The 114,318-nt window shown below is 63.8% G+C and carries 105 protein-coding genes and 2 pseudogenes (2 of these 107 cut by a window edge); 42 read left to right on the top strand and 65 right to left on the bottom strand.

The annotated features are described in order from the left end of the window. Together J3485_RS09725 and J3485_RS09720 are read right to left on the bottom strand one after the other, a co-directional pair. A protein-coding gene (locus J3485_RS09725; RefSeq protein WP_206952269.1) for a glutathione S-transferase crosses the window boundary here: on the bottom strand, window positions 1-365 show its beginning. 376 nt of this gene lie to the left of the window's left edge; 365 of the gene's 741 nt are visible here — the first part of the coding sequence; its start codon is at window positions 363-365; its stop codon lies beyond the left edge, outside the window. A 107-nt stretch (window positions 366-472) separates the two neighbouring features. Next, complete coding sequence (locus tag J3485_RS09720) at window positions 473-1,570, bottom strand: YeiH family protein (protein ID WP_206952268.1); 1,098 nt, start codon at window positions 1,568-1,570, stop codon at window positions 473-475. Window positions 1,571-1,684: 114 nt separating this feature from the next. Here J3485_RS09720 and J3485_RS09715 point away from each other — a divergent pair, with 114 nt between their 5' ends. The 7 genes from J3485_RS09715 (at window position 1,685) to J3485_RS09685 (ending at window position 8,746) form a co-directional block, all read left to right on the top strand. After that, window positions 1,685-2,599 (top strand): LysR family transcriptional regulator, encoded by a 915-nt coding sequence (locus J3485_RS09715; protein WP_206952267.1) that lies wholly within the window; start codon window positions 1,685-1,687, stop codon window positions 2,597-2,599. Window positions 2,600-2,788: 189 nt separating this feature from the next. Continuing rightward, on the top strand, window positions 2,789-3,580 hold the full coding sequence (locus J3485_RS09710; RefSeq protein WP_206952266.1) for a sugar phosphate isomerase/epimerase family protein: 792 nt from the start codon (window positions 2,789-2,791) through the stop codon (window positions 3,578-3,580). Between the two features lie 70 nt (window positions 3,581-3,650). Then, window positions 3,651-4,610 (top strand): sugar kinase, encoded by a 960-nt coding sequence (locus J3485_RS09705; protein ID WP_206952265.1) that lies wholly within the window; start codon window positions 3,651-3,653, stop codon window positions 4,608-4,610. A 104-nt stretch (window positions 4,611-4,714) separates the two neighbouring features. Beyond that, window positions 4,715-6,007 carry an MFS transporter gene (locus J3485_RS09700; protein ID WP_206952264.1) on the top strand — a complete coding sequence of 431 codons (1,293 nt, stop codon included), beginning with the start codon at window positions 4,715-4,717 and terminating at the stop codon, window positions 6,005-6,007. Between the two features lie 5 nt (window positions 6,008-6,012). Beyond that, window positions 6,013-6,996, top strand: coding sequence for a 2-hydroxyacid dehydrogenase (locus J3485_RS09695; protein ID WP_206952263.1), 984 nt, complete (start codon window positions 6,013-6,015; stop codon window positions 6,994-6,996). 244 nt (window positions 6,997-7,240) lie between these two features. Continuing rightward, complete coding sequence (locus J3485_RS09690; RefSeq protein ID WP_242538534.1) at window positions 7,241-8,308, top strand: LacI family DNA-binding transcriptional regulator; 1,068 nt, start codon at window positions 7,241-7,243, stop codon at window positions 8,306-8,308. A 72-nt stretch (window positions 8,309-8,380) separates the two neighbouring features. Further along, the gene (locus J3485_RS09685; protein WP_206952261.1) at window positions 8,381-8,746 is read left to right on the top strand and encodes a DUF3022 domain-containing protein; all 366 of its coding nucleotides are present in this window, start codon (window positions 8,381-8,383) and stop codon (window positions 8,744-8,746) included. A gap of 45 nt (window positions 8,747-8,791) precedes the next feature. On the opposite strand, the gene J3485_RS09680 is transcribed toward J3485_RS09685, so the two are convergent. Both J3485_RS09680 and J3485_RS09675 read right to left on the bottom strand, forming a co-directional pair. Beyond that, the gene (locus tag J3485_RS09680; RefSeq protein ID WP_206952260.1) at window positions 8,792-9,232 is read right to left on the bottom strand and encodes a PGDYG domain-containing protein; all 441 of its coding nucleotides are present in this window, start codon (window positions 9,230-9,232) and stop codon (window positions 8,792-8,794) included. 110 nt (window positions 9,233-9,342) lie between these two features. After that, window positions 9,343-9,837: a Spy/CpxP family protein refolding chaperone gene (locus J3485_RS09675; protein ID WP_206952259.1), complete on the bottom strand. Its 495-nt coding sequence runs from the start codon at window positions 9,835-9,837 to the stop codon at window positions 9,343-9,345. Window positions 9,838-10,182: 345 nt separating this feature from the next. Here J3485_RS09675 and panE point away from each other — a divergent pair, with 345 nt between their 5' ends. From panE to J3485_RS09660, 3 genes are all read left to right on the top strand, one after another. Then, the gene (gene panE / locus J3485_RS09670; protein WP_206952258.1) at window positions 10,183-11,124 is read left to right on the top strand and encodes a 2-dehydropantoate 2-reductase; all 942 of its coding nucleotides are present in this window, start codon (window positions 10,183-10,185) and stop codon (window positions 11,122-11,124) included. A 36-nt stretch (window positions 11,125-11,160) separates the two neighbouring features. Next, window positions 11,161-11,625: an Lrp/AsnC family transcriptional regulator gene (locus J3485_RS09665; RefSeq protein WP_206952257.1), complete on the top strand. Its 465-nt coding sequence runs from the start codon at window positions 11,161-11,163 to the stop codon at window positions 11,623-11,625. 247 nt (window positions 11,626-11,872) lie between these two features. Continuing rightward, window positions 11,873-12,970: a saccharopine dehydrogenase family protein gene (locus tag J3485_RS09660; protein ID WP_206952256.1), complete on the top strand. Its 1,098-nt coding sequence runs from the start codon at window positions 11,873-11,875 to the stop codon at window positions 12,968-12,970. A 149-nt stretch (window positions 12,971-13,119) separates the two neighbouring features. Here J3485_RS09660 and J3485_RS09655 read toward each other — a convergent pair whose 3' ends face one another. Further along, a complete protein-coding gene (locus tag J3485_RS09655; RefSeq protein ID WP_206952255.1) occupies window positions 13,120-13,695 on the bottom strand; it encodes a P-loop nucleotide/nucleoside kinase family protein in 576 nt (191 codons plus the stop codon). Next, a complete protein-coding gene (hpaR, locus tag J3485_RS09650) occupies window positions 13,692-14,204 on the bottom strand; it encodes a homoprotocatechuate degradation operon regulator HpaR (RefSeq protein WP_206955741.1) in 513 nt (170 codons plus the stop codon). The genes J3485_RS09655 and hpaR overlap by 4 nt, the downstream gene beginning before the upstream one ends. Before the next feature lie 181 nt (window positions 14,205-14,385). Between hpaR and J3485_RS09645 the strand changes: the two genes are divergently transcribed. The 6 genes from J3485_RS09645 to hpaH all read left to right on the top strand — a co-directional run bounded on the left by J3485_RS09645 (window position 14,386) and on the right by hpaH (window position 19,581). After that, a complete protein-coding gene (locus J3485_RS09645) occupies window positions 14,386-15,084 on the top strand; it encodes a fumarylacetoacetate hydrolase family protein (protein WP_206952254.1) in 699 nt (232 codons plus the stop codon). Then, entirely contained in the window at window positions 15,081-15,902 is an 822-nt protein-coding gene (locus J3485_RS09640) for a fumarylacetoacetate hydrolase family protein (protein ID WP_206952253.1), read from the top strand. The genes J3485_RS09645 and J3485_RS09640 overlap by 4 nt, the downstream gene beginning before the upstream one ends. After that, complete coding sequence (gene hpaE, locus J3485_RS09635; protein ID WP_206952252.1) at window positions 15,899-17,362, top strand: 5-carboxymethyl-2-hydroxymuconate semialdehyde dehydrogenase; 1,464 nt, start codon at window positions 15,899-15,901, stop codon at window positions 17,360-17,362. Before J3485_RS09640 ends, hpaE begins: the two co-directional genes overlap by 4 nt. An 84-nt stretch (window positions 17,363-17,446) precedes the next feature. Then, window positions 17,447-18,322 (top strand): 3,4-dihydroxyphenylacetate 2,3-dioxygenase, encoded by an 876-nt coding sequence (gene hpaD, locus J3485_RS09630; RefSeq protein WP_206952251.1) that lies wholly within the window; start codon window positions 17,447-17,449, stop codon window positions 18,320-18,322. An 11-nt stretch (window positions 18,323-18,333) separates the two neighbouring features. Continuing rightward, window positions 18,334-18,726: a 5-carboxymethyl-2-hydroxymuconate Delta-isomerase gene (locus J3485_RS09625; RefSeq protein WP_206952250.1), complete on the top strand. Its 393-nt coding sequence runs from the start codon at window positions 18,334-18,336 to the stop codon at window positions 18,724-18,726. Between the two features lie 51 nt (window positions 18,727-18,777). Further along, window positions 18,778-19,581: a 2-oxo-hept-4-ene-1,7-dioate hydratase gene (gene hpaH, locus J3485_RS09620; protein ID WP_206952249.1), complete on the top strand. Its 804-nt coding sequence runs from the start codon at window positions 18,778-18,780 to the stop codon at window positions 19,579-19,581. 19 nt (window positions 19,582-19,600) lie between these two features. On the opposite strand, the gene J3485_RS09615 is transcribed toward hpaH, so the two are convergent. The 3 genes and pseudogenes from J3485_RS09615 to J3485_RS09605 form a co-directional block, all read right to left on the bottom strand. Further along, window positions 19,601-22,030 (bottom strand): DUF4781 domain-containing protein, encoded by a 2,430-nt coding sequence (locus J3485_RS09615; RefSeq protein WP_206952248.1) that lies wholly within the window; start codon window positions 22,028-22,030, stop codon window positions 19,601-19,603. 226 nt (window positions 22,031-22,256) lie between these two features. Then, a complete protein-coding gene (locus J3485_RS09610) occupies window positions 22,257-23,504 on the bottom strand; it encodes an MFS transporter (RefSeq protein WP_206952247.1) in 1,248 nt (415 codons plus the stop codon). A gap of 144 nt (window positions 23,505-23,648) precedes the next feature. Then, window positions 23,649-23,888: pseudogene (locus J3485_RS09605) on the bottom strand (helix-turn-helix domain-containing protein); the annotation flags it as partial. A gap of 293 nt (window positions 23,889-24,181) precedes the next feature. Between J3485_RS09605 and J3485_RS09600 the strand changes: the two are divergent. The 3 genes from J3485_RS09600 to J3485_RS09590 all read left to right on the top strand — a co-directional run bounded on the left by J3485_RS09600 (window position 24,182) and on the right by J3485_RS09590 (window position 26,280). Next, window positions 24,182-24,670, top strand: coding sequence for an adenosine-specific kinase (locus J3485_RS09600; RefSeq protein WP_206952246.1), 489 nt, complete (start codon window positions 24,182-24,184; stop codon window positions 24,668-24,670). A 178-nt stretch (window positions 24,671-24,848) separates the two neighbouring features. After that, on the top strand, window positions 24,849-25,562 hold the full coding sequence (locus tag J3485_RS09595; RefSeq protein WP_309477040.1) for a 2OG-Fe(II) oxygenase: 714 nt from the start codon (window positions 24,849-24,851) through the stop codon (window positions 25,560-25,562). Window positions 25,563-25,635: 73 nt separating this feature from the next. Then, on the top strand, window positions 25,636-26,280 hold the full coding sequence (locus tag J3485_RS09590; protein WP_206952245.1) for a phosphoribosyltransferase: 645 nt from the start codon (window positions 25,636-25,638) through the stop codon (window positions 26,278-26,280). Between the two features lie 32 nt (window positions 26,281-26,312). On the opposite strand, the gene J3485_RS09585 is transcribed toward J3485_RS09590, so the two are convergent. The 10 genes from J3485_RS09585 to J3485_RS09540 all read right to left on the bottom strand — a co-directional run bounded on the left by J3485_RS09585 (window position 26,313) and on the right by J3485_RS09540 (window position 40,797). Further along, window positions 26,313-28,019, bottom strand: a complete 1,707-nt coding sequence (locus J3485_RS09585; RefSeq protein ID WP_206952244.1) for a SpoVR family protein — start codon at window positions 28,017-28,019, stop codon at window positions 26,313-26,315. After that, window positions 28,016-29,284: a YeaH/YhbH family protein gene (locus J3485_RS09580; protein WP_206952243.1), complete on the bottom strand. Its 1,269-nt coding sequence runs from the start codon at window positions 29,282-29,284 to the stop codon at window positions 28,016-28,018. Before J3485_RS09580 ends, J3485_RS09585 begins: the two co-directional genes overlap by 4 nt. Window positions 29,285-29,450: 166 nt before the next feature. Next, window positions 29,451-31,373: a PrkA family serine protein kinase gene (locus J3485_RS09575; protein ID WP_206952242.1), complete on the bottom strand. Its 1,923-nt coding sequence runs from the start codon at window positions 31,371-31,373 to the stop codon at window positions 29,451-29,453. A 763-nt stretch (window positions 31,374-32,136) separates the two neighbouring features. Beyond that, the gene (locus tag J3485_RS09570) at window positions 32,137-34,107 is read right to left on the bottom strand and encodes a methyl-accepting chemotaxis protein (protein ID WP_206952241.1); all 1,971 of its coding nucleotides are present in this window, start codon (window positions 34,105-34,107) and stop codon (window positions 32,137-32,139) included. Window positions 34,108-34,324: 217 nt separating this feature from the next. Then, window positions 34,325-35,272 (bottom strand): ribokinase, encoded by a 948-nt coding sequence (gene rbsK, locus J3485_RS09565; protein ID WP_206952240.1) that lies wholly within the window; start codon window positions 35,270-35,272, stop codon window positions 34,325-34,327. Between the two features lie 42 nt (window positions 35,273-35,314). After that, a complete protein-coding gene (locus tag J3485_RS09560; RefSeq protein ID WP_206952239.1) occupies window positions 35,315-36,343 on the bottom strand; it encodes a LacI family DNA-binding transcriptional regulator in 1,029 nt (342 codons plus the stop codon). A gap of 133 nt (window positions 36,344-36,476) precedes the next feature. Then, a complete protein-coding gene (locus tag J3485_RS09555; RefSeq protein ID WP_206952238.1) occupies window positions 36,477-37,487 on the bottom strand; it encodes an ABC transporter permease in 1,011 nt (336 codons plus the stop codon). After that, a complete protein-coding gene (locus J3485_RS09550) occupies window positions 37,484-39,067 on the bottom strand; it encodes a sugar ABC transporter ATP-binding protein (protein WP_206952237.1) in 1,584 nt (527 codons plus the stop codon). The genes J3485_RS09555 and J3485_RS09550 overlap by 4 nt, the downstream gene beginning before the upstream one ends. A 191-nt stretch (window positions 39,068-39,258) precedes the next feature. Then, on the bottom strand, window positions 39,259-40,245 hold the full coding sequence (locus tag J3485_RS09545) for a sugar ABC transporter substrate-binding protein (RefSeq protein ID WP_206952236.1): 987 nt from the start codon (window positions 40,243-40,245) through the stop codon (window positions 39,259-39,261). A gap of 270 nt (window positions 40,246-40,515) precedes the next feature. Further along, a complete protein-coding gene (locus J3485_RS09540) occupies window positions 40,516-40,797 on the bottom strand; it encodes a hypothetical protein (protein ID WP_206952235.1) in 282 nt (93 codons plus the stop codon). A gap of 375 nt (window positions 40,798-41,172) precedes the next feature. Here J3485_RS09540 and J3485_RS09535 point away from each other — a divergent pair, with 375 nt between their 5' ends. After that, the gene (locus J3485_RS09535; protein ID WP_206952234.1) at window positions 41,173-41,616 is read left to right on the top strand and encodes a hypothetical protein; all 444 of its coding nucleotides are present in this window, start codon (window positions 41,173-41,175) and stop codon (window positions 41,614-41,616) included. 146 nt (window positions 41,617-41,762) lie between these two features. Next, window positions 41,763-42,362 carry a BPSL1445 family SYLF domain-containing lipoprotein gene (locus tag J3485_RS09530; protein WP_206952233.1) on the top strand — a complete coding sequence of 200 codons (600 nt, stop codon included), beginning with the start codon at window positions 41,763-41,765 and terminating at the stop codon, window positions 42,360-42,362. 122 nt (window positions 42,363-42,484) lie between these two features. Here the strand turns inward: J3485_RS09530 and J3485_RS09525 are convergent, their stop codons facing one another. The 9 genes from J3485_RS09525 to mltG form a co-directional block, all read right to left on the bottom strand. Continuing rightward, on the bottom strand, window positions 42,485-43,570 hold the full coding sequence (locus tag J3485_RS09525; protein ID WP_206952232.1) for a glycosyltransferase family 4 protein: 1,086 nt from the start codon (window positions 43,568-43,570) through the stop codon (window positions 42,485-42,487). Between the two features lie 217 nt (window positions 43,571-43,787). Then, complete coding sequence (gene otsA / locus J3485_RS09520; RefSeq protein ID WP_206952231.1) at window positions 43,788-45,170, bottom strand: alpha,alpha-trehalose-phosphate synthase (UDP-forming); 1,383 nt, start codon at window positions 45,168-45,170, stop codon at window positions 43,788-43,790. A 36-nt stretch (window positions 45,171-45,206) separates the two neighbouring features. Further along, the gene (locus J3485_RS09515; RefSeq protein ID WP_206952230.1) at window positions 45,207-45,584 is read right to left on the bottom strand and encodes a Rap1a/Tai family immunity protein; all 378 of its coding nucleotides are present in this window, start codon (window positions 45,582-45,584) and stop codon (window positions 45,207-45,209) included. Window positions 45,585-45,660: 76 nt separating this feature from the next. After that, window positions 45,661-46,416 (bottom strand): ankyrin repeat domain-containing protein, encoded by a 756-nt coding sequence (locus tag J3485_RS09510; protein WP_374192416.1) that lies wholly within the window; start codon window positions 46,414-46,416, stop codon window positions 45,661-45,663. 43 nt (window positions 46,417-46,459) lie between these two features. Continuing rightward, entirely contained in the window at window positions 46,460-47,251 is a 792-nt protein-coding gene (locus J3485_RS09505) for a TatD family hydrolase (RefSeq protein ID WP_206952228.1), read from the bottom strand. Between the two features lie 9 nt (window positions 47,252-47,260). Beyond that, window positions 47,261-47,803, bottom strand: coding sequence for a GNAT family N-acetyltransferase (locus tag J3485_RS09500; RefSeq protein WP_206952227.1), 543 nt, complete (start codon window positions 47,801-47,803; stop codon window positions 47,261-47,263). 75 nt (window positions 47,804-47,878) lie between these two features. Beyond that, window positions 47,879-48,910: a DNA polymerase III subunit delta' gene (locus J3485_RS09495; RefSeq protein WP_206952226.1), complete on the bottom strand. Its 1,032-nt coding sequence runs from the start codon at window positions 48,908-48,910 to the stop codon at window positions 47,879-47,881. 46 nt (window positions 48,911-48,956) lie between these two features. Continuing rightward, window positions 48,957-49,577, bottom strand: a complete 621-nt coding sequence (gene tmk / locus J3485_RS09490; protein ID WP_206952225.1) for a dTMP kinase — start codon at window positions 49,575-49,577, stop codon at window positions 48,957-48,959. Next, complete coding sequence (gene mltG, locus J3485_RS09485; protein WP_206952224.1) at window positions 49,578-50,594, bottom strand: endolytic transglycosylase MltG; 1,017 nt, start codon at window positions 50,592-50,594, stop codon at window positions 49,578-49,580. 78 nt (window positions 50,595-50,672) lie between these two features. Here mltG and ygfZ point away from each other — a divergent pair, with 78 nt between their 5' ends. Next, window positions 50,673-51,746 (top strand): CAF17-like 4Fe-4S cluster assembly/insertion protein YgfZ, encoded by a 1,074-nt coding sequence (ygfZ, locus tag J3485_RS09480; protein ID WP_289623101.1) that lies wholly within the window; start codon window positions 50,673-50,675, stop codon window positions 51,744-51,746. Window positions 51,747-51,911: 165 nt separating this feature from the next. Further along, entirely contained in the window at window positions 51,912-52,757 is an 846-nt protein-coding gene (locus J3485_RS09475) for an NRDE family protein (RefSeq protein WP_206952222.1), read from the top strand. A gap of 19 nt (window positions 52,758-52,776) precedes the next feature. On the opposite strand, the gene J3485_RS09470 is transcribed toward J3485_RS09475, so the two are convergent. The 12 genes and pseudogenes from J3485_RS09470 to J3485_RS28885 form a co-directional block, all read right to left on the bottom strand. Then, a complete protein-coding gene (locus tag J3485_RS09470) occupies window positions 52,777-53,214 on the bottom strand; it encodes a GNAT family N-acetyltransferase (protein ID WP_206955739.1) in 438 nt (145 codons plus the stop codon). Between the two features lie 52 nt (window positions 53,215-53,266). Next, window positions 53,267-54,127, bottom strand: a complete 861-nt coding sequence (locus J3485_RS09465; RefSeq protein WP_206952221.1) for an SDR family oxidoreductase — start codon at window positions 54,125-54,127, stop codon at window positions 53,267-53,269. Between the two features lie 60 nt (window positions 54,128-54,187). After that, complete coding sequence (locus J3485_RS09460; protein ID WP_206952220.1) at window positions 54,188-55,186, bottom strand: NADP-dependent oxidoreductase; 999 nt, start codon at window positions 55,184-55,186, stop codon at window positions 54,188-54,190. 68 nt (window positions 55,187-55,254) lie between these two features. Then, window positions 55,255-55,764, bottom strand: coding sequence for a PaaI family thioesterase (locus J3485_RS09455; RefSeq protein WP_206952219.1), 510 nt, complete (start codon window positions 55,762-55,764; stop codon window positions 55,255-55,257). Between the two features lie 13 nt (window positions 55,765-55,777). Continuing rightward, window positions 55,778-56,080 carry a Dabb family protein gene (locus J3485_RS09450; RefSeq protein WP_309477000.1) on the bottom strand — a complete coding sequence of 101 codons (303 nt, stop codon included), beginning with the start codon at window positions 56,078-56,080 and terminating at the stop codon, window positions 55,778-55,780. Between the two features lie 109 nt (window positions 56,081-56,189). Beyond that, window positions 56,190-57,623: an efflux transporter outer membrane subunit gene (locus tag J3485_RS09445; RefSeq protein ID WP_206952218.1), complete on the bottom strand. Its 1,434-nt coding sequence runs from the start codon at window positions 57,621-57,623 to the stop codon at window positions 56,190-56,192. 13 nt (window positions 57,624-57,636) lie between these two features. Continuing rightward, window positions 57,637-59,613 carry a MacB family efflux pump subunit gene (locus J3485_RS09440; RefSeq protein WP_206952217.1) on the bottom strand — a complete coding sequence of 659 codons (1,977 nt, stop codon included), beginning with the start codon at window positions 59,611-59,613 and terminating at the stop codon, window positions 57,637-57,639. Between the two features lie 2 nt (window positions 59,614-59,615). After that, entirely contained in the window at window positions 59,616-60,821 is a 1,206-nt protein-coding gene (locus tag J3485_RS09435; RefSeq protein ID WP_206952216.1) for an efflux RND transporter periplasmic adaptor subunit, read from the bottom strand. 267 nt (window positions 60,822-61,088) lie between these two features. After that, the gene (locus J3485_RS09430) at window positions 61,089-61,700 is read right to left on the bottom strand and encodes a hypothetical protein (protein WP_206952215.1); all 612 of its coding nucleotides are present in this window, start codon (window positions 61,698-61,700) and stop codon (window positions 61,089-61,091) included. A gap of 174 nt (window positions 61,701-61,874) precedes the next feature. Next, window positions 61,875-62,507 carry a bifunctional nicotinamidase/pyrazinamidase gene (gene pncA / locus J3485_RS09425; protein ID WP_206952214.1) on the bottom strand — a complete coding sequence of 211 codons (633 nt, stop codon included), beginning with the start codon at window positions 62,505-62,507 and terminating at the stop codon, window positions 61,875-61,877. Between the two features lie 46 nt (window positions 62,508-62,553). After that, window positions 62,554-63,747, bottom strand: coding sequence for a 3-hydroxyacyl-CoA dehydrogenase (locus J3485_RS28890; protein ID WP_309477039.1), 1,194 nt, complete (start codon window positions 63,745-63,747; stop codon window positions 62,554-62,556). A 132-nt stretch (window positions 63,748-63,879) separates the two neighbouring features. Further along, window positions 63,880-65,538, bottom strand: a pseudogene (locus tag J3485_RS28885) (3-(methylthio)propionyl-CoA ligase); the annotation flags it as partial. Between the two features lie 148 nt (window positions 65,539-65,686). On the opposite strand from J3485_RS28885, the gene J3485_RS09415 reads away from it, so the two are divergent. The 5 genes from J3485_RS09415 (at window position 65,687) to J3485_RS09395 (ending at window position 69,776) form a co-directional block, all read left to right on the top strand. Next, window positions 65,687-67,243, top strand: coding sequence for a protein adenylyltransferase SelO (locus tag J3485_RS09415; RefSeq protein ID WP_206952212.1), 1,557 nt, complete (start codon window positions 65,687-65,689; stop codon window positions 67,241-67,243). A 243-nt stretch (window positions 67,244-67,486) separates the two neighbouring features. Further along, a complete protein-coding gene (gene msrB / locus J3485_RS09410) occupies window positions 67,487-67,930 on the top strand; it encodes a peptide-methionine (R)-S-oxide reductase MsrB (protein WP_206952211.1) in 444 nt (147 codons plus the stop codon). 90 nt (window positions 67,931-68,020) lie between these two features. Further along, window positions 68,021-68,551: a septation protein A gene (locus J3485_RS09405; RefSeq protein WP_206952210.1), complete on the top strand. Its 531-nt coding sequence runs from the start codon at window positions 68,021-68,023 to the stop codon at window positions 68,549-68,551. A 3-nt stretch (window positions 68,552-68,554) separates the two neighbouring features. Next, window positions 68,555-68,872: a BolA family protein gene (locus tag J3485_RS09400; protein ID WP_206952209.1), complete on the top strand. Its 318-nt coding sequence runs from the start codon at window positions 68,555-68,557 to the stop codon at window positions 68,870-68,872. Window positions 68,873-68,996: 124 nt separating this feature from the next. Further along, a complete protein-coding gene (locus tag J3485_RS09395; protein WP_206952208.1) occupies window positions 68,997-69,776 on the top strand; it encodes a peptidylprolyl isomerase in 780 nt (259 codons plus the stop codon). Between the two features lie 94 nt (window positions 69,777-69,870). Here the strand turns inward: J3485_RS09395 and purL are convergent, their stop codons facing one another. After that, a complete protein-coding gene (purL, locus tag J3485_RS09390; protein ID WP_206952207.1) occupies window positions 69,871-73,950 on the bottom strand; it encodes a phosphoribosylformylglycinamidine synthase in 4,080 nt (1,359 codons plus the stop codon). 337 nt (window positions 73,951-74,287) lie between these two features. Here purL and J3485_RS09385 point away from each other — a divergent pair, with 337 nt between their 5' ends. Together J3485_RS09385 and J3485_RS09380 are read left to right on the top strand one after the other, a co-directional pair. Then, window positions 74,288-75,577, top strand: a complete 1,290-nt coding sequence (locus tag J3485_RS09385) for an FAD-dependent oxidoreductase (protein WP_206952206.1) — start codon at window positions 74,288-74,290, stop codon at window positions 75,575-75,577. A gap of 174 nt (window positions 75,578-75,751) precedes the next feature. After that, a complete protein-coding gene (locus tag J3485_RS09380; protein WP_206955737.1) occupies window positions 75,752-77,353 on the top strand; it encodes an NAD(P)H-hydrate dehydratase in 1,602 nt (533 codons plus the stop codon). Window positions 77,354-77,405: 52 nt separating this feature from the next. On the opposite strand, the gene J3485_RS09375 is transcribed toward J3485_RS09380, so the two are convergent. Beyond that, window positions 77,406-78,206 carry a lysozyme inhibitor LprI family protein gene (locus tag J3485_RS09375; protein WP_206952205.1) on the bottom strand — a complete coding sequence of 267 codons (801 nt, stop codon included), beginning with the start codon at window positions 78,204-78,206 and terminating at the stop codon, window positions 77,406-77,408. 348 nt (window positions 78,207-78,554) lie between these two features. On the opposite strand from J3485_RS09375, the gene pgi reads away from it, so the two are divergent. Beyond that, entirely contained in the window at window positions 78,555-80,186 is a 1,632-nt protein-coding gene (gene pgi / locus J3485_RS09370; RefSeq protein ID WP_206952204.1) for a glucose-6-phosphate isomerase, read from the top strand. Here the strand turns inward: pgi and J3485_RS09365 are convergent. Next, window positions 80,183-80,890, bottom strand: coding sequence for an ABC transporter ATP-binding protein (locus J3485_RS09365; protein ID WP_206952203.1), 708 nt, complete (start codon window positions 80,888-80,890; stop codon window positions 80,183-80,185). The two genes, pgi and J3485_RS09365, sit on opposite strands and share 4 nt — an antisense overlap. On the opposite strand from J3485_RS09365, the gene J3485_RS09360 reads away from it, so the two are divergent. Further along, window positions 80,889-81,563, top strand: a complete 675-nt coding sequence (locus J3485_RS09360) for an arylesterase (RefSeq protein WP_242538532.1) — start codon at window positions 80,889-80,891, stop codon at window positions 81,561-81,563. The genes J3485_RS09365 and J3485_RS09360 overlap by 2 nt on opposite strands. Before the next feature lie 186 nt (window positions 81,564-81,749). Here the strand turns inward: J3485_RS09360 and J3485_RS09355 are convergent, their stop codons facing one another. Next, complete coding sequence (locus J3485_RS09355; RefSeq protein ID WP_206952202.1) at window positions 81,750-83,681, bottom strand: SurA N-terminal domain-containing protein; 1,932 nt, start codon at window positions 83,679-83,681, stop codon at window positions 81,750-81,752. Window positions 83,682-83,959: 278 nt separating this feature from the next. Here J3485_RS09355 and phaZ point away from each other — a divergent pair, with 278 nt between their 5' ends. The 4 genes from phaZ (at window position 83,960) to J3485_RS09335 (ending at window position 87,579) form a co-directional block, all read left to right on the top strand. Then, complete coding sequence (gene phaZ / locus J3485_RS09350; protein WP_206952201.1) at window positions 83,960-85,360, top strand: polyhydroxyalkanoate depolymerase; 1,401 nt, start codon at window positions 83,960-83,962, stop codon at window positions 85,358-85,360. Window positions 85,361-85,435: 75 nt separating this feature from the next. After that, window positions 85,436-85,909 carry a universal stress protein gene (locus tag J3485_RS09345; protein WP_206952200.1) on the top strand — a complete coding sequence of 158 codons (474 nt, stop codon included), beginning with the start codon at window positions 85,436-85,438 and terminating at the stop codon, window positions 85,907-85,909. Between the two features lie 367 nt (window positions 85,910-86,276). Continuing rightward, complete coding sequence (gene fnr / locus J3485_RS09340) at window positions 86,277-87,053, top strand: fumarate/nitrate reduction transcriptional regulator Fnr (protein WP_206952199.1); 777 nt, start codon at window positions 86,277-86,279, stop codon at window positions 87,051-87,053. A 151-nt stretch (window positions 87,054-87,204) separates the two neighbouring features. Next, entirely contained in the window at window positions 87,205-87,579 is a 375-nt protein-coding gene (locus J3485_RS09335) for a DUF3564 family protein (protein ID WP_206952198.1), read from the top strand. Window positions 87,580-87,633: 54 nt separating this feature from the next. Here J3485_RS09335 and J3485_RS09330 read toward each other — a convergent pair whose 3' ends face one another. The 9 genes from J3485_RS09330 to J3485_RS09290 all read right to left on the bottom strand — a co-directional run bounded on the left by J3485_RS09330 (window position 87,634) and on the right by J3485_RS09290 (window position 96,627). After that, a complete protein-coding gene (locus J3485_RS09330; protein ID WP_206952197.1) occupies window positions 87,634-88,482 on the bottom strand; it encodes an ureidoglycolate lyase in 849 nt (282 codons plus the stop codon). Window positions 88,483-88,537: 55 nt separating this feature from the next. After that, window positions 88,538-89,314 (bottom strand): SDR family oxidoreductase, encoded by a 777-nt coding sequence (locus J3485_RS09325; RefSeq protein WP_206952196.1) that lies wholly within the window; start codon window positions 89,312-89,314, stop codon window positions 88,538-88,540. 30 nt (window positions 89,315-89,344) lie between these two features. Then, window positions 89,345-90,178: an amidohydrolase family protein gene (locus J3485_RS09320; RefSeq protein WP_206952195.1), complete on the bottom strand. Its 834-nt coding sequence runs from the start codon at window positions 90,176-90,178 to the stop codon at window positions 89,345-89,347. Window positions 90,179-90,219: 41 nt separating this feature from the next. Continuing rightward, window positions 90,220-91,293, bottom strand: a complete 1,074-nt coding sequence (locus J3485_RS09315; protein WP_206955735.1) for an aldo/keto reductase — start codon at window positions 91,291-91,293, stop codon at window positions 90,220-90,222. Further along, a complete protein-coding gene (locus J3485_RS09310) occupies window positions 91,290-92,615 on the bottom strand; it encodes a UxaA family hydrolase (protein WP_206955734.1) in 1,326 nt (441 codons plus the stop codon). The genes J3485_RS09315 and J3485_RS09310 overlap by 4 nt, the downstream gene beginning before the upstream one ends. A 34-nt stretch (window positions 92,616-92,649) precedes the next feature. Then, window positions 92,650-92,970, bottom strand: coding sequence for a UxaA family hydrolase (locus J3485_RS09305; protein WP_206952194.1), 321 nt, complete (start codon window positions 92,968-92,970; stop codon window positions 92,650-92,652). A 6-nt stretch (window positions 92,971-92,976) separates the two neighbouring features. Beyond that, window positions 92,977-94,017: an ABC transporter permease gene (locus tag J3485_RS09300; RefSeq protein WP_206952193.1), complete on the bottom strand. Its 1,041-nt coding sequence runs from the start codon at window positions 94,015-94,017 to the stop codon at window positions 92,977-92,979. Continuing rightward, window positions 94,007-95,575, bottom strand: coding sequence for a sugar ABC transporter ATP-binding protein (locus tag J3485_RS09295; RefSeq protein ID WP_206952192.1), 1,569 nt, complete (start codon window positions 95,573-95,575; stop codon window positions 94,007-94,009). Before J3485_RS09295 ends, J3485_RS09300 begins: the two co-directional genes overlap by 11 nt. A gap of 95 nt (window positions 95,576-95,670) precedes the next feature. Then, window positions 95,671-96,627: a sugar ABC transporter substrate-binding protein gene (locus tag J3485_RS09290; RefSeq protein ID WP_206955733.1), complete on the bottom strand. Its 957-nt coding sequence runs from the start codon at window positions 96,625-96,627 to the stop codon at window positions 95,671-95,673. 578 nt (window positions 96,628-97,205) lie between these two features. Here J3485_RS09290 and J3485_RS09285 point away from each other — a divergent pair. The 4 genes from J3485_RS09285 (at window position 97,206) to J3485_RS09270 (ending at window position 100,820) form a co-directional block, all read left to right on the top strand. After that, window positions 97,206-98,024 carry an IclR family transcriptional regulator gene (locus J3485_RS09285; protein ID WP_206952191.1) on the top strand — a complete coding sequence of 273 codons (819 nt, stop codon included), beginning with the start codon at window positions 97,206-97,208 and terminating at the stop codon, window positions 98,022-98,024. Window positions 98,025-98,078: 54 nt separating this feature from the next. Next, window positions 98,079-99,557: a sensor domain-containing diguanylate cyclase gene (locus tag J3485_RS09280; RefSeq protein ID WP_206952190.1), complete on the top strand. Its 1,479-nt coding sequence runs from the start codon at window positions 98,079-98,081 to the stop codon at window positions 99,555-99,557. A gap of 60 nt (window positions 99,558-99,617) precedes the next feature. After that, a complete protein-coding gene (locus tag J3485_RS09275) occupies window positions 99,618-100,187 on the top strand; it encodes a TetR/AcrR family transcriptional regulator (protein WP_206952189.1) in 570 nt (189 codons plus the stop codon). 207 nt (window positions 100,188-100,394) lie between these two features. Beyond that, window positions 100,395-100,820 (top strand): organic hydroperoxide resistance protein, encoded by a 426-nt coding sequence (locus J3485_RS09270; RefSeq protein WP_206952188.1) that lies wholly within the window; start codon window positions 100,395-100,397, stop codon window positions 100,818-100,820. A 176-nt stretch (window positions 100,821-100,996) separates the two neighbouring features. Here the strand turns inward: J3485_RS09270 and J3485_RS09265 are convergent, their stop codons facing one another. Beyond that, window positions 100,997-101,323 (bottom strand): DUF4148 domain-containing protein, encoded by a 327-nt coding sequence (locus J3485_RS09265; protein ID WP_206952187.1) that lies wholly within the window; start codon window positions 101,321-101,323, stop codon window positions 100,997-100,999. A gap of 239 nt (window positions 101,324-101,562) precedes the next feature. Here J3485_RS09265 and J3485_RS09260 point away from each other — a divergent pair, with 239 nt between their 5' ends. Further along, window positions 101,563-102,510 (top strand): LysR family transcriptional regulator, encoded by a 948-nt coding sequence (locus tag J3485_RS09260; protein ID WP_206952186.1) that lies wholly within the window; start codon window positions 101,563-101,565, stop codon window positions 102,508-102,510. A gap of 173 nt (window positions 102,511-102,683) precedes the next feature. On the opposite strand, the gene J3485_RS09255 is transcribed toward J3485_RS09260, so the two are convergent. Further along, complete coding sequence (locus J3485_RS09255) at window positions 102,684-103,820, bottom strand: porin (protein WP_206952185.1); 1,137 nt, start codon at window positions 103,818-103,820, stop codon at window positions 102,684-102,686. Between the two features lie 544 nt (window positions 103,821-104,364). Between J3485_RS09255 and J3485_RS09250 the strand changes: the two genes are divergently transcribed. Next, window positions 104,365-104,640, top strand: coding sequence for a BON domain-containing protein (locus J3485_RS09250; RefSeq protein ID WP_206952184.1), 276 nt, complete (start codon window positions 104,365-104,367; stop codon window positions 104,638-104,640). Between the two features lie 82 nt (window positions 104,641-104,722). Here the strand turns inward: J3485_RS09250 and J3485_RS09245 are convergent, their stop codons facing one another. From J3485_RS09245 to J3485_RS09200, 10 genes are all read right to left on the bottom strand, one after another. Continuing rightward, entirely contained in the window at window positions 104,723-105,112 is a 390-nt protein-coding gene (locus tag J3485_RS09245; protein ID WP_206952183.1) for a type II toxin-antitoxin system VapC family toxin, read from the bottom strand. Further along, window positions 105,109-105,342 (bottom strand): type II toxin-antitoxin system Phd/YefM family antitoxin, encoded by a 234-nt coding sequence (locus J3485_RS09240; RefSeq protein ID WP_206952182.1) that lies wholly within the window; start codon window positions 105,340-105,342, stop codon window positions 105,109-105,111. Before J3485_RS09240 ends, J3485_RS09245 begins: the two co-directional genes overlap by 4 nt. Before the next feature lie 87 nt (window positions 105,343-105,429). Further along, entirely contained in the window at window positions 105,430-106,554 is a 1,125-nt protein-coding gene (locus tag J3485_RS09235) for an ABC transporter ATP-binding protein (RefSeq protein ID WP_206952181.1), read from the bottom strand. A 128-nt stretch (window positions 106,555-106,682) separates the two neighbouring features. Continuing rightward, the gene (locus J3485_RS09230; RefSeq protein ID WP_206952180.1) at window positions 106,683-108,026 is read right to left on the bottom strand and encodes a GH1 family beta-glucosidase; all 1,344 of its coding nucleotides are present in this window, start codon (window positions 108,024-108,026) and stop codon (window positions 106,683-106,685) included. A 63-nt stretch (window positions 108,027-108,089) separates the two neighbouring features. Then, window positions 108,090-108,923 carry a carbohydrate ABC transporter permease gene (locus J3485_RS09225; RefSeq protein WP_242538531.1) on the bottom strand — a complete coding sequence of 278 codons (834 nt, stop codon included), beginning with the start codon at window positions 108,921-108,923 and terminating at the stop codon, window positions 108,090-108,092. Next, window positions 108,920-109,936 carry a carbohydrate ABC transporter permease gene (locus J3485_RS09220; protein ID WP_206952179.1) on the bottom strand — a complete coding sequence of 339 codons (1,017 nt, stop codon included), beginning with the start codon at window positions 109,934-109,936 and terminating at the stop codon, window positions 108,920-108,922. The genes J3485_RS09225 and J3485_RS09220 overlap by 4 nt, the downstream gene beginning before the upstream one ends. Window positions 109,937-110,025: 89 nt before the next feature. After that, complete coding sequence (locus tag J3485_RS09215) at window positions 110,026-111,273, bottom strand: ABC transporter substrate-binding protein (protein ID WP_206952178.1); 1,248 nt, start codon at window positions 111,271-111,273, stop codon at window positions 110,026-110,028. Window positions 111,274-111,389: 116 nt separating this feature from the next. After that, window positions 111,390-112,442, bottom strand: a complete 1,053-nt coding sequence (locus J3485_RS09210; RefSeq protein WP_206955731.1) for a LacI family DNA-binding transcriptional regulator — start codon at window positions 112,440-112,442, stop codon at window positions 111,390-111,392. Window positions 112,443-112,559: 117 nt separating this feature from the next. Next, window positions 112,560-113,114, bottom strand: coding sequence for a PqiC family protein (locus J3485_RS09205; RefSeq protein ID WP_242538530.1), 555 nt, complete (start codon window positions 113,112-113,114; stop codon window positions 112,560-112,562). Between the two features lie 26 nt (window positions 113,115-113,140). Beyond that, window positions 113,141-114,318: the 3' portion of a PqiB family protein gene (locus J3485_RS09200; RefSeq protein ID WP_309476998.1), read on the bottom strand. 442 nt of this gene lie beyond the right edge of the window; the window shows 1,178 of its 1,620 coding nt (coding positions 443-1,620); its start codon lies off the right edge, out of view; it ends in the stop codon at window positions 113,141-113,143.

Here is a 114,318-nt window from a genome sequence, read left to right as displayed (position 1 = left end):
GCGATCGGATGATGGGTGTCGTGCACTTCGGTCACCATGTCGGCGATCGTCAGTTGCAAGCCGTGCACGACGTAGCGCAGGTTGGTGTCGGGCGCGAGACCGAGCTTGGGACCGAGGTAGAGCAAGATGTTGGCCGTCTGCGAGACGATCAGATCGCCGTCCTTCAGGAACGGTGGGGCGAACGGGATCATCGGCTCGGTCTTGCTGTTCAGGACGGCCATCATCGCCGCTTGCCGCTCACCTTCGTCTTCATCTTCGCCGCCGCGCCCGATGTCGACATAGGGCGCTTGTGCGTCCTCCAACGCCAGCCGGACGAATTCGCCGCGGCCTTGCAGGCCATCCCAGTAATAGAGTTCGTAAGGCATCTGTATCTCCAAAAAGCGGCGGCGTGCCGCGCCTCAATGATCGCTCGCAGGCAACGAGAGCGACAACCGGAGGTCAGCAGCACGCGGCTTGCCAGGCGCGGGCACGATCAGGCGAATACGTGCTCGACTCCCCAAGTGATGGCCAGGCCGCCGACGACGAGCCAGAGATAGAGGATGAGGCTCGTCGCCAGCGCACGGGGGCCGGCCTTGCGCACTTGCGAGATGTGCGTTTCGATGCCGAGCGCGGTCATCGCCATTGTCAAGGCGAACGTGTCGAGTGCGTTGGCCGTTTGCGTCGCGGCCGTCGGCAGCACGTGCAGCGAATTGACGAGCACGCAGGCGAGGAAGCCCAGCGCGAACCAGGGCACGGCCAGCTTGCGCGGCGCGTGCGCGCGGCCGCGTTTGCCCGACACAGAAGCCGAGGCCGCCGAGACATCGCGGCGCGCGTCGCGTGCGAGCCAAACGCCGAGGACGAGCAGCACGGGGACGAGCAGCATGACGCGGGTCATCTTGACGATCGTCGCGATGTGCGTCGCTTCCGCGCTGACATTGCTGGCCGCGCCGACGACCTGCGCAACCTCATGAATCGTGCCACCGAAGAAGAGCCCGACGCCGAGCGTATCGAGATGAATCCAGCCGGCGCGGTACATCAGCGGATAGAGGAACATCGACAACGTGCCGAACAGGACGACGCTGCCCACCGCGACGGCGCTCTTTTCGGGCTTGGATTGCAGCGTCGATTCGAACGCGAGCACCGCGGCTGCGCCGCAAATCGCGCTGCCGGCCGCGTTGAGGATGGCCGTGTCCCGATCGAGCTTCATCAGCTTCATGCCGAGCCAGGTGCCGAGCAGCAGCGTGCTGACGACGACGAGCACCGAGACGGTGAGCCCGGGTAGCCCGACTTGGGCGATTTCCTGCAAGCTCACGCGCAGACCGAAGAAGGCGACTGCGATGCGCAACAGCTTGCGTGCGGAAAAATTGACGCCGGCGGCCCAGTGCGCGGGCATGCCGGCGCGCAACGTGTTGCCGTAGAGGGCGCCGGCGATGATGCCGACGATGAGCGGGCTGATGCCGAGCCCGGCAATGGCGGGCAGGGCGGCAAGCCGCGTGACCGCCGCGGCGAACAGCGCGACGAAGAGGATGCCGTTGAGTTGACCGTGCGAGGCGGGCTGGGACGGCGCGGAGAACGTAGTCGTGTGGGACATCGCGGATGCCTATTGGGGCAGGGTTTCGATGCGCTAATCCTAGTTGACGTATAAGCTTATGAAAAATCGTCATTTGTGAAGTAATATATCGGTACGTCCGATACTTTCTTGCATATGACACCCGATCAACTGATAACGTTCGCCGCCGTGGCCGAGCGCCAGAACATCAGCCGCGCGGCGGATGCTTTGCATTTGTCGCAGCCGGCCGTGTCGGGGCAATTGCGGCAGTTGCAGGATGAATTCGGCGAGCCGCTCTATCGGCGCGACGGCCGCGGTGTGCGGCTGACGCCGAGCGGCGCCCAACTGGCCGACTACGCGCTCAAGCTGCGCGACACGTTTCGCCAAGCGCTGGCCTATCGCGACGCGTTGCGCGGCGTCGCACGCGGCACGCTGCGCATCGGGGCGAGCACCACCGTCGCGAGCTATCTGCTGCCCTACTTGATCGCCGAGTTTCAGCGCCGATATCCCGAAGTCGAGATCCAGACAGCCGGTGGCAATACCGGGGAAATTGTTGCTTCGCTGGCTTCGCTCGACGTCGCGATGATCGAGGGGCCGGTCGGCGCGGATTTGCCCGAAGGCACGGGCGTACGGGTTTGGCGGGAGGACGAGATCGTTGCAATCGTTCCGCGTGCTCATCCGTTGGCCGAGCGCATGGCGCAACACGCCGCGCAGCCGACGTTGGAGGACGTGGCGGCCTATCCGCTCGTCATGCGAGAAGAGGGTTCGGGCGTGCGGCAGTTCGTCGAACAGTCGTTCGAGGCGGCCGGTGTCGGAGTACGGGTCGCCTTGGCCGTGGCGGGCGTCGAGGGCGTCAAGGAGGCCGTGCGTGCCGGTATGGGCGTGGGATTCGTTTCCGCGATGGCGATGCGCCACGAAGATGGCGCACTCGCGCAGTTGTCGATCGCGGCCCGGCCGCTGACTCGCCATTTCTCGATTCTCGTCCCGCACGAGGGGGCGCCATCTCGCGTCGCGGCAGGATTCTTGGCGCTGTGCGAGGCCGCGCCCGGTCCGGCGGCGCAATCGAACTGACTGCGGTTTGTCGTTGCGTATTCGCAGACATGCGGCTCAGCGGCTCAGCGGCTCAGCGGCACGTGGCCAGGCCTGCTGAGCCCCGCTAGGGATTACCATGATGGGCGGCGCGGGATGTCGAAGGCAAGATTGCGTCAATCGAGCGTCGCGCTCGTTTTTTTGAAGTAACATTGGAACCGGTTCCATTCAATGTCGAACGCGAATAACAGTTGGCCTGCTGTGAAAGTCGTTATCGTGGCGAGCGCGTTCGGGGTGCAAGCGGTGCGCCAGCGCGGTCATGCGGCATGGCTCGACACCGCCGCTGATGCGGGGGCGGCGGGCTTCGAAGTGCGTCGCGAGTTGTTTGCGCACGAGGCCGATGCCGCTCTCGAAGCGCTGCACGCGCTCGGCGCCGCGGTGGCCGCGCGCGACATGTGGTCCGTCTACTCGACGCCGGCCGCGCTCTACTGCGACGATGGCGCGTTGAACGCGACGGCACTGGCGGCAGCCTATGCCGAGGCCGACGCACTCGGTGCGCGCTGGGTCAAGCTCCAATTGGGCGGATTCAGCGGTGAGGCGGGCGGCGCGACGATTGCCCGCGTGAGCGCGGGCCACCGCGCCCGGCTCGTTGTCGAGAACGGTCAGCGCGAGCAGGACGGCACGATCGCCCAATTCGTTGCGCTGTTCGCGGCGCTTGAACGGAAAGGCTCGGCCGATGTCCTCGGCATGACGTTCGACGTCGGTAACTGGCAATGGCCCGGCGAAGCGCCGCTCGATGCAGCCGGTGCGCTGGCTCCGTATGTCGAGTACGTGCATTGCAAGTCGTCCGAGGGGCAGGGGGTGCGACGCTTTCCTGTCGCACCGGCGCCACAGGACCCCTTGTTTCAAGCCGTCTTGGACAGGTTGCCGCGCACTGCGCCGCGCGGCATCGAGTTTCCGCTCGACGAGCGGGCACTCGCCGAGGATGCGCGGCGAAGCGTAGCCTGGCTCGCCTCGGCATGAAACGCGGCGCGCGCAATGGTTACGAAGGAAGGGGCGCATCGCGCCATCGAATGTGAACGAGGAGTCATCGATGTCTTTTCCGCTCGACGTTTTGACCTACGGCGAGGCCATGGCGCTTTTCGTCGCCGATGAAACCGGCCCGCTCGAGGCCGTCGATCACTTCACGAAACGCATTGCGGGCGCGGATCTGAACGTGGCGATCGGTTTGTCGAGGCTCGGCTTTCGCGTCGGCTACGTGAGCCGGGTCGGCGCCGACGCATTCGGGCGCTACGTGCTCGATACGCTTACGCGCGAGGGCATCGATGCGAGCCGCGTGAGCGTCGATGCGCGCTTTCCGACCGGATTCCAACTGAAAAGCAAGCAGACCGACGGCCGCGACCCGAGCGTCGAGTATTTTCGCAAAGGCTCGGCCGCCAGCCATTTGTCGCTCGACGACTACGACGCCGAGTACGCAACCGGCGCGCGCCATTTGCATCTGACGGGGGTGGCGCCGGCCATTTCCCCGACGTCGAGAGAACTGGCCTTTCGGCTCGCGGAATCGATGCGCGCCGCGGGCAAGACGATCTCGTTCGATCCGAATCTGCGGCCGACATTGTGGCCGTCGCGCGAGGCGATGGCCGCCTCGCTCAACGCGCTTGCCGCGCTGTCGGACTGGGTGCTCCCGGGGCTCGGCGAAGGGCTCGCGCTCACGGGCTACGAAACGCCTGAGGATATCGCCCAGTTTTATCTCGATTCGGGCGCACGCGGCGTCGTGGTCAAGCTCGGTGCCCAGGGCGCCTATTTCCGTACGGCCGATCAGTCGGGCTACGTGGCGGCGCAGCCGGTGGCGAGCGTCGTCGATACGGTCGGCGCCGGCGACGGGTTCGCCGTCGGCGTCGTCAGCGCGCTGCTCGAGGGGCGCGATTTGCCGTCGGCCGTTGCACGCGGCAATCGGATCGGCGCACTGGCGATCCAGGTGATCGGCGACTCGGAAGGGCTGCCCACGCGTACGCAGCTCGACCGGCTGGAAAACCCCATCGCTTCTGCTTGAGCGCAAAAAGCACGGCGTTTGCCTACACTGCACGCAATGCACGAGAGACGAGACGGCGCCGAACGCGCCGTCCCATTGAAACGTAGCACAGGGAGGAGACACCCATGCCCGCAACGATTGCACCTCGCCGTTGGTGGACGATCATGCCGATCGTATTCATCACCTACAGCCTCGCCTATCTCGATCGCGCGAACTTCGGGTTCGCATCGGCGGCCGGCATCAACAAGGATCTCGGCGTCAGCCCCGCGCTTGCCTCGTTGATCGGTGCGCTCTTCTTTCTCGGCTACTTCTTCTTCCAGATTCCCGGCGCCATTTATGCGGAACGGCGCAGCGTACGTCGGCTCGTCTTCGTGAGCCTCGTACTCTGGGGCGGTTGCGCGGCATTGACGGGTATCGTCAGCAACGTCGCGTCGCTGATCGCGATCCGGTTCCTGCTCGGCGTCGTCGAAGCGGCCGTCATGCCGGCGATGCTGATCTTCATCAGCAACTGGTTCACAAAGACCGAACGCTCGCGCGCCAATACCTTTTTGATCCTCGGCAATCCCGTCACGGTGCTGTGGATGTCGGTCATCTCGGGCTATCTCGTCCACGCGTTCGGCTGGCGCGAGATGTTCATCGCGGAAGGCGTGCCGGCGGTCGTCTGGGCCGTTTGCTGGTGGTTCATCGTGCGCGACAAGCCGAGCGAGGTCGAGTGGCTCGCGGCCGAAGACAAGCGCGCACTCGCGGCGACGCTCGCCGCCGAGCAAGCGGCCATCAAGCCCGTACGCAACTACGCCGAAGCGTTTCGCTCGCCGGCCGTCGTCAAGCTGTGCGCGCAGTACTTCTGCTGGAGCATCGGCGTCTACGGCTTCGTGCTCTGGCTGCCGTCGATTCTGAAGAATAGCGCGTCGATCGGGATGGTCGAGACGGGCTGGCTCTCGGCGCTGCCCTATCTGATGGCCACGATCGCGATGCTCGCCGCTTCGTGGGCCTCCGATAAGCTCGCCACGCGCAAGGTGTTCGTCTGGCCGTTTCTGCTGGTCGGGGCGGCTGCGTTCGCCGGCTCGTATGCGCTCGGCTCGACACACTTTTGGGGGTCCTACGCGTTGCTCGTCATCGCGGGCGCCGCGATGTATGCGCCGTATGGGCCGTTCTTTGCGATCGTGCCGGAACTGCTGCCGAAGAACGTGGCCGGCGGCGCGATGGCACTCATCAACAGCATGGGTGCGCTCGGCTCGTTCGTCGGCTCCTATGTCGTCGGCTATCTGAACGGCACGACGGGCTCGCCGGCCGCGTCCTATGCGTTCATGAGCGCCGCGCTCGTCGCAGCCGTCGTGCTGACGCTCGCGGTCAAAGCGCAGCCCACCGGCAATGCGATGCTCGGCGCGCGCGCCCACGCCCACGCCCACGGAAAGTGAATCGAATGACACCGAAGATCGTCGCCTACAAGAGCCTGCCGCCGGACGTGCTCGACTATTTGCGCGAGCATGCGCAGGTCGTCGTTTTGGAGTCCGACCTCGCGCACGAAGCGCTGGCCGCGGCCGTCGGCGAAGCCCTCGTCGATGCCGACGGCGCCATCGGCGCGAGTGTCAAGGTGACGCCGGCAATGATCGAGCACGCGACGCGGCTCAAGGCGATTTCGACGATCTCGGTGGGCGTCGACAACTTCGACTTGGCCGATCTGACTCGGCGCGGAATCGTCCTCGCCCATACGCCCGACGTTCTCACGGAATCGACGGCGGATACGGTATTCGCACTGGTGTTGTCGACAGCGCGGCGCGTGGTGGAGCTCGCCGATTGGGTCAAGGCCGGCCAGTGGCGCGGGAGCATCGGCCCGGAGCAATACGGCGTAGACGTCAACGGCAAGACGATCGGCATCGTCGGCCTTGGACGTATCGGCGGTGCACTCGCGCGGCGCGCCGCGCTCGGCTTCGGGATGCGCGTGCTTTATACGAACCGGCATCCGAACGAGGTGGCCGAGCGCGCCTATGGCGCTCGACGGGTCGAGCTCGACGATTTGCTTGCGCAATCGGATTTCGTGTGCCTGCAAGTGCCGCTCACGCCGCAGACTCGGCGTTTGATCAGTGCCACCGAGCTGCGGGCGATGAAGCGTAGCGCGATCCTGATCAATGCCTCGCGCGGGGCGATCGTCGACGAAGCCGCGCTGATCGCCGCGCTCGCCGACGGCACGATCGCGGGTGCGGGCCTCGATGTGTTCGAGCACGAACCGCTCGCCGCCGATTCGCCGCTGCTTGCGATGCGCAACGTCGTCGCGCTGCCGCACATTGGTTCGGCCACGCACGAAACACGTCACGCGATGGCGCGGTGCGCCGCCGAGAACCTCGTCGCCGCGCTGGCCGGGCAGCTCTCGCGCAACGTCGCGAATCCCGAGGTCCTCGCGCGCTAGCTCGGGCACCTACTAGAATTCCTAATAGGCCGGCTCCGCGCATTTGCACAAGTGGTGCGGCGTGTCGCCGTGCGCTATGATGCCGCCACCGAACGAATTGCAAAGCGCGCCACGGCGCGCTTTTGTCTATGCGCCGCACCGCAGCGGGGGCCGCGCCTTCGCCTTTGACGAGGAGGTTTCTTTTGTTTCCAGGTACTTTCGACTTGCGCGCACCGCGCGCCGCCAAGCGATGAGCTTCGGGCCTATGGGCGCGACACGCCGCGCGACGATCAGCGATGTCGCCCGCGAGGCCGGCACCGGCAAGACCAGCGTTTCGCGTTATCTGAACGGCGAGACCAACGTGCTCTCCGCGGATTTGCGCTCACGCATCGAAGCGGCGATCAAACGGCTCGACTATCGGCCCAATCAAATGGCCCGCGGCTTGAAACGCGGCCGCAATCGGCTCGTCGGCTTGCTCGTCGCCGACATAACGAACCCATACACCGTAGGCGTGCTGCGCGGCGTAGAGGCTGCTTGCCACGCACTCGGTCTGATGCCGCTCGTATGCAACGCGGCTAACGAAGTCGAAATGGAGCGGCGCTACTTGCAGTTGATGACGACCTATCGCGTCGAGGGCGTGATCGTCAATGCGCTGGGGGTCAAAGAAGAGACGTTGCGGCCCGTCGGCGACGGCGGTACGCCCGCCGTGCTCGTCGATCGCTCGATCGAGGGACTCTCGGCCGATATGGTCGGGCTCGATAACGGCGAGGCCGTCAAGCTGGGCATGCGCCATTTGCTCGAGCAGGGTTTCGACGACGTTCGCTTCGTCGTTCAACCCTACGAGCGTGTGAGCTCGCGGCGCCTTCGCGAAGCCGCGTTTCGCGCGACCCTCGAGCAGGCGCGACGCGATCGCGGCGCCGACGCGATGCCGTTGCAAGGGGAAACGCTCGTGCTCGACCTAGCCGATGTCGACGCGGTCGCACACGTGCATGAGGCGATCGACCGGCACGTGGACGAGGCGTCGAAGGCAGGCGGGCGGCGCGTGGCATACTTTGCCGCCAATGGGCCCGTTGCCTTGTCGGTGGCACTGCATCTGCACGCCCGATACGGTGCGCGTTGGCAGGAGCGCGTGGCCCTGATGTCGATCGACGACTCCGAATGGGCAGAGCTGATCGGCGTGACGGCGATTCGGCAGCCCACTTACGCGATCGGATACCGGGCCGTGGAATTCTTGCACGAACGTATCGAAGGCGACGTGGAGCCCGCACGGGAGGCGATGCTGCCCGGCGAACTCGTGGTGCGCCGCTCGACCGTTTGGCATGACGACGATTGATTCGCGCGCCGTACCGGCGCTGCCTCGCCCAGGCAGCGGCGCGCTCGGTACGACATAGCATTGAGCCCCACGATGGAACTTTACCGATTCGAATGTGCGAGTGCAGATATCGAAGCGCTCGCTCGCGCTGTCAGCGATCTCTTTCCCGAGCAGACGGTTTTTGCCGAACGAGTAGGCGACGACGGCACGCCGTACCTCGCCGTCCAGTGGGTCGCGATGCGATTCGGTCCTACCGCGCGCCGCATGACGCTGACCATCGTGTTTGCCGCGTCGGCGCTGGCGCGCTTCCGTGCGTTACCGCCGCGCATGCAGGCGCGTAGCTATGCCGTGCTGCGCGCCTATGTCGAGGCTGAACTCGGTTCGCTGGAGGAGCAATACGCAGCCGGTGAAGCGGTGCCGCGCGAGGTGACGATCGATCTCGGCGACGAGTTCGCCTAAGCGGCTCCAAAGTAGCACGCCGCACTGGCGTGCTGTCAGCTTGGGCTAGCTTGGTTCCTCGGCCCGATAGACCTGAGCGAAGCGATCGGCGCGCACGACGCCATAATCGCCGGGCGCGTATTGCAGCACCCAATCGCCGGCTGTGCCGCTCAGGACGTCGCCGGCAGCCCGGCGCGCCATCGAGAAGGGCGCATCCATCCGCTTGGCGAGCACGATCACGGGGCGGTTTCGATAGCGGCCCGGTGCGCCGTGGGCGAGGGCGGCATCGGCCGGAACGTATTTGTCGTCGAAGCGTGCGCGCTCGACCACCCAGCGCGCACCGCCCGTGCCGGTGATCAGGGCATCGCCCGGGCCGAAGCGGTTTGCGCCTTCGAGGCTCATCAATTCGCCGCTCGCCTGCGCGAACTCGACAGCGACGACCTCGTTTTTCACATATCGCCCCGCGGCGGGATCGTCGCGCAGGTCGATGTCTTTCAATTCGATCATGGGAAGCAAGCCAAACGTCAAGAAGGCGTGAGCGTAGCGGGAAACCGCGCGACGCGCACGCCTTGCGTTCGGCCTAGGACGGATGAATCGATGCCGAGCCGTCTACGCGATCACTGCTGTGCGGGAGCGGCGGATTTGGCGCCGTGAGCGCCGCGGCCATGACGTGGCTCGCTCTGACGGAACGTCGTATCGGCGAGTTTCTTCTGCTCGGGCGAAAAGCTGTTGTAGAGCGGATCGAACGCATCCACGAGTTGCTTCATGTCGTCGGCGTGCGCCTGCGCAAGCTCGGCGTATTGCTTCATGTTGTCGAGCGCCGATTGGGTATGCTCGGCCTGCGTTCGTTGACGGAAGAGCCGGCCCATGTTCTGCCCGTTCGAGCGCATGACATCGGCGAACGTCTTCCACTGCGGCTCCTGCGCGGCCGTGATCTTGAGCTGCGAGTGCAGATACGCGATCCGCTCTTCGACGCGTGCTTCGCGCTTGTTCGCGTGAGCGCCGGCCGGTGCGCTGGCCGCCATGTCCGGCGCGGCTTCCGGCGCCGACGCTTGCGCGAACGCCCCGCTCGTTGCGAGTGCGCACGCGAGAATGACGATTGTCCGTTTCATCGAACCTCCTGTAGTCGTGTGGACGAGAAATCGAAGCCGGCGCAAGGGCACCGGCTCGTTAGACCCTCCATGCTTGCTGCATGTTCGTTGGCCCGGCGCTAGTTTAACCAGGCACGCCCCGCATCGTCGCATGGTGAGACATACGCTTACATCTGAAACGGATCGGTTGTGGGTGACGGGCTACCTGCTTCGCCGCCCCCGCTTTGCACCGTCTTCACGATCGCGTGCCAGGAGCATACCAGCACGATCGCGTGTCAGCACGTCGAGTGCCCGGCGCGGTTTCGCCGACTGTATTACAGTGACAGCCTCGCATGTATATCGGTGATGAGACCTGAAGGAGCGATGATGCGGATTCTAGTCGTGGGCGCCGGCGCGGTCGGCGGGTACTTCGGCGGGCGAATGGCGCTGGCGGGGCAGAACGTGACGTTTCTCGTACGCGAAGCGAGGGCCGCGCAGTTGGCCGCCGACGGCCTCGTCATCAAGAGCCCGAGAGGCGACGCCACGCTCGCCGACGTCAAAACCGTACTGACGTCGCAGATCGACAGTCCCTACGATCTCGTTCTGCTGAGCTGCAAGGCTTACGATCTCGACAGCGCGATGGATGCGTTCGCGCCGGCCGTGGGGCCATCCACGACGATCTTGCCGATGCTCAACGGGATGCGGCATCTCGATTTGCTTCGCGCACGCTTCGGCAACGCGAACGTGCTGGGCGGTGTTTGTCTGATCGCCGCGACGCTCGATGCCTCGCGGGCGATCGTTCAGATGACGGACATGCATGCGATCGTCTTCGGTGAGCTTGACGGCGCCAAGAGCGCACGCGTAGAGGCCATCGCAGCGGCCTTGCGCACGGGCGGTTTCGACGTCGACGCGACCGATGCGATCGTGCAGCAGATGTGGGAAAAATGGGTGTTTCTCGCGACGCTCGCGGGCAGCACGTGTTTGTTTCGTGCGAACGTGGGCAACATCCTCGCCGCGCCCGGCGGCGAGGCGGCGATCCGGGCGTTGTTCGACGAATGCGGCGCAGTCGCCGCCGCGTACGGTCATGCCGTTCGCGCATCGTTCGCCGAGCGCTCGCGCGCGATGTTGTTCGCGTCGGGCTCGTCGTTGACGGCGTCCATGTTGCGCGATATCGAGAACGGTTTGCGCACGGAAGGCGACCACGTGCTCGGCGACCTGCTGAAACGGCGTCCGGCAAACGCGGCGGTTGGCTCGGCCGCCACGACCCCCACGCTGCTCGAGCTAGCCTATACGCATGTGAAAGCCTACGAAGCGCGGCATGGGCGATAATCGGGCGCTCCTTTTCACGCAAACCGCATCGAATCGATGAGACCTCCGCGCCTCGACCAGCTCGACGACCTCGACCGCGACCTGCTCACCCTGTTGCAGGAGAACGCACGCGAGAGCGTCGCCAACTTGGCGCGCCGGCTCGGCGTCGCGCGTACTACCGTGCTGGCCCGTATCGAACGTCTCGAGCGGATGCAGGTCATCGCCGGCTACGGCGTGCGGCTGGGGCAGGACGTGCTCGACGCCAGCATCAATGCGTACGTCGGCATTATTCTCGCGCCGAAATTCGGCCCGAGCACGCTCAAGCGGCTCGAGAAGATGCCCGAAGTGCAATTGCTGTGCGCGGTCAGCGGCGAATACGATTACGTCGCCTGGCTGCGCGCGGCCTCGCCCGACCGGCTCAACGAATTGCTCGACCAGATCGGCGCGCTCGAAGGCGTCGAGCGGACGACCACCTCCATCATCCTCGCGCGCAAGATCGATCGAAACGCTTTCGGCGGCTGAGCTGTCGGGCGTGCCGCGCAGTGCCGGTCCTTGCCTCAGCATGACTTTTCGACGAAACGTAGCGTAGCTACGACATTTCGTCGAAAAGTCATGTCGAAACGCAGCACTTTGCGCCTGTTTTCCGTTTTTGCGTGTCCCTACACTGTTTCCAACGCGACGTGTGCCGATCGCGTGGCATCGCTGCACAGCCGCACAAGCCGCACACGGCCGCCACAAAAGCTCGAAACGCGAAAACAAGGAGAAACGCATGAAAGTCGCTATCGTCGGTGCGGGGCTGATCGGCCACACCATTGCCCATATGTTGCGTGAAACCGGCGACTACGAAGTCGTGGCGTTCGATCGCGATACACACGCGCTCGAAAAGCTGGCACGCGAAGGCATTGCCACGGAGCGTGTCGACTCGGCCGATTCGAATGCGATCCGGGCGGCCGTCCAAGGCTTCGACGTACTGGTCAATGCATTGCCGTATTATCTGGCCGTCAACGTTGCTGCCGCGGCGAAGGCGGCCGGTGTCCATTACTTCGATCTGACCGAAGACGTGCGCGCCACGCATGCGATCCGCGCGCTCGCGGACGGCGCACCCCACGCTTTCATGCCGCAATGCGGCCTCGCGCCGGGCTTCATCGGCATTGCCGCGCACGAACTCGCCAATCGCTTTTCCGAAATCCGAGAAGTGAAGATGCGCGTTGGTGCGCTGCCCGAGTTTCCAACGAACGCGCTCAAATACAACCTGACCTGGAGCGTCGACGGCCTCATCAACGAGTATTGCCAGCCATGCGAAGCGATCCGCGATGCGCGTACGCAATGGGTACAGCCGCTCGAAGGGCTCGAGCATTTCTCGCTCGACGGCACCGAATACGAAGCGTTCAATACGTCGGGCGGGCTCGGCACGCTTTGCGAAACGCTGTCGGGGCGAGTCGAATCGCTCGATTACAAGTCGGTCCGCTATCCAGGCCACCGTGATCTCGTCAAGTTTCTACTCGAAGACCTGCGGCTCTCGAGCGATCGCGACACACTCAAGACGATCATGCGGCGCGCCGTGCCGTCTACCTCGCAAGACGTCGTGCTGATCTTCGTAACGGTCACGGGTATGCGCGACGGCCAACTCGTGCAGGACGTCTTCACGCGCAAGATCTTCGCGAAAACCGTTTGCGGCGTGCCGATGAGTGCGATTCAAATTACGACGGCCGGTGCGATGTGCGCGGTGCTCGACCTGTTCCGCGAGGGCAAACTGCCCCAAAACGGTTTCGTGCGACAAGAGCAAGTCTCGCTGCGAGAGTTCCTTGCGAATCGCTTCGGTCGGCTGTACGAGGGCGCGACGCTCGACGCGATGGCGACGGCCTGAGCGGCGCCACACCGATAAAGCGGCACGGAGCAGGGCCTCGAGAACGCCGCCGAAGAAGAGGGCAGCCACGCATGCGCCGGTGCATGCGTGGCGAACCTCCCGCCCCGCGCTTGGTCCATACCTTGCTCGTACCTGGCCATTTCACGTCGTTACAGCACGTCGCGCAGCAGGGCGTCGAATTCGGCGGCGGTCGGCGCCGTGTTATCGAACATGATGAGACCCGCGCGCGCAGCACCGCTCGGGACGAAGCGGCGCTGCCGATATTCGTCCCAATGCGCGAGCTTATAGGCGTCGTTGGGATTGTGGCGCGCGATGATGCGCGCGTGTGCCGTTTCCTCCGACGTGGACACCCAGACGATGCGGATCGTCACGTCGTTGCCGACACCCAACCAACCGCGGTCGAACAGCTTGCGCTCGCGTACCTCGCGCGAAAGCGGGCCGACGACGATCACGCCGACGCCCAACTCGAGATTTTCGCGCGCCGTATCGAGCAGCCCGTGGTATTCGGGGTCGCGCAGATGCTGAAGGTAGAGCGGGCTGTCGCGATCGTTGGCGTCGCCCGTCAGCGCCCCCATTGCTGCCGCGCTGTAGCGCCCGTAGAGCGTGTCCTTGTCGAGCAGGCAAAAGGCCTCGCCCGTCTCGCGCATGAGCGGGCCGACGAGGCGCTTGGCGATCGTCGTCTTGCCCGTGCCGGCATGGCCGCAGATGAATACGAGGTAAGTCACGAACCGGTTTCCTTGCAAAAGAAGGGGGGGCTGCGCCGTGGCGCTCCGCTGTGCGCATCGCCGACGTCGTGACCGGACGGCAGTGCTTCGATCAATGCGTCGAGACGGCGATAAATGTCGTCGAGCGCCGTTTGGCCGAGGCGCGCTTCGAGCTGCGCATACTGCGCATCGACGCGGGGCCGGATTTGCGCCACGATCGCGCGGCTCTTTTGCGTCAGGCCGACGATCCATTTGCGCTGGTCCTCGGGAGGACGTTCGCGGCGTATGAGCCCATCGCGTTCCATGCGGTCGAGCACCCCCGTCAAGCTGGGGCTCAGAATGCACGAAAGCTTCGCGATCTGGCCCGCTTCGAGCTCGTTGCGCGGCGCTTCGTCGAGCGTGCGCAGGATGCGCCATTGCTGCTCGGTCAACGAAAAATCCTTCAGGATCGGCCGGAACACACCCATTAGCGCCTCGCGCGATTGCAGCAAGAGCATGGCCAAATTTCGGTGATCGAACGTGCGCGTCATGATGGCGGCTAGGCAGATGAGGTGCGGTGCGGGCATCTTAACAGCGGGTGGCTCGTGCCGGCACGCACCCGCCTGTGTCACACGACCATCACACCTATCGACAACCCGGATTGGCAAAAATTTAACATGTTAAGTATTATGGTGCTGACCGAGTACCGACTCGAGGTCAAAGGAGCGCGCCATGAGATTGCCATGCATTGCCGACGTCGCGACGCATGTGTCATGCGGTGAAGTCGACGTCGGCACCGTGTACGGCGCGGCGCTCAATTTCGGCAGCGCGCTGAAGGCGCTCGGCGAGGCCGTTTATGCGCCGCCTTACGGGAAACCACCGTGCGCGCCCGTGCTGCATATCAAGCCCGCGAACACGCATGTGCCGCATGGCGCGCACGTAACGGTGCCGAACGGGGCGCGCGAACTCGAAATCGGCGCATCGCTGGCCGTCGTCATCGGTCGCCGGGCGGTGCGTGTACCAAAGGCGCGAGCCCTCGATCACGTGCTCGGCTACACGCTAGCGAGCGACATCGGCATGCCGAATCCCAGCTACTACCGGCCCGCCGTGCGGTTCAAATGCCGCGACGGGTTTTGCCCGCTCGGCCCTGCGGTCGTGCTGCCTCAGTCCATTAGGAATCCTAACGAGTTGCGTATCGTCGTCCGAATCGACGGAGACGTTAGACAGGAGTCCTACACATCGGATGCTTTGCGATCGGTCGAAGCGCTGATCGCGGACGTGACGGCGTTCATGACGCTCGATGCGGGCGATGTGCTGCTGCTCGGCACGCCGGCCGACACGCCGCGTGCACGGGCTGGCGCCCGCATTGAAATCATCGCGGACGAAATCGGCACGTTGGCGCATACGCTCGTCGCGGAGGGCGAGGCATGAAAACCGCTCGCGTGGTCTACAACGGCGCGTTGCACACGGCCACGTCCGCCGACGCCGCGGCGCAATCGATACGGCTCGACACGGGACGTATCGTCGGCGAGGCGGAGGTGACGTGGCTGCCTCCGGTCGCACCTCGTACGACGTTCGCGCTCGGCCTGAACTACGCCGATCATGCGAAGGAGCTGGCTTTCAAGGCACCGGAAGAGCCTCTCGTTTTTCTCAAGGGATCAAATACCTTCGTCGGCCATCGATCCTCGACGGTGCGGCCGAGCGATGCCGCCTACATGCACTACGAGTGCGAGCTCGCGGTCGTCATCGGCCGCCGTGCGCGCAACGTGGATCGTGCGAGCGCATACGACTATGTGCGCGGCTATACGATCGCTAACGATTACGCGGTGCGCGACTATCTCGAGAACTACTATCGACCAAGCTTGCGCGTCAAGAATCGCGATACCTGCACGCCGCTCGGCCCTTGGCTCGTCGAGCGTGCCGACGTGCCCGATCCCATGAATCTCGCGTTGCGCACGTACGTCAACGGCCGCAAGACGCAGGATGGCTCGACGCGCGACATGATCTTCGATATCGCTTCGCTGATCGCCTATCTGAGCGGGTTCATGACGCTCGATGCGGGCGACCTGATTTTGACGGGCACGCCGCAGGGATTGGCCGATACGCGCTGCGGCGACGAAGTGGTCTGCGAAATCGCAGGTATCGGGCGGCTCGTCAATACGATCGTAAGCGAAGCGAACTACTACGGCGATTCGGGCGAGCGTGGCCCTGGCGAGTTGCAGGCAAGAAGAACAAGGAGTGAACGGTGACGATCAAACATTGGATCGACGGTAAGCAAGTCGATAGTGAGGAATCCTTCATAACCTTCAATCCTGCGACGGGCGACGAGATCGACGCGGTTGCGTCCGGCGACGAGCGAGAGATCGAACTGGCCGTGCGCGCAGCCAAACAAGCGTTTCCCAAGTGGGCGAACACCCCGGCCAAGACGCGCGCCAAGCTGATGCGCCGCTTGGGCGAACTCATCGACGAGCACGTCCCGCAGCTCGCGGCGTTGGAGACGCAGGACACGGGTTTGCCGATCTCGCAGACGGAAAAGCAGTTGATTCCCCGCGCATCGGAAAATTTTCAGTTCTTCGCCGAAGTGTGCGTGCGGATGGACGGTCGCACGTATCCCGTCGACGATCAGATGCTCAACTACACGCTGTATCAGCCAGTCGGTGTCTGCGCGCTGATCTCGCCGTGGAACGTACCGTTCATGACGGCCACTTGGAAGGTGGCGCCGTGTCTTGCGCTCGGCAATACGGCGGTTCTTAAGATGTCGGAGCTCTCGCCGCTGACGGCCGATCGGCTCGGTCTGCTCGCGCTCGAGGCGGGCATTCCCCCGGGCGTGCTCAATGTCGTGCACGGCTACGGCGCGCGGGCGGGCGATGCGCTCGTGCGGCACTCGGATGTGCGAGCCGTTTCGTTTACCGGGGGTACGGCGACAGGCAAACGGATCGTGGAGCGCGCCGGCCTGAAGAAATTTTCGATGGAGCTTGGCGGCAAGTCGCCCGTGCTGATTTTCGACGATGCCGATATCGAGCGTGCGCTCGATGCTTCGCTGTTTACGATCTTTTCGCTCAACGGCGAACGCTGCACGGCCGGCTCGCGCATATTCGTGCAGCGAACGATTTACGACCGCTTCGTCGCCGAGTTTGCGCGGCGCGCACAGCGGCTCATGGTCGGCGATCCGAGCGACGAGACGACGCAAGTGGGGGCGATGATTTCGCGTGAGCATTGGGAGAAGGTGACGGGCTATATTCGGCTTGGGCAAGAGGAGGGCGCACGGCTCGTGGCCGGCGGCGCGCAGAAGCCTTCGGGGTTACCCGCTCACGTTGCCGCCGGCAATTTCGTGCAGCCCACCGTGTTGGCCGACGTCGATAACCGCATGCGCGTGGCGCAAGAAGAAATCTTCGGCCCCGTCGCGTGCTTGATTCCGTTCGACGACGAAGACGAGGGCCTGCGTTTGGCGAACGATGTGCCTTATGGATTGGCTTCCTACGTATGGACGCAGGACATCGGCAAGGCGCATCGGCTCGCGCGCGGCATCGAGGCCGGCATGGTGTTCATCAACAGTCAGAACGTGCGCGACCTGCGGCAACCGTTCGGGGGCGTGAAAGCGTCGGGCACGGGGCGCGAGGGCGGCGACTACAGCCTCGAAGTGTTCGCCGAAGTGAAGAACGTTTGCATCTCGATGGGGCATCATCACATTCCGAAGTGGGGTGTTTGACACGTCTGCGAGGCTTGCGACGCTTGTTCAGCTTGCGCGACTGAACGTTCGCGAGATCGCCCTTCATGTTGGAAGGAGACATCGATGGGAAAGCTGTCGTTGGCGGCAAAAGTGACGCACGTGCCGTCGCTGTATTTGTCGGAACTGCCGGGCCCTGATCACGGTTGCCGCGCCGCGGCGATCGAGGGACATCGCATCATCGGCGAACGATGTCGTGCACTCGGCGTCGACACGATCGTCGTCGCGGACGTTCACTGGCTCGTCAACGCCGGCTATCACGTCAATTGCAATGGCCGCTTCGCCGGTACCTATACGAGCAATGAGCTACCGCATTTCATCAAAGACATGCGCTATGCCTATCCCGGCAATCCCGAGTTCGGGCGGTTGATTGCAAAGACGGCGACCGAACATGGCGTCTTTACACGCGCGCATGAGATCGACAGCCTCGAACTCGAGTACGGCACGCTCGTGCCGATGCGCTACATGAATAGCGATCAACGCTTCAAGGTCGTATCGGTCGCGGCCTGGTGCGCGTGGCACAAACTCGAGGAGAGCCGCCGCTTCGGCGCCGCGTTGCGCGAGGCCATCGACGCGAGCGATGCGAACGTCGCGTTCCTGGCAAGCGGCTCGCTCTCGCATCGATTCAGCGACAACGGCAGCCCGCCCGAGGCGATGCATGCGATCAGCCGTGAGTTCTTCCGCCAAGTCGATCTGCGCGTCGTGGACCTATGGAAGCAGGGCGATTTCGCCACCTTCTGCAAGATGTTGCCCGAGTACAGCGAGCATTGCCACGGAGAAGGCGGCATGCACGATACCGCGATGCTGCTCGGCCTGCTTGGATGGGATCGTTATGACAAACCGGTCGAGATCGTTACCGATTACTTCGCGAGTTCGGGAACAGGGCAGATCAACGCGATTTTCCCACTTGATCGATCGACATTGATCAATATTGATCGATAGGAGTCCTAATCATGCCGCACGTCATCGTCGAATATACGGACAACCTCGGTGCCGATGCACGCATTCCCGTGCTGCTCGAGACGATCAACGGCACGCTGATCGCACAAGACGGCGTGTATCCGACCGGCGGCATTCGCTCGCGTGCGATTGAACTGCACAACTATCGCGTCGCGGACGGCAAAGAGGACGATGCGTTCGTTCACGTCACGCTAAAAATCGGCGCGGGCCGTGCCGATGCGGTCAAGAAGCGCACGTGCGATACGCTGTTCGACGCGGTCAAGGCGCATTTCGCCGACGCGTTTTCTCGACGTTATCTTGCGCTTTCGCTCGAACTCGTGGAATTCAACGAAAGCGGCAGTCATAAGCGCAACAACATTCACGATCGATTTCGCCGCGAACGTTGAGTGTCGAGGCACGATCGCACGAATCACTTCAAATACGAGGCTCAGGCCGCCATGTTGAACGCGAACACGATCGATGCGCTCGCTCGGCGCTTGCACGATGCCGAACACGAGTGCCGTCAGATTCGACAGTTGTCGTTGGACTACCCCGACATCACGATCGAGGATGCCTATGCGATACAACGCGCATGGATCGCCATGAAGCTCGGCGAGGGGAGAACCTTGAAGGGGCACAAAATCGGCTTGACCTCGAAGGCGATGCAGTCGACGTCGCAGATCGACGAGCCCGACTTCGGCGCATTGCTCGACGACATGTTTTTCGCCGAGGGAAGCACGATTGCCGTCGAGCGCTTCATCGTCCCGCGCGTGGAGGTCGAACTCGCCTTCGTGCTCGGCAAGCGGCTCGTCGGGCCCGATTGCACGATTTACGACGTCTACGATGCCGTCGATTACGTGACGCCGGCGCTCGAGATCATCGATGCGCGCAGCCATTCGATCGATCCCGATACGAAACGGCCGCGCAAAGTATTCGACACGATCGCCGACAACGCGGCATGCGCCGGCGTCGTGCTAGGCGGCCGGCCCGTGCGCCCGTACGACGTCGATTTGCGCTGGGTCGCGGCGATCATGTCGCGCAACGGGGCGGTCGAAGAGACGGGCGTGGCGGCCGGGGTGCTCAATCATCCGGCAAACGGCGTTGCGTGGCTCGCGAATAGATTGCATCGATTCGAAGTGGCGTTGGAGCCGGGGCAGATCATTCTAGGCGGATCGTTCACGCGACCGTGCGCTGCGCGTAAGGGTGATACGTTTCATGTCGATTACGGCCCGCTCGGTAGTATCGGTTGTTACTTCGGTTAGCTGTACGGCGGCGAGAAGATCAGCCGTCGGAAGCCGATGGGCCGACTGCGGGCTTCGTCGCCGTGATTTCGACACCGCCGCTGTCTAGGTCGCCGAAACCAGCATCGGCCGGCGGCTCCATTCCGATTGGAGAAATGAACTTGACCTGGACGTTGGTGAACCCCGCTGCTTTAAAATCGGCGCGGAATTGGTCGGCGCTAAGCCAACCGTCGCCTCCGGTCAAGATCTGTACGGTACCGCCTGGCTTCAGTACGCGGGCGGTCTCGGTGATACCTGGCGGGAGCCAGCCGGACTGAACCGGGCCCTCGGGACGCGCAAAGATCTGCCAGGGAACGTCCTCGCCGACGACATGACTCATCGAGCCCGAGGGAACGGCCGTCATGTTGCGCACGTCGGCCACCACGTCGGCGCCGGCCGTGGGGTCGATATTCAGATAGAGTTCGCCCGTAACCGGTGGGCGGAAAACGCGACCGCCACCGATCGTTAACGTATTTGCCGATTGGAAATCGGGTTTGCCGACGCGACTCGACGGCCAAATGGCCTTCGTGGAAGTGGAAAAGTAGTCGCTCAAATCGTTGGGCGGTAGGTCCGACAACGATTGGGGCACGAGCGGGTTGCCATTCGTGCTATTTGCCGGCGTGTTCGACGTTGTGGCGATGCCGCTCGTCGCGGACGTGCCCGCTTGAGACGGGCCCGCGGGCGCTCCGGCGGAGCCGGCAGAGGGTACCGACGGGGACGTGCCTGACGTGCTAGCCGTCGCAGGAGCGGACGAACCGAGCGCATTCAAGAACTCGGCACCCTGCCTCGACGCGCCCAGAGCGCCTAGGCCCAGCGTCGTCCCTTCCTCGAGCTTTTGGCTCCACGAGAGCGAATCCCAGTTGCTGGCCAACTGATCGCCGGAGTACGCGCCCGCCGCGACCGAGACGCCGCGGGCAGTCAGGCCGGCGACGCGTGCGCCGGTCTGGACAGTGGTTGTCGCCGCGATCGCCACGCCTCTCGTCGCGAGCGCATCCACGCCAGCTTTCGCGGCACCGCCGGTGAACGGCGTTGCAAGCCCCGCAGCGATTCCCACGTAGTCACCCCACGTGTCTTTGTCCGGCGTCCACGACTGACCATGATCCGCGCGATCGACGAGATTGGAGACACCCTCGGTGGCCGACAGCGCGCCGCCGGCCAGCACGCTGCCCCATGCCGCGACCAGCAGTGGTGTAGCCATCCCGTCGGTACCGACGAACGCCGCCACCGTCAATACGCCCGCACCCGCGATCGCTAAACCGTTGATGATATCGCTGCCGTAGTGCCCGACCTTGTCCCAGAAGCTTTCGCTCTTCGTGTGGCTCACGCTCGCCACGGAGCCATCCGCACCGATCGTCAGATGGCCGTTGCGCGCCGTCACGAGCGTGCCGTATCCGAGGTTGTTGCTGCCGAGGTAGTCCTGCATGCTGCTGTAAATGCGGCCGGAATCGTCGACGAAATGCTGGCTGCCGTTCGCGCTCGAAACGCGCCAAATGATGTGTGTCTGCGGTCCTTTCGATCCGCTCGCATCGAAGACGACAGGCAGCGCCGTGACGCCGGCATTGGCGCCGCCCGCTTTCATGATCTGGCTCGCGAGGCTGCGGATGGCCGCGAGCTGTTTGCCGCTGTAGAGCTCGGCCGTGCCGTTGAGCAATGCGGTTGCTTGGGCGGCGTTCGTGCTCGTCGGCGCGGTGGGCTGCATGCCCAAGGCACTGCCGATCGCATTGTCGAGCGCAGCGCCGGAGAGATGCTGCGAGCCGTCGCCGTGCTGGACCGTGAAGATGTCGAACTGCGCGGTGGCGACGGCCGTCGTGTCGTTCGGCGATTGCTGTGCTTTTGCCAAGGTGCCGACGAAGCTGCTTAGGAATTTGACGGTCGCGGGCCCCAGCTTCTTCGCGGCATCGCTGTCGATGACGGCGTTTTCGAGTACGGACTGTTCTTTTTTCGAAAGAGACCCATCGGTGCTGACGGTGACGAGCATCTGGCCCATCGTCGACAGCGGCGATGCGCCCGATTGCACCGCCACGCTGTTGACGATCATCCCTGCGATCCGCGATTGGTCGGCGGCGCTCAGCGATGCGTTCATCCCGATGCCGACGACGCTTTGTCCCAACAGTTGCCGCTCGAGATCGCCGGCCGCGGCCGCGTTCGGCACATGCGCAGCCAACAATTGCGCCATCGCGATTTGGCTGGCGGCCGCGAGGGTGTCTTGATCGAGCGCACGAGAGGTTTTGCCGCCCGAAAGACTTTTCGCCGTCTGTCGAATCAGCGAACTCAATGCTTGCGGCTGCGTGGGCAAGTTGCGCTGCGTTTTGAGCTTATCGACGATTTCTGTCGCGAGCGTGTCTTGCTGCAGCGGTGGAGCAGGCCGAGAGGCACTCGACGGGGAGGTATTCGACGACGAGCCGCCGTCGGCGGCATAGCGCGCAAACATAAGAAACCTCCCGCTTCAGCCGGCAGCGAGCGCGTCGCCGCGTGAAGGCGTTGAGCCTAGGGATCGAAATGACGCGATGCGAGTTGGGTGTATTGCTCGTCAATGTATTGAGATAGAGGCGACATGGGTATGAGTTTTCCGTAGCGCAGCTAGCGATTTTCGATTGCTTGAGTCGAGCGCCTACGAGAGCGAGTCGACGAGCGGGTCAAATCGGGCGTTTCGAGCGTTACGCGGTGGCCGAGGGCAACGCGTCGAGCCGCGCTGCCGACGAGCGCAAAATCACGCAAGCCTGAACGACGAACGCGAGCACGGCCGCGATCAAGCACGGTTGCGCGCCGCCGACACCGCCGAGCATGGCGCCGATCAGCGCGCCTACTGGACGTGCACCATACGTCGCCATACTGATCAGTGCCGATACGCGTCCCAGCATCGATTCGGGCGTGATCGCTTGGCGCAACGTCGTGGCGCTGATGACCCAAAGGATCGGGCCTACGCCGAGCTGAAAATATGCCGCGGCCGCGAGCCACGGCGAGGGAACGACGAGCGTTGCGCACAAGGTCAGCGATGCCGCGAGTCCGCATAGCGGCCCGACGATGATGACTTGGCCGAGCCGAAGCAGGGCTGTTACACGCGGTGCGGTAAGCGCGCCGACGATCATGCCTGCGCCGTAGGCGGCCAGCGTCACGCCGACGCCTGTCGGCGAGAGGCCGAGGTGCTTGCTTGCATAGGGGACATAGACGGCCTGGATGACGAAGAAGCCCACATTGAAAAAGATGGCCGTCAAGACGATTGTTCGCAGCAACGGGTTGCCTGCGACGAACACGGCGCCTTCGCGAAGTTCGATCATGAACTTTCTACGCGGCGTTGGCGCCCGCGCGGGTTCGACGATGCCCGACAGCAGTAGCGCCCCGATCGCGGACAGGCATGCCGCGATGATGAACGCCGCGGATGCGCCGATCACGCCGACGAGCAGGCCGCCGAGTGCGGGCCCGGCCGAATACGCGACGCTGCGAGCGAGTTCGGTGCGGCCGTTGGCCGTGGCCCAGAGATCGCGCTCGACCAAAGCGGTGATCAACGACGGCGCCGCGACGTTATAGGCGACCGTTCCGCAAGCACCGATGAAGCCGCATACAGCGAGCAGCGGCAACGACAACTTGTCGCAGGCGAGTGCGGCTAGAACGGCGAGCAAGGCGATGCAGCGCACTGCCTCGGCGCGGGCCATGAGTTTTTGGCGCGACGCCTGATCGGCTCGGACGCCGAGCAGAACGGAGAGCAAGAGGAACGGGAGCGTCTGCGCGGTTTGGAGCCAACCGGTTTGACCGGCTCCGGCGCCGAGGGCGAACACGGCCACGATCGGTGTGGCGGCAAGACCGATCTGCTCGGCCGATTGCGCGGCGAGGTTCGACCAGGCAAGACGGTGAAACGCTGACGGCAGTGTGGCGCTCGAGGGTTTGATTGCGGTATCGACAGGCATGGATGAATCCGGTTGGTGGGCTCGATACACCTATCGTCTCCGCTGCGACGGTTGCGAGCCCACCGAATCTTGCGGGGTCATTCGAAGGGCAACGCAATGGGAAGGAGGGGGCGCTCAAGCGCCGCGCGGCGCGTCGGCGCCCGATGCTCGATCGGCGGTGCCGGCATCCAGCCGGTTGTTGCTCGGCTTCGCGCATCGCCCGGACACTAGACCCGCCGGTCCGTCTTCGCGCAGGCGCGCAACCAGCCGCCGGACCTGGCGCGTAGTCACGTTCAGGCGTTGCGCGGCACGCCAGGGTTTGAGTAGTCCGTCGGCCACCGATTGGATGACCTTGAACCGGTCCAGCACACGCATCGTCATGGTGATCGTGTCCGTTGCAGCCATCGCCGCCTCCGGCACCGGAGAATCGGCGCCGGTCAAGCTTAGGCCGCTTCAAAGCGGACATCTGAACTTGGCTACAAGCGGACGTTACAACTTAGCCACTACAACTAGCTCGGTTGATAATTCATGTTATGTCAAATCACATATAGCTACGCTGCACCGCGCGCTTCATGCAGCAAGGCGTGCCTTGGGGGCAGTCAAACCCAGTTTGTTCAGCGCACGCACCCACGACCGACCGCCTAAAATAAACCTAACCGCGCGCATTTACGAACCCGTCACACACAGCGAGGCTCCTCATGCTTCAACTGCTCACCGTGACCGTTGCGAACCCGGACAATCTCAACTTCATTCTGGGTCAGACGCATTTCATCAAGTCCGTCGAAGACATCCACGAAGCGCTGTTCGAAACCGTGCCCGGCATTCGGTTCGGGCTGGGGTTCTGCGAGGCGTCCGGCAAGCGGCTCGTGCGCCGATCCGGCACCGATGATGTCCTCGTCGAACTGGCCTGCAAAAACGCGCAGGCCATCGGCGCTGGGCACAGCTTCATCGTCTTTCTGGGGCAAGGCTTTTTCCCGATCAACGTACTCGCCAGCGTTCGCGCCGTCCCCGAGGTGTGCCGTATTTTCTGCGCGACGGCCAATCCGGCCGAGGTCGTCGTGGCAGAAACCGGCCAAGGCCGAAGCATCCTCGGCGTGGTGGACGGCTTTGCGCCGCTCGGCATAGAGAACGACGACGAGATCTTTGCACGCAAGGCACTCCTGCGTGAGTTCGGATACAAAGCCTGACCGTGCTCAGTAAGCGTCGAGGGGACACTCGAATGGGAAAGCAAGACTCAGGGCGCGGCCGTGCGTCGATCCGCGCAAGATAGCGCGCAAGACCACCTATGCGGAGCACACCGTGAGCACCCCCGTCCAATCCCGAATCGCGGCGCCGGCCAACGACGGCCCAGGCCATCTTGACGCCGTGGGCCCCATCACCGAAGCCGCCGTCGCCGCCATCGACTGGAGGAGCATCGCGGCCTCTCTCGACGAACACGGCTTCGCCGTCGTATCCGCCCTGCTCTCGCCGGCCCAATCCCACGCCCTAGCGGCGGGCTACGATCACGATTCGCTTTACCGCAGTCGTATCGTCATGAGCCGTCATGGCTTCGGCCGCGGGGAATACAAGTACTTCGCCTATCCACTCCCCGAACCGATCGCCACGCTACGCACGACGATCTATCCGTATCTCGTCCCAATCGCGAATCGCTGGAATGCCGCCATGGGCATCGACGTGCGCTATCCCAACGCGCACCCAGCGTTCATCGAACGCTGCCATGAAGCCGGCCAGATGCGACCCACGCCGCTCATCCTTCAATACGCGCAAGACGACTACAACTGTCTGCACCAAGATCTCTACGGCGAACATGTATTCCCGATCCAAGTTGCAATCCTGCTGTCGCAACCCGGACGCGATTTCACCGGAGGCCAATTCGTGCTGACCGAGCAACGTCCGCGCATGCAATCGCGAGCCGAAGTCGTCGAACTCGAACAAGGCGACGCCGTCATCTTCGCCGTCAGTCATCGTCCGATGCAGGGCACGCGCGGGCCTTATCGCGTCAACCTTCGGCACGGCGTGAGCCGAGTACGCTCGGGCCACCGACACACGGTGGGCATCATCTTTCACGATGCACAATAACGGACGCGCCGCCGTTGCCGGTCAGTCGATCCTTCGGGCGTCGCTGATGAATAGGTGAGCTACAGGCACGCGAATGTACGCGCTATTTAGAGATCGCATGGAAGCCGGCCGCATGCTCGCCGAGCGTTTGCGCGGCGAAGCCGGGAAGCGCACGCTGGTTCTCGCGCTGCCGCGCGGTGGTGTGCCTGTGGCATTTGAAGTTGCGAGGGTGCTCGGTGCCGAACTCGACGTTCTTCCAGTACGAAAAATCGGCGTGCCGGGCCAGAGGGAGTTGGCCATGGGCGCGATTGCTTCGGGCGGCGCTTTGCACATCGAGCGCGACACGATGCACGCCGCGCAAGTTTCGCAGGCGCAGTTCGACACCGTGCTTGCGCAAGAGCGGGTGGAACTGGCCAGACGGGAAACGCTATATCGAGGGAATCGTCCGCCGGCGCAGGTGGAAGATCGCACCGTTTTGGTCGTGGACGACGGCTTGGCAACCGGTGCCACAGTGAAAGCGGCCGTGCTCGCGCTACATGCGCTTCATCCTGCGCGTATCGTCGCCGCCGCCCCCGTTGCGCCGGCCGGCATCGAAACGGGCTTTACGGACATCGTCAACGCGTTCGTTTGCGTCGCGCAACCCGCCCTCTTCTTCAGCGTTGGCCAGCACTACGACGATTTCAGCGAAACGACCGACGACGACGTGCGCGAACTGCTGCGCCGCGCTTGGAGCAGCTAGGTACAAGCCGCGACAAACGGCGGTCACGATCGTCACAGCCGCAACGCCGGCGGCGTATATCGACACTCGTAGCGCTTTCTGACCGTGCCGTTCTCATCCACGCTCTCGAGATAGACGTCGAATTGCCAGAGCCGCACCATATGCTTGAGCACTTCCTCGCTGTCGCTCGCCAAGTGCCGGTTGTCGCTCATGAAGTGGCGCAGTGTGAGACTGCGGTCGCCGCGCGTATTGACCGACCAAACTTGAATGTTCGGCTCGCGATGATGCATGTCGTACTGGCGCGACAGCGACTGGCGCACGTGCTGATAGCCGCTGTCGTCGTGAATGGCCGACACTTCGAGCGCATCGCGCGTATCGTCGTCGAGCACCGAGAACAGGCGCATGTCGCGAATCAGATGCGGCGACAGATATTGCGCGATGAAGCTTTCGTCCTTGAAGTTGCGCATCGCGTAGTGCAGCGTTTGCAGCCACGGCGAGCCGGCGATGTCGGGAAACCAACGGCGATCCTCTTCGGTCGGCGCTTCGCAAATGCGGCGAATGTCGCTCATCATCGAAAAGCCGAGCGCATACGGGTTCATGCCGCTGTAGTACGGTTTCGTCACGGGCGGCTGATAGATGACGTTGCTGTGAGAATGCAAGAACTCCATCATGAAGCCGTCTTCGAGTAGCCCTTGGTGATACAGCGTGTTGAGCAGCGTGTAGTGCCAGAAGGTGGCCCAGCCTTCGTTCATGACCTGCGTCTGCCGTTGCGGATAGAAGTACTGTCCGATCTTGCGCACGATCCGGATGACCTCGCGCTCCCACGGCTCTAGGAGCGGTGCGTTCTTCTCCGCGAAATAAAGCAGGTTTTCTTGCGGCTCCGGTGGGTAGCGTTCTTCCTCCTCTTCGGCCAGCGGCGTGTGACGAGAAGGCAGCGTGCGCCAGAGTTCGTTGACTTGCGATTGCAGATAGGCTTCGCGCTCGCGCCGCAGCACGCCTTCCTTGGCGAGCGAAAGCTTTTGCGGCCGCTTATAGCGATCGACGCCGTAGTTCATCAACGCATGGCACGAGTCGAGCAATTCCTCCACCCTGTCCAAGCCGTAGCGCTCCTCGCACTCGGCGATGTAATTCTTGCCGTAAACGAGGTAGTCGATGATCGCGTGGGCATCGGTCCACAAGCGGAACAGATAGTTGCCCTTGAAGAACGAATTATGGCCGTACGCCGCATGCGCGATCACGAGCGCCTGCATCGTCATCGTGTTCTCTTCCATCAGATACGCGATGCAGGGGTTCGAATTGATGACGATCTCGTAGGCGAGACCCATCTGGCCACGGCGATAGCTTTTTTCGGTCGAGAGGAAATGCTTGCCGAACGACCAATGCCGATAGTTGACGGGCATGCCGACGGACGCGTAGGCGTCCATCATCTGCTCGGCGCTGATCAACTCGAGCTGGATCGGGTACACGTCGAGCTCGTATTGTTCGGCGACTTGCGCAATGTGCGTGTCGTACTCTTCGATCAGCTCGAAGGTCCAATCGGACGGCCACGGCAATGGTCTGCGGTCGGCGATGTTCATACGGGGTTCCCTTTGAGCCACAACAGGTGCAGGTGCTTCTTCGGTATGGCCTCGCGTTTCAGTGTGGGCTGGCTCGGGCTTCGCGTGCTGCTGATGGTGACGCGTTCCCGGCTCGTGCGCCCCCTTGCGGCGGCGCTCCGGCTGATAGCCGCGCGACTCGTTATGCAAATGCTTAGTACTCATGAGGCTGCCACCTGCTTTTCGAACAACTCCCGAAAAACGGGGTAGATGTCAGCCGCGGCATCCACCTTTTTCATCGCCAGATGAGGCTCCGTCATCGCGAGTTGTGCGTACTCGAGCCACAAATTCTGCTCTTCGGGCGCGACTTGAATATAGGCGAAGTACCGCGCCTTTGTCAGGATGTCGTCCTGCAGGATGCGACGGCACTTCGGCGAATCGTCGGTCCAGTTGTCGCCGTCAGACGCCTGAGCGCCGTAAATGTTCCATTCAGTCGGCGAATAGCGCTCGTTTTGGATCTTGCGCATGAGCTCGAGCGCGCTCGACACCACCGTCCCGCCGCTTTCCGTCGAATGAAAGAACGTTTCTTCGTCCACCTCTTCCGCCCGCGTATGGTGGCGGATGAAAACGACTTCGATTTTTTCGTAGTTACGCTTGAGGAACAAATAGAGCAGGATGAAGAAGCGCTTGGACAAATCCTTGCGTTGCTCGTCCATCGAACCCGACACGTCCATCAGGCAGAACATGACCGCTTGGCTCGACGGTTGCGGCTGCTTGACGCGATTGACGTAGCGCAGATCGAACGGGTCGATGAACGGGATCCGCCAGATTCTGCCGCGCAGGTGGTGAAGCTCTTCTTCGAGCCGCTTGAGTTCCTCGGAGTGATCGCCCGGCTCGTTCGAAAGTACTTCGTACTGACGCTCCAACTCATGCAGTTGGTTCACGAGCGGCGCGCCGAGCGCAATGCGCCGGCCAAGTGCGCTGCGCAGCGAGCGAACGACGTCGATATTGTTCGGCGTGCCCTCGGCCGCCCAGCCCGCGCGGATGTTTTTCCACGTCGGCACGGCGAGCAGGTGCGTCTTCACGAGGCGCGGCAGTTCGAGATCGTCGAAGAAGTACTGCATGAATTCTTCGCGGCTCAATTCGAAGACGAAATCGTCTTGCCCTTCGCCTTCGTTGCTCGCTTGGCTTCCGCCTCCGCCGCTGCCGCCGCTCGGGCGCGGGATCTTGTCGCCGCGCACGTAGTCTTCGTTGCCGGGATGCACGATCTCGCGGCGCCCGCCCGGCCCATGATGAAACTGCGGCTCCACGATGTCCTTGCGTGGAATCGTAATGCTTTGCGTGTTTTGAATGTCCTTGATGCTGCGATCGCGCACCGCCTCTGATACGGCACGCCGAATGTAGTTTTTTACGCGACGCAAAAAGCGCTCGCGATTCGCAATGCTCTTGTTCTTACCAGCCAGCCTGCGGTCGATGATTTGATGAAGCACATCCAGTCTCCCGCTTCGAATTGCCGAAAGCGACACGAAGAGCCCTGGCGCAGGCGCCGTGCCCGCGCGCCGTGCGTCGCTTGGCGCATGAAGCGCTTCGTTGGCGCTCGTGGGCGGCAAACCCACGAGCGCGTCGCACACGCTGCTACTCGCCCTGCTGTTAACGTTACGACGACTTGCGCACGCGCAGATACCAGTCGCAGAGCAAGCGCACCTGTTTCGGCGTATAGCCTTTGGTGACCATGCGATTGACGAAATCTTCGTGCTTGCGCTGCTCCTCGGCGGAACCCTTGGCATTGAACGAAATGACGGGCAGCAATTCCTCCGTGTTCGAGAACATCTTCTTTTCGATGACGACGCGCAGCTTCTCGTAGCTGATCCAAGCCGGATTCTTGCCACCGTTGGCCGCGCGAGCACGCAGTACGAAGTTCACGATTTCGTTGCGGAAATCCTTCGGGTTGCTGATGCCGGCCGGCTTCTCGATCTTTTCGAGTTCGGCATTCAACGCGGCGCGGTCGAAGCTTTCGCCCGTGTCATGATCGCGAAACTCCTGATCCTGGATCCAGAAATCGGCATACGTGACGTACCGGTCGAAAATGTTCTGACCGTATTCCGAATACGACTCGAGATACGCGGTTTGGATCTCCTTGCCGATGAACTCGGCGTAACGCGACGCCAGCAGTTCCTTCACGAACGACAGATACTTTTGCTCGGTTTCCGGTGGGAATTGCTCGCGCTCGATTTGCTGCTCGAGCACGTACATCAGGTGCACCGGATTCGCCGCCACTTCGCTCGTATCGAAGTTGAACACGCGCGAGAGAATCTTGAAGGCGAACCGCGTCGAGACGCCCGTCATTCCTTCGTCGACACCGGCGTAATCGCGATATTCTTGGTACGACTTCGCTTTCGGATCGGTGTCCTTCAAGTTTTCGCCGTCGTAGACCTGCATCTTCGAGAACAGGTTCGAATTCTCGGGCTCCTGTAAGCGCGTGAGCGCCGAGAACTGCGCCATCATCTTCAACGTACCCGGTGCGCAGATGGCCTGAGCCAGCGACGAGTTGCGGATCAGCTTCTCGTAGATCTTGATCTCTTCGGACACGCGCAGGCAGTACGGCACCTTGACCACGAAAATCCGGTCGAGCAACGCTTCGTTGTTACGGTTATTGCGGAACGCTTTCCACTCCGATTCGTTCGAGTGCGCGAGGATGATGCCTTCGAACGGAATCGCACCAAACCCTTCCGTGCCCTTGAAGTTGCCTTCCTGCGTCGCGGTGAGCAGCGGATGCAGCACCTTGATCGGCGCCTTGAACATTTCCACGAACTCAAGCAAGCCTTGATTGGCTAGGCACAACCCGCCCGAATAACTGTAGGCGTCGGCATCGTCCTGCGCGTACTGTTCGAGCTTGCGAATGTCGACCTTGCCCACGAGCGACGAGATGTCCTGATTGTTCTCGTCGCCCGGCTCCGTCTTCGCGATCCCGATCTGCCGCAGGATCGAGGGGTAGCGGCGCACGACGCGAAACTTGCGGATGTCGCCGTTGTACTCGTGCAGGCGCTTCACGGCCCACGGGCTCAAGATGCTCTTGAGGTAGCGGCGCGGAATGCCGTACTGTTCTTCGAGGACCGCGCCGTCTTCGTCGTAATCGAAAAGCCCCAACGGAGATTCGTTGACCGGCGAGCCCTTGATCGAATAGAACGGCACGCGTTCCATCAACTGCTTCAGACGCTCGGCGATCGACGATTTGCCGCCGCCCACCGGGCCGAGCAGATAAAGAATTTGCTTCTTTTCTTCGAGACCCTGCGCGGCATGACGGAAATACGCGACCACCTGCTCGATCACGTCCTCCATGCCGTAGAACTCTCGAAACGCGGGGTATACCTTGATGACCTTGTTCGCGAAGATCCGCGACAAGCGGGGTTCATGGCGCGTGTCGACCTGCTCTGGCTCCCCGATCGCCGTCAACATGCGTTCGCTGGCCGTCGCGTACGCGGCGGGATTGTTTTTGCAGAGCGCGAGGTACTCCTCGAGCGAGAGCTCCTCCTCTCGGGTTTTCTCGAAGCGGTTCGCGAAGCTGCTGTAAATATCCATGCTACCTCCTCGCCTAAGTCTGCGGACGATGTCGCCTTCCGGAAGGCTATACCGAAACGACCTCGCTCGAATTCATCCTAAACCCTTTTAAATTATTTTTCACGACCTCCTTTGCCCTACCTTTCTACATGTGTGTCCTAGCTTGGAGATACGCACACACTCGCCTACAATCTTCAGCCTGCCTCTCACGCATGCCGCATCGCTGCAATCTCGCGCACAGCATCGGGTTCGTTCCCGCCCGCGTCTCCTTGCACTCAACGTAGGCCACGCGAACGCATACCGCCCGCGCCACCGTCGTCGCTTCGTGCGGTAGCACCGCAATGCGCGCGTGTCTCACATAACGGCAACCGCGCGCTCCCGCTTCGAACTGTCGAGGCGGTGTGGCTGCGATCCCACCACGCGTGTCGCCATGCTCGGTCATCGCCCCTTTTGCACGCGCGATGCCTGCTCGCATGTTCGCCATCGCATCCTGTGTCTGATCGCCCGCTGCCTTTATCCGTATACGCGGCACCTGGCGTTTTCGATGACACCTGTATGCATCGGTTACAAGTTTTTGAAGAACTGGCGACGACGCGCGGACACGTTCGACAAACCGATTGTGCTGCCTCTCGCTGCTTTTCGTCTCGGGTCGTTTCGGTTGATTGCTTTTTTAGGGCCGGATGTGAGACGGGCCCGGGCGCTTCATCGAGAAGCGTACGGGCCCGCGGCGCCCTCCGGCGCACGACGAAGAGCAAAGAGCGAAACCAGCCTTTGGCAGAGGTCGTTAGAACGTTTCCCAGTCGTCGTTCGATGTCGTGCTCGATGGGGCCGCCGATGAGGCGACCTTGCGAGCGGGTGCCGATGCGGAAACAGCCGACTGATCGGCGACCACGGGTTTCGATTCGGCCGTTGGCGTTGGGGTATGGGCTCGCGGTGCCGGCGCGATCGAAGGCTTGGAGGCCACGGCGGCGGCCCGCTCGGCATGCGTTGCGACTGCTACGGCCGACGTCGTCGGCTTGGTGTTAGGCAGCGCAGCCGCTCGCTTAGGCGATGGTGCGGCAATGGGGCGCGTCGGGCGCGCGTGAATCGGCGAATGGCCGCGCTTGGCCATCTGGCTGCTCGCGCCCATCTGCTTCGCGCTCGGCTTCGATGCGCCTGCATCGATCATCGGCACCGAGCGATTCGGCGACGCGTGCCATCCGCCCGTATCGTCGGCGAGTTGGAACACGCTGACGGCCGTGCGAAGGCGCTCCGCCTGCTCCTGCAGCGATTGCGCCGCAGCTGACGCTTGCTCGACGAGGGCTGCGTTCTGCTGCGTGACTTGGTCCATCTGCGAGACCGCCCGCGCGACCTCGCCGATCCCGCCGTTCTGCTCTTCGGAGGCCGCGGCGATTTCGCCCATGATGTCCGTCACGCGCTGCACGGCAGCGATGATTTCTTCCATGGTGCGGCCGGCCTCGCCCACGAGCGCCGATCCCGAACGCACGCGTTCGACCGAGGTATCGATAAGCGTCTTGATTTCCTTTGCCGCGCCCGAGGAGCGTTGCGCGAGCGCACGCACTTCGCCGGCGACAACCGCGAAACCGCGCCCTTGCTCTCCGGCACGCGCGGCTTCGACGGCCGCGTTCAGCGCGAGAATGTTCGTTTGGAAGGCGATGCCTTCGATGATCGTGATGATGTCCGCGATCTTGGCCGAGCTGTCGTTGATCTCGCCCATCGTGCCGACGACCTGCCCAACCACTTCGTTGCCCTTGTTGGCGATGTCCGATGCGTTCGCGGCCAGTGCACTCGCCTGCCGCGCGTTCTCGGCGTTTTGCCGGACGGTGTCCGTCAAGTGGTCCATGCTCGAGGTCGTTTCTTGCAGCGATGCGGCTTGCTCTTCGGTGCGTGAGGACAAGTCGAGGTTGCCCGCCGCGATCTCTTTCGTCGCCGATGCAATCGATTCGCTGCCGCTTCGGACCGTACGCACGGTGTCGGTCAGGCTGTGTTGCATCTTCGCCAGACCGTCGAGCATGAGCCCCATTTCGTCGCGTGTGCGCACGATGATTGGTTTGCGCAAGTCGCCCGACGCGATCGCTTCGAAATAGGAAAGCGCATCGCCAAGCGGCTTCGCGATCGCCGCTCGCAGGTTCAGGTAGGACCAAAGGGCCGCGGCGAGTGCCGCCACGAGCAGGACTGTCGTCACGAGACGGAAAGTGTCGTAGTTCGCTTGCGAAGCGTTAAATTCTGCTTTCGATTGCGAAAATTGCAGTTTGCTCAAGGCGTCGTCGCTTTTCGACAATGCGACAAAAGCGATTTGGAGATCGTCGGCAGTACTAAGGATTTTGTCGTGGTCGTTCGCATTGATCGCGTCGACGTAATTGGAAATGACCCCTTGCAGCGCTTCGCGTTTCGCGACGACGTCCTGCAAAAGCTTGTCTTCGTCCGAATCGCGCGGCAAGTCTTGATACTTTTTCCACCAACCGTCCGACGTCGCGCGAAGCACCGCGGCGCGGTCGAAGTTCTTTTTCGTCTCGTCAGCCTGGCCCGCGTGCATGGCGGCGCGATCGAGCGCAAGCCGTTCGCGCGCCGCGTAACTTTCCGCCATCTCGATCGCTACCGCGCTCGGCATCTGGTTCTGATAGATGTCGCGTGTCGCGTTGCTCGCCTTGCCCATGCCCGACAAGCCGAGCGTGCCGAGGGCGAGCAGCAGCGCGGATAAAAACGCCATCGCTAAACCGATGCGCGTTTTGATCGACATACCATTTCTTAACATGCTGAGTCCTTCTGATCAGAACCTTGATGGGAGAACGCACCGTTCGCTACCCCTTCGAGCAACGGAAGCGTGCACTCTGATCATTGTTTACGGCCCAAGCGTGGAAGGACTTGAGGAGAACTAATTAATGCGATGAATGGGTGCGTAATCGAGGATAGTCAGCGTCAATAGACTGAGGATTGCGGACGAAGGCGGCGAGCGTTGCGCTCGCCGAACGTCAACGCGCCGAGTCGAGTTCGGCGAGGGTGGGAATGGACGGTTGCGCGCCCGGGCGGGTCACCGACAGCGCCGCCGCGCGTTGCGCGAAGCGCACTGCGTCATCCACCGCGACGCCGCCCGCGAGTTGCGCGGCAAACGCGCCGATGAACGTATCGCCGGCCGCCGTCGTGTCGACAGCCGTCACGCGGGGGGCCTCGAAATGCGTGGTGCCCGACTCGAGCGCCGCCAAGACACCGGACGCGCCCAGCGTGATCAGCACGTTGCGCGCGCCTTGGCTGCGCAGTGCTTGCGCGGCATCGGCCGCTTGCGCCGGCGAGCCGATCGGCATGCCGGTCAGCGCGGCAGCCTCCACTTCGTTCGGGATCAAGTAATCGACGAGCGGCAGCCATGCGCCGGGCAATGGTCCCATCGCCGGGGCAGGATTGAGAATGACTGTCTTGCCGAGACGCCGGCCCGCGTCGATTGCCGCATGCACCGTACTCGGCGGCGTTTCGAGCTGGCAAACGAGCACACTGGCCTCGGACAGCAGCGATTCATGGCGGGCAATGTCCGCGTCCGTCAGTTCGCCGTTGCCGCCTGCGACGATGATGATCGAGTTGCGCCCGGCCTCGTCGACGGCGATCAGGGCGACGCCCGTCGGCACGGCATCGCAGGTGGCGAGCGCCCCGCAATCGATGCCCTCGGCCTCGAGGCCGGCGCGCAGTAAAGCGCCGTTACCGTCCGCGCCGACACAACCGATCATCGCCACGCGCGCGCCGAGGCGTGCGGCCGCGACCGCCTGGTTGCCGCCCTTGCCGCCGGCTACCTGTGCAAACGCGTGCCCGGCGAGCGTTTCTCCGGCCGCGGGCAGGCGTGGCACGCGCACGACGAGATCCATGTTCAAGCTGCCGACGACCGCCACCACGCCGAGGCACTTCGTTGCATTCGCCGCATTCGTTTCAGTCATCGCGACCGATTCCTCCGTTCGCGCGTGAGCGCGCCGCTACCCTCACGCGCACAAGGCCGCGCTCACGGGCCCGGCGAACACCGCTGTCGATTCGCGCAGCACGAGCCGTGGCGTGATGACACGGCGGCGCGTCGCCCCGCTCACCACGCCGCTGATTCGCTCGATCAGCATGTGCGCGGCGGCTTCGCCGAGCGCGCGCACCGATTGGCCGACAGTGGACAGCGCCGGGTACGTAAAACTGCTGAGTTCGATATCGTCAAACCCAATGATCGAACAATGTTGCGGCACGCGAATGCCGCGCTCGGCGGCGACCCGCAGCGCGCCGATCCCCATCATGTCGTTGCAAGCGAAGATCGCCGTGGGCCGCACGGTGTCGAACAGGCGCCCGGCCGCTTCCTGCCCGCCCGTGCCGGAAAAATCGCTCTCGACGATCGCGCTCGGCTCGATGTCGATGCCGCGCTCGGTCATCGCGCGAATGAAACCGTGCACGCGCATCGCACTGACCGCCGTTGCCACGGGCCCCGTGATGCAGCCGATGCGCACATGGCCGAGTTCGAGCAGATGCCGTGTCGCCAGATAAGCGCCGCGCTCGTGATCGATCTGCACCAGGTCGGCCGCGAGGCCTTCGATGTTGCGATCGACGATGACGAGCGGCTCGCGCGTGTCCGTCAGGCTGCTCGCCAGCACGGCATCGTCGCCGGCCGATGCAATGATGAGCCCGTCGATGCGCTTTTCCTGCAGGATTCGCAGATAATTGCGCTGCTTTTTCGGATCGTCGTCGGAATTGCAAAAAAACATGCAATACCCGCCGCGCGCGCACCCGTCTTCGATGCCACGCGCAAGCTCAGCGAAATACGGGTTCGTGCTGTTGGGCACAACGAGCCCGATCGTCGCCGTCGTGCGCGCCTTCAGCGACCGCGCGACCGCGGACGGCACGTAGTTGAGCTGGGCGATCGCGCGCTCGACTTTCGCGCGCACGTCGGCCGAAACCGGGCGTGTGTTGTTGACCACGTGCGATACGGTGGTGAACGACACGCCGGCTATGGCCGCCACATCCTTGATCGTCGCCATTACCGATACTCTCTCGCTTGTTTTTTTCCGCGGGCTGAAAGAGCCCCGCAGCTACCCCGAACATCCTGTTTTCGACCCCGCTCTGGCGCGTTTCCCCGCGCGCCAGCCGGAGGACCTCCTGCTCGAACCATACTCAACCGCGCTTGCGCCGACTCCGATACGTATCGAGCACCACCGCGATCACGATGACGGCGCCCGTGATGATTCGCTTGGTCGGCTCGCTCGCGCCGATCTGCGCGAGGCCGGCGGCAAGCACCGAGATGATAAGCACCCCGAAAAACGTGCTGATGACGGAACCTCGCCCGCCCATGAGGCTCGTGCCACCGATGACGACCGCGGCGATGACCTGCAACTCGAGGCCGACGCCGGCGTTCGGGTCTGCCGCTTCGAGCCGCGACACTTGGAACAGCGCGGCCATCCCGGACAGCGCCCCCATCAGCGCGAATACCGCCACTTTGTACGGGCGCGGATCGACACCCGCGAGCCGCACGGCTTCCTCGTTCGTGCCGATGCCGACGAGATGCCGTCCGAATACGGTACGCGTCAGCACGAGCTGGGCCGCGATCATCACGACGACGGCGATCACGAAAGCCGGCGAGATGCCGACCGCGATCGGATTGGAAAGAAAGTCGAACGCGTCGCCGATATAGGCCGTGCGCGAATCGGTCAACTGATAGGCCAGCCCGCGCGCGGCCTCGAGCACCCCGAGCGAGACGATGAACGATGGGATGCGCCAGCCGACCGTGACGCCACCGGTGACCATGCCCGTCAGCGCCGCGGCGGCCATCCCGATCAACGCGGAAGGCACTGGGCCCCAGCCCCATTTGAGCGCCGCCACGCTGACGACCGATGCCGCCAGCGCGAGGACGGAGCCGACCGACAGGTCGATCCCGGCGATGATGAGCACGAATGTCATGCCGACCGACATCACGACGAGATCGGGAATCTGGTTGGCGATCGTGCTGAACGTCTCGTAGGTCAGAAAGTGCGAGCTCAGCGCCGAAAACAGCGCGATCATCGCCGCCAGCGCGCCGGCCAGCCCCAGGTAGTTCGACAAGCCGAGCCGAGTGCCGGCCGGACGGGCACTCGGCGCATCGCCGAGGACAGCGGTGCCCGCATCGGGGCGCGCGGTCGGATCGGTCATGACAGACTCCGTGCGGGGTAATTGGGGTTAGGCGCGGCTTCGCGCGAGCCGTTCATATGGCCCGCGAATGCGGCTGCGAGCAACGCGTCCTGCGTCCATTCGTCTCGATCGAACATGCCAGTGAGGCTTCCTGCCGACATGACGCCGATCCGATCGCAAATCAGCATCAGCTCGCGCAGGTCGCTCGACACGACGACGAGGGCTCGCCCCTCGCGGGCAAGCGCGCCAAGCAGTGTGTAGATGTCGAACTTCGCCCCGACGTCGATGCCGCGCGTCGGCTCGTCGAACAGCAGCACCTTGGCGTCGCGCGCGAGCCAGCGGCCGATCACGACCTTCTGCTGATTGCCGCCCGAGAGTTCGCCCACGGGCTGCGCCGGGCCGTGCGCCCGAACGTGCAGCGCTTCCATCTGCTTGCGCGCGAGCGCTTGTTCACGCCGACCGTCGACGACGCCCCAACGCGCCACGGCGGCCATGTTGCCGAGCGATACGTTGGCGGCGATCGAATGCGGTAGCAGCAGGCCCTCGCCTTTACGGTCTTCGGTGATGAGCGCGATACCGTGCCGCACCGCATCGGCCGGCGAATCGATCCGCGTGGGCTGAAGCGGCCGGCCGATCGACACCGTGCCGCGCTCCGCCGCATCGGCGCCGTAGATGAGACGCATGAGCTCGGTGCGGCCGGCCCCGATCAGGCCGCTCACGCCGAAAATCTCGCCTTCGCGAACCTCGAACGAGACGTCGCGCACGACCGTGCCGCGGCTCAGGCCGTCGACTTTCAGCAACGGCGCGCCGATGCGGCGTTCGCCCAGATCGATGCGCTCGCCAAGCTCGCGCCCCACCATTAGCGTGACGAGGCGCTCGCTCGTCAGGTTCCGCATCTGGTCGACCGTAACGAGGCGCCCGTCTCGTAGCACCGCGACGCGCTCGGCCACCCGCGCCAGTTCCTCGAGCCGATGCGAGATATAGACGATGGCGACACCGCTCGCCTTGAGCCGATCGATCTGTTCGAACAAAAGATCGACCTCGCGCGCCGTCAACATGGCCGTCGGCTCGTCGAAGATGAGCACGCGCGTATCGTCGATCAGGTTGCGCGCGATTTCGACCATTTGCTGATGGCCGATACCGAGCGCGCCGACGGGCGTATCCGGATCGATTGCATTGAGGCCCACGCGTGCCATGGCCACGCGGGCGTCCTCGGCCAGGCGCGCGCGATCGATCCAGCCCAGCGCACGCGGGCCGCGGCACGGCAATCGATCGAAAAACAGGTTTTCGGCGACGGTCAACGTGGGTAGCAGGTTCAGCTCCTGCATGACCATGCGCACGCCGAGCGCCTCGGCTTCGTGCCGGCTCTTGGGGGCGTAGTCGGCGCTCAAGAGCCGCATCGCGCCCGCGCTGGGCGCGACGAGCCCGCCGACGATCTTCGACAACGTACTTTTGCCCGCGCCGTTCTCGCCGGTCAGCGCGAGCGCTTCGCCGCCGTACAGCGCGAGCGTCACGTCCGCGAGCACCGGCTCGGCATAGGTTTTGCCGATTCCGGTGACGCTGAGCACTGCGTTCGTTTCGTCGTGGTCGGTCAAATCCATCGGGTTTCCGTTGTCGGGGCGGCCGGATCCGCGGCCGTCGCGCCGGCCCGCCGCCAATGACGCTTATGTCGGAGGATAACGGCAACGGCGCGCGCTTTCTTGAGCGCGCCCGCTCTGCCCGAATACGATGGGGCAGCGGACGGCGCCTTGCGAGAGGCGCCGCCCACGGTCTTTGCTCGCGTCGTCTACGGTTACTTCGAGGTCTTCGTGACGAGGTCGACCGGCGTTTCGACCATCTGCGACAGGTCCGATTGCTTCTTGTGCTCCTCGATCGCCTTGAGCGCCGTATCGATGCCGAATACGGCTTGCTTCGCGGCATACTGGTTGGCCGTCGCGAGCACGCGGCCGTCCTTGAGCATCGGCTTGATCGCGTCTATGTCGTCGTAGCCGACGACATAGACCTTGCCTTGCTTGCCGGCGGCGCGCACGGCCGACACTGCGCCGATCGCCATGTTGTCGTTACCGCACAACAGTGCCTTGATGTTCGGGTATTGATTCAGCATAGCCGAAGCGATCGCATTGCCCTTGTCGATCTCCCATTCGCCGGATTGAACCGAATCGATCTTCGCGCCGACCTTCTGCATCGCCGCCTTGAACCCGGCGGTCCGCTGCTGCGCATTCGTCGTCGTCGACACACCCTCGACGATGCCTACCTCGTCCCCGGCCTTCAGCTTCTTGGCGAGAAAGTCGCCGACCTTCTCGGCGCCCTTGGCGTTGTTGGGGCCTACGAACGGCACGTTCAAGCCCTTGGACTTGAGTACGTCGGGGTCGAGTTGGTTGTCGATGTTCACGACGATGATGCCGGCATCGACGGCCTTTTTCACGACGGGGACGAGCGCTTTGGAGTCGGCCGGCGCCAGCACGATTGCGTCGACGTGGCTGTCGATCATCTGTTCGACGATGTTGATTTGCGCGGCCGTGTCGGTTTCGTTCTTGATGCCGTTCGTAATGAGATCGAATTTGCCGGCATTATGCTTTTGATAATCCTTCGCGCCGGTTTCCATCGTCAGAAAGAACTCATTCGCCAGCGATTTCATCACGAGTGCGACCTTGGGCCGGGCCGCGTCAGGTTTGTTGGCGCTCTGCGCGAGCGCGTCGGTCGCGCAGAGCGGCGCGAGGGCCGTGCAGGCGAGCGCGGCGGCGGCAACAAGCATACGGCGACGGGTGCGGTGAAGCATAAGGTTCTCTCCTTTCTTATTCGGCCCGAGGCGAGCCCTGATTTTTCGATTCGAACTCTTCGATTGCCGCAGCGCGTCATCGCACGGCGCGACAGCGGGCTACGAGCCCTGGCGTGCGCCGGGGACCGCCTATGCTGGACCGTTCTTGGCTAGCGCGCAAGACTAGCGCGCTAGCCAAGCTCGGGTTTGCGCTAGTCGCGGCCATGCGAAAGCCCCGAGACCCCTGCTGTGCGAGGGTCTCGGGGCGGTGCGCGCTAGCCGCGCAGATGCTCAGAGATGGGCGACCGACGTGCCGTCGACCTTGCCGTCGATGATGTCGCGCGCGTATTGCACGCCGATCCGATGCGCTTCGATCTGGTCATCGAGCGGTGCGTGTTCAGGCACGCCGAACATTTCAGCTTTCGCGCGTTCGCCGCTCGCCTTGCGGGAAATCGTGATGACGATGTCGAATCGGCGCGGCGAGTCGTCCGATTGGTCGGGTTCTTTTGCCCGCCGCAACGCCTGCACGCCGATCGCAAATCCCTTGTACTGCTCGGAAAACGGTACGGACATGGCTTGCGCTCCGTCGCAAATGAAGGCCGCGCGTGCGCTACGCTGGTTGGCTTCGGGCACACGCGGCACAAAACGATCGCAATCGATCGCCCCCATGTCGCATGCAAGAGGTGTTCCCTCCTGCGTTCACTGCCGCGGCATCCCGCAGCGCGGCATATGCGTCGAGAGGAAGCATCCGAAATGCCGTGAAAATTGAAGAAATTACCGGTCGCTCGCCGAGTCGTGAGCGCACCGGTGCAATCCAAGCGTTTCAGGGGAGCGACGATTCGTCGCATTTCTTCTATGATGGCTCCCAAGACGGTCCGTCAACCTCACGAATTCAAGCCATCGGGCCGCCCTCTCGTCGTGGATGCGCAATGCATTGCGGAGGCATGAATGGCATGGAGACAGAACCGCTGGGTAAGACGTTGGCTCGTCGTCATCGTCTTTTGGCTAGTCCCGGTGGCAATCGTTGCGATACGCGAGATCCAGGACGAGATGTCCTATAACGTCGTCGACCTCGATCGCGCGCTGACGACTTGGCAATTGACCGACGCCCAGAGCGCCGCGGGCGATGCTGCGCGCTGCCACGGCAAGCTCGTGGAAGCGCGCGCTGCCGGCTGCCCGGCGGACGTGCTGGCCGCCAATGCGCCGCGTCAGCACGATGCGCTTGCGGAATATGCGCTGCGGCGCCGCACGCTGTTTCTCTACCTTTGGCATGCGTTCGTCGGGTACTGGGTCGTCCCGGCAGCGTTCATTTTCGCGGTGGGCCTCGTGATTGCCGGCATTCGGCGCGCGTTGCGGCGCCCGCCGGTGGTCAAGCGTACCGTCCAGCACTAACGCCGTTCACGACCGGGGGCGGCCGTTAAATCGGACCCGGTCCCTGGCATGCATCCTGCTTGATCGTCGTTGCATTTTCTGAGATCACGCTTCGTCCGAACCCGCCGCCGAGCGGTTTGACCGACGGATCATAACGGAGAGAGTCCATGCAAAAACGAAACTTGATGCGCAAGGCGGCCGCTGTCGTCGTAGTCGGCGCGTTCGCGCTCGCCGGCTGCACGACCACCACGAACAACGGCAACCCGGTCGGCGCGACGCCGGGCAGCAATATGTCCAAACGTCAGGAAATCAACTCGGGCGTCGATGCGACGCTCTCGCGCCTGTATGCTCAAGTGCCGGGCGCGCGCGAACTCGTGCAGAAAGCGCATGGGGTACTCGTATTTCCGAAGGTGCTGCAGGCAGGTTTCATGGTCGGCGGACAGTATGGGGAAGGCGCATTACGCGTAGGCGGCCAGACGGCCGGCTACTACAACACCGTCTCCGGCTCGTTCGGGTTCCAGGCGGGTGCGCAATCGAAGGCTGTGATCTTCCTATTCATGACCGACGACGCGCTCAATGCGTTCCGCGCGCGTGATGGCTGGTCGGTCGGCGGGGATGCGTCGGTTGCCGTGCTCAAGATGGGGGCCAATGGCGCCATCGATACGACGACGGCCACCAAACCCGTGGAAGTCATCGTGATGACGAATGCGGGCCTCATGGGCGACCTCTCGCTCGAAGGCACGAAGATCACCCGACTCAACATCTAGCTCTAGCCGGTATCTAGGCAATAGGATGGCGCGGCGCGCTTCGGTGCCGCGCCGCCTTCCTTCTCCTGTTTCCCTCTCGTTTCCGCCACGCACGCGGGTGCCCGCTTACGCGCTGCGCCGATTCAGCCGCGCGAGGCGCCCTCGCCCGACGCCGAATCGATGATCTTGAAGCGCGAGCGCTTTTGCGCGCGGATGACCGACTGGTAGGCGTCGACGTATTGGCGCGCCATATGGTGCGAGGTGAAGCGCTCCTCGAAGCGCTGCCGCACACGCGCACGCGGCAGCGTGTGAAGACGGTTGACGGCGGCCACGGCGCTGATTTCGTCCTCGACGATGAAGCCCGAGATGCCCTCGTCGACCACTTCCGGGACCGACCCGCGATTGAACGCGATGACCGGCGTGCCGCATGCCATCGCCTCGATCATCACGAGACCGAAAGGCTCGGGCCAATCGACCGGAAAGAGCAGCGCATGCGCGCCTGATAGGAAATCGGCCTTTTGCTCATCGGCGATTTCGCCGACGAACTCGACATGCGGCAGATCGAACAGCGGCTTGATCTCGCGTTCGAAATATTCGCGGTCGGCGGCGTCGATCTTCGCGGCAACGCGGATCGGCAGCCCGCAGTGCGCTGCAATGCGGATCGCCGTGTCGACGCGCTTTTCGGGTGAAATGCGGCCTAGGAAGGCGAGGTACTTCTGCTCGACCGGCTGCGGCGTATAGAGCTGCTCGGGCAGCCCGTGATAAACCGTCTTCAGCCATTTCGCCTGCGGCATCGGGTGGCGCTGGGCGTTCGAGATCGAGATGACCGGCGCCGTACCGAAAGTATCGAAGACAGGCTGCTGCTCGGGCAGATCGAGCCGGCCGTGCAGCGTCGTCACGAATGGCGTGTCCTGTCGCTTGAAGAGCGAAAACGAGTAGTAGTCCATATGGAAGTGCAGGACGTCGAACTCTTCGGCGCGGCGTCGCACGAGTTCCATCAGCAACATATGCGGTGCGATCCGGTCGCGAATGCCGGGATCGAGCCGCAACGCGCGCGGCCAGACCGCCTCGAGTTTTGCGCTGGTTTTCGAGTCGCCGCTTGCGAACAGCGTGACATCGTGTCCGAGATCGACGAGGGCCTCGGTGATGTAAGAAACGACACGTTCGGTGCCGCCATAGAGCTTGGGGGGCACCGATTCAGTCAGCGGCGCGATTTGCGCAATTTTCATTCGAGAGACTCCATGCAAGTGGACGACGGGCCCGTCATCGCGTCAATCCCCGGTCGTGCCGGATGCTCGAGAGCGACGAACCGCTTTCGCTCGGATGTGCACCGAGCGAAACATAGCGTCGTGGCATCCATTATTCGACAAGGCACGCCTAATGGGCTGCACCGTTTTCATTTGCTGCGTGCTGTTACAGTCGCGAAACACGCGCCGCGCCAGGCGCTTACGCCCGGCGCAAATCGGCCAGAAACGTATCGCGCCAAACGCCGAGGTCGTTGCGCCTGAGCACGGCCATATTGACTTCGTGGCGCTGTTTGCGCTCCGCCAACGGCATCGCAAGCGCCAGTTGGAGCGCTTCGGACATGCCGACGATGTCGTGCGGATTGACGATCAGCGCCGCGCAAAGCTCGGCTGCCGCCCCGGCGAACTCGGATAAGACGAGCACGCCAGGGTCTTCGGGGTTTTGCGCCGCGACGTACTCCTTCGCGACGAGATTCATGCCGTCGCGAAGCGGCGTGACGAAACCGACCTGCGACTCGCGGCACATCGACATCAAGTGCGCGCGCGCGAAGCGTTGATTGAGGTATCGAATCGGCGTGTAGTCGAGCCCGGAGTAACGGCCGTTGATGCGCCCCGCCTCGTATTCGAGCTTTTGGCGGATTTGCTGATAGCTCTCGACGTCGGCCCGCGTCGGCGGCGCGACTTGAACGAAGGTCACGTTCTCGCGCCACTGCGGCGCGTGCTCGAGCAACTGCTCGAACGCGCGGAACCGTTCTACGAGCCCCTTCGAGTAATCGAGCCTGTCGACGCTCATGATGAGCTTGCGCCCTTCGAGGCTGTGCTTGAGTTCGAGCACCTGCTGACGGCTTTCGTTGCGGGCGGCTTCGGCGGCGATCTCGTCGGGAAACACGCCGATGCGATAAACGCCTGTGCGCAAGCGGCGCCCGTACGCCGTTACGTCGCCCTCACCGCTTACGGTGCCGCCGGCATGCCGCACGATATAGTCGCGGAACGCGCCGCAATCCGTGTCCGTTTGAAACCCGACCAAGTCGTAACAGCAGAGCGACTTGATCAGCTCCTGATGCGGCGGCACGTTGAGCAGTACCTGGGGCGACGGAAATGGCGTATGCAGGAAGAAGCCGATGCGATTGGCGATGCCCTCGCGCCGCAATGCCTCGGCGAACGGAATCAGGTGATAGTCGTGGACCCAGACGATGTCGTCGGGTTCGATCAGCTTGACGAGCTGGTGGGCCAGTGAGGCATTTACTCGACGGTAGCCCGCATACTCTTCGCGCTCGTAGGCCGCCAGATCGTTGCGGTAGTGAAAAACGGGCCAAAGCGTCGCATTGGAGAAGCCGCGGTAGTACTGATCGTAGTCGCGCCGCGTCAAGCCGACGGTCGCGAACGTCACGGCACCCTCTTGCTTGAGCGTCGGCCCGCTGGCCGCCACCGCTTCGCTGACTATGTCGCCGCTCCAGCCGAACCAAACGCCTCCCCTATCCTTGAGCGCGCTGAAGAGGCCGACGGCGAGCCCGCCCGCCGAATCCTTGGTCTCGGTAGGTGTGGCGACGCGATTCGATACGGCGATGAGTCGGCCCTGGGTCATGGCGTTCGGTTCAGACGTTCAGTTTCGTTCCGTCGATTACTCGCCCTTGCACGGGAACGCTTTCTCGAGGCCGAGCGATACCGCCGTGCTGGCGTTGTACTCGACCGCATCGGGGTTCTCGGCAACGTAGCGGCGCACCGCGTCGACCATGCGCTGCGGATCGACCCGGTCGGGCAAGCAGAAATATTGACCCACGCGCGGCCCCGTCGTTCCGCCGATGGCGTCGATCGTATTGAATACGCCGTCGGCCGCGCCCTTGATATAGGCCACGCAGGCAGCGCGTGAAATCGCGTCGGTCTGGGTGCACAGCTTGTGCAGATCTCCGGCTGTAAACTTGCCGCCCCCGAGCGTAACCGCCGCCATCGCGGCGACCGGCATGGTCAATGTGCCGACGCATATCAAAGCCCGCAACATAGTCTTCCTTTTCTCCGAGCGGTGAACGGGTAGTGCGCAAATGGCCCCGGCGCTGACGGGCCGGGGCGAAAAACGGTCATTTTGCACCGTTTTGAGCGGGAGTAGAGGCTCCGGTCGCCCCCGATGCAGCCGTTGCCTCGCGGGCATACATGTCCTGGAGGGCCTCGGTGACGTCCTTCGCGTGGTAGCGCTTGGCGAAATCGAGCGCCGTCAAACCGAGTTGATTCTTCTCGCGCGACTGGGCGCCTGCGTCGAGGAGCACCTTGACCGTTAAGAGGTGGTTGCCGCGCGCGGCCATCATCAGCGGCGTCGTGCCGTTGGGCGAGCCGGCGTCGACATAGGCCGAGTGCTCGAGCAGCAGCTTGACGATGTCGTCATGCCCGTTCGCGGCCGCGTAGTGTAGCGGCGCCCAACCCTTCTTGTTGACTTCCGCACCCTTGTCGATCAGCGCTTGGACGAGGCCGGTGTCGCCATTGAGCGCTGCCAGCATCATCGCATTCTCGCCGGCCGAGTCGAGCTTTTCGATGTCGGTCTTCGGATCGGCCATCAGCGCCTGGGCCACCTTGTCGGACTTCTCGCGAGCCGCGAGCACGATGAGCGGCATCCCTTGCGAGTCCGTGGCATTCGGGTCTTCGCCATGCGCGAGCGCCTTTTGCACCGCGCTCACGTCGTCGAACTTGACGGCCTTGACGAGCGAGTCGAGGTCTGAAGCATGCGCGGCCACAGCCAGCGAGGCGAAGGCACCGGCGCAAGTCAGCGCCAAGCGGTGCAACAGACGGCCCAGCAGGCGGCGAGAAACGAGCGGGAGCGAAGGATCGGTATGCGTATTCAAGTGGTCTTCCTTGGTGTTGTCGGATTGACGGTTATCGTTCGGCTCAGGCGACATGCGGCGCCGGAATGCGGAACAAACGAAAGAAATTTTGCGTGGTCGCGGCGCCGAGGTCGGCATCGGACATGCCCCGTGCCTGGGCAATGAAGCGTCCGACATAACTCACGTACGCAGGTTCATTGGGTTTGCCGCGATACGGCACAGGCGCCAGGTACGGCGAATCCGTTTCGATCAAGAGCCGCTCGAGCGGCACGCGCCGCGCGACGTCTTGCACGTCAGTGGCGCTCTTGAATGTGACGATGCCGGAAAGGGAAATGTAAAAATTTTGAGCTAGCGCACGCTCCGCGACCGGCCAAGGCTCCGTGAAACAATGCATCACACCGCCCGGTACGTGCGCCTGCTCTTGCGCCATGATGCGCAGCGTGTCGTCGGCCGATGCGCGCGTGTGGACGATGAGCGGCTTCAGCAAGGCTTTCGCCGCGCGGATATGCGTGCGAAAACGCTCGCGTTGCCATTCCATGTCGTCGATCGAGCGGCCTTCCAGACGGTAGTAGTCAAGCCCGGTTTCCCCGATCGCCACGACCTTCGGGTGTGCGGCGAGTTCGATCAGTTCGGCAACGGTCGGCTCTCGTGCGTCCTCGTGATCGGGATGCACCCCCACCGACGCATAGACGTTCTCGTATGCGGACGCGACCTCGAGCACGCTCGGCAGCGTTTCGAAGTCGACGCTGACGCATAGCGCGTGCGTCACGTCGTGCGAGCGCATGTTCTCGAGCACCTGTGGCAGGCGCTCGACGAGGCCTTCGAAATTGATATGGCAATGCGAATCGACAAACATCGGATATCTCTACCTTAGTGCGGCTTCGTTCGAGGGTGAGCCTACGCGAAGCCCGAGGATGACGAGGTCGCGCTCGACGCCGTCGAGCACGGCCACGCGCGGCAATCGGCCCCAGTCCTGAAACCCGCAGCGCCTAAACAAGGCGAGGCTCGCCGCGTTGTGCCCGAAAATGAAGCCCAGCAGCGTATCGACACCCAGCGCCGGAGCCGCATCGAGCGCTTGCGCGACGAGCCGCGTGCCGAGGCCGCGTCCGCGCGCGCGCTCGTGGAGATAGATGCTGATTTCAGCCGTGCGCGCATACGCCGGACGGCCATAGAAATCAGAAAAGCTGAGCCAGGCGGCGATGCGCTTGCCGCCGCTGCCTGCGGTTTCGTCCTCGACGACCCAGAGCGGCCGTGCCTTGGGGCCGTGCGCGTGAAACCACGCCAAGCGGCTCTCGATCGTGACGGGTTCGACGTCTGCCGTCACTTCGCGGGAAGCGATCGTCGAATTGTAGATGGCGACGATCTCGGGCAAATCGTCGAGTGTCGCGTCGCGAAAGCTAACGTGCATGGCAGGTCTCGTGGCAAATTTCGGAGCGGGGTCGAACGGGTCGGAAGGTTCGGTATCGCATGGGTGGGTCGTCCCTCAGACGAACAAGTCTCGATAGCCGAGGAAAAGCGCTTCGAAAACGAGCCGCGTGTTGAGCGGATGGTTTTCCACTGCCCGCTCGCGCGTCACCGATTTCATGAAACGCGCGAACGCATTCGCGTCGATGCGCGCGGCGCAGCGCGCCAACTCTCGCTGCGCCCCCGGAAAATATCGAGGCCGGCTCGCGGCGCGTTCGGCGACGAGGTCGTAAAGCCACCGCTGGAGCCAGCCGAGTACGACCGGCACGGGCAGCTTTTGCAACGTCTCGCCGCAAGCGAACGCATCGCAATCGGGCCCTGCCGCGAGTTGCTTGAGCGTGAAATCACGCAATGCTCGATTTTCATCGGCGGCCAGCGCCAGTGCCGCGAGCGGCGCGCCCCCAGCCTCGGCCAGCAGCGCACCGGCCTCTGCCACGCCTTGCTCCGCCAACCAGGTCCGCGCCTGCTCCGGCGACGGCGTGGACATCGGCCATTGCCGGCAACGGCTGATGATCGTCGGCAACAGACGGTCTGCCCGAGCGGAAACGAGCAGGAAGACGACGCCGGCCGGCGGTTCTTCGAGCGTCTTGAGTAGCGCATTGGCGGCCGCGGCATTGAGTGCGTCGGCCGGGTAGACGAGCACGACGCGCGCGCCGCCGCGATGTGCGCCAACGCCGCAGAAATCGAGCAAGCCGCGGACCTGCTCGATCTTGATCTCCTTGCTCGGCGTGCGCGTTTTCTTTCCCTCTTCGCCATCGGCCTTCTCGTCGGCATCCGCCGCCGCGGCGCCTATCGCTTCGCCGGCCAGCGCTTCGGGCAGCAGGGCCCGGTAGTCGGGATGGTTGCCTTGGACGAACCAATTGCATGCGACGCATGGGCCGCACGGCTCGCCGTTCGCGCTCGGCGCTTCGCATAGCATGCCCTGCGCCAGATGCTGCGCGAAGCGCATCTTGCCGATGCCCACCTGCCCATAGAGCAGCAAGGCATGCGGCCACTGCGCGCGCAGGCGCTGCAGGCGGTTCCAATCATCGTGTTGCCACGGGTAGATCATCGTCGAGCCTTCGTGCGGTGAATGCGTTCGCTTCGTGTCGAGCCGGTCACAGCGCCTCGATGACGTCGCCGAGTATCTTGCGAATCCGCTCGATGCTTTGCGAGGCGTCGACAATCGCGAAGCGATACGGCGCTTCTTCGGCCCGGCGCAGATACTCGGCACGCGTGCGCGCGAAGAAAGCTTCGGTCTCGCTCTCGAACTTGTCGGGCGAGCGCGCGGCGCCGCGACGCTCGCTCGCCGTTTCGGGCGGCAAGTCGAACAAGACCGTCAGGTCGGGCTCGAAGCCTCCTTGGACCCAACGCTCGAGCGTCTCGAGCTTATCGCGCGGCAGGCCGCGCCCACCGCCCTGGTACGCGAACGTCGCGTCGGTGAAACGGTCGGACAGCACCCAGTCGCCCCGAGCGAGCGCCGGCTCGATGACTTGCGCGAGATGTTCTCGCCGCGCCGCAAACATCATCAGCGCCTCCGTCTCCAGATCCATCCGCTCGTGCAGCAGCAATTCCCGCAGCCGCTCGCCAAGCGGCGTGCCGCCGGGCTCGCGCGTCGTCACGACGGCGCGGCCCGTTACAGTTACCTTCGCTTCCAGACGTTCGCGAAACCACGACAGATGCGTCGTCTTGCCCGCGCCGTCGATACCTTCGAACGTGATGAACTTGCCACGGGCCATTTATTGCTGTCCTCGGATGTATTTGTCCACGGCACGGTTGTGATCGCCAAGCGTGTCTGAAAAGATGCTGCTGCCGTCGCCGCGCGACACGAAATAAAGCGCGCTCGTGGACGCCGGGTTCAGCGCGGCTTGCAACGACGCTGCACCGGGCAGCGCGATCGGAGTCGGAGGCAGGCCTCGGCGCGTATAGGTGTTGTACGGCGTGTCTTCCTGCAGATCGCGCTTGCGCAAGTGGCCGTCATAGCTTTCGCCGAGGCCGTAGATCACGGCGGGATCGGTTTGCAGCGGCATGCCGATGCGCAGCCGGTTCGCGAAGACGGCCGAGACGAGCGGACGGTCGCCGGCCTTGCCTGTCTCCTTTTCAATCAACGATGCCACGGTCAGCGCCTCGTACGGCGTGTGGTACGGCAAGCCCGGCGCACGGGCAGCCCAAGCCGCCGTCAACCGCTGCTGCATCAGCCGATAGGCGCGCCGGTAGACGTTCAGATCGCTCACGCCCTTGTCGAACAGGTAGGTATCGGGAAAGAACAGCCCTTCTGCGTTGGCGGCAGGCGCGTCGCTTGCGCCGATGGCCGCAAGCAGTTCAGCGTCGCTCATGCCGGCCGTGTCGTGCTTGAGCGCCGGGTTCGCGTCGAGTTCCGCCCGCATCCGCTTGAACGTCCAGCCCTCGATGATCGTCACGACCGATTCGTCGACGTCGCCCAAGGCCAGCTTTTGCAACACTTGGTAGGGCGTGACCCCGGTTCCGAACTCGTAGTTCCCCGATTTGAGCCGGCTTTGTAGGCCGAGCAGGCGCGTCATCAGCACGAACGCCCGCGGATCCACCGGTACGCCGCCGCGATTGAGTTGCGCCGCCACGCCGCGCACCGTGCTGCGCGGCGAAATCGTGACGTCGAGCGTGGCGGCGGACAGCGCGAGCGGCCGCGTAGCCCAGAAGTAACCGCCCGTGGCGGCAAGCAGGGCAAGCAAGACGGCGGTCACTACCCCGAAAGCGAGGCATTTCTTCAACAAGGACATGCGGAACAAGGCTCGGATGGACCCCATATAATACTTGTTCGCCTAAGCCGAAGTCAGGATTGACTAGTCATGAATTCCATGAATGCAACGAACGCCCCTGTCTCATCCGATACCGCGTCGCCCCGCGCGCCGTCGCAGCCCGCCTCCGCCGAGTTCGACGCCGTCCTCTCTCGCGGCGCGTTCATGACGCTCGATCAGTTTGGCGTCATCGACGCCGTCGGTGACGATGCGGCCAGCTTTCTGCACGGCCAGCTCACGAACGACGTCCAGCATCTGGACGCCGCAAGCGCCCGCCTGGCCGGCTACTGCTCGCCCAAAGGCCGGCTGCTCGCTTCGATGCTGATGTGGCGCGCAGCCGATGTGATCCGCCTGCTCGTGTCGAAGGAGCTCACCGCGGGCGTTCAAAAGCGGCTGTCGATGTTCGTCCTGCGCGCGAAAGCGAAGCTGGCCGATGCCACCGACTCGGTCGCGGTCGTCGGCTTCGCGGGTGACGTGCGCACGGCGCTTGCGCGCGTGTTCGATGCCCTGCCCGACGGCGTGCACGTGCATGTCGCCGGTCCGGCCGGTTCTCTCATTCGCGTACCCGACGCCGCTTCGCGCCCGCGGTATTTGTGGATCGGACCGAAGGCGCTCGTGCAAGCGCGGCTGGCGGCGCTCGAGGGGGAACTTGCGCGCGTCTCGCCCGCGCTCTGGGATTGGCTCGACATCCATGCGGGCGAACCGCGCATCACGCAAGGCGTGCTCGAGCAGTTCGTCCCGCAAATGGTCAACTTCGACGTGATCGGCGGCATCAATTTCCGCAAAGGCTGTTACCCGGGACAAGAGATCGTCGCGCGCAGTCAGTATCGCGGAACGATCAAGCGGCGGATGGCACTCGCGCATGTCGCAAGCGCGACACCGGCGGCCGGTCTTGCGGCCGATGACAGCGCTGGGAGCGCGGTGCGCCCCGGTGTCGAGTTGTTTCACTCGGGGGACGCGAGCCAGCCATGCGGGATGGTCGTGAACGCGGCCGCGGCGGCCGAGGGCGGGATCGATTTGCTAGCGGAAATCAAGCTGGCCGCGCTCGACGGCGGGACCGTTCATCTCGGCGCGGCCGATGGCCCGCCGCTCGTGTTCCAGCCGCTGCCGTACGCGCTGCCGAGTGAGGCTTGAGAGGCTTATGCCGCGGGCGAGCAACGATTGGCGGGATGCGCATGCAACCATGTTGGAACCGCCCTTGTGGCGCGACGGCGGCCACGCATTCAGACCAACTTACCGCCTGCCGCGCATGTTCCGATTGCTGCCATCCCCTTCCGCCTCGCTTGTCTGAGCCTTCACATGTGTCTGATCATATTCGACTGGCGGCCCGATGCCGCAACCGGCACGCTGCTCACCCTGGCCGCCAATCGCGATGAATACTTCGCTCGGGCAACGGCGCCGCTCGATTGGTGGACCGACGCCCCCGGCGTTCTTGCCGGCCGCGATCTCCTAGGCGCAGGGACATGGCTCGGACTTTCGCGCGACGGGCGCTTCGCCGCGCTCACCAATTATCGCGACCCACGAGCATTTCGCGCCGACGCGCCCACGCGCGGCACGCTCGTGGCGGACTATCTGATCGAGCCCGTGCTCGCGCCGCTCGACTATTTGGGCCGCGTAGCGGAACGAGGCGCGGCCTACAACGGCTTCAATCTGATCGTCGGCGATCTCGCGCGGCGCGAACTCGCTTGGTATTGCAATCGGGCCGACGCCTCGCCGTGCTTGCTGCCCCCGGGCGTGCACGGCATCTCGAACGCCGTGCTCGATACGCCGTGGCCAAAACTCGTGAGCAAGCGTGCGGAACTCGGTGCGCTCGTCGAGCGTGACGGTGCGCCGCCGCTCGAGGAACTCATCGAGTTGATGCGCGACCCGCGTGTCGCCCCCGACGACGCGTTGCCCTCGACCGGCATCGGGCTCGACCGCGAGCGCGCATTGTCAGCGGCATTCATTGAAACGGCCGGTTACGGCACGCGCGGCACGACGGCTCTGCGTGTTGCCATTTGTGACGCGAAACTCGAAGTGGACGTCATCGAGCGCAGCGACGACGACGGCTCGCACCGGCTCGCTCGTCCTGGGCATTACGAGCGCCGCTTCGCGTTCGAGGTCTTCCCCTCGACTGAACGTAGGAACGCAGGCGTATCCGACTAAGGGCTCTGCCGGCGCGCGCCTACCGCGGCGGCCCACCGAGCGAACGCATCATCTCGATGTGCTCGACGCCGGCTTCGTAGAACGACTCGCCCACCGTTGTAAAGCCGTGCTGCCGATAAAACGGCACCGCATCGCGCTGCGCGTAAAGCCTGACACAAGCGTGCCCCTGCTGTGCGGCGCGCACGATCAGCGTGCGCAAAACGAGCGAGCCGATTCCTTCGCGCCGCGCAGCAGAGAGCACCGCCAAACGACCGATTGCACCGTCCGGAAGCAGCCGAGCGGCCGCGATCGCATCGCCGGCGCGATACGCGACGACGTGGACGGCGTCGTGGTCGGCCTCGTCGGAGACGAGCGGCGCGGCGATCCGCAGTTCGCGCACGAAAACGGCATCGCGAACCCGCGCTGCATCTTCGCCGAGCCCATTCCAATCTCCCGCTGCTACCGTGACATCCTGCATCGACATCTCCCGTTTCGCCTTCAACCGGGCGTGGTCATCATGACCGCGCCGTTTACTCGTGAGCGGGCGGCGCCACTGACGGGTCGGTCGGCGGGCGCATCTGCTCGATGTCTTCGTGACGCACTCGCACGCTCGCCATGATGGCGGGATGCGTGATGACGTAGAAGCGATCGGCGCGCACGGCATCGAACGTTGCCTCCGCGATGTCGGCTGCGCTGAGCCGCCCCGAACGCACGGCCTTGCGGAGTTCTCTGCCGGCGAGCAGTTGTGACGCCGACGGCGGCGCGTCGTTGCGCCATCGCGCAGGCCGCGCCCGCTCGGCCTGCGCGATGCCCGTCGGCGCAAACGCCGGGCACAGCAGCGAGCAGCCGACCGTCGCGCCCGCACGACGAAGATCGTGATAAAGCGCTTCGGTCAATGCAACGACAGCATGCTTCGACGCGTTATAGATCCCCATCGCCGGTGGCGAGATCAGCCCCGCGACGGAAGCGGTGTTCACGATGTGCGCCGGTTCGTTTTGCCGCAGCATGATCGGCGTGAATACGCGAACGCCGTGCGCGACGCCCATGACGTTGACCCCGAATACCCACGACCAATCGTTCGCGCTCATCTCCCAGAGGAAACCGCTGGTGCCGACCCCGGCGTTGTTGAACAGCACATGCACCTTGCCGTGGGCATCGAGCGCGCGATGTGCGAGCGCTTCGACGGCCGTGCCGTCCGATACGTCGGTCGGCACGCCGATCACGTCGGCGCCGGCCTCGGCGAGTGCCTCGACGAGCTCGCCGAGCGCGTCCCCGTCGATGTCGGCAAGGACGAGCTTCATCCCCAAAGCGGCGCCCTTTTGCGCGAACGCGCGGCCGAACCCGCTCGCGGCGCCGGTAATGACGGCAACTTTCCCGTCGAATCGTTCCATGTGTCCCCCTGTGCGCGAGTGTCGCGCTCGCGCGCGACGGTACGGGCACGCTGCGGATCGTCAAGCGATCTTGACGATCTGCTTGCCGAAATTCTTGCCCTGCAGCAATCCCATCAACGCTTCGGGCGCGCGCTCGAGGCCCTCGACAATGCTTTCTCGATAGCGCAACTTCTTTTGGGCAACGAGCGCAACCAGCGTGCCGAGCGCCTCGGGCCAAAGCGCGAGATGCTCGGTGACGATGAAGCCCTGCACGAGCAAGCGCATCGTCAAGATGATCGAGGGCTGCTTGAGCGGCACCGGCTGCCCGTCGTAGCCCGCGATCATGCCGCACAAGGCGATGCGGCCGAATGGGTTCATCCGCGCCAGCGTGGCATCGAACACTTCGCCGCCGACGTTCTCGAAGTAGCCGTCTACGCCGTTCGGCGTTGCAGCCTTCAAGTCCCGATAGAGATTGCCGGCCTTGTAGTCGACGCAGGCATCGAAGCCGAGCGCCTCGACGACGTACCGGCACTTTTCGGCACCGCCCGCGATACCCACGGCGCGGCATCCCGCAAGCTTGGCCAATTGTCCGACGACGCTGCCCACGGCGCCGCTGGCCGCGCTGACGACCACCGTTTGCCCGGCTCGCGGTGCGATGATCTTGTTCAGCCCGTACCATGCGGTCACGCCTGGCATGCCGGCCACGCCGAGATACGCGGTAGCCGGCACGAGCGTGTCGTCGATTTTGCGCACGCCGGCGCCGTCGGACGTGCCGTAATCCTGCCATCCGAACACGCCCGTGACCTTGTCGCCGACGGCGAAACCGCCGTGCTTCGATTCGACGACTTCACCCACCGTGCCGCCGGTCATGACGTCGCCGAGCGCGAGCGGCTCGGCATACGATTTCACATCGTTCATCCGCCCGCGCATGTACGGATCCACGGAAAGATAATGGTTTCGGACGCGAAACTGCCCTTCGGCCAGCGGGGCAAGCGGCACTTGCTCGATTTTGAAGTTATCGGGCGCGACCGCGCCTTGCGGGCGCGAGGCAAGCAAGATGCGACGATTCATTGGGGTCATGGCGATTCCTCTTTCCGATTCGCGAACGGCCGGGAAAACGGCGACGAAAACGCAAGGCGCCCGCGCGATCAGCCGTCGCTGGGACCCGGCTTGACGCCGGGCGGCCGGCGCCTTTTCTGCTCGACGACGTCGCGCCCAACCGCGAGTCGCCGCATGTATTTGAACGTACCGAGCGCTTTAGCGACGAAGTGGCCGCTGCTGTCACGCACCTCGCCTTCGCAGTACGCCATCGTGCTAGAGCGATGCAGCACGTGGCCGAATGCGCGCAACTCGCCGCGCCCCGGCTGCATGAAGTTGACCTTCATCTCGACCGTGACGACGCCGACGCCGTCCTCCGCCAAGCTACGCGCCGCAGTGGCGAGCGCGACGTCGGCGAGGGTCATCGTCACCCCGCCGTGAGCGACGTGCCATGTGTTCATCTGCGCTTGCGCCAGCGTGAGCGCGACTTCGCTCTCGCCGTTCGCTGCCGCGAGCAACCGAACGCCGAGATGATCGACGAACGGGCTTTCGATCGCGAGTTCGCGCTCGGTTGCTTGCGATGCCTGGGCCGCCGATGGGGGCCGCCGCTCGGACGTCATGCGCGCCTGCCCTTCACACTTCGTAGTCGACGCACTCGCGCGACTCACGTACGGCCGTGACGAACTGCTTGAGCGCCTGATGCGTCGGGTGGACTTGGTAAGCGTCCAGCGCCGCCTTGTCGGCAAAATCCGAAACGAGTACGACGTCGCTCGTCGAATCGAGTCCCGGCGCCGAGAGACCGACCTCGAGATGCAAGATGCCGGGCACGATGTCGCGACAACCTTCGAGCAACGCTTTCAGCTTGACCGCGTTCTCGGTGCGCGTGGCACCTTCGGCTGCTTCTTTCAACTTCCACATGACGATGTGACGAATCACTTGGTTAGCTCCTTCACGCTCCAATTGCCGCAAGTTCGGCGGTAGCGAGGGATGATACTCGCTTCCCTCGGCATCGGTAGTCGGCCGACTGGCCAACTGTCTCCGGCGGCTAGTCGCCTCCGAGCGCAACGAACAGGTCGATGCGATTTTCGAGGCGAGCCAGTTGGTTCTTCGTTCGATCTAGTTCGGCTGCTCGCGCGGCGCGTTGCGCGTCGAGCAGCGGGGCGACATCGGTTGCCCCGCGTTCGAAACGCGTGCGCGCAAGGGCTGCCGCGAGCGCGGCGTCGGCGAATGCCTGCTCGTGCTCGAGCCATTCGGCATCGAGTTGCGTCTTCGCCGCCAGCGCGTCTTCGACGTCAGCGAGCGCACGATAAAGCTGTTTTCTGAACTCGAGCGACACCTCGTCGAATTCGTGCTCGGAAAGGGCCGCCTGCAGCCGTACGGTATTCCACTGGACGAACGGCAGCGCGAGCGCGGCGCCGATTGATCCAAGCGGATTTTGCAGTGTACGCATGAGCACGTCGCTGCGCGTGCCGAGTTCGCCCGTGAGCGTAATACTCGGATAAATGCTGGCCCGAGCAAAATCGACACGTGCCAATTGCGCGCGCAATCGCCGTTCGGCCGCACGTAAGTCGGGGCGGCGCGCAAGCACGAGGGCTGGTAGGCGTGCAGGCACTTGCGGGATAAACGCTACCGACAGATTCGCCGGCTCGTGGCCCCGCGTTTCGGGCGGCCCGCCCAGCAGCAGCGCTAATGCGTTTCGCTGCACCTCGCGTGCTCGCCAGCGCTGCGCTTGCTCGGCTCGCGCTCGAGCCAATTGCTGGCGCGCTTGCGCCGCGTCGAGGGGCGAAGCTGCCCCCGCCGCCACGCGTACATCGACGAGCGCTACCGTGCGCAGAGCGTCTGCGATCGCGCCCTTACCTAGCACGATCGATTCGTTCGCGTATCCAATGCGCCAATAGAGTTTCGCTGTCGTTGCGATCAAAGCCGAAGCGGCGGCTTCGCGATCGGCTTCGCTCGCTTGTGCGCGCCAGATCGCTTCGTCGCGTCGTGCGGCGAGTTTTCCCCATAAATCGAGTTCGAACGACACGGTTCCGTTGACGCGCGCGGACGTGTGAACGCGCTCGGCGTTCGCGCTGCCCGTCAACTCGGCCCGTGGCGCCGTCTCCGCGTCCGCCAGCCTCGCCTCGAGCTGCGCACGACGCACGCGAATCGCGGCAATGGCGAGGTCCGCATTCCGAGCCAAAGCCTCCTCGATGACGGCGTTCAATTTGACATCGGCAAACGTCCGCCACCAAGGTGCCGCACTCGGTTCCGCGGGCGAACGAAGCGAAGGCGGTGACGTGCCGAGCGGTGCCGAGGCAGCGCCCCACTCGGCGGGCGTCGAAGCTGACGCAGCGTGGGCCGTGCCGGATGCGGCCAGCCACCGTGTCGGCAATTCAGGTTCCGTCAGTGCCGCGTGACGCGCGGAAAACGTGCAGCCGGCCAGCAGTGCGACCGCCATTGCCATTTCCGCTGCCAAGAAACGCATAAAAGACTTCATCGCCGCCTCCGCGTCAATCACGCGCGAGCGCTTCGATTGGATCGAGCCGCGCGGCATTGCGTGCAGGCATGAACCCAAAGGCGACGCCGATTGCCGTCGAACAGGCGACGGCCGCGACGATCGACCGCGTGGAAAAGACCATGCTCCATTGCTTGACGAATATTGAAAACACGACGCTCGCGCCAAACGACAGCGCAATGCCGATCGCTCCACCCAGCAGGCAGACGAGCACGGCTTCGACGAGAAACTGCAACATCACATCGCTGCGTCGGGCCCCGACGGCCATGCGGATGCCGATTTCGCGCGTACGCTCGGTGACGGAGACGAGCATGATGTTCATCACGCCGATTCCTCCGACGACGAGCGAGATGACCGCAATGAGCGAGAGCAGCAGCGTCAACGTGCGGCCCGTCGACCGGACCGTCTTGACGACGCTGTCCATGTTGTAGGTGAAGAAGTCTTTGCGGCCGTGACGGCGCGTGAGCAAATCGGCGATGCTGTGCTCGGCCGCCTCGCCCGATTGTCCTGCCTTGATGCGCACCGTCAGGCCATCGAGCCGCCGCCCGCCGAACAATCGCCCGCCGGCCGTCGTGTAAGGCACCCAAACAGTCAGGTCGCGCATACCGCCGCCCCATAGGGCGCGCTTGTCCGCGGCGACGCCGATCACGACGCACGGAACATGGCCGATTAGAATCGTTTGGCCGATCGGATTCGCTTGCGCGCCGAACAGCTTACGCCGCGCATTGGCGTCGAGAATCGCTACCTGGGCATAACGACGCACCGCCTCCGCGTCGAACGCGATACCCTCAGCCAACGCCAGCGCACGCACTTGAAAGAACCGTTCGCCCACGCCGCTGACCGTGGTTTGCACGTCGACGTTGCCGTGCCTGACCGTTGCGGTTCGATAGACGGCGGGCGTGACGCTGTCGACATACGGCTCGTTGCCGAGGGCATCCGCATCGCCTGCGACAAGCGTCTCGATCCGATCGGCTTCGCTGTCGCCCCAGTCCCGGCCGGGGTATACGTCGATCGTGTTCGTGCCCATTGCGCCGATTTCGTCGAGCAGATAGCGCTTCGCGCCTTCGCCGACGGCCACGATCGATACGACCGACATGATGCCGATCACGATCCCGAGCATCGTCAACAGCGTACGCAGCCGATGCGCGAGAAGCGCGCCCCAGGCCGTGGACACTGCTTGGCCAACGCGAGCCGTGGCACGCGGAAGACGGCGCACTGCCGCAGAAGCCGTGGACTGCTGCACACTCGGCGCCTCGTCCGCACCGCACGGAGGGCGCATGCGCTCTGCATTGAGTCGATCGCTGACGATCGCGCCGTCTCGCATTTCCACGATACGGCCCGCGTGAGCGGCTACTTGCTCGTCATGGGTCACGACCACGACCGTGCGTCCGGCCGCGTTCAGTTCGCCAAGGATACGCATGACTTCACGCCCGCTAGCGCTGTCGAGCGCGCCCGTGGGCTCGTCGGCCAGGATGACGTCCGCACCGTTCATCAAGGCGCGCGCAATGCTGACGCGCTGTTGCTGCCCGCCGGAGAGTTGATTGGGGCGATGCGCGGCCCGTTCAGCCAAGCCGAGTTGCGCGAGCAAGGCATGCGACCGCGAGACGCGAGCAGGCCGTGCGACACCGGCATAGACGGACGGGACCTGGACGTTGCCGGCCGCCGTCAAGTGGGGCAATAGGTGATACCGCTGAAAAATAAAACCGAAGCGCTCGCGGCGCAAACAGGCGAGCGCTTCGGGCGGCAGCGCGCCGGCGTCGACGCCACCCACGCGATAACGGCCCGCGCTCGGACGGTCGAGGCAGCCGAGCACATTCATCAGCGTGGATTTGCCCGAGCCCGACACGCCCATGATCGCGACGAATTCGCCGGCTGCGATCGTCAAATCGATGCCGCGCAGGACGACCACCTCCTTGTCGCCCGCGCGATAGCAGCGCGAGACACCTTCGAGTTGCAGCAGCGGCTCGGCCATCCTCAGCCCTCCCCGCCCGTCGGGCTCGCGCCATCGCCGTGTGGGACCTCGCCGATGACGACACGCTCGCCTTCCTCCAAGCCTGAAAGCACTTGCGCCTTGACTTGATTGTTCATTCCCACGCGTACCTGCCGCGTTTCGACTCGACCGTCTTGCGCCAGCACGCGCACGGCGAACGAGCCGCCCGCGGACTTCGCGCCGAGCGCCGATGACGGCACGACGATAATGTGCTTGGCTGTGCCTTGAATGATCGACACTTGCGCCGTCATGGAAATGCGCAGCCGATGCCCGGGGTTGGGCACCTCGAACAGCGCGTTGTAGAACACGGCCGCGCCGCCGCGCGACGGAGCGCCACTCGATGCGTGGCCGCCGCCCGAGGCCGAGCCCGACGATTCCGCGAAATCCTGCGGCGCCGGCTCGATCGCGCGGATGGTGCCTTCGTAGCGCGTATCCGGATCGCCAAGTACGGTGAAATGGACGCGTTGACCCGGCGCGACTCGCAGCACGTCGGCTTCGGAAACCTGAGCCTTGACCGTCATCGTGTCGAGATCGGCCAACTTGAGGATGACGGGCGCTTGTTGTTCGGCAATGACCGTTTGACCTTCGCGCGTGACGATGGCGACGATTTCACCGGCCATCGGCGCGACGATGCGCGTATAGCCTGCGTTGGCCCGAGCCTTGCCGACCTCGATGCGCGCTCGCTTGCGACGCGCGTCGACCTCGCGCAGATTCGCGCGCTCCATGTGCCATTGCGCTTGTGCGCGCTCGAACGCCTCGCGCGACGTAGCTTCGCTGTCCCAAAGCTGACGCTCGCGCATCGCCACGAGCGACGCGAGTTCGAGCCGGGCCTCGCTCGCGTGACGCTGCGCCTCGAGCGATTGCTCCTCCGCTTCCGCTTGTCGAAGCGCGTGCTCGAGCAGGGTTGGATCGATTTCACCCAGCAGTTGCCCCGTTTTCACTTGCGCGCCGAGATCGACCTTCAGCGATTTGAGTTGCCCCGACACCTGAGCGCCCACGTCGACTTGACGCTGCGCGTAGAGCGTCCCTGCCGCGAGCACGGCGTCTTCGAGATCGGCACGCTCGACACGCGCCGTGAGATAAGGCGGCGCGTCGTGCGAGGCGAAGTGGCGATAGCCGACGATTGCCAACAGCAGTGCGACGATCGCACTGAAGCCGGCCGCGAGCCGGCGATATCGTGATTTGACCATGCGTTGGAAGATGAGCGCCGCGACAAACGGCAGATGACGAACCCCGGATCGATTGCGCGATGGCAGCGACGGTTGGCAACGGCAGGCGATAACGGAGCGAGGCGCGCTTCGTCGTGCGCCTCGCGTCGAGGGAGGGACTGTAATCGTCTCGAAATCCTCGGAGACGAAGACGTTGTTACGGGATGTTAATGAGAGACTCGCGCGCGTGGCGCCGACGGAAATCGCCTATCGTCCGCGCACCGGGAAGGCGCCCGGCGCAACCCGTGCTTACCGGGCTTGTTGGGACGCGATGTGATCCTCGGCGAATTTGAAGAAGAACCACTTGCGCTGCGGCTGTCCGCTCGCATCCTTGCCGTAGATGGCGAGCGCGCCGTCCTGGTCGGCGTGCGCGACGTTCAGATGCGTGTCGTGAATGCCCTTGCCGCCCGGCCCGCCATCGTCGAACGTAAAGCCATAGACGGCCACGAACGTCGATTGTGCGAGCGCGGCCTCGATCTGTTGCGCGATGCGCACGGCGCTGACGGGCGCGAACATCGCATCGGCGAGTCCGATTCCCGCATAGCCCAGGGACGCGGGAAAGACCCCGTATTGCGGCGTGCCGAACGGCTCGTCGGGCGTGACGCCGACCGGATCGACGTTCTCGGCGCCAACGTACATTTCGATCGCTTGGCCGTCGCTCGATTGGATATTGACGTCGACTTGGTACCGTACGCCGTTGCCGATATCGACGTAGAACTGGCAGTGCTCGCCGTCGCGGCCCATGATTTCGTGCTCGGTCGACACCACGGCCGCCCCGACCACGGCGGCATAGCGCTCGGGCGTCGCAGCGGGGGTCAAGTGGAGCGGCTCGGCGTAGCGGTGCTCAGTGTAGTAGTTCATGGCGTGCATTCTCCTGGGCGGAACGAGCAAGGGCCGCGGCGCGCTCGCGCGCCACGGGGATCGAGCGATTGGACCGCGAACGGTGCCCCAAGCTCCCGCGAATCTGCGCCTGCCTACACGAAATCGCTCAGCCGATGCAGCGCGCAATGCACGGCAACACCCGGCAACACCCGCTTACCCTCGCGCCAGCGCCTGCTCGGCGCTCAGTCGCGCCACGCCGGCCGCATCGAGCTGCTGCCAGGCGCGCTCGAGCGAGCCGTCGAGATCGATCGCTCTGCACGCGTCTTCGACCAGCACGACCTCGAACCCAGCCGCCCGTGCGTCGAGCGCGGACCACGCCACGCAGTAGTCGGTCGCGAGCCCGCAGCACCAGACGCGCGTGACGCCGAGTTCGTGCAGGTACCCGGCCAAGCCCGTCGACGTCTTTCGATCGGCTTCGACGAACGCCGAGTAGCTGTCGACTTCGCGCCGATAGCCTTTGCGAATCACGAGCCTCGCACGCACGACTTCGAGCCCCGCATGCAATGCCGCGCCCGCCGTGCCTTGGACGCAATGCGCGGGCCACAGCACTTGCTCGCCGTAAGACAGCGTGGTCGTCTCGAACGGCTGCCTGCCAGCATGATTGGTAGCGAACGAAAGGTGATCGTGCGGATGCCAATCTTGTGTCAACACGACGTGCTCGAACCCGGCGGCGAGCCGGTTCACGATCGGCACGATTTCGTCGCCGTGCGGGACGGCCAACGCGCCGCCCGGCATGAAATCGTTTTGCACGTCGACCACGAGCAAGACGTTTTCGGGGCCTTTCATGGTCGTTCGCCTCGCGTCAAGGGCGGCCCTGGGTCCGGGCCATCGTTCATTCGTTGAAACGCCGTCCGGCCTTCGCCAATTCGACGAGAAGTGGCGCGATCTCCCACGCGTCGCCGTTCGCCTGCTTCGCGTAGCGGCGGATCGCATGCTCGACGCGATCGAGCCCCACCGTGTCGGCATGGAACATCGGGCCGCCGCGCCAAGCGGGAAAACCATAGCCGTTCAGATAGACGGCGTCGATGTCCGACGCCTTCGAGGCAATGCCCTCGGCAAGGATTTTCGCCGCTTCGTTGACGAGCGAATAGACCAGCCGTTCGACGATCTCGTCGTCGGCAATCGTACGACGCGCGCAGCCGATACTCGCCGAATATTCGACGATCATGCCGGTCACGAGGCTCGATACGCTCGGCTCGCGCTTGCCGCTCTCGTAGTCGTACCAGCCCGCGCCCGTCTTTTGGCCGAAGCGTCCCGCCTCGCAAAGCCGATCGGCGACACGCGGGTAGTGCAGCGACGGTGCCTCGCGATAACGCCGCTTGCGGATCGCCCAACTGATGTCGTTGCCGGCCAGGTCGCTCATTCTGAACGGCCCCATCGCGAAGCCGAAACGCTCGATCGCGCCGTCGATCTGAGCCGGCAGCGCACCTTCCTCGAGCATGAACAGCGATTGACGGAAATACTGCTCGATCATCCGGTTGCCGATGAAACCGTCGCATACGCCCGACACGACGGCCGTCTTGCCGATCGTCTTCGCGACGTGCATGACGGTGGCGAGCACGTCCTTGGCGGTGGCTTCGCCGCGTACGACTTCCAGCAGCTTCATGACGTTCGCCGGGCTGAAGAAGTGCAGGCCGACGACGTCGGCCTGCCGCCGTGTGAAGCGGGCAATGCGATCGACGTCGAGCGTGGAGGTGTTCGAGGCCAGGATCGCGCCGGGCTTCGCAAGCGCGTCGATGCAGCCAAATACCGCCTCTTTCACGCCCATCTCCTCGAAGACGGCTTCGATGACGAGATCGGCGTTCGCGATCGCCTCATAGGATAGCGTCGGCGCGAGTCGCGCCAGGCGCGCATCGCGCTCGGCTTCCGTCAGCTTGCCCTTTTTGACGGAGACGTCGTAATTGCGCCGAATCGTAGCAAGACCGCGTTCGAGCGCCTCGGTGTTCGTTTCGACGAGCGTGACGGGCAAGCCGGCGTTGACGAAGCTCATCGCGATGCCTCCGCCCATCGTCCCGGCGCCGATCACGGCCACACGCGCGATCGTGCGCAGCGGCGTGTCGGCCGGGACGTCGGCGATCTCGGCCGCAGCGTGCTCGGCGAAGGCCGCGTGCTGCAACGCGAGCCTTTCCTGCGTGGGGACGCGTTCGGCGGAGCCTTCGCATTCGCGCTCGCGCACCGTCGGCAGCACGTGATCGCGAAATATCTCTCGCAACTTCAGCTTCAGCAGCTTGCCTGTTGCGGTATGCGGCAGTTCGTCGACGAAGACGACATCGTCCGGAATCCACCATTTGGCCACCTTGCCGTCGTAGAACGCGAGCAATGCCTCGCGCGTGACCTGCGCGCCGGGCCGCTTGACGACGACGAGCAACGGCCGCTCGTCCCACTTCGGATGGCGACAAGCGATGCATGCGGCTTCGGCCACGTCGGGATGCGCGACGGCGACGTTTTCGAGTTCGCTCGAACTGATCCACTCGCCGCCCGATTTGATGACGTCCTTGCTGCGATCGGTGATATGTAGAAAACCGTCGGGATCGATGGTGGCGACGTCGCCCGTCGGGAACCAGCCGTCGACGAGCGGCGATGGGGCCTGCGGCGATTCGTCGCCCGAAAAGTAACGATCGATGACCCACGGGCCCCGCACATGCAGATCGCCGAACGCGACGCCGTCGCGCGGTAACTCGCGTCCGTCCTGGCCGACGATCTTCATATCGACGCCGCAGATGACGGTGCCCTGTTTGTGCAGCAGGCGCCGGCGTTCGGCCAGCGGGCGCTGCGACTGCTCCCAATTGAGCCGCGCGAGCGTGCCGAGCGGCGACAACTCCGTCATGCCCCACGCATGAATGACGCGCACGCCGTATTCGTCTTCGAACGTTTCGAGCATCGACGGCGGGCAGCACGAGCCGCCGATCACGGTTCGCTCGAGCGACGAAAAGCGCGCGCCGATCGACTGCGCGTGGGCGAGCAAGCTCATCCATACCGTAGGCACCCCGGCGGAGAACGTGACGCGCTCCGCTTCCATCAGATCGAACAGGGATTTACCGTCGAGATCCTTGCCGGGCAGCACGAGCTTGGAGCCCGCAAGCGGCGCGGCATGCGGAATGCCCCATGCGTTGACATGGAACATCGGTACCACGGGCAGCACCGAATCGTGCGCCGAGAACCCCATCGCGTCGGGCAGCGCAGCGCCCATCGCATGCAAATAGACAGAACGGTGCGAGTACAACGCCCCTTTCGGGTGGCCCGTGGTGCCCGAGGTATAGCAAAGGTATGACGCGAGCCGTTCGTCGAGCACGGGCCATTCGTAATCGCCGTCTTCCGAGCCGACGAGTGCCTCGTAGCCGAGCAGCGGCACATCGAGCGTGGGGACGTCCGCGTCGCCGGCCAGCGCGATCCACCCTCTCACGTTGGGACAACGCGGTGCGAGCGTCGCGACGAGCGCCGCGAACGTCGTGTCGAACAAGACGTAGCGGTCGTCGGCGTGGTTGACGATGTAGGCGATCTGCTCGGGAAACAGCCGCGGGTTGATCGTGTGGCAAACAGCGCCGAATCCCGTCGTGCCGTAATAGGCTTCGAGATGCCGGTAACCGTTCCAAGCGAGCGTACCGATGCGATCGCCCTGGCTCACGCCCAGACGCATCAACGCTTGCGCGAGCTGCTTTGCGCGCCGCTCGCAATCGCGATACGTGTAGCGATGGATGTCGCCTTCGATGCGGCGCGACACGACCTGCGTATCGGCGGCATAGCGGGCCGCGTGCGCGAGCAGCGTCGATACGTTCAGCGGCACGTCCATCATCTGGCCCAGCAACGGCGTTTGCATGGCGGCGGTCTCCTCGCGCGGTAAGACGGTTAGGGCCAGTCAGGCTGTCGGTCGGCTTGCGGGGCGCACGTTGGCGCGGGAATCGGGCCGCGCTCAGCGCGCCGCGGGGCGGCGACTTACAATATCGGGTAACCCCGAGGCCCTCAATATGTCGTTTTCCCCAAGCGTTTGCGAGCCGTCCGCGCGCATCTCATCGTTGACCGACGCGCTCTGCGTCCCGCGCCACGGCGCATTCGCCGGTTTAGGCGGCGCGTTCTACACGCGCCTGCCGGCCGCGCCCCTGCCCGCTCCGTATGTCGTCGGGTTTTCCGCCGAAGTTGCCCGCACGCTGGGGCTCGATCCCGCGATTGCGTCCGAGCCAGGCTTCGCCGAACTTTTCGTCGGCAATGCCTCGCGCGATTGGTCCGGCGAGGCGTTGCCGTACGCGTCTGTCTACTCAGGCCATCAGTTCGGCGTCTGGGCCGGACAACTCGGCGACGGCCGCGCGCTCTCGCTCGGCGAACTCGAGCACGGCGGCGAGCGCTACGAGTTGCAGCTCAAGGGCAGCGGGCGCACACCGTACTCGCGCATGGGCGACGGGCGCGCCGTGTTGCGTTCGTCGATCCGCGAGTTTCTGTGCTCGGAAGCGATGCATCATCTGGGCATTCCAACGACGCGCGCGCTGTCCGTCATCGGTTCGGACCAGCCCGTGCGCCGCGAGGAGATCGAGACGGCGGCCGTCGTCACGCGCGTGGCGCCAAGCTTCGTGCGCTTCGGTCACTTCGAGCACTTTTACGCGGCCGATCGCACGGACGAGTTGCGCGCGCTGGCCGAGCACGTCGTCGATCGGTTCTATCCGGCGTGCCGCGAGGCCGACGACCCGTACCTCGCGCTGCTCGCGCTCGTCGTCGAGCGCACGGCGCAGCTCGTCGCGCAATGGCAAGCGGTGGGCTTCTGCCACGGCGTGATGAATACGGACAACATGTCGATCCTCGGCCTCACGATCGATTACGGCCCGTTCGGCTTCGTCGATGGCTTCGACGCCGGCCATATCTGCAACCATTCCGACACGCAAGGCCGCTACGCCTATCGAATGCAGCCGCAAATCGCGTACTGGAACTGCTTTTGCCTCGCGCAGGCGCTGCTGCCGATCATCGGCGAGCGCTATGACGAGGCAGCGCGCACGGAGCGCTCCGTCGCCGACGCCCAAGCGGTGCTCGAACGCTTCAAAGATCATTTCGCCCCTGCCCTCGAACGCCGCTTCCAGGCGAAGCTCGGTCTTGCCGACACCCGCGAGGGCGATGCCGCGCTCGCCGACCGCCTGCTCGCGCTCATGCATGCGAGCCACGCCGATTTCACACGGACGTTTCGGCATCTTTCGCAAGTGTCGAAGCGGGACGCCAGCGGTGACGGCCCGGTGCGCGACGCGTTTCTCGATTTGCCCGGCATCGACGGCTGGCTCGCCGATTACCGCGCGCGGCTGTCGGCCGAGACACGTGACGATGCTGCGCGCCGCGCCGCGATGAACGGCGTCAATCCGAAATTCGTGCTGCGCAATCATCTGGCCGAAACGGCGATACGGCGCGCGAAGGAAAAGGATTTTTCGGAGCTCGAGCGGCTCGCGGCCGTGCTGCGCCGCCCGTTCGACGAGCAGAGCGAGAACGAAGCGTATGCGGCGCTGCCGCCGGACTGGGCCGATACGCTCGAAGTGAGCTGCTCGTCGTGAACCGATCGGTGCCTGTGCGGTCTCGTATGCACGGTCCTGGACCGTTTCGCACCGCGCATCCTTTCACGCCGTCGCAACGTATACGCAGGCACGGATGGGCTCGCGGCGCGATGCCGGCGACATCGGTCGCAGCGATCGTAGCGATCGATCCCATTGATCATCGCGTCGCGCGTGCCATCGATGCCGCCGACGCTACTCACCTGGCGCCCCCAAAGCCGCGCCGTTTTACGGAGACACATCGACATGAATGAACGCCCGACTGAATTGTCCGATTCCGCCGACGCACCGCGCGACACCTACGAGGTCAAACAAAGCGATCAAGCTTGGCGCGAGCAGCTATCCGACATCGAATATCAAGTGACACGCCATGCCGCGACCGAGCGCCCGTTTACGGGACGTTACTGGGATCATTGGGAAGGCGGCGTCTACGACTGCGTTTGCTGCGGCACGCCGTTGTTCGAATCGTCGACGAAATTCGACGCCGGCTGCGGCTGGCCCAGCTATTTCAAGCCGATCAACGGCGAGGTCATCGAAGAGCGGACCGATCGCGCGCACGGGATGCTGCGCATCGAGGTGCGCTGCAAGCATTGCGGCGCGCATCTCGGCCATGTGTTCGAGGACGGCCCGGCGCCGACCGGCCAGCGTTACTGCATCAATTCGGCTGCGCTACAATTCGAGCCCAAGTAGGTTTCGGTTGCTGCGCCCCGCGCGGCGAAACGTCCACCCCGCCGCGCGCGGCACGCTCCGTCGATCGACGCTTTAGGACCCTTCGGCTTCATGAAATTTCTCTTCGACCTGTTTCCGATCATCCTCTTTTTCGTTGCTTTCAAGCTTTGGGGCATCTTCACGGCCACGGCCGTCGCCATTGCCGCGACGCTCGTGCAAGTTGCGTGGGTGGCCTTTCGTCATCGGAAGGTCGATCCGATGCTGTGGGTGAGCCTGGCCGTCATCGTCGTATTCGGCGGCGCCACGCTCGTGCTTCACAATCAGAAATTCATCCAATGGAAGCCGACCGCGCTGTATTGGCTCTTCGCCGTCGGCCTGGCCGTCACCCGCTACGGGTTCCGCAAGAATCTGATCGAGTCGATGATGGGCAAGCAACTGACGTTGCCTCATGCCGTCTGGGACAAGCTCAACATCGCCTGGGCGCTCTTTTTCGTGGCGCTCGGCTTCGCCAATCTCTATGTCGTCGGCAACTTCACCGAATCGCAGTGGGTCAACTTCAAGCTGTTCGGCACGACGGGCGCGATGGTCGTGTTCATTGTTGCGCAAAGCCTGTGGCTCGCGAAGTACATGAAGGAGGAATGAGCGATGAGCGAAACGTCCGACTTCATCAACGCCTCGCCCGATGCGCGCATCGCGTTCATCGAGTCGCGGCTCGCCACGGCGCTGGCGCCGCAGTCGGTTACCGTGCGCGATGACAGCGCGCAGCACGCGGGCCATGCGGGCGCCTCCGCGGGCGGACACTATGCGGTCACGATCGTCGCCGGCGTTTTCGCGGGCAAGCCCCGCGTGGCGCGGCATCGGCTAGTGTATGATGCGCTGGCCGACGTCATGCAACGCGGAATTCACGCGCTCGCCATCATGGCGTATACGCCCGAGGAATTTTCTCGATTGCCCGGCGCGTGACCACCGGCGTCGCCGACGTCTCCAAGGGTTGAATCTCGAGTGCTCGCTTTCCGTTGCTGACCCAGCGGAAAGCCGGGGCGCCGACTCCACCGACACTTTTCGACAGGAACGCTAGGAACTTCCGATGATCCACAAAAAGACCCGTCTCTGGGTGTTGCTGGCCGCGTTCGCGGCTGCTCCGGCCTTCGCGCAGAACATTGCCGTCGTCAACGGTACGGCTATTCCGAAATCGCGCGCGGACGCGCTTGTCGCTCAGCTCGTGAAGCAAGGCCAGCAAGACACACCGCAATTGCACGAAGCGGTGCGCGACGAACTCGTCAACCGCGAAATTCTGATGCAGGAAGCGGTGCGTGAAGGCATTCCGAATCGCGCGGACGTGAAAGCGCAAGTGGCGGTGGCGCAGCAGACCGTCGTGCTGCGCTCGATGATCGAAGACTACGTCGCGAAGAACAAGCCTAGCGATGCCGAAGTGAAGGCGCGTTACGACGAACTCATCAAGCAAGCGGGCGGCAAGGAATATCACCTGCATCACATTCTCGTCGACAACGAGCAGCAAGCGAAAGATCTGATCGCGAAGATCAAGGCCGGCGCGAAGTTCGAAGATCTCGCCAAGCAATACTCGAAGGATCCGGGATCGGGCAAGAACGGCGGCGATCTCGACTGGGCGAATCCGCAAACTTACGTGCCCGAATTCGCCTCGGCAGTCGAAAAGCTGCAGAAAGGCCAGATGACGGACACGCCGGTGCACACGCAGTTCGGCTGGCATATCATCCGCGTCGACGACATTCGCAACATCACGCCGCCGCCGCTCGATCAAGTCAAGGCGCAGATCGTTCAACAGATGCAGCAGGAAAAGCTGCAAGCGTTCGAACAGAGCCTGCGCGCGAAGGCCAAGATCCAGTAAGCCGTGTAGCGCGTGTAGGCCTTAGGCGCCGCTTGGCGCAGGCTCTAGCCGCAAATGACAATGCCGCCCTCGGGCGGCATTGTCGTTGTGAGACTTATCCCAGCCAGCGTCGCGCGTTGCGGAACACGCGCATCCACGGGCTCGCCTCGCCCCAGCCTTCGGGGTGCCAGCTCATCTGGACCGTGCGATGCACCCGCTCCATGTGCGGCATCAGCACGGTGAAGCGGCCATCGGGCGTCGTGACCGACGTAATCCCGGCCGGCGAGCCATTCGGGTTGAACGGGTAGCGCTCCGTGGCCTCACCGTGATGATCGATGAAGCGCATCGCCACCGCCGCGCGCGCCGCGTCGCCTTGCTGCGAGAAATCGGCGAAGCCTTCGCCGTGAGCGATTGCCACCGGAATGCGCGAGCCTTCCATGCCGGCAAAGAAAATCGACGGCGACGACTCGACGCGCACGAACGAGAAGCGCGCCTCGAATTTCTCCGACTTGTTGCGCGTGAATTTCGGCCAGGCATCCGCGCCGGGAATCATCGACGCCAAGCTGCTCATCATCTGGCAGCCGTTGCAGATGCCGAGCGCAAACGTGTCGGCACGCCCGAAGAACGCCGCGAACATATCGGCAAGCTGTGGGTTGAAGCGTATCGTCTTCGCCCAGCCTTCGCCCGCCCCCAAGACGTCGCCATACGAGAAGCCGCCGCAAGCCACGGCGCCCTTGAAGTCGGCCAATGTCGCGCGGCCCGAGAGCAAGTCGCTCATATGAACGTCATAGGCGTCGAATCCCGCGCGATCGAACGCGTAGGCTGTTTCCAAATGCGAGTTCACGCCCTGCTCGCGCAAGATCGCGACGCGCGGACGAGCAGCCGTGTTCAAGAACGGCGCGGCGACATCGTCGCTCGGATCGAATGTCAATTGCGGCGAGATGCCGGGATCGGATGCATCGAGCAGCACGTCGTATTCGGCATCGGCGCACGCGGGGTTGTCGCGCAGACGCGAAATGCGCCAGCTCACTTCGCTCCAAGCGCGTTGCAGCTCGGCGCGCGGCGCGTCGTAGATTTTCTTCGCGTCGCGATAGATTTCGACGACGTCGCGCTCGTTGAGTTTGCCGATGACGTGCGAGCACGCCCCCAGGCCATGCTCGCGCAGAACGGCGAGCACCGCGTCGCGCTCGGCGGCGGGCACTTGCACGACCGCCCCGAGTTCCTCGGAAAACAGTGCCCGCAGTGTGAGATCGTCGCGCCGGCCGCTCGTCTGCTTGGCCCAATCCTTTGCGTCGCCGTAGTCGAACTCGTGCGCCGCATCGAGTGTGAGCATATCGACGTTCAGCGAAACGCCCACGCGACCCGCGAACGCCATCTCGCAGACGCTCGCCCAGAGGCCACCGTCCGACCGGTCGTGATAGGCGAGCAAGCGGCCACTCGCGTTGAGCGATTGGATCGCCGCGAAAAAGCGCTTCAGATCTTCGGGGTCGTCGACGTCGGGCGCGGTGTTGCCGACTTGCTGCGTGACCTGCGCGAGGATGCTGCCGCCGAGCCGGTGCTTGCCGCGGCCAAGGTCGATCGCGATCAGTACCGAATCGCCGGCTTCGTCAGGGCGGCGCAGTTGCGGCGTCAGATGGCGGCGCACATCCTCGACGGGCGCAAACGCGGAAATGATCAGCGAGACGGGGGCAACGACTTCCTTGGCTGCACCGCGTTCATCCCACTTCGTCTTCATCGACAACGAATCCTTGCCGACCGGAATGCTGATGCCGAGCGCGGGGCACAGCTCCATGCCGATCGCCTTCACCGTGTCGAACAGAGCGGCGTCTTCGCCGGCCGAGCCGCACGCGGCCATCCAGTTCGCGGATAACTTCAGCTTGTCGAGCGAGGCGATCGGCGCGCTGGCGATGTTGGTGACGGCTTCGCCGACCGCCATGCGGCCCGACGCCGGCGCATCGATGACGGCCAGCGGCGTGCGCTCCGCCATCGTCATCGCCTCGCCGCGAAAGCCCGCGTAATCGGCAGCCGTGATCGCGCAATCGGCGACGGGCACTTGCCACGGGCCCACGAGCTGATCGCGCACGCTCGTGCCGCCGACCGAGCGGTCGCCGATCGTGATCAGGAACGACTTGCTCGCGACCGTCGGGTGCTTGAGCACCGACACGGCCAGCTCGGCCAGCGAAAGCCCCGTCACGTCGACCGGCGCACGCTCGGCACTCACACGCTCGACGATGCGGTGCATGCGCGGCGCTTTGCCGAGCAGGACGTCCATCGGCATATCGACGGGGTACGTGGCCTCGCCTTCGGCATGCGTATCGATCAGTTGCAACTGGCGCTCGTCGGTGGCGACGCCGACGAGCGCGAGCGGACAACGCTCGCGCGAGCAGATCGCCTCGAACGCCGGCAGATCGGCCGGCGCAATCGCCAAGACATAGCGTTCCTGCGCTTCGTTCGACCAGATCTCGCGCGGCGACAGGCCGCTCTCCTCGAGCGACACTTGACGCAATTCGAAGCGCGCGCCTTTGCCGGCGCCGTCGACGAGTTCAGGGAACGCATTCGAGAGGCCGCCCGCGCCGACGTCGTGAATGCTCAGAATCGGGTTGTTGCTGCCGAGTTGCCAGCAAGCATTGATGACTTCCTGCGCCCGCCGCTCGATTTCCGGATTGCCGCGCTGCACCGAATCGAAGTCGAGCTCCGCCGTGTTCGCGCCGGTCGCCATCGAACTTGCCGCGCCGCCGCCCATACCGATGCGCATGCCGGGGCCGCCGATCTGCACGAGCAGCGTGCCGGCCGGCAGATCGTGCTTGTGCGTGTGCGCATCGGAGACGTTGCCGATGCCGCCCGCGATCATGATGGGCTTGTGATAGCCGCGCACCTGACCGCCGACGTTTTGTTCGTAGACGCGGAAATAGCCGCCCAGGTTGGGCCGGCCGAATTCGTTGTTGAATGCGGCACCGCCGAGCGGGCCGTCGATCATGATTTGCAGCGGCGAGGCGATGCGGTCGGGCCGGCCATAGGGCGCGTGCTGCTCGTTCGGGTTACGCAACGTGAGCGGCTGCGCGGCATCGCGCGCGTTTTCCCAGGGCTCGACGGCGCCGGGCAACTCGAGGTTCGACACCGTGAAGCCCGTGAGCCCCGCCTTGGGCCGTGCGCCACGCCCCGTCGCACCTTCGTCGCGGATTTCGCCGCCGGCGCCTGTCGCCGCGCCGGCGAACGGCGAGATCGCCGTGGGGTGGTTGTGCGTCTCCACCTTCATCAACGTGTGCGTGAGCTCGACGTGGCGGCCATAGCGCTCGTTCAACGCGCCGCTCGCTCCCGCCTTGGCCGGGCGCGGGAACCAGCGCTCGGCCGAGCCGCCCTGCATGATCGCCGAGTTGTCCGAATAGGCGACGATCGTGCCTTGCGGGTTCAGCTTCTCGGTGTTCTTGATCATCTGGAACAGCGAGATGTCTTGCGGCTGCCCGTCGATCGTCCATTGCGCGTTGAAGATCTTGTGGCGACAGTGCTCGCTGTTCGCCTGCGCGAACATCATCAGTTCGACGTCGGTCGGATTGCGGCCGAGCTTCGAGAACGCATCGACGAGGTAATCGATTTCGTCATCGGCCAGCGCGAGACCGAGCTCGCCGTTCGCGCGTTCGAGCGCCGCGCGGCCGTGCGCGAGCACGTCGACGGTCGCGAGCGGTTTGGCGGGCAGTTCATCGAATAGATGCAGCGCGTGTTCGCGCGAGAGAACGACGCTTTCGGTCATGCGATCGTGCAGCGCGGCAGCGACGGCCGCGCGGGCTTCGTCGGAAAGCGCCTTCTTGCCGCCGAGCAGGCCGGCCAGCCCCGTCTTGAGCGTGACGGTGAATTCGATCCCGCGCTCGACGCGGCGCACGTGCTCGAGCCCGCAATGGTGCGCGATGTCGGTCGCCTTGCTCGCCCACGGCGAGACGGTGCCGATGCGCGGGACGACCAGAAAGGCCTCCTGAGCCCCTCGCCCTTCGCCCGCCGCAAACGGCTCGCCGTAGTGCAACAACCCCTCGATGCGCTCGTTGTCCTGCGACGACAGCGGCGTCAGTGCATTGACGAAGTGCAGGTACTGGCCGCGCACGCCGACGATGTCGGCGTCGATGCGGGCAAGCGTTTCGAGCAGGCGGGTTTGACGGAAGTCGGATAGCGCCGAAGCACCGGGGAAGCACGAAAAGTGGGCCATGGAAGGACGTGGGCGTCGATGAGTCGCGCATCGCGCGGTTCGCGCGCGCATGCCACGACGTGAGGCGAAAGGAAGACCGAGATTATACCCGGAACTCGGTCCCCGATAGGCCGTGCCAGGCCATCCGGCCAAGGGAGCGCGTCATGTCGGCGTCGGTTTTGCGCCTCATCGCGAGCCATCCGATTCCGTTTGGCGCTATCATGCGCGGTTTGCCTCATCGGCGCGAAGCCGCGCCGGCGAACGGCCGCTCGGCCGCCGCCTCGCGCTTCGCATTCGGCACGGCGCTTGCCGCACCAGGCGTCGCGGCTGTCCGCAGTGCACCGTATTCTCGTCATTCATGGATGTCATCGTCATCGGCGGCGGAATTGTCGGCGTCGCCACCGCTTACCAGCTTCGTACCGCCGGCCATCGCGTTTGCGTCGTCGAGCGCCATGCAACGGTCGCCCAAGGCGCCACCTATGGACACGGCGGCATCGTATTGCCCACGCCGCTCGACGCCTGGTTCGGCCCCACGTTCCTCGGCAACCGTCGCGGCGTCGTCTATCGGCCGGGCCTGAAGTCGAGCGCGCGTCGCTTCGCTCGCCGCCTGGCGCAATTGCAAGCGCCCGAGGCGTTTCGCGATCAGTGGTTGCGTCTGCGTCCGCTCGTCGAGCTTTCCCGCGAAGCGATCGCCTCGATCGAAGCCGGGTTTCATCTCGAATTCGAGCAGCGCGAGGGCGTTCTACACGTGACGCGGCAGCCGCGCGAGTGGGAGCAGGTGCAAAGTGCGCTCGATCTGCTGCGCGAATTCGAAATGCATCACCATGTGCTGTCGGCCTCCGAATGCGCCGACATCGAGCACTCGGTGCCCGCCGAGCCCGCGTTCGCAGGCGGTGTCCTCTTCCCGCGGGAGCGCACGGCCAACTGTCCGCTGTTCACGAAGCTCGTGAAGCAGGTGCTCGACGAGCAAGGCGGGGTCCAATTCCTTTTCGGGCGCGCCGTCGAGGCGATCCGCCTCGAGAACCAGCGCGCGGCCGTCGAACTCGCCCCCGCCGAGGGCGAGCGCAAGAGCGCGCGCGAAGTCGACGTCATCTCGTGCGATGCGGTCGTCGTCGCCGCGGGTGCGGGCAGCGCGCCGCTGCTCGAGCAGTTCGGCCTTTCGCTGCCGCTGCATCCGATCCGCATGCTTTCGCTGACGGCCCCGATCGCCTATGAGGAATGCACGCCGCACTTGACGGTCGTCGATTCGATCCGACGCGTCTCGATGACGCGGATGAACCAGCGCATCCGCGTGGCCGGTGCCGCTGTGTTGCAGCCGGAACGTGAACTCGCCAAGCCGCTGGCCGAACCGCTGGCCGAAGCAGGCGCCGCGCTGCTTGCGCAAGCGACGCACGATTGGATCCCGGGGGCGGCCAAGATCTCGGCCGCGCACGAATGGGAAGGGTTGCGGCTGCTCTCGCCCGATGGCCTGCCCGTTGTCGGCAATGCCGTGCATCCGCGCCTGTTCGTCAATTTCGGGCATGGCCCCGCCGGTTGGGGGCTCGCCTGCGGGTCTGCTAAAGTGATCGCAGATCTCGTCTCGGGCACGACGCCGAGCGTGCCGCACGACACGCTGTCCGCGTTACGCGCGGAGCGCTTCGCGAACTGACGGTCGGGCATGCTTTGCTGCCATGCCCCGCCCAGCCGTGCCATCGCTTACAGCCAGGACGGCACGGCCGCCGGGTAAATGCCTTTAGGGGTCATAGAGGTCATAGGGGCCAGTGACCAAAGGCTGCGTGCCCGCCGCGCCGAGTGTTCGAGAGTGTCCTTGAAACTGCTCGCCATGATCGACGTTTCCGCCTCGCCCGCCCATCTTCCGCTTCTGCTCTCGCCGAGCGATCGGCCCTTGCCGCTATTCACGGTCGCGCAACTGCGCGTGCTCGAGACGCAAGCCGCCGCCGGCTTGCCCGAGCACACGCTGATGGCCCGCGCGGGCGCCGCATGCGCGCAGTACCTCACCGAACGCGCCGCCCACGACGGCTCGCTGGCAAGCGCGCATCCGGTTTGGATCGCGGCGGGGCCCGGCAACAACGGCGGCGACGCGCTCGTTGCCGCCACGCGGCTCAGGCAGGCCGGCATCGCGGCCGAAGTCTGCATGCCGATCGAAGTGAAAGCCGACGACGCGCGCTGGGCACTCTCCGAGGCGCGCGCCGCGGGGGTACCGATCTCGCACGTGCCGCCCGCGTCGCTCGATGCCTATGGATGGATCGTAGACGGGCTCTTCGGCATCGGGCTGGCCCGGCCACTCGAGGGCGTGTTCGCCGATCTGGCCGCGCGCATCGGCCGGCGCGCGAGCACCCACGGGCGGGTGCTCGCGCTCGACGTTCCGAGCGGGCTCGACAGTGACGCCGGCAACGTCGTCGAGGGCGGTATCGCCGTCCGCGCGACAGAAACCGTGACGTTTCTCGGCGCCAAGCCCGGGCTTTACATGAGCCGGGGCCGCGATCTGGCCGGCGCCGTGACGGTGGCGCCGCTCGGCGTCGATCTGCCGGTGCCGGGCGACGTCGCACGTCTGAATGCCCCGTCGTCGTTCGCTTCGCACTTTCCGGCGCGCTCGTTCGCCTCGCATAAAGGGACGTTCGGCAGCTTGGCCGTCGTCGGCGGCGACACGGGCATGTGCGGTGCGCCGATCCTCGCCGCACGCGCCGCGCTCCACACCGGCGCCGGCAAGGTTCATGTCGCCTTCGTCGGCGAAGGCGCGCCGCCCTACGATGCGCCCTATCCCGAGTTGATGCTTCATCCGGCCGGCACGCTCGCGCTCGAAGCGATGGATGCGCTCGCGATCGGCTGCGGCATGGGACACGAGCCGCGCGCCGTCTCCTTGCTCGAGCGCGCACTCGCGAGCGACCTTCCGCTCGTGATCGATGCCGATGCACTCAATTTGGTTGCGCGCGATTCGTCATTGGCCGATAGGCTCGCCGCGCGCGGCGCGTTCGACGCCAACACCGACGGCACGACGCGCGCCTGCGTATTGACCCCGCATCCGCTCGAAGCGGCGCGGCTGATGAGATGCGACGCGGGCTCGATCCAGCGCGACCGCGTCGGGGCGGCGCGCGCGTTGGCCGAGCGTTTCGGCGCGGTTGTCGTGCTCAAGGGCGCCGGCACAGTCATCGCCTCGCCCGACGGCCGAGCGGCCGTCAACCCCACGGGCAATGCGGCGCTGGCAACAGGCGGGACGGGTGACGTGCTCGGCGGCATCATCGGCGCATTCATGGCCCAAGGCCTGCCGAGCTACGAAGCGGCGCTGGCTGGCGTCTATCTGCACGGCTGGGCCGCCGACACGTTGACGGCAAACGGCCAAGGCCCCGCCGGGCTGACGGCCGGCGAGTTGGCGCCAGCCGTGCGCGGCTTGCTCAACCGATTGATCTACCCCACGCGCGATTGAACCGAAGCGGCCGCTGCCGCGTGCCGCCGTTCATCTGCGCGCTATTTCGACGCTATTTCGCCGCCGCTGCGGCTTGCGGGCGCTCGACGAGCTGCTCGTTCATATACGCGAAATGGCGCTCGCGCGGCACTGTCGGCGGCACCGCCATCGGCTCGTCGGGGTTGCGGTCGAGATAACTGACGACGAGATCGTCGCCGTTGATCGCGATGCCGATCGGTTGGATCCGATCGCCGATCTTGAAGGTCGTGCCCCGCCCGTCGTTGAACGCCACGGCGGCGTAATAAAACGTCCCGCTGCCCCCACCTTCCTCGGACAGAAATACGGCCACGGCCGAGCGGCCGCCGAGCTTGCCGACGGCGTGTACCGGCGGCTCGACGACGCGCGTTACGTCTTGCTCCGACGAATCGGGCGCCGCCGGCTGCTCGTGCTGGCCTTCGAGCAGGGTCACGTCCTTGTCGTCGATGCGATAGATGGCATTCTTGTAGTCGATCGACGGCTGCGACGGCCCGGCGACGTGCGCGGGAGCCGCCGTCACCGAGAGCCCGAGGTGAACCAGCGCGCTCGCTCGCAAATCGTCGATCCGGTGCGTGTAGGCCTCGGTGAGGCACGAGACTTGAGGCCCGCATGCGTCGCGCGTGTCCTGCTGCCACTTTTGCTGGTCGGCCTGCAGCGAGTCGCGAAATTCGTGGTAGGCCTGATCGTCGGCGGCAGGCTTCGCTTCGAGCATCATCGTGTAGTAGGTGCTCGCCCGCGCATCGAGCGCACGCAGGACGGCTGTGTTGCAGATCGTGCGCTCGATCTGCTGGTGCGGCTTCGCGCAGTCGATGTCCATCGCTTGTGCGAATGCATTCATCGATACGCATGCGAGAAGCGCTGTCGCGGCAGCGCACGGGCCCATTTTTTTCATTTTGTTGGTCGAATTGCCGATGGTGAAAAACGTCTGATGATAACGCGCATTCGGTCGGACAGCCTGGCGTTTGGCCCTGTGTTGGTCTACTGTCAGGTTCGATGTCGGCGGACCGTCGGGTTGGTTTTTCGCCCTCTGTCGATGCGCTCGCGCGGTCGCTCGGCAAACGACCCGGCAACGCGAGAAATCGATGCTTCGGCGCAGCATGTGCCGCTATACTGACCGCCCCGGGCGACGCAAAACGCCCGGCCAAGCCCAGCTCATGGACCGAGCTCCTTCGTTAGACCAACGCTTATGACGCTCAAGACGCTGAACTCGCTTTCCTCTTGGTCCGCGCTCACCGCGCATTACGAACAGATCCGCGACGAACGCCTGCGCGACTGGTTTGCGGCCGACACCGGCAAACCCTCGCGCGCCGAGCGTTTCACGGTCGAAGGCGGTGGTCTGACGGCCGATCTTTCGAAAAACCGCATCACCGACGAAACGCTTCGCTTGCTCGTCGCGCTCGCCGACGAAACCGGTGTCGCGGCGCGGCGCGATGCGATGTTCGCGGGCGACGTCGTCAATCCGACCGAAGGCCGCGCAGCGCTGCACACCGCCTTGCGCGCGCCTCAGGCAGACGCCCCGTTCCATGCCCCAATCGCGGCCGAGCGCGCGAAGATGGCCGAGTTCGCCGAACGCGTACGCAGCGGCGCCTGGACCGGCTACACGGGCAAGCGCATCCGTCACGTCGTCAACATCGGCATCGGTGGTTCCGACCTCGGGCCGAAGATGGTCGTGCATGCGCTCGCGCACCTTGCCCATCCCGACATCTCGAGCTACTTCGTCTCGAACGTGGACGGTGCCGACCTCGCCCGCGTCCTGGCGCGCATCGACCCCGAGGAGACGCTCGCGATCGTCGTCTCCAAGACTTTCACGACGCTCGAAACGATGACGAACGCGCGCTCGCTGCGCGATTGGTTGGTACAAAAGGGCTGCCCGGAAAGCGCGCTCGCCAAGCACTTCGTCGGCGTGTCGGCCAATCCGGCCGAAGTCGTGAAGTTCGGTATCGCGCAAGAGAACGTGTTCGAAATGTGGGATTGGGTCGGCGGCCGCTACTCGTTGTGGTCGGCCGTGGGCTTGTCGATCATGATCGCGGTCGGCGCGGCGCACTTCGACGCCCTGCTGGCCGGCGCGTACGACATGGACTGCCATTTCCGCGACGCGCCGCTCGCGCGCAATCTGCCCGTGCTGCTCGGGCTCATCGGCATTTGGTACCGTAACTTTTTCGGCCTGCAGAGCTATCTCGTCGCGCCCTACTCGGAGGCCCTGCACTTTCTGCCGTCGTATCTGCAGCAGCTCGAGATGGAAAGCAACGGCAAGTCGGCGCGGCTCGACGGCGCGTACGTCGATTACGCCACCTCCGCAGTCACCTGGGGCGAGCCCGGCACGAACGGGCAACACGCCTTTTTCCAGATGCTGCATCAAGGGCCGACGATCGTACCGATCGATTTCATCGCCGTGCTTACGCCCGAGCATCCGCTCGTCAGCCATCATCCGAAGCTGCTCGCGAACTGCTTCGCTCAGAGCGAAGCGCTGATGCTCGGCCGGACGGAAGAAGAAGCGCGCAAGGTAGCCGGCCCGGACAAGCCCGAACTCGTGTCGCACCTCGTCTTCCCGGGCAACCGGCCGTCGACGACGCTGCTGCTCGAGACGCTCGATGCACGCTCGCTCGGTGCGCTGATCGCGCTCTACGAGCACAAGGTGCTCGTGCAAGCGGCCGTCTGGAACATCAACCCGTTCGATCAGTGGGGCGTCGAGCTCGGCAAGATCCTTGGCAAAGTGGTCGAAGCCGACCTCACCTGTACGACGTTCGACACGCACAAGCACGATTCGTCGACGTCCGCCCTGATCGAGCGCGCGCGCCAAGCCGCGCGACGCGGCTAAGCGCCGGGCGGGCTGCGTCCGAGAACGCGGCCCGCCTCGATCGTCACCGTGCGCGAGCAGCGGTGGGCCAGCTCGGTGTCATGGGTCACGAGTATGAGGGTCGCGCCCTGCGCCGCGTTCAGTTCGAACATGAGATCGATGACGGCACGGCCCGTGGCTGCGTCGAGACTACCCGTCGGTTCGTCGGCGAACAGAATTGCGGGGCGTGTGACGAACGCGCGCGCCAGCGCGACGCGTTGCTGTTCGCCGCCCGAAAGAAGCTTCGGATAATGCTGAGTGCGCTTGCTGAGTCCGACTTGCTCGAGCAATGCCTGCGCGCGCGTGGTAGCCTCGTGCGCTTCGATGCCGCCTTGCAGCTCGAGCGGCAAGCGGACGTTTTCGAGCGCGGTCAGATGCGGCATCAGTTGAAAGGATTGGAAGACGAAGCCGATCGAGCCGTTTCTGAGCCGCGCGCGCTCGTCTTCCGAAAGCGTCGAAAGCTCGCGGCCGAGCAACCGAACCGAACCCGACGTTGCGTTGTCCAATCCCGCGAGCAAGCCAAGCAACGTTGACTTGCCCGAACCGGACGCCCCGACGATCGCCACGCTCGTGCCGGCGATAACGTCCAGCTCGATGTTCTCGAGTATCGTCAACTCGCCTGTTGCATCCTTGACCCGCTTGCATAAACTGCGCACTTCGATAATGGCATTAGTGTTTTCTGGCATGAACAAGCGTCGCTGGATAGTCGGTACGGCCGCCGCGGCCGCGTTGATGGCCTCGGGCCTCATTGCACTCTCATCGTTCACGGCCACGCCCGCGCGCAGCGCCGAAGCAACGCGCCCCGTCATCGTCGTGCTCGGCGACAGCATCTCCGCCGAGTATGGTCTTCCGCGAGACACCGGATGGGTCGCCCTCCTGCGCCAACGGTTGGCGCAGGAGCGAATCGATTATAGCGTCGCGAACGCGAGCATCAGCGGCGATACCACGAGCGGTGGACGGGCGCGTATGCCCGAGCTCATGGAACGGCTCAAGCCATCGATCGTCATCGTCGAGCTCGGCGCGAACGACGCGCTGCGCGGCGTGCCGCTTTCGACGACCGAGGACAATTTGCGCACGATCGTCGAGCAGGCGCAACAAGGACACGCCAAGGTCGTGCTCGTCGGCATGTATGTGCCGTCCAATTACGGCCAGGCCTACACCCAGCGTTTTCATGCCATGTACGGCAAGCTCGCGCACGACATGAACGTGCGTCTCGTGCCGTTCCTGCTGGCCGGCATCGAAAATCGGCCCGACATGTTTCAATCCGATCAGATGCACCCCGCGCAGCAGGCACAGCCGGCATTGCTCGGCAACGTGTGGCCTGTGCTGGCCCCGCTGCTGCCGAAGCAACGCCACTGACGCGATCGCGGTGGGTTCCGCCCGCGCGTAATGCGCGCGGCGCGCGGGCGGGAAATAAAAAAACCGCGCCGGCGAGCGCGGTTTTTTTTGAGGGGCACGACCGGGCCTCGGCCGCAGCGCCGCACAACAAAGGCACGACCTGCAACCGCGGCCGATTACCGTCATCCGGCAATCGGCCTTACGCCATCATTGCGAATCTGACTGCGACGCGTCGAGCGAACCGTAGAGCTTCACTTTCGAGCGCTTGCGCAGCGACTCGACGTACGCTTCCAACTGCGTCTGCGCGTCGACCTGCGCAAGCTGGCGCTGCGCGGCCGCGAGCCGGGCCGAGTCGATCGGCGCCGGCGGCACCACGGCATTGACGCGGTAGATCGCGTAGCCGTCGTTGCCGAGATCGACCCCCACGTACGCAGGCAGCTTACTGTCGTCGGCCTTGAAGATGGCGCTGAGCGCGAGCGGCGAGACACCCTGCGTGTCCATGCGCGAGACCTTCTGCTCGGCGGCGAAACCGGCCGTCGACTTCGATTTTTGCAGCGCGGCCAGCTTGGCTTCGCCGTCCTTGCGGGCCAGCTCGTCCGCTTGCTCAGCGACGTACTTCGCGCGCACCGCATCTTTGATCGATGCGAGCGGCGGCGTGGCGGCGCTCTTGTAGTCGGTCACGTGCGCCGCAATCAGCGTGCTGTTGCCGACGTCGATCGCCTGCGTGTTGTTATGGCTCTTGACCGAATCGTCGGCGAACACAGCCGTGAGGAACTTCGGATTGTTGAGCGGACTGGCGGGCGGCAGCGCCGGATTCGGCTTCGTCGTGACCGTGGCCGTTTGAATCGTCAGCTTGTATTTGTCGGCGGCCGGCTTCAGGCTCTTCGCCTGTTCGTAGACCGTCGACGTGAAGCCGTCCGAATCGTCGCTGTACGCCTTCGTCGCGAGTTCCGTGGCCAAGTCCTTGAGGATCGAGGCCTTCACCTCGTCGAACGGCTTGGTCACGGCGGGCTTGACGTCCGTCACTTTGATCACGTGGTAGCCGAAGGACGAATGGACGACGCTGCTCACCTCGTCCTTGTTCAACGCCATCGCCGCCGTATCGAACGCCTTTTCGCCCGTCAGCGTGCCGCTCGTCGACCAACCCAGGTCGCCGCCCTTCGCCGCCGAACCCGGATCTTGCGATTCCTTCTGCGCGATCTGAGCGAATTGATCCGGATGGGCCTTGACCTCGGCCAGCACGGCATCGGCCTTCGCCTTCGCTTTGGCGTCGTCGGCCGGGCTCGCCGATTTCGGCGACGCAATCAGGATTTGGCTCACGCGAACTTCGCGCGGCGTGGTGTAGTGCGCGATGTTGTCGTCGTAATACTTCTTCGCATCGCTGTCGCTCGGCGTAACACCCGTCGCCAACGCGGCCGGCGACAGCACCAGGTAGTCGATCGTCGCCGTGGCGGGCGTCGCGAAGTCGGCGCTGTGCGCGGCGTAATACGCCGACAGTTGCGCGTCGGTCGGCTGCACCTTCGACGCGTAATCGCTCGCGTGCAGCACGAGCGCTTGCACCGTGCGCTGCGCCTCGGCGAGCTGGGAGATGCGATCGGCCAGTGCCTTCGGCGTGAACGCGCTTTCCTCGATGCTTTGCGGGATCTGGTCGACCGCCAGCCCGTAGCGCACACGCTCGTCGTATTGCTCGGGCGTCATGCCCTGCATCGCGAGCAGTTGCTTGTAGCGATCGACGTCGATCGAGCCGTCCGGCTTGCGTAGCGAGGAAATGACCGGATCGGCGAGCAGCGCGCGGCGCACCGCGGCGTCCGACGCCGTCAAATATTCGCGCTGCGCTTCGTCGGCCAACGCGTGCTGCTGGATCAGGTTGTCGAGCAGATCGCGGCGGCGCGCCGGCGTGTCGAGCGCCTTCGAATCGAACTGCGCCCCGAGGAACTGACGCGCCTGATCGAGCTGCTGGCGCATCGCGCTGTCGAATTCGGCCCGGGTGATCTTGTGTCCGTTGACGCTCGCGACGTTCGCGCTTTCGTCGAAGAACCCGCGAAAGCCTTGTATCCCGAGGACGCCCAGCCCCGGTACGATGACGAGGACGAGCATGAGCATCATCAGACGCTGATGGTTGCGAAAGAAATCGAGCATGCGTGACCGGTTACGTTGGACAAAAACGTCCAATAGTACAACAGGTCGCGACGCAACTCGGCAATTTGAACCGGTTACGCGTTGCGCAAGGGCGCAACTCCAACGCTTGCGCAAACCACGGGGTTGCCAGCCGATACCGGCCGTCCGCACAATAGTCGAGCGGCCTCGTTGCCGCCGCGTGCGACCCGCAGGGCGCGCGCCCATCCCGATCCGGCCCGCCTAGGCGTTGCCGGGGCGCCGCGAGCCGCTCGCGACGCGGCATCCGGCCGGAGGCGACCATGCTCTACCAATGGCTCGAAACGCAACGTGCGCTGCTGCGCTCGCTCGATGCGTGGACCGCGTTTGCCGCTGCGCCGTGGTGTGCCGTGCCCACGTGGGCGACTTCGAAGACCGATCCGCAGGCCGGCACGCACTATGCCGACAATGCCCGCCTCGCGAGCATCGCGCTGCCAGGATGCGATTGGCTCTACCGGCTGCTGCAGGCGACGCCGGAGCCTCCGCCGTTCGGCATCGCATCGGTGCGAATCGCGGGGCGGATCGTACCTGTGAACGAGACGATCGTCGACCGGACCGCCTTTTGCGCGCTGCGCCGATTCAAGCGCGAATGGGAAGCGCCGTCGGCGGAACCTGGCGAGAACGTAAGCGAAGAGACGCCCGCCGTTCTCGCCGAGCGCGAGCGCGAGGACGCGCGCGCTGCCTCGCTTCGGCGCACGGCCGGACTTTCGGAGCACGCCTGCGTGCTGCTCGTGACGCCCCTCGCCGGGCACCACGCCGTCATGCTGCGCGAAACCGTCGAGACACTGCTCGAGGATGCCGACGTCTACGTCACCGACTGGGCCAATGCGCGCGACGTCGCGCTCAGCGAGGGCCACTTCGGTTTGAATGACTACGTGCTCGTCGTCGAACGCTTTCTGCGTCTGCTCGCCGAGCGCGGCGTGCACGTGCTCGCCGTCTGCCAAGCGGCCCCGCCGGCGCTCGCGGCCGCGGCATTGGCCGCCGCCTCGGACGGCAATACCGCGCCGCTGAGCGTCACGTTGATGGGCGGACCGATCGATACGCGCTTGCATCCGACGACGGTCGATCGTTTGGCCGCCACGCACGACATCGATTGGTTCCGCCAAACGGTCATCGACACCGTCCCGTCGTGCTACACGGGCGCGGGCCGACGCATCTACCCCGGTTACGTTCAGCATGCGGCGATCGTCGCCGCCCATCCGCATCGTCAAATGGCGCTCGAATCGCGCTATTGGACGAGCCGCCTATCGGGCGACGCCCGCGCCATCGCCGCGAGCCTGCGCTCGCTCAATGAATACTCGGCCGTGCTCGACATGGATGAAGACTACTTCCTCGACACGCTGCGCGTCGTTTTTCAGGAGCAGCGACTCGCGCGGGGCACCTGGTCGGTCGGCGCGCGCCGCGTGACGCCCGACGCGTTGATGGCAACGGCGCTTTGCACGGTCGAGGGCGATCACGACGACATCACCGGCGCCGGGCAAACGCACGCGGCGCACGAGATTTGCCACGCCATCCCCAACGCGATGCGCATGCGCATGACCGTCGACGGCTGCGATCACTACGACCTGTTCACGGGGCCGCGCTGGCATGAAGCGATCCATCCGGCGCTGCGGCGGTTTCGGCTCGCGACGCAGGATCGGCGCACAGGTTCGCGGATCGCTTGACTTGGATCAGCGCGACGCCGCGCGTTGCCGCCGATCATAACGACGTTGTTCCTTATCAAACGGCGAGGCCCCGATATGTATAAACGCATCCTTGCGCCGATCGACGGCAGTGAAACGTCCACGCGTGCATTCGAGTCGGCTTTGCGCATCGCGCGCGAATTCGGCGCGCAGCTGGTACCGCTCTACGTCGTCGACGTCTCAATCGCCGGGGCCGACGCGCCCGGCTACGACCCGACCATCGTTCGCGACGCGCTGCTCGAAGAAGGCTCGCGCGTCAATGCCGAAGCGCGCGCGAAGATGGCACGCGAGCACGTGGCCGGTACGCCGCGTATCGTCGAAACGAGTCCGCTAGGCGACGACATCTCGCATAGCATTTTGCGCGTCGCCAATGAGTGGTCCGCCGATCTCGTCGTCATGGGTACGCACGGGCGACGTGGATTTCGTCGATTGATCCTCGGCAGCGTTGCCGAGCGCTTCTTGCGCATCTCGTTGTGCCCGGTGCTGCTGATACCGGCCGGCGACACGACGCGTGAAGCGACGCCGAGCTAGGCGAATCCAGCCGAAAACCTGAGCTGCGGCAGCGCCGATTCGGCCGTCGAATCGGCGCCCTCTTTCGTCAGTTCTATCGTTCCGTGCTTTATTCCATCACTTGATTGCGCGCGCAACCAATGTGCATTCGCGTGCGCACGGCGGGATGAAATCGATTACATCCCAACGGCTCATGCACTTGCCCGTGCAGCGTGCACGCAACTTCGCCACGCGTTGATGTAGGACAATCCTTACAAAGCTTCGTCAACACTTACCGCAGTTTCATACGCCGCCGATTTCCTTGTAGCGCCCGACCTCCGATACTGCCAATCATGTAATCGACGTATCGCACCGCTAAGGCGGTATGCAGTCCCTTTGAGGAGGTCGTATGTTCAACGAAGCAACGTTCGTCGACGACATTGCGACGGCACCGGCGGTCCCCGCCCCGGCATGCGCGAACGGCAAGGCCGCCCCGGTCCGCTCTGCCCGGCACTGCACCATTTGCTCGATGCGCTCGGCCTGCATGCCCCAAACGTTGAGCGATCAAGAACTCTCGCGCTTCGATGCGATCGTCAGCGCAACACGCCTCATCAAGCGCGGCGACGCACTCTATCGCACGAGCGATCCGTTCCAGAGCATCTATGCGATTCGTTCGGGTTCGTTCAAAACCGTCGTCATGCATCGCGACGGCCGCGAGCAGGTCACGGGTTTTCATCTGGCCGGCGAAGTGCTCGGCCTCGACGGCGTCTGCACCGAGCGCCATAGCAGCGATGCGATCGCCATCGAAGACAGCAGCGTCTGCATCATCCCCTACGCGTTGCTCGAATCGATGTGCGCAGAGTCCAAGCGCCTGCAGCAGCAAGTGCTGCGCATGATGAGCGGCGAAATCGTGCGCGAATCGTCGTTGATGCTGCTGCTCGGCACGATGAGTGCGGAGCAGCGCGTTGCCGCCTTCTTGCTGAACTTGTCGAGCCGCTTGAAGGCGCGCGGCTACTCGGCCGCCGAATTCAACCTGCGCATGACCCGCGAAGAGATGGGCAACTATCTCGGCATGAAGCTCGAAACGGTGAGCCGGATGTTTTCGAAGTTTCAGCGCGACGGGCTCGTGCAAACGCACGGCAAGCAAATTCGCATCGTCAACCTGGATGCGCTGGGGCGTGTGTAATGACGGCCTGCACGGCCGTGCCTTTCTCTTGACCCAAAGCAAGGCGATCGCCCCGCATTCGCGCGATGATCGATCGTGACGGATGCGGCCTCGTTCAATTCGCCGCGTTCTTTCGACCGACCGACACGCAGCGCGAGACGAGGGCACGACGATGCGCATCGCCATCCATCTCAGTACGTTCGAGAAAACCCATCCGTGCGCCTATGCCATCGTCTGGATCGACCGCGGCGCGCAGCGATGGTCGCGGGAAAGCCATTTCGGCCTCGCTTTGCCTGCATCGGGCATCGTGCACGCACGGCCCGGCGTGACGCTATTGTGCGACGCGCACGAGCGCGCGCCGCTCTGCGCGCTCGACGAACTCGAGTGGCAGAGTGAAAGCGGGCCGTTCGAGGGAGCGGCCGGCAGTGCTCAATGGTGCGGCGATACCGCGCGCGGCCATTGGTACGTGCAATGCGTCGACGACGAGGCCACGCCGCTGGAACACAGCCGATTGCACAGCCTACTCGCCGACGACGCAGGCATTTGATGCCAAATCGGGCCGTCAGGACAACCCGACAGCCGTAGGAGCGCGCGCTGACGCTTACTCCACCGCCACCGTCTTCTGGCGCTGCTCGCCGAGCCCGGCGATGCCGAGCCGCATCGTCTGCCCCGCTTTCAGATAGACCGGGATAGGCTTGATGCCGAGCCCCACGCCGGGCGGCGTACCCGTCGATATGACGTCACCGGGCTGCAAGCTCATGCAACGGCTCAAGTAAGCGACGAGTTCGGCAACGCCGAAGACCATCGTCCGTGTGTTGCCGTTCTGATAGCGATGGCCGTCCACTTCGAGCCACAGGTCGAGCCGCTGCGGATCGGGCACTTCGTCGCGCGTCACGAGCCAGGGGCCGATCGGGCCGAACGTATCGAAGCCCTTGCCTTTGTCCCACTGGCCACCGCGCTCGATTTGCCACTCGCGCTCCGACACGTCGTTGACGACGCAATAGCCGGCCACGTAATCGAGCGCATCAGCCGCGTCGACGTACTTGCAAGGCTTGCCGATGACGACGCCCAGTTCGACTTCCCAGTCCGTCTTGGTCGAGCCGCGCGGGATTTCGACATCGTCGTTCGGGCCGACGATCGCGCTCGTCCATTTGTTGAAAACGACCGGCTCGGTCGGCACCGGCAGATTCGACTCGGCCGCGTGATCGGCATAATTCAGACCGATGCAGACCATCTTGCCGACGCGGCCGACACAAGCGCCGATGCGCGCATCGGCGGGCACGCGCGGCAGCGTCGACGTATCGACGGCGCGCAGCCGGGCAAGAGCGGCATCACCGAGCACGTCGCCCGCGATATCGTCGACGACCGACGACAGATCGCGCATCACGCCGTCGGCATCGACGAGCCCGGGCTTTTCCTGGCCCTTGGGGCCATATCGAAGAAGTTTCATCGTATTGCTCAGTCCTCAAAGGGGTAACACGGCGCTGGAAGCATCCATCGCTCGATCAATTCGACCAACCGCCGTCGATCAAATGAATCTGCCCGGTCGTGAACGCGGCCTCGTCCGACGCAAGGTATGCAGCCAGCGCCGCGATTTCCTCCGGCCGGCCGATGCGCCCCATCGGCTGGCGCGCAACGAACGCCGCCTCGACTTCCGTCACCGGCCTACCTTGCGCCCTCGCCTGCTCGGCGATGCGCGCCGCCAGCGAGGGAGATGCCACGGTGCCGGGACAAATCGCGTTGCAGCGTATGCCACGCGTGACGAAATCGGCTGCAACGGCCTTCGTGAGACCGATGACGGCCGCTTTCGTCGTGCCGTAGACAAAGCGGTTGGGCACGCCTTTCACGCTCGAGGCGGCCGAGGCCAAGTTGACGATCGAGCCGCCGCCGCGCGCGAGCATCGCGGGCAGAAACGCCCGTATTGTGCGATACATCGACTTGACGTTCAGATCGAACGAAAAATCCCAATCGGATTCCTCGCATTCGAGCACGTTGCCCGCATGGACGAAACCCGCGCAATTGACGAGTACGTCGACGGCGCCGATCTCCTCGGCGAGCGAGGCGATCGACGCGCCGTCGCGGACGTCGAGCACGCGCGATTCGAACGGCGCATCGGCGAGCAAGTCGAGGCGAATGTCGGTGGCGATCACGCGCGCCCCCTCTTTGGCCAAACGTTCGGCGCAAGCGCGGCCGATACCTTGGGCGGCGGCCGTGACGAGCGCGGTTTTGCCGGCCAGGCGCGTGGCCGGCGGCTCGGGAAAGGTCGTGGCAATAGCGGTCATGCTGGGCTGGGCTCCATCGATAGAAGACGTTTAAAGACCGTAGCAGGCGCGCGCCGTGCCGCCAAACAGCGCAGCGCGCTCACCGGGCGTCAGGCGCTCGGCAAACCGCATCGCGCATGCGTGCCACGCGAGGTAGCCGCCGTTCATGTCGACGACGGGCCAATCGCTGCCCCACATCATGCGCGCCACGCCGAAATGGTCGACGAGATGCGCGAGGTAAGGTTCGAGCATCGTATCCGTACAGGGTGTCCCGGCTTCCGTCACCAGCCCGGACATCTTGCAGAAAACATGCGGCAGCGCTGCGAGCTCCGCGATGCGCTGCGCCCACGGCAGCCAACCGGCGGCGCCGTCGGCGATCGGCGGTTTCGCGCCGTGGTCGAGCACCATCCGCAAGCGCGGATGCCTGCGTGCGAATGGCGTCAGGTACGGGAGGTGGCGCGTCAAGACGAGCGCGTCGAAAACGAGGCCGCACTCGATCAGTGCGTCGATCGCCGGCTCGAGTTCCGGCCGTGCGATCCATCCGTCGTCGGGCAAATCCTGCAGCATCGGCCGCACGCCCTTGAACTTGGGCTCACGCGCAAGCTCGGCGATGAGCGCGGGCGCATCGGGATCGTCGAGCGGCACCCAGCCGACGACCCCAGCGATCGCCGGATCGCCACGCGCCAAATCGAGCAGATAGCGCGTTTCCGCCAGCGTCGGCGCCGCTTGCACGACGACGCTGCGCGAGATCCCGGCGACGTGCATGAGCGGGCGCAGGTCCTGCGGCGTGAAGTCGCGATAGAGCGGCGCGAGGGCCGGTGTGAGCCAATCGTAGTCGCCGCGCGCGAGTTGCCAGAAATGCTGATGTGCGTCGATCGTGTCCATCGTGAGGTGATCTCGGTCGATTGGGCGGAGCGGGACGCGCGTCAGGCGTCCGGCGTCGGCGCGCGCGGGTCCAGCAGCCCTTCCGAGCGCAGCGCATCCCAGAGCGCGACCGGAATCGGCGCCGCGAAGGCCGCGGCGTTCTGCCAAAGCTCGCCGGCATCGCTCGCGCCGGTCAACACGCACGCCACCGCCCCGTGCGCATAAGGAAAGCGTAAAGCAGCGCTCGGCAATGCTACGCCATGCGCATCGCAAACGGCTTCGATCCGTGCGACGCGCTCGACGACGGCTGCCGGCGCATCGCCGTAATTGAACTTGAGCGTGCTCGATGCCGCACCCGGAGTGTCGCGCAGGTGCCGCACGCCGCGCGCGAGAATGCCCGAGTTGAACGCCCCGCCGACGAGGATCGACACCCCGCGCCGCTCGCATTCGGGCAGCAGCACATCGAGCGTCTGTTGTTCGAGCAGCGTATAGCGGCCGGCCAAGAGCGCGCAGTCGATCTCGAACTCACGCATCGCATCGAGCACGGCAGCTTGCTCATTGACGCCGAGCCCCACGGCGCGCACCGCGCCCGCAGCACGCAGCACATCGAGCGCCTTGAAGCCGCCTTCGCTCAACTGCCGCCAGTAATGCGCACTGCGCTCGCCGTGCGTGAACGCGCCGATGTCGTGCACGAGCAGCATGTCGATGCGCGCGACGCCGAGGCGCTGCAGGCTGTCGTCGAACGAGCGCAGAATGCCGTCGTACGTATAGTCGTAAACCGGCGTGAACGGCAACGGATGAGCCCATCCGTCGCGCGGCGCGCGTGCCGTCTCGCCGCGGTCGGGCCGCATGATCCGGCCGGCTTTCGTCGACAGCACATACATATCGCGCGCGCGCTCGCGCAGCGCCGCGCCGACGTAATGCTCGCTTTTCGTATAGCCGTAGTAAGGCGCCGTGTCGAATAGGCGCACACCGGCCTCCCAAGCGGCATCGATCGTTGCCCGCGCGTCCGCTTCCTTGATGTCGCGATACAAGCCTCCAAGGCCGGCGCAACCAAGGCCGAGCGCGGTGACCTCGAGCGAGGTCCGACCAATGCGGCGCCGCTGGCCGACGGCAACTTGCGTGCCGCCCGTCATGCGCTCACCCACGCGGCCGCGGCGGGCACGATCGGCAAGCAACCGGGGCCGATCGGATCGAACGCCTTGTAGGTCATGATGAATTCCTGGTGGCCCAGCAACTCCGATTTCGACCGCACGCCGCGACCCAGCGCAAGCGTCAGATCGAAGATTTCCCGGCCGACTTCATCGAGCGAGGCGCGGCCCTCCAGAATACGCCCGGCGTCGACATCCATGTCGCCCGACAAATTGCGATACGTGGCCGGATTCGCGCAAATCTTCGCCACGGGCGAAACGGCCGATCCGACGACCGAGCCGCGCCCGGTCGTAAACAAAATGAGGTGGCAGCCGCAGGCGATGAGTTCGCCGATTTCGGCGTTGTCGCTGATGTTCGGAAAACCGAAGCGCGGCTCGCCGTCGGGTACGACGTCGAGCAGATAAAGCCCACCGGTCGGGGGAATGTCCCCTGGCTTGACGATGCCGACGATCGGCGAAGCCCCGCTCTTCGCGTAGGCGCCGAGCGATTTCTCCTCTTGCGTCGTCAGCCCCCCGTCCGCGTTGCCGACAGCGAAGCTACCGTGCCCCATGATCGTGTAGTAGCGCGCCGCCTTCTCGACGCAGGCGACGATGGCATCGCCCAGTTCCGGCCGCGCCGCGCGCGATTTCATATGATGCTCGCAGCCGACGAGCTCGCCCGTCTCCTCGAACACGCAGGCGGTGCCGAGCTCGATCATCGCGTCGAAGGCCCGGCCCACGGCCGGGTTCGCCGTGATACCGCTCGTGCTGTCGGAGCCGCCGCATACGGTGCCGACGACGAGCTCGTCGAACCGCATCGGCACCGGACGCATGCCGGCAAGCGTGGCCCGCGCGCGCCGAACCCACTCGACGCCGCGCGCGATCGTACTGCGCGTGCCGCCCGTCTCTTGGATCGTCAGTACCTCGACGGGCCGCCCGCTCTCGCGGACGATGTCCACGAGATGGTGCTTGTTCATGCTCTCGCAGCCGAGCGAGACGAACAGCACCGCGCCGACGTTCGGGTGCGTCGCGATCCGGGCAAGCATCTTTTGCGCGTAAGCGTTCGGATAGCAGCCCGGAAAGCCGATCAAATGCACGTCGGGCGCGGCATCGTGCACATTGGGCGGATCGAAATCATCATCGGACAGCGCCTCGCCCTCGCCGTCGCTTTCGGCCAGGCGCGGCGTGAATTGCGCAACGATCTCGCGCGCGACGTGGTGCGCGCACTCGACCAGATACGCGACGGCGACGACATTGCGGATTCCCTTGCGCCCGTCGCTACGCGCGTAGCCGAGAAGCGGCGCGGAATCGGTATGGATCTCGTTCATGAACGTGTCTGCGAAGAAGTCAGGAATCGGCGGGTCAGGAATCGTCGTGTTCGACGTAGGCATGTCCCGCATCGAGCGTGTAAGTTGGGAGATAGTCGCTTTCGAGGTTGTGCGTATGCAGATGCTCGCCCTTGGCGACGTCCCGCGTGACATGGCCGATCGGCGCACCGTAGCGCAAGATCTTTGCGCCGGCCGATAAGGCATGTCGCGCCAGTTTGTGTCCCAGCGCGACGGTCGCAGTCAGCACCACCGTGTCTCCTTCGAGCGCGAGTTCCGTGCCGGCGGCGAGCGTCGTCGCGGCGATGACGCAGTTGTCGTCGGGAGACAGCAGTAACAGGCGGTCGTCGAGCGTCATGATTCGTTACTCCTGACTGCCGGCCACGCGTGCGATCATCAGCGAGCCGAGAATGATGGCGCCGTAGATCGCCTGGATCCAAAACGAAGGAACCTGAGCCAACGTCAGCAGGTTTTGCACGACGCCGAGCAGTAGCACGCCCGTGAGCGCGCCGAACATGGTGCCCTTGCCGCCGTCCAGCGAAATGCCGCCTATCACCGCCGCCGCGAATACGGTGAAGATCATGCCGTTGCCTTGGTTGGCGTTGATCGCGCCGACATAGCCGGTCACGACGATCCCGCCGATGGACGCGAGCACGCTGCCCAGCACGAACACGCCCCAAACGACGCGCTCGACGCGAATGCCGGCCGCCCGCGCCGCTTGCGCATTGCCGCCGATCGCATAGAGCGCGCGGCCGATGCGGTGATAGCGCAGCATGAACGCCGCGAACGCGAACGCAGCCGCCGCAAGCCAAACCGACAACGGCAACCCGAGCACGGTGACGGTCGCGAGTGCGAAGAACGACGAGGGCATGTCGAACAGCGTTCCGCCCTTGGTCGCACCGACGAGCATGCCGCGCAACACGATCAGCATCGCGAGCGTGACGATGAATGCATTCAAGCGCAGCCGCACGACGAGCAAGCCGTTGATCCAGCCGATCAGCGCTCCGACCGCGACGATGACGGCAAGCCCGGCGAGCGGCGACCACTGCCAGCCGAAGCCCGCCGAGGTTGCGGGCATGACGATCATGGCGCCGAGCGCGGGCGCGAAACCCACGGTCGATTCGAGCGAAAGATCGAACTTGCCGACGATGATGATCAACGACTCGGCGAGCACGACGAGCGCGAGCGCGGCCGATGCGCCGAGCACGCTGATGAGATTGGCGCGCGTCAAAAAGCTCGGGCTGACCCAAGCGCCGACGAGCACGAGCAGCGCAAGCGCGGGCAAGAGCGCCAAATCGCGCCAACGCGCCACGTCGATACGCAGGCCACGGGTGCCGCCGCTACCCGCGGCGACAAATCCGGCCGCACGCGCCTGCGGCGCCGGGCTCGACAAACTAGGCTTCATTGAGGTCGACTCCTTCGATCGATGCGATCAATTCGTGATCGGCCCATCCGGCCGCGTATTCTTTGACGATGTGGCCACGAAACATGACGAGCACGCGATCGCAGCCGCGCAAGTCGTCGAGCTCGCCGCTCGCGACGATAACGGCACGCCCGGCCTGACGCGCGCGGTCGGCCATTGCGAGCAGCGCTTCTTTCGACTTGACGTCGACGCCGGCGGTCGGATCGATGAGCACGAGCACGCGCGGATCGGTCGCGAGGGCGCGCGCCATCACGACCTTTTGCTGATTGCCGCCCGAGAGCCCCGAAACGGGCGTGAGCGGCCCAGGCGCGACGATGCCGAGCGCGTCGATCGCCTCGCGCGCGAGCCGGGCTTTGGCCGAAGGCCGCACGAGCCCGAACGATGCGAGCTTGCGCACGAGCGTCATCGTCGCGTTCTCCGCGATCGACTGCGTCAGGACGAGCCCCTCGCGATGCCGATCCTTCGGCACGCAGCCGACGCCGGCATCGAGCGCCGCGGGCACATCGCCGTAGGGCAGCACCCTGCTCTCGCCGCTCTGCCCGCCGTCGCCCGCGGAAACGCGCACGGCACCCGCGAGCGGCCGACGCAAGCCGGCGATCGCTTCGGCGACACTCGTGCGCCCGCTGCTCGTCGCCCCCGCCAAACCGACGACCTCGCCGCGCCGAACGCAGAACGAGACGTCGTCGAAATCCTCGCCGGAAAGTGCGGCGACATCGAGCGCGAGCGGCGCGTCGACGAGCGGTGCCCGGGACAATGCGTCCGCGCTCGCCACCCCGCCGGCCTCGCCCGTCATCGCCTCGATCAGCGCGTCGCGCGGTAACCGCTCGACGCGCGCGGTCAAGATGCGGCGCGCATCGCGCAGCACGGTGACGGCTTGGCAAATCTCGTAGACCTCTTGCAGATGATGCGAGATGAAGAGGAACGTCACGCCTTCGCGCTGCAACTCCTCGATCCGACCGAAGAGCCGCTTGATCTCGTCGCCGTCGAGCTGTGCGGTAGGTTCGTCGAGAATGATGAAGCGCGCACCGTGCGAAAGCGCCCGCGCGATTTCGACGAGCTGGCGCGCCTCGACGCCCAGATCGCCGCAGCGCGCATCCTCGCGCACGTCGATGCGCCAATGGTCGAGCAGTGCACGCGCTTCGCGGCGCATGGCCCGCCAGTCGATGAGACCGCCCCGCAACGGCTGCCGATTGACGAACAGATTCTCGGCAACGCTGAGGTCGGCAATGACGGTCGAATGCTGATAAACGCAAGCGACGCGCTCGCGCCAAGCGTCGCGATCGGCGATCGGCGGCGCGCTTTCGCCGCCGAAGCGGATCTCGCCCTGATCGGGCTTGCGCAAACCCGTAAGCAGCGAAACGAGCGTCGATTTACCGGCGCCGTTGCGGCCAACGAGCGCATGCGATTCGCCCGGCATCACGCGCAGATCGACGCCGGCAAGCGCCATCGTCGAGCCGAAGCGCTTGATGGCGCCCCGTACCTCGACGACAGGCGTCGCCGCGCGCTGCGTCGTTTCGCTAAAGAAAGGAACGGCTCCCATGTCGGCTCGTGTCAATCAATGGTTCGATGGCCGGTGTGCTCACGCTCGCGACGAGATCATGAAAGGACCGCGTCGCGAGCATGGCGTCGTCGCAATCACTTCAGCGTGTTGCCCCAAAGATTCTTGTCGTCGACGTTCGCCTTCGTGACGAGCGGCGCCGGCAGTTGGTCTTCGAGAACCCCGGGCGCGAGCTGGACGATCGTGCTGCCGTGATCTGTCGGGCCCGGCTTGAAGGTCTTGCCCTCGAGCGTTTCCTTCATATACCAAAGGCCGTACTTCGCGTAGCTGTCGGCCGGTTGCGAGACGGTCGCATCGATCTCGCCCTTGCGGATCGCGTCGAACTCCTGCGGAATGCCGTCGTTGCTGACGATGACGATATGTTTCGGATTACCCGCCGGGAACAACATGTGTTTGCGGCGCAGCGTCTGCAGCGTCGGCGCCAGATACACGCCGCCCGCCTGCATATAGATGCCCTTGAGGTCCGGGTTCGCCGTCAAGAGGCTGTCGAGCGCGGATGCGGCGACGTCGCCCTTCCAGGCAGCTGGAATCTCGAGCACTTGCAGCTTCGGGTAATGGCTCTTGATGCACGAGCGGAATGCCTCGGACCGATCGCGTCCGTTGACCGAAGCGAGATCGCCCATGATCTGCACGACCTTGCCGGCCGGCACGTGGTCACCGATATACATGCAGGCTTTCTCGCCGTAGGCACGATTGTCCGCCCGCACGACCATCGCCACCTTGCCTTGCGTCGGCGCGACGTCGACGGCCACGACCGGCACGTTCTTGGCCGAGGCCGCGTCGAGCGCGCGGCTGATCGCCGCGGAATCGAGCGGCCCCGTGACGATGCCTTTGACGCCTTGATTGAGCAGATTGTTGATGTCGGTGATCTGCTGAGCCGGATCGCCGTTGGAATTGACGGGCGCGAGCATGTCGAGGCCGAACTGCTTGGCGTACTGCGGCAGATAGTTGTTGTACGCCTGCCAGAACGGCGAAGTGAGCAACGGCAAATTGGCGCCGACCACGTCGCTCGCGGCGCGGGCCGCCGGCGCCATGATGCCGGTCAGACCGATTAGGCCGATCGCGCCGAGCGCGGCACCAAGCGTCCCGCCGAAGCGAGCCCGGGCACGGCGACGCCCGGATGCGGACAGTGGCGCCGGCGATGCGCGCCGCGCGGATGCCCGCGTGCGCGGCGATACGAAACGAATTGCACGAACTGCCCACTGCCCGGCGGCTGCCGGTTCGATGCTCGATGTCATAGTCGTCTCCTGGCCCGAATCGGCACCCGGCCGGCGGCGGGAGCGGCGCGCGAACGCCGGTTCCCGTCTCCAGCGGAGCACTTGCTTGGGCTCCGTTGTTTAGCGGTGATGCGTCGGCAAGACGCAACGGGATGCACTGCTCTGTCCCGATCTTATGGCCCGCTCTGCGGGGGCTTGGTTATGCTGCGGGTTTCGACTGCGGTTTCACTGCGGAGGCGACCCAGTGCGTCGCGCCCAATCATGTCAATCCGCATGCGGTGAATCGATGCGAACATTCATGGATGAACATATTATTCATATACGGATGATCGGACGTCAAGCACGACGCTCGCCCGTGTTTTCCCTTAGTCCCTTGCTCTGAGGTCGCACTGCCAGTGAAACCCGCCAAGCCATCCCCCGCGAACGACACGGCCCCGGAGGGTCAAATCGACGAAGCCGAGCGCTATCGAGCGCCCGCGCTCGACAAAGGGCTCGACATCCTCGAACTGCTCTCCGAGCAGAAGGACGGGCTCACGCGTGCCGAAATCATGAAAGCGCTCGGACGCAACGCCAGCGAGATCTACCGGATGCTCGAGCGGCTCGTCGCGCGGCAGTACGCCGTGCGCTCGGCGGGCGGCGATCGTTATTCCCTGAGCCTGAAGCTGTTCGCGCTCGCGCACCGCCATCCCCCGATGAACCGCTTCATCTCCGAAGCACTGCCCGTCATGCAGTCTTTCGCCGAAGAGGCCGAGCAGTCGTGCCATCTGACCGTCTACGATCGCGGCAACCTGCTAGTGATCGCGCAAGTCGACGGCCCTGGCACGTGGGGGCTGTCGATTCGACTCGGCTCGCACGTAGGATTGATCGATACGGCGTCGGGCCAAGTCATGCTCGCGTTCCAGAGCGAAGTCGAGCGGGCGCGCATGCTCGCGGAGCATACGAAGGTAAAAGGCGAAATCGCGCTGGGCGGTGCCGCGCTCACCACGACGTTCGCATCGATCCGCACCGAGGGGCATCTACGCAAGGACAGCGCGCAAACGTTCGGCGTCACCGACGTGACATTCCCGATCCTCGGGCCGTCGGGTCACGCGATCGCGGTGTTGACCACGCCTTACATGCGACGTATCGACGAATACGTCGCCCCCTCGCTCGAGCAAGTGAGCACGCTGCTCGCCGCGGCCGCGCGCGCGCTCTCGATGCACGAGGTGAACTAGCCGCACGCGCTTGCCGCGGCAACGCGCGCGTGCCGAGGACATACAATCATCGACATGAAACCAGCCACACCGACCACAGCAACGGACCTCGACGCCACGGGCGTCGCCCCCATCGATCTGTTCGACCTGACCCCCACTTCGCTCTGGCTCGAGGATTACAGCCGCCTGCGCGATCTGTTCGACACCTGGCGCGCACAAGGCGTGACCGACCTGCGCGCGTTCCTCGAGGCGGACACGGCCCGCGTCACGCAATGCTCGGCCTGCATCCGCGTGCTCAAAGTCAATCGCCGCACGCTCGCCATGTACGGCGCGCGCGACTTCGATGAACTATCGGCGCGCCTTGGCGACGTGCTGCGCGACGACATGCTCGAGGCGCACATCGAGGAACTCGAGCAGATGTGGTCGGGCCGCCTCACGTTCGAGAGCAAGAGCGTGAACTACAGGCTCGACGGCCGGCGTCTCGACATCCTGCTCAAAGGCGTGATCCTGCCCGGGCACAAAGCGGCGTGGGACCGTGTGCTCGTCGCCATCGACGACATCACCGATCTCGAAGACACTCGCCGGCGCGCAGCCGCGAGCCAGCAGTATGCGCAGGGCCTATTCGAGCACGCCCCGGTCTCGCTATGGATCGAGGATTTTCGCCGCATCAAGGCGCTCATCGACGAAGTGCGCGAGCGCGGCATCACCGACTTCCGTACGTTCACGGATGTCCATCCCGAGTTCGTCGAGCGCTGCATGGCCGAGATCGTGGTGCTCGACGTCAACCGCTATACGATCGATCTGTTCAAAGCGGACGACAAAGCGGCGCTGCTCGGCCGCTTGCCCGAAGTCTTTCGCGACGACATGCGCCAGCACTTCCGGGAGCAGTTGATCGACTTGTGGGAAGCGCGTCTGTTCCAGCAACGTGAAGTGCTCAACTATTCGCTCGACGGGAGCGAGGTCCACCTGCATCTGCAGTTCTCCGTGTTCCCGGGACACGAACTCGAATGGGACCTCGTGCTGCTCGCATTGACCGACATCACGGCCCGCAAAAAAGCCGAAGCGTACCTCGAGTACCTCGGCAAGCACGACGTGCTGACGAAGTTGAAAAACCGCTCGTTCTACGTCGATGAACTGAACCGGCTGGAGCGCAAGGGCCCCTTCCCCGTCAGCGCGATCATCGTCGACTTGAACGATCTGAAAACGGTCAACGACCAGCTCGGGCATGCGGCCGGCGATGCGCTGCTGCGACGCGCGGGCGAAGTGCTCGCCAAGGCGATCCAAAAGCCCTATCAAGCCGCGCGCATCGGCGGCGATGAATTCGCCGTGCTGCTGCCCGGAGCGAACGAGCGCGAAACGGAAGTCGTCGCCGAAAGCATCCGGCAGATCATCGAGCTGAACAATCAGTTCTATTCGGGGCCGACGTTGAGCTTCTCGATGGGCTGCGCAACGTGCGACCGCGGCGAGCGGATCGAAGACATGCTGCGCGATGCCGATGCGGCGATGTATGAAGATAAGCGTCGCCATCACGCACCGGAAACGCCCAAAGCCTGACCGTCGGGGCGAAGCACAAAGCACTTGACTATCTATCTACTAGTAGATAAAGTAAACGGCATGGAAACGACGAAGACGGTGCGCGAACAGATCGTGCATCATGCGATCACACTGATGATGCTGCGCGGCTACAACGGATTCAGTTATCGGGATCTGTCGGAGCTGATTGGCGTGAAGACGTCGAGCATTCACTACTACTTCCCGTCGAAAGACGATTTGGTGCTTGAAGCCGTCCACGCGTATGTGCAGGAAGTGCAAAGCGCCGTTCAAACGATCGATGCCATGTTATCGGCCGAGGGCAAGCTTGCGAAATTCGCGAAGATGTTCGGCCGTACGCTCGGCGATGGCAATCATATTTGCCTGTGCGGCATGCTCGCCGCCGACATCGGAACGTTGCCCGAACCCGTTCGTCTTGCCGTGCAAGGTTTTTTCAAAACGAACGAGAGCTGGCTTGCGAAGGTATTCGCCGACGGCGCGCGCGACGGCACGATCGCTGCGTCGCATGCCAAGCCTGAGCAGGCCGCGCGCGTGTTCTTCGCAGCGTTGCAGGGCGCCGGGTTGACGAGCCGCCTATTTCGCTCGAAAAACCGGCTCGACGAAGTCGAAGCGTCGTTCAAGTTGTCGAAGTAACGTAGTCCAGGCAGGTACCAAGCGGTACCGGGGCGTCTTCCGCGCCCTTTTGATGGGTCTTTTTATCTATCTTCTAATAGATAGAGTAAACAGGCCATTGTTGCAATCGAGCAGCGTGAAGCATCCTGCAGTTTTGTGCGAATGGCCTATCTTCTACCGGGTAGGCCGACCAAACCCCAACCTTGAATCACCGATAGGAGCCACATCATGTCGATCGAAAAAGTTCTCTACCGTGCCCATGCCCGCGCGACGGGCGGTCGCGACGGACGCGCGGTTGTTCCCGACAGCGGTCTCGACCTGCGTTTGACCACGCCCCGAGAACTCGGCGGTGCGGGCGGCGAAGGCGCGAACCCCGAGCAATTGTTCGCGGCCGGCTATAGCGCCTGCTTTATCGGGGCGATCAAGTTCGTCGCGGCGCGCGACAAAATCGCGTTGCCGCAGGACGTGTCGATCGACGGCAGTGTCGGTATCGGCGCCATCCCGAACGGTTTCGGCATCGAAGTCGAACTCAAGATCTCGCTGCCTGGTATGGACCGCGCAGCAGCACAAGCGCTGGTCGAGAAGGCGCACGTCGTCTGTCCGTACTCGAATGCGACTCGCAACAACATCGACGTGAAGCTGACGCTCGTTTAAGGCAGTCGACGTAAAAGAGCCCAGGCCGCAACGGCCTGGGCAAATACCACCGGGAACCCCAGCGGCTCGGAGAAGTTCGACAACGAATGGCATCGCAACGTCACGATCGATGCCAGCGCGAGGGGCGATGTGCATTACGCGCATCGCCCGATCGTCTACCATTCGTTCGCCAATGCTTAGTTATGCTGATAGACGGGCGGCGAGTACGTGCTGACTGCGCTGTCGGTCGCCGCGCTACCCGATTGCGACGCGCCTTGGACAGCCGGCCCGTAGCCGCTCGTATTGCTTTGTGCGGCGCCTTCTTGCGCGCTGACGCGCTGCTCCGCGGCTTGGATGTTTTCCGGATAGTGGAGCCAGTCGAGCGGGTTGTAGCCGGCTTGTTCGAGACGAACCAGATCGGCACGCACTTGCGCGCGCGTGACGGGTTGATTCGACTGCGCAAACGCAGCGACAGGGGCGACAAGAGCGACGGCAACTGCGATTTGCTTGATGAGCGCGTTCATGATGACAACCTCCGAATACTGTTTGAAGGGGCTGCGAACACCGCGGTGTGCAGCAGGTGAAGGCAGTGTAGGCTTAGGGTCTTCCCGGATAAATATGCGATTTCAGAATTCATTGGTGCGGTACGCACAACAATCGGCAGCAATAGGTGACGATCGGCGATGCAGTGGCGGCGAGCGCCGCGCCGCCGGTTGGCTGACAATCGGCATGCAATAAAAAAACGATACGGAGGGAGCGCTTGATGGATCGCTTCTTTGCAATGAAGGTGTTTTCGCGCGTCGTCGAATCGCGCAGCTTCGTCAAAGCGGCTGAATCGCTGCAACTGGCCGCGCCGCAGGTGTCACGCACCGTGCAAGCGCTCGAGGCGCACTTGGGCGCGCGACTGCTCAATCGCACGACACGCAGCATCAGCGTCACGGACGACGGCGAGGCTTACTATCAGCGCTGCATTCGCGTGCTGGCCGAAGTCGACGAGATGGAGGCCGAACTCACGCACGCCAAGCTCAATCCGAAGGGACGGCTGAAGGTGAACCTGCCGGTGCTGGTCGCCAAGATGATCGTCATTCCCGCCCTGCCCGATTTCTTCGAACGCTATCCCGACATCGAGATCGAGATGGGCTTGAGCGATCGCCAAGTCGACATCGTCGAGGAAGGCGTCGACTGCGTGATTCGTACCGGTGAGCTCGAGGATTCGGGCCTCGTGGCGCGGCGCATCGGCAACATGCGGCGCATCACGTGCGCCTCGCCCGCCTATCTCGAGAAATATGGCGAACCCAAGACGATCGCCGATTTGCACGACCATATCGGCGTCAACTACGTCTCGAGCAATACGGGGCGCGTGCGCGGCTGGGATTACGTCGTGAACGGCATCGTCGAAACAGTCGATATGCGCGGCCTGATCGCCGTCAACGATGTCGATGCCTATATCTCATGCGGCCTGCACGGCCTCGGGCTGCTCAAAAGCGCCGTCTATCCGATTGCGCCCTACCTCGCAACCGGCGAACTGCGCGAGATCTTGAAGGACTACGGCTCGCCGCTACGCCCGATTTCGATCATGTATGCGCGCAACCGCCACTTGCCGCGCAAGGTGCGCGTGTTTGCCGATTGGATCGCGGAAGTATTTGCGCGCGAGCCGTTGATGCAGACGGCAAGCGGCGCACCGGCGAGTGTCGATGCGAAAGTCGCATAGCACTTGGGCGAAGAACAAAAAATCGATTGTCTTGCTGGAAGCGTCTTGCAGGAAAAAAAGAGCCGGTGCGACAGGGTGGAGGAGTTGACACACCGGCCTCTTCAATCTGAAGAGCTAAAGAGGTACTGCAGTGATTCGCTGGAACGTTGTGCCTTCGATTACTTCGAAGCCGCTCAGAACGAAGTCATGATGCCCGCGAAGATACCTTCCTGGCTGTGGCCGTAGTTCGGATTGCCGTTCGACGACGTATTGGTCGCCGGGTCGTAGTTGTTGTTCCCGTAGGAGCTGTCGGCCATGGCGAGATTCGACGTCGAGCTGTTGCGGATATAACCGGCTTCCGTATACAGGAAGGTGCGCTTGGACAGGTTGTAGGTAGCCGCAAGCGTGAACAGCGTCGCGTTGCCGTTGCCGTTGTTCGCGTTCGCGTGGTAGACCGCCGCCGTCAGCGTGGTCGCGACGTTTGCCTGCCATGCTGCGCCAAACCACTCGTGATTCACCGCGGTCGGCGCGGCGACGCCGATCGGTTGCGTCCCCGGCGTCACACCCACGCTCGCGTCAGTCGCGTTCGGCGCGCTCAGGTGCTGATAGCCCGCATAGAAACGCACGGGCCCGAATACGAGGGTGCCGCCGGCGAGCAGCGAGCGCGAATGGTTATAGACGTCGTTGAACGTACCGTCCGCCCCGCGCACTTCATCGTAAATCACGCGGAAATCGCCCATCCCATACGTGTAGACACCTTCGATACCGTCGGTGCGTCCTTGACCCGTGGCGCTGGTGGCCTGATTCCAATTCGTATTGTTGGTGAGGTCGTATTGGCCCCTGAACGACAGACCTGACCAATTCGGCGTCTGATATTCGAAGCCGTTGGCAGCACTCGCCCAGTTGCGCCCGCGCACCAGCGACGAGATCCCGTAACGCTGCATCACCTGCGGATCGGTGCCCCAGCTATCCTGCGAAACTTCGCCGGCGCCAAGGTTGCCGAGCTTGAACGTACCGTACTTCGGGTTGGTGAGCCCGATGGTCGCATGGCGGCTGAACAGGTTGCCTTCCTGTTGGCCGTTCTGCGTGTCGACCTGACTCTCCAATTGGAAGACGGCCTGAGTTCCGCCGCCGAGGTCTTCGGCGCCTCGCAGGCCCCACCATGAGCAACCCCAATCGCCGCTTTCCGCGCTGAATACGTGGCCGCCCGGAACGCCACTCTCGTACTGAACACCGTTATCGATTCGCCCGTACAACGTGACGCTGCTCTGAGCATGTGCTGCCGTTACGGCCATGGCCATTAGCGACAGCGCAATTACCTTCTCCTTCATCATTCCTCCGATCTCTTTCAATTGGTCTCACACCGCTTTTTCGAGCTTTCTTATGAAGGCTCATTTGCAGCAGTCGAGTGAAATGCTCTTTGCACATTTCGATGCGATGATAGGTACGCAAAGCGCGCGAGTAGATAAGGGAAAGCGCCGCAATAGAAGTGATTGCAAGCGCTTTCAACATGAAGTAGCTCGTGTTTTATGGTCATGAACATATGGTCATATCGCTTTCTATTTCAAATCGATTGGTTGACCGTCGTTCACGCTTTTCTTGAATATGCGAGAATGAAGCGCACATCCCGCCGCACGAGAAAAAAAAGAAATTGCCAAGGCGTTGCGTAAATGCGACGACGCTTGGCAAGCGAAAAGAAAGTAGCTCGATGCCGGGCCGGTTGTCCGTTGCGGACACCGTTATTCCGCACCCGTTCGTGCGGTCACAAGGTGAGTTCCGTGCGCATCGACTTTGGTGGAACCTACTTCGAGGTTGCGCTGGAGGATCGGGCGCCGGAATGCTCGAGAGCCTACCGTTTGCCTATAAGGAGGTACGATGAAAACCGCTTTCGCTTCCACTCTCGCACTAGCCGTTTCTTGCTCGATCATGCCCGCGGCACACGCCGAGAGCGGCGATCTCGTCCGCCAGGTGTACCGTGCCGCGGCGCATGATGGCGTCGGCCTGTCTCACGTGTTCGTATTGGCGCGGGGTGGGGATATCACACTCGTCGGATGGGTACCCGAGAGCGAGCAGGTGCCGCTGGCCGAGAAATCGGCAATGGGCGTGCAAGGCGTCACGTCAGTCAATAACTTGCTCACCCGCGGCCATTGAGGCAGGGCTGCAAAGTCGAAAGGCCGGATTGCCGCCAGGGCGTCCGGCCTTACTGATTTTCGATAGCCCGGTCGAGTAAGAACTACCAGACCGTCTCCACGTGCGCCAGGGCACGCAATCTGGCATCCGGCGTCACCAGCCTCGTGCCGAACGTGCGAGCCGTCGCAACGATCAACCTCCGTTCGCAAGACAGCTCCCGGGAAAGGGCCGCGGCCTTGAAAGCGATCTCAAGATCCACGGGCACGATCCTCACGTACTCGACGGAAACGATGATCGACAACCAACTTCGAGCATCCATGGAAAGCGCCAAACGGCCGTCGTCGACGAGTTGGATGACCTCGAGGGCGCTGATCATCGAAACGAGCATCTCCCCGCCGTCCTGCTCATGAGCGATGGCGGCGCGGGCAATCGGAGTCAGGGCTTTGTCGTCACTCAACCAATAGATCAGCGCCAGTGTATCGACGGCAATCATCGGGAGTCCTGTGGGTCCGGAATGCTCTCTGAAACGCCCTTTATATCGAAATGCACAATCGATGCACGCAGCACTTCCAGCGGATCCTTGCGCTTGCTTCGATAAGGCCGGATTTCAATGGCGGGATGCCCGCGATCGGTCACCACGACGCTTTCCCCGAGCATTTCCACATGCCGGAACAACTCACACGCCCGCGCCTTGAACGCGGACTTAGACACCCTCTTTTCCATTGCTAGTCTCCACCCACAGGAACCGACCTACTCGTTATTTGAGCCGGACGGCATTAACGCCGCCGTACGGTCTGTCTACGGCATACGTCAACCCACCGCTGCCATCTGATGCTCCGCGTGTGCAAATGCGATCGTCTTGCCCTGTGAGTCGAACAGGATGGCTGCCGATACGGTGAGCGCAAGTCCAATCTGCGAGCCGACGACCAGGTTCGTCGCACTGCCGTCGACTCTCACGGCAACGCTCTGATCCAAGCCGTGCACCTGTGCGTGCAGGATCGATACATCGCCCAAATGCTCGACCAATTCCACGATTGCACCGATACCCTGCCCCGCGGGAGTGAGCGTCAGATTCTCCGGCCGTATGCCCAAGGTCACTTCTGTCCCGATGTCACATTCGGCCCGCCCTTCCAACGTGATGCGCTCACCGCACGCAGCCAGTTCGACGACGGCCTGCGTATGGCTTTGAGACACCAGCCGGCCCGGCAGTAGATTCATCTTCGGCGAGCCCAGAAAGCTGCCGACAAAAAGATTCGCGGGCCTTGCATACAGATCGAGCGGAGCGCCGATCTGCTCGATGCCGCCTTTGTTGAAAACGACGATCTTCTGCCCCAGCGTCATCGCTTCCACCTGGTCGTGCGTCACGTAGATCATCGTCGTGCCGAGTTCGCGATGCAGCTTCGCCAACTCGATCCGCGTCTGCACACGCAACGATGCGTCGAGATTCGACAAAGGCTCGTCGAATAGAAAAATGCGCGGCTTGCGCACGATGGCTCTGCCGATCGCCACGCGTTGTCGCTGCCCGCCCGATAACGCCTTGGGTTTGCGATCGAGCAGATGCGTGATCTGCAGGATCTCGGCCGCACGTCCCACCGCCTGCCCGATCTCCGCTTTCCCCGCCCCGGACAACTTCAGCGAGAAACCCATGTTTTCCGCCACGGTCATATGGGGATAGAGCGCGTAGCTTTGGAACACCATCGAAATGCCGCGATCCCTGGGTTGAAGATCGTTGACGCGCACACCGTCGATGAGCACGTCGCCCGCGCTCACCGATTCGAGCCCGGCGATCATTCGCAGCATGGTCGACTTTCCACATCCAGATGGGCCGACGAAAGCGGTAAACTGGCCGTCCGGCACGTGCAGATCGACACCATGTATCACCCGCGGCCCGTCTCCATACGTCTTTTCAACATTGCGCAATACAAGCTCGCCCATCTGTTCGTTCTCCTCGTCTTCCTCTCGCGCATCTTGCAAGACACGCTTTGCCTTTCTCCATGACGGGCCGCGGCTACGGCCCTCATCAACGCCTCGGTCCTCGCCGAGACGAAGCGCCGATACTCAGCTCACGTTTCCATCGTGTTTGCTCGAAGGGCATGCCGCGCAATGGCGTCCCTGTACCACAAAGCGCTGTCTTTGAGCGTGCGTTGCTGGGTCGCGTAGTCCACGTGCACCATGCCGAAACGCTTGTCATAGCCCGACGCCCACTCGAAGTTGTCCATCAGACTCCACGCGAAATATCCAGCGACATCGACACCTTGTTTGACGGCATCGGCGAGCGCGGCGAGATGCCTGTCGTAGAACTCGATACGGTCGTCGTCTTGAACTTGGCCGTTTTCCAATACGTCTTTTGTCGCGCAACCGTTCTCAGTGATGAAAATCGGCGGCAGGTCGTAGTCCGCGTTCAGTTGGGTCAGTAGTTCGGTCAGGCCTTGCGGATAGACTTCCCAGTCCATATCCGTGAAGCCGAACTCGCCCGGAGGCCGCTTCGGGCCCGAGGCGCTGGCATAGATGCGGGTGTAATAGTTGATCCCAAGGAAATCCATCGGCGTACCGATGATGTCGAAGTCGCCATCGCGAATCACGTCTTGAGGACCATTGTCGCCATACCATTGCAACGCTTCGTTCGGGTACCTGCCCTTGAAGAGCGGATCCATATACCAGCGCACGAACTTCGCGTACTCGAGCGACGCGGCGGCTTGATCCTCAGGCGAATCCGTCGCGCCGTGCGCGGGGGACTGGTTGAGTACGATTCCAAGCGGTGCCGTCACGCCATCGGCGCGCAGCGCCTGCAAAGCGAGCCCATGCGAGAGCAGCAGATGGTGGGCAACGTGCGCCGCTTTCTTCAGGCTTTCGTTGCCGGGCGCGAAATAGCCAGTGGCGTTGCCGAGCCAGGCGGTGCACCACGGCTCATTGTGCGTCGCGATCGACGCGACCCGATCGCCGAATACGCGGCCGATCTTGCGTGCGTACTCCACGAAGCGATACGCCGTATCGCGGCTTTCCCAGCCTTGCTGGGTCTGCTGCAACGTGAGTGGGAGATCCCAGTGATAGAGGGTTGCGAAGGGCTGCATACCGCGTTTGAGCAAACCGTCGACGAGCCGTTCGTAGAATGCGAGCCCCTTCTCGTTGAACGCGCCCTTGCCATCGGGTTGAATTCGCGGCCACGCGATCGAGAAACGATAGGCCTTGATGCCGAGGTCGGCCATCAGGTCGAGATCCTCCTCGAGTCGATGATAGTGATCGCAGGCCACGTCGCCGCTTTCGCCATTCACCACCTTGCCGGGAATCCGGCAAAACTCATCCCAGATCGACTCGCCGCGGCCGTCGGCGCGAGCGGCACCTTCGATCTGATAGGCACTGGTGGCAACGCCCCAAACAAAATCATCACTGAATTTATATTTATTCATTGAATTGGTAGTTCCAAGTTATTCAATCAAATGAGCGAAATCAGTTGACCCGGGCACAAAACGTCATGCCTTCACGGCGCCTGCGGTCATGCCGTCGATCAAACGGCGTGACGTGAAAGCAAACAAGACGAGCAGCGGTAACACGGCCACAGCCGAACCCGCCATTACCGCTCCCCAGTCGGAGTTGGTCGGACTCTGGAGAATCCGCAGTGCGAGCGGCAAGGTGTACATCGAGGGCGAGCGCAGCACCACGAGCGCGGAAAGAAAGTTATTCCACGCCTGGATGAAACTGATTAGCCCCAACGTTCCCAATGCGGGCCCGAGCAGCGGCAGCACGACGGTCCAATAGATGCGCAACTCACTGCAACCGTCGATGCGAGCCGCCTCGACGAGTTCGATCGGAATCGCGCTGGCGATGTATTGCCGCATCAGGAACACGCCGAGCGCGGCAGCCGCCCCGGGGACGTAAAGCGCACGCGGCTCATTGATCCAGCCCAGCAGATTCATGGTCATGAACGTCGGAATCATGCTGAGAAACGGCGGAATGAGCATGCCGGTGAGTGCGACTGCGAACAGCGCCTTCTTAAAGCGGAACTCGTACATCGCAAACGCATAGCCCGCCATCGACGTCACGAGCAAGGTCAGGAGCGTTTGCAATATCGAGGTATAGAAGCTCCAACCTAGATTTCGCCAAAACGGAATATGACGGACCAGCGACGCCATGTTGTCCAGAAATGCATGGCCGAACCAAAGGGGCGGCGGCATCGAAAATATTTCGGAGCTGCTGTGCGTGGCGAACACGAACATGAAGTAGAACGGCGAGAACATCAGCACCGCGCCCGCGGAGACGATTGCATAGCCGAGGTAACGCGCTCGGTTGCGTGAACGGATCATCATTGCCCGGTCTCCTTCATGCCGCTGCGATTGAAGATGCGCGTGTTGACCCACATGAGTCCGGTGATGGCGACGAACAGCAGCCATGCGATCGAACTCGCCGTTCCGAAATCACCGTCGTGAAATGCCGTGCGATACATATAGACGGCCGTGGTGAGGCCCGACTGATCGGTTCCCATCCCCTCGTTGGGCAAAAGAATGAACGGCTCTTCGAACAGTTGCAGCCCGCCGATGATGGATAGCGTGACGGCGAGGTAGATCATCGGCTTCAGTAGCGGAAGGACGACCAATCTGAATTGCTGCCAAGCATTCGCGCCATCGATCTTCGCCGCTTCGTAGAGTTCGCCGGGAATGGTCTGGAGCGCGGACAAATACAGCACCGTATTCCACCCGACATAACGCCAGAAAACGACGATCGAAACGGCGGGCTTGATGTTCGCGGCATCGGTCAGCCATTCGATGCGATGACTCGGCAAGATCCAGTGCAGCCCCGGCAGTTTGGCGACTTCGGCGATCGCGAGATTGATCATGCCGTAATCGGTCGAGTACAACGACGAGAAGATCAGCGCGATGGCCACGCTCGACGTGATGAACGGCAGAAAGTACAGGCCGACGACAAAATTGCGCCAGCGGCGAAAACAGGTTTGCAGAAAGAACGCCAGCGGCAGCGCGATCAGATGCTGCGGCAGTCCCGACGCGAGCGCCATGTACGCTGTGTTGTACAGCGACTTCCAAAACCAGCGATCGGTTAGCGTAAAAGTGAAATTCGACAGGCCCACCCACTTCATGCCCGCGAGCCCCGAGGTCGCATCCCAACTATGAAACGCTAGAAATAGCGAAAACAGCAGCGGGAAGGCAATAAACGTGGCGAACAGCAGAAAGAACGGCGCCAGGAAGAGATACGGAGCGACCTTCAACGGGTCCGAGAACAACCGCCGCCGGCTGGCCGTGGGCAACGCAGGCGCCGTACTGGACTCCGGCACGGTCGCATCGGATTGGGACATCAAGCGATTCATCAACGGCTCCAACCACACTGGCGCGGTCGGCCTGATACGCCGGCCGCGCGGTTTCCTCATTGAGTGGCGCACCCGGTGCGCCACCATCCTCAACGGCGGATGCGATGCACGATCTCGTCCTGGGCTTCCTTCAGCGCGGTGGGAATGTCTTCGTTGTCGTCCACCACCCTATCGAGCGCCGAGTGGACCGCTTCTTCCGCCACTTGGTCATACTTGTTGCGCGGAATAGACGGGATGTGCGCTGCGGCATCGCGCCAGATCACGCGCGCTTTTTCGCCACCGAGAAACGCCACCGGCTGAGCGAAGAAGTCGGACTTCTGCGCCGACAAGAGCGCCGGGAAAGCGTCGATCGACTTGAACGAATTGAGCTGCATGTCTTGCCGGGTCGTCATGAACTTGATGAACTCCCAGGAAAGCGCCTTCTGTTTAGCCTTGGTCGGGATCGAATAGAACGTACCGCCAAAGGAGGCATACGCCCCATCGGGCAGATTGGTCGCACGCCACAGTCCCTTCGTGTCCGGTGCGAGCCAACTCGCAAGATGGCCGCCGAGCCACGCGCCCATCATTTGGGTCGCGATGGTGCCCCGCTTGAATGCTTCCGACCAATCGTTCGTCCACGGCGTGATCTTCGCGTCCAGGCCCAGATTGCGCGTCTTCTTTGCAAGTTCGAAGGCTTTGACGAAGCGTGGCGTGGTGACTTCCGGATTGCCCGCGTTGTCAAAGTACAAACCCTCGCCATCCTTGAGGTTGGCGCGGACATAGATGTCTTCGATATCGCGCGCCGAGGCCAGCAAATAGGCACCCGTCGCCTGCTTGATCTTCTGTCCGGCCGCCAGATAAGAGTCCCAGGAGCGCGTCAGGTCGGCTTCGCTCACGCCGGCTTTATCGAGAATGTCCTTTCGATAGAAGAGCGTTCCCGGGCCGATGTCCGAAGGCATGCCGACGATCGCCCCATCTTGCGTCGTGGCCTGCGCGAAGGTGTAATGGATGAAGTCGCTCTTGTATTGGCCCGCGTTGTAGGGCGGCTTCGAAAGATCCTCGAGGCCGCCGCCTGCTGCAAAGCGGCCGATGTAGCCCACCTCCACCGCCATGACGTCAGGCAAATCCGAGCCCGTCGCGAGCGCAGTCAGCATGGCGTTGTGGTGATCGCCGATCTCGTGTGCCGACACCTCGATGTCGACGTCGGGGTGAAGCTTCTTCCAGGCGGGCAATGCATCCTTGATTGCCTGATCGAGCTTCGGATAGACGGCCACCCTCAAGGTCGTGTTGGCATGGGCGCTGATTGCCGCGAATCCCAGCAAAACGGAAGTCGCAAGCACCGAAAAACGAAATTTCATTCACTGTCTCCTGTCGTTTATGAGGTACGTCTGGTTGAGTACACATTTTTCTGAAAGCGCTTTCATAAAATGGCGGCTTTCGGCCATGACGGACTAAACCGTCGCAATAACAACGATCAATCTGCCAATTTTGCTTTGGAGTCGGCGGAGCCTGGTGCGCAAGTGGTCTCCCGCACGATCAGACTCAGCGGAATAGTGCGCACCGTAACGGGCTCCTTGCGAATCAACTGCACGATCATTTCCGCGGCTTGCCGGCCGATTTCATAGATCGGCTGACGCACGGTGGTAAGCGGCGGCGTGGTGTACTGCGAGGTCGGCACGTCGTCGAATCCGACGATCGAAACGTCTTCCGGCACGCGTAGGCCACGCCGATAGAGAACCAAACGTGCTCCGTAAGCCGTTTGATCGTTCGCGCAGAATACCGCCGTAAACGCGACTCGACGCTCAAACAAACGCTCCATGGCCGAGACGCCACCGGGTTCGAGAAAGTCCCCCTGCTCGATACGAACGGCATCGAAACCAATGCCGGCCTCGTCGAGCGCCATCCGGTAACCGACCATCCGCTCGAGCGCATCCGCGTGATCTGTCGGGCCGGCGATAAAAGCGATCTTGCGGTGCCCCTGAGCGATCAGATGTGATGTTGCGTCAAATGCACCGCGAACGTTATCGAGAGGAAACCCGGACAGCGCAGGGTAATACGGGAACGAGCGCCCGAGTACGACCATCGGCGTTTGCCGGGAAAATTCTTCCAGGCAGCTTTCATCGAGCTGCCCATGCAGCGCGATGATGCCGTCGACCCGCCGCGCGATGAGGTCCTCGATACGCGCCCTCTCCTCGTCGATATTCCAGCGACTGCTAACGAAGACCGGCGTGAGTCCGGGCTCATTGAGCGCGTCTTCGACACCGTGAAGCCACTCGGCGTAAAACGGACTCGCAATGGTTTGAGTCAGCACGCCGATGGTGCCGGTCCTGCCGCTGGCGAGACTGCGCGCGAGTGCGTTCGGCTTATATCTGAACTGAACGATGGCCTGCTCAACCGCCTGCCGCTTGGCAGACGAGACTCGTACCGTCCCGTTCAGAATTCGCGATACCGTGCTCGGAGAAACACCGGCGGCGCGCGCGATCTGTTCGAGCGTGACGTTGGGCGGGGTTGGATCGTTAGTCGTCATGGTGCGCAAGCTTATCGATTGTGAAAGCGCTTTCAAACAGGGGAAAACCCTTGAGCATGATACGAGAAAGGCTCGACACCGGACGATGCCCATATCTCATCGCGCCCCCGTGTCGTTTCACTGCGCTAACGCGGATTGCATGGCTACCGCGATATCCTTGGCCACCGACGAGAGTGCCCGACTATGTGCGTTGACCAGCGCGTCGTATCCAGGCTCGCTCACGGCCTCGTGTACGACAGCGTGTCCGTCAAGGACGTTGCCTTTTGGCGAACGCACCGACCAGATCGCCGCCAGCGTCACCGCCCCGCTTGTCGGTGAATCAAAACGCTGTACGTCGACGCTGACTCGATAGCCGTTGTCACTCGCCCGCTGCGGATAGACCGACACGACCGAACCGGGCATGAGTTGCATGAGGTCCGCCGCCAGCGTGCGCGCGATCTGACTCTTCAGCGGATCGGCCCAGCGAGCGAATTCGTCTATGGATACACGGTTCGCGTCGATCGTAGACACGATTTGCGGTCGATCGACAAGCTCCGGAACCGTAACCGGACCCATCGCAATCGCAATCGGCTCTATACCGGGCCGCGGTTCGGCGATTTGAACGGCACTCAGCGTATAGAACCTGGAGGCCGGCGACGTCGAGCACCCCACGAAAAAGGTCGACACGATCATTGCCGAAGCGAACGCGGAATATCGGCTCATGGTTTGTCCTTGGACTTGCCACGAATCAGCGCTTCCGGGTGACGTTCGAGATATTCCGCCAACGTGCGAATCGAGACTGCCGCTTGTGACAATTCATGCATGGTTTCGACCGTGCTTTGCTGCAATGGGGAGTCGCTTTGCAGCGTGCGATTCGCCGACGTCAGCGCCTCTCGCGCCGCGGTCAGCGTCGCTTTTGCGTCGGGTGCTATATCCGTGTTGATGGTATTGAGTAGCGTGTCCGCATCGCCGAGCGTTTTGCGCAGGTCCGTGCCGATCCCCTTAAACGGAATCTCGTTGAGCTTCGCGACGAGATTGGTGATGGATTCCTGCAAGCCCTGCAAGTTGCCTGGCACCGTCGGCAGTTGGGGCATCTTCTTACTCCAGTCCACTTTCGCCTTCGGTGCGGCGGGGAAGAAGTCGATCGCGACATACAGTTGCCCGGTTAGAAGATTCCCTGTCCTTAGCTGCGCCCGTAGCCCTTTCGCTATCAAGTAGTCCGCGAACTGCTTTCGCTCCGACGACGTGCTTCCAATGCTGCCGTCCCAGTTGTCTCGCGAAATCAGTCGCTCCGGATAAATGTTCACCTCGACGGGAATACTGAACGCCCGGGTGGCAGGATCGAAGTGCGCACGGATCGCCGCCACTTCGCCAATGACGATCCCCCGAAAGTCGACAGGTGCACCCACATTCAATCCACGCACCGACTCCTTGAAGTTCAACACGTATTTGTCGACGATCGTGTCGTGCGGCTTCATCGCCTCGGTGCGTGCAGCGAACAACTCGTACGGTTGCAGCGCGTCGGCTTCGGTCGTGGACGTTGTGTCCGGCGGGTTCTCGAATGCAAGTCCGCCGATCAGGATCGACGCCACGGATTCGGTATCGATCTTCACGCCGGTCGCGTCCAACGTCACATCCACGCCGCTTGCGTGCCAGAAGCGGGTGTCGTTCGTGACGTATTTATCGTAAGGCGCATTGATAAAGACGCGTATGGTCATGCCTGCGCCGTCAGGGTCAAGTGCGTACGAGACAACCTGACCGACCTGAAGCCGCCTGAAGAATACGGGCGAACCGATATCGAGCGAGCCGATGGTCGCGCTCTTGAGCACGAATTCTCGCCCCTGCGTGCCGGACGCCAAGGCCGGCGGCGACTCGAGACCGACGAAATTGCGTCGCG

Origin of the sequence: Trinickia acidisoli (assembly GCF_017315725.1) — a bacterium.
Taxonomy (GTDB): Bacteria; Pseudomonadota; Gammaproteobacteria; order Burkholderiales; family Burkholderiaceae; genus Trinickia; species Trinickia acidisoli.
This window is presented reverse-complemented; position numbering and strand designations above follow the sequence as displayed.

Excerpts from the sequence above, each read along its gene's own strand:
- J3485_RS09560 (WP_206952239.1), bottom strand. The coding sequence starts at position 36,343 with ATGGCGACGATCAAGGATGTGGCGGCCATAGCCGGCGTGTCGTTCACC.
- J3485_RS09530 (WP_206952233.1), top strand. The coding sequence starts at position 41,763 with ATGCAAAAACGAAACTTGATGCGCAAGGCGGCCGCTGTCGTCGTAGTC.
- J3485_RS09225 (WP_242538531.1), bottom strand. The coding sequence starts at position 108,923 with ATGATGATCCGTTCACGCAACCGAGCGCGTTACCTCGGCTATGCAATC.
- J3485_RS09680 (WP_206952260.1), bottom strand. The coding sequence starts at position 9,232 with ATGATCGAATTGAAAGACATCGACCTGCGCGACGATCCCGCCGCGGGG.
- J3485_RS09330 (WP_206952197.1), bottom strand. The coding sequence starts at position 88,482 with ATGAAACTTCTTCGATATGGCCCCAAGGGCCAGGAAAAGCCCGGGCTC.
- J3485_RS09545 (WP_206952236.1), bottom strand. The coding sequence starts at position 40,245 with ATGCTTCACCGCACCCGTCGCCGTATGCTTGTTGCCGCCGCCGCGCTC.
- tmk (WP_206952225.1), bottom strand. The coding sequence starts at position 49,577 with ATGGCCCGTGGCAAGTTCATCACGTTCGAAGGTATCGACGGCGCGGGC.
- J3485_RS09300 (WP_206952193.1), bottom strand. The coding sequence starts at position 94,017 with ATGAAGCCTAGTTTGTCGAGCCCGGCGCCGCAGGCGCGTGCGGCCGGA.
- J3485_RS09540 (WP_206952235.1), bottom strand. The coding sequence starts at position 40,797 with ATGTCCGTACCGTTTTCCGAGCAGTACAAGGGATTTGCGATCGGCGTG.
- J3485_RS09280 (WP_206952190.1), top strand. The coding sequence starts at position 98,079 with ATGAAACCAGCCACACCGACCACAGCAACGGACCTCGACGCCACGGGC.
- J3485_RS09505 (WP_206952228.1), bottom strand. The coding sequence starts at position 47,251 with ATGTTTGTCGATTCGCATTGCCATATCAATTTCGAAGGCCTCGTCGAG.
- J3485_RS09475 (WP_206952222.1), top strand. The coding sequence starts at position 51,912 with ATGTGTCTGATCATATTCGACTGGCGGCCCGATGCCGCAACCGGCACG.
- J3485_RS09720 (WP_206952268.1), bottom strand. The coding sequence starts at position 1,570 with ATGTCCCACACGACTACGTTCTCCGCGCCGTCCCAGCCCGCCTCGCAC.
- J3485_RS09495 (WP_206952226.1), bottom strand. The coding sequence starts at position 48,910 with ATGATCTACCCGTGGCAACACGATGATTGGAACCGCCTGCAGCGCCTG.
- J3485_RS09690 (WP_242538534.1), top strand. The coding sequence starts at position 7,241 with ATGGGCGCGACACGCCGCGCGACGATCAGCGATGTCGCCCGCGAGGCC.
- J3485_RS09550 (WP_206952237.1), bottom strand. The coding sequence starts at position 39,067 with ATGGATTTGACCGACCACGACGAAACGAACGCAGTGCTCAGCGTCACC.
- J3485_RS09610 (WP_206952247.1), bottom strand. The coding sequence starts at position 23,504 with ATGCCTGTCGATACCGCAATCAAACCCTCGAGCGCCACACTGCCGTCA.
- pgi (WP_206952204.1), top strand. The coding sequence starts at position 78,555 with ATGACGCTCAAGACGCTGAACTCGCTTTCCTCTTGGTCCGCGCTCACC.
- J3485_RS09715 (WP_206952267.1), top strand. The coding sequence starts at position 1,685 with ATGACACCCGATCAACTGATAACGTTCGCCGCCGTGGCCGAGCGCCAG.
- J3485_RS09470 (WP_206955739.1), bottom strand. The coding sequence starts at position 53,214 with ATGCAGGATGTCACGGTAGCAGCGGGAGATTGGAATGGGCTCGGCGAA.
- J3485_RS09215 (WP_206952178.1), bottom strand. The coding sequence starts at position 111,273 with ATGAAATTTCGTTTTTCGGTGCTTGCGACTTCCGTTTTGCTGGGATTC.
- J3485_RS09575 (WP_206952242.1), bottom strand. The coding sequence starts at position 31,373 with ATGGATATTTACAGCAGCTTCGCGAACCGCTTCGAGAAAACCCGAGAG.
- J3485_RS09385 (WP_206952206.1), top strand. The coding sequence starts at position 74,288 with ATGGATGTCATCGTCATCGGCGGCGGAATTGTCGGCGTCGCCACCGCT.
- J3485_RS09430 (WP_206952215.1), bottom strand. The coding sequence starts at position 61,700 with ATGAACTACTACACTGAGCACCGCTACGCCGAGCCGCTCCACTTGACC.
- J3485_RS09625 (WP_206952250.1), top strand. The coding sequence starts at position 18,334 with ATGCCGCACGTCATCGTCGAATATACGGACAACCTCGGTGCCGATGCA.
- J3485_RS09435 (WP_206952216.1), bottom strand. The coding sequence starts at position 60,821 with ATGGTCAAATCACGATATCGCCGGCTCGCGGCCGGCTTCAGTGCGATC.
- J3485_RS09265 (WP_206952187.1), bottom strand. The coding sequence starts at position 101,323 with ATGAACGCGCTCATCAAGCAAATCGCAGTTGCCGTCGCTCTTGTCGCC.
- J3485_RS09645 (WP_206952254.1), top strand. The coding sequence starts at position 14,386 with ATGAGATTGCCATGCATTGCCGACGTCGCGACGCATGTGTCATGCGGT.
- pncA (WP_206952214.1), bottom strand. The coding sequence starts at position 62,507 with ATGAAAGGCCCCGAAAACGTCTTGCTCGTGGTCGACGTGCAAAACGAT.
- J3485_RS09615 (WP_206952248.1), bottom strand. The coding sequence starts at position 22,030 with ATGTTTGCGCGCTATGCCGCCGACGGCGGCTCGTCGTCGAATACCTCC.
- J3485_RS09400 (WP_206952209.1), top strand. The coding sequence starts at position 68,555 with ATGAGCGAAACGTCCGACTTCATCAACGCCTCGCCCGATGCGCGCATC.
- J3485_RS09320 (WP_206952195.1), bottom strand. The coding sequence starts at position 90,178 with ATGGACACGATCGACGCACATCAGCATTTCTGGCAACTCGCGCGCGGC.
- J3485_RS09345 (WP_206952200.1), top strand. The coding sequence starts at position 85,436 with ATGTATAAACGCATCCTTGCGCCGATCGACGGCAGTGAAACGTCCACG.
- J3485_RS09310 (WP_206955734.1), bottom strand. The coding sequence starts at position 92,615 with ATGAACGAGATCCATACCGATTCCGCGCCGCTTCTCGGCTACGCGCGT.
- rbsK (WP_206952240.1), bottom strand. The coding sequence starts at position 35,272 with ATGACTGAAACGAATGCGGCGAATGCAACGAAGTGCCTCGGCGTGGTG.
- J3485_RS09640 (WP_206952253.1), top strand. The coding sequence starts at position 15,081 with ATGAAAACCGCTCGCGTGGTCTACAACGGCGCGTTGCACACGGCCACG.
- J3485_RS09230 (WP_206952180.1), bottom strand. The coding sequence starts at position 108,026 with ATGAATAAATATAAATTCAGTGATGATTTTGTTTGGGGCGTTGCCACC.
- J3485_RS09415 (WP_206952212.1), top strand. The coding sequence starts at position 65,687 with ATGTCGTTTTCCCCAAGCGTTTGCGAGCCGTCCGCGCGCATCTCATCG.
- hpaD (WP_206952251.1), top strand. The coding sequence starts at position 17,447 with ATGGGAAAGCTGTCGTTGGCGGCAAAAGTGACGCACGTGCCGTCGCTG.
- J3485_RS09270 (WP_206952188.1), top strand. The coding sequence starts at position 100,395 with ATGTCGATCGAAAAAGTTCTCTACCGTGCCCATGCCCGCGCGACGGGC.
- J3485_RS09235 (WP_206952181.1), bottom strand. The coding sequence starts at position 106,554 with ATGGGCGAGCTTGTATTGCGCAATGTTGAAAAGACGTATGGAGACGGG.
- J3485_RS09685 (WP_206952261.1), top strand. The coding sequence starts at position 8,381 with ATGGAACTTTACCGATTCGAATGTGCGAGTGCAGATATCGAAGCGCTC.
- J3485_RS09705 (WP_206952265.1), top strand. The coding sequence starts at position 3,651 with ATGTCTTTTCCGCTCGACGTTTTGACCTACGGCGAGGCCATGGCGCTT.
- J3485_RS09675 (WP_206952259.1), bottom strand. The coding sequence starts at position 9,837 with ATGAAACGGACAATCGTCATTCTCGCGTGCGCACTCGCAACGAGCGGG.
- J3485_RS09375 (WP_206952205.1), bottom strand. The coding sequence starts at position 78,206 with ATGAATGCATTCGCACAAGCGATGGACATCGACTGCGCGAAGCCGCAC.
- J3485_RS09710 (WP_206952266.1), top strand. The coding sequence starts at position 2,789 with ATGTCGAACGCGAATAACAGTTGGCCTGCTGTGAAAGTCGTTATCGTG.
- hpaH (WP_206952249.1), top strand. The coding sequence starts at position 18,778 with ATGTTGAACGCGAACACGATCGATGCGCTCGCTCGGCGCTTGCACGAT.
- J3485_RS09535 (WP_206952234.1), top strand. The coding sequence starts at position 41,173 with ATGGCATGGAGACAGAACCGCTGGGTAAGACGTTGGCTCGTCGTCATC.
- J3485_RS09305 (WP_206952194.1), bottom strand. The coding sequence starts at position 92,970 with ATGACGCTCGACGACCGCCTGTTACTGCTGTCTCCCGACGACAACTGC.
- J3485_RS09445 (WP_206952218.1), bottom strand. The coding sequence starts at position 57,623 with ATGAAGTCTTTTATGCGTTTCTTGGCAGCGGAAATGGCAATGGCGGTC.
- J3485_RS09255 (WP_206952185.1), bottom strand. The coding sequence starts at position 103,820 with ATGAAGGAGAAGGTAATTGCGCTGTCGCTAATGGCCATGGCCGTAACG.
- J3485_RS09335 (WP_206952198.1), top strand. The coding sequence starts at position 87,205 with ATGCGCATCGCCATCCATCTCAGTACGTTCGAGAAAACCCATCCGTGC.
- J3485_RS09360 (WP_242538532.1), top strand. The coding sequence starts at position 80,889 with ATGAACAAGCGTCGCTGGATAGTCGGTACGGCCGCCGCGGCCGCGTTG.
- J3485_RS09220 (WP_206952179.1), bottom strand. The coding sequence starts at position 109,936 with ATGAATCGCTTGATGTCCCAATCCGATGCGACCGTGCCGGAGTCCAGT.
- J3485_RS09440 (WP_206952217.1), bottom strand. The coding sequence starts at position 59,613 with ATGGCCGAGCCGCTGCTGCAACTCGAAGGTGTCTCGCGCTGCTATCGC.
- J3485_RS09295 (WP_206952192.1), bottom strand. The coding sequence starts at position 95,575 with ATGGGAGCCGTTCCTTTCTTTAGCGAAACGACGCAGCGCGCGGCGACG.
- J3485_RS09245 (WP_206952183.1), bottom strand. The coding sequence starts at position 105,112 with ATGATTGCCGTCGATACACTGGCGCTGATCTATTGGTTGAGTGACGAC.
- J3485_RS09365 (WP_206952203.1), bottom strand. The coding sequence starts at position 80,890 with ATGCCAGAAAACACTAATGCCATTATCGAAGTGCGCAGTTTATGCAAG.
- J3485_RS09395 (WP_206952208.1), top strand. The coding sequence starts at position 68,997 with ATGATCCACAAAAAGACCCGTCTCTGGGTGTTGCTGGCCGCGTTCGCG.
- J3485_RS09355 (WP_206952202.1), bottom strand. The coding sequence starts at position 83,681 with ATGCTCGATTTCTTTCGCAACCATCAGCGTCTGATGATGCTCATGCTC.
- J3485_RS09260 (WP_206952186.1), top strand. The coding sequence starts at position 101,563 with ATGGATCGCTTCTTTGCAATGAAGGTGTTTTCGCGCGTCGTCGAATCG.
- J3485_RS09205 (WP_242538530.1), bottom strand. The coding sequence starts at position 113,114 with ATGATCGTGTCGACCTTTTTCGTGGGGTGCTCGACGTCGCCGGCCTCC.
- J3485_RS09460 (WP_206952220.1), bottom strand. The coding sequence starts at position 55,186 with ATGACCCCAATGAATCGTCGCATCTTGCTTGCCTCGCGCCCGCAAGGC.
- J3485_RS09525 (WP_206952232.1), bottom strand. The coding sequence starts at position 43,570 with ATGAAAATTGCGCAAATCGCGCCGCTGACTGAATCGGTGCCCCCCAAG.
- otsA (WP_206952231.1), bottom strand. The coding sequence starts at position 45,170 with ATGACCCAGGGCCGACTCATCGCCGTATCGAATCGCGTCGCCACACCT.
- J3485_RS09380 (WP_206955737.1), top strand. The coding sequence starts at position 75,752 with ATGATCGACGTTTCCGCCTCGCCCGCCCATCTTCCGCTTCTGCTCTCG.
- ygfZ (WP_289623101.1), top strand. The coding sequence starts at position 50,673 with ATGAATGCAACGAACGCCCCTGTCTCATCCGATACCGCGTCGCCCCGC.
- J3485_RS09660 (WP_206952256.1), top strand. The coding sequence starts at position 11,873 with ATGAAAGTCGCTATCGTCGGTGCGGGGCTGATCGGCCACACCATTGCC.
- panE (WP_206952258.1), top strand. The coding sequence starts at position 10,183 with ATGCGGATTCTAGTCGTGGGCGCCGGCGCGGTCGGCGGGTACTTCGGC.
- J3485_RS09240 (WP_206952182.1), bottom strand. The coding sequence starts at position 105,342 with ATGGAAAAGAGGGTGTCTAAGTCCGCGTTCAAGGCGCGGGCGTGTGAG.
- J3485_RS09570 (WP_206952241.1), bottom strand. The coding sequence starts at position 34,107 with ATGTTAAGAAATGGTATGTCGATCAAAACGCGCATCGGTTTAGCGATG.
- J3485_RS09275 (WP_206952189.1), top strand. The coding sequence starts at position 99,618 with ATGGAAACGACGAAGACGGTGCGCGAACAGATCGTGCATCATGCGATC.
- phaZ (WP_206952201.1), top strand. The coding sequence starts at position 83,960 with ATGCTCTACCAATGGCTCGAAACGCAACGTGCGCTGCTGCGCTCGCTC.
- J3485_RS09590 (WP_206952245.1), top strand. The coding sequence starts at position 25,636 with ATGTACGCGCTATTTAGAGATCGCATGGAAGCCGGCCGCATGCTCGCC.
- J3485_RS09250 (WP_206952184.1), top strand. The coding sequence starts at position 104,365 with ATGAAAACCGCTTTCGCTTCCACTCTCGCACTAGCCGTTTCTTGCTCG.
- J3485_RS09695 (WP_206952263.1), top strand. The coding sequence starts at position 6,013 with ATGACACCGAAGATCGTCGCCTACAAGAGCCTGCCGCCGGACGTGCTC.
- J3485_RS09465 (WP_206952221.1), bottom strand. The coding sequence starts at position 54,127 with ATGGAACGATTCGACGGGAAAGTTGCCGTCATTACCGGCGCCGCGAGC.
- J3485_RS09665 (WP_206952257.1), top strand. The coding sequence starts at position 11,161 with ATGAGACCTCCGCGCCTCGACCAGCTCGACGACCTCGACCGCGACCTG.
- J3485_RS09515 (WP_206952230.1), bottom strand. The coding sequence starts at position 45,584 with ATGTTGCGGGCTTTGATATGCGTCGGCACATTGACCATGCCGGTCGCC.
- J3485_RS09555 (WP_206952238.1), bottom strand. The coding sequence starts at position 37,487 with ATGACCGATCCGACCGCGCGCCCCGATGCGGGCACCGCTGTCCTCGGC.
- J3485_RS09210 (WP_206955731.1), bottom strand. The coding sequence starts at position 112,442 with ATGACGACTAACGATCCAACCCCGCCCAACGTCACGCTCGAACAGATC.
- purL (WP_206952207.1), bottom strand. The coding sequence starts at position 73,950 with ATGGCCCACTTTTCGTGCTTCCCCGGTGCTTCGGCGCTATCCGACTTC.
- J3485_RS09315 (WP_206955735.1), bottom strand. The coding sequence starts at position 91,293 with ATGACGGGCGGCACGCAAGTTGCCGTCGGCCAGCGGCGCCGCATTGGT.
- J3485_RS09500 (WP_206952227.1), bottom strand. The coding sequence starts at position 47,803 with ATGCACGTTAGCTTTCGCGACGCGACACTCGACGATTTGCCCGAGATC.
- J3485_RS09455 (WP_206952219.1), bottom strand. The coding sequence starts at position 55,764 with ATGACGTCCGAGCGGCGGCCCCCATCGGCGGCCCAGGCATCGCAAGCA.
- msrB (WP_206952211.1), top strand. The coding sequence starts at position 67,487 with ATGAATGAACGCCCGACTGAATTGTCCGATTCCGCCGACGCACCGCGC.
- hpaR (WP_206955741.1), bottom strand. The coding sequence starts at position 14,204 with ATGACGCGCACGTTCGATCACCGAAATTTGGCCATGCTCTTGCTGCAA.
- mltG (WP_206952224.1), bottom strand. The coding sequence starts at position 50,594 with ATGTCCTTGTTGAAGAAATGCCTCGCTTTCGGGGTAGTGACCGCCGTC.
- J3485_RS09290 (WP_206955733.1), bottom strand. The coding sequence starts at position 96,627 with ATGGCGCCGGCGGCCCGCGCCGCGAGCGACGTGGTCGGCGCCAATTTG.
- J3485_RS09585 (WP_206952244.1), bottom strand. The coding sequence starts at position 28,019 with ATGAGTACTAAGCATTTGCATAACGAGTCGCGCGGCTATCAGCCGGAG.
- J3485_RS09325 (WP_206952196.1), bottom strand. The coding sequence starts at position 89,314 with ATGACCGCTATTGCCACGACCTTTCCCGAGCCGCCGGCCACGCGCCTG.
- J3485_RS09600 (WP_206952246.1), top strand. The coding sequence starts at position 24,182 with ATGCTTCAACTGCTCACCGTGACCGTTGCGAACCCGGACAATCTCAAC.
- J3485_RS09700 (WP_206952264.1), top strand. The coding sequence starts at position 4,715 with ATGCCCGCAACGATTGCACCTCGCCGTTGGTGGACGATCATGCCGATC.
- J3485_RS09405 (WP_206952210.1), top strand. The coding sequence starts at position 68,021 with ATGAAATTTCTCTTCGACCTGTTTCCGATCATCCTCTTTTTCGTTGCT.
- fnr (WP_206952199.1), top strand. The coding sequence starts at position 86,277 with ATGTTCAACGAAGCAACGTTCGTCGACGACATTGCGACGGCACCGGCG.